A 113,043-nucleotide genomic window follows, 5' to 3' on the forward strand; every position below is an offset into this window, starting at 1 on the left:
CGGTGCGGCTGCTCGTGCGGTGGCTGACCGCCGCGCGGAGGCATCGGTGCCGGTCCGCCTGGGCGCGGACCTGGGCCGCCGGTACGTCCCGGACCGCCACCGCCCGGCATTCCGCCCGGTGGGGGTGGCGTGAATCCGCCCTGGGACGGCGCCTGCTGCGGCGACGGCCCGTTCTGGAACGGCGCCGTCCCCCCATCAGCCGCGAAGGGCTGGTTCGAGCCGCCCGTGAAACCGGCCGCTCCCACGTTGTCCTGGGGGCGTCCGCCCGTCTGGTGGCCCGGTTCCGGGACCGATCCCGGTGGGGCCATGCCGTAGCCGCCGTTCGACGGTGCGCCCGCCGAACTCGGCGTCGCGCCGTGCGACGGGACCGGTGACGCCGGCATCCCACCCGTCGAAGGCGCGGATCCGCCCACCGGCTGGCTTGGCGCCGGCGCTTGGTGCTGAGGTGCCGGACTCTCCGCGGCCCTCGCTTCGGCCTGCTGCTGGGGTGCTGGACCGTCGGCCGCCGCCCTGACCTCGGGCTGGTGCTGCGGACGTTCTGCTTGCTGGACGTGGTCGGCGCTCGGGCGCGGGCCGTCGGACTGCTGGGGCTCGTCCACCGGGTGCCGTGGCTCGACCGACTGGCGTTCCGGCTGCTGACCAGGCGCACCGTCCGCGCGCTGCTCGGGTTCGCGGCCGGCATCCGGCTCGGACGACGGTCCCCGCGCGGGTTCCTCGCCGCGCGACTCCGGCCGGGGCGACGGTTCTTCGCCCCGAGACTCCGGCTCGGATGCCTCGCGTCGCGGCTCCTCCCCGCGCGACTCGGGCTCCGACGACGGCTCTCGCGAGGGTTCCTCACCGCGCGACTCGGGCTCCGACGACGGCTCCCGCCGCGGCTCCTCGCCCTGCGACTCGGGCTCACTCCGCGACTCAGGCTCCGAAGACGACCTCGGTTCCTCATCCGAGTCGCCCCCGGACCGAGACTCGCCCGACCCACCGGAATCCCCAGCACCCGGCTCCCGAGGAATGTTCGCCTCGTGAACCGAATGCATCTGCTCCTTGGTGCCCCCGACGGCACCTCCCACCGCCCCGCTGGAAGCCCCGGTCAGCAACTGCTCGGGCGTCAGAGACCCCAAATCCCCGGTGACCGCAGCCTGCCCGACGGTCTGCGCGACCCCCTCGACCGCCCCACGAGCCCCAGCCCGCATGGCCGCGTCCGCCACCTGACCACCGGCAGAATGCGAAAGCCCCTCGGTCGCCCCGCGCCCGATCGACCCCGAAGCCGCGCCGACGACTCCGCCGACCGCGCCCGAGATCGCCGCGTCCGAGGTCTTCGACCAGTCCCAGCTCTGGCGGTCGCCCTTGGCCATCTGCAGGCCCTGGATGCCGGCGTCCATCCCCAGGTTGATGGCCTCGTTCTTGAGGACCTCCATGCCGATCTTCTTGAGGCCCTGCTTGAGCAGCTTCTCCAGCAGCTCCTTCGCGACCTGCTTGAACCCCTGCTGCGCCAGCTTCTCGAGCAGCTGCCGGAACAGCATCTGCACGGTCATCCGCGTCGCGACCTGGGCCGGCGCGATACCTGCCGTCGAGCCGCCGAACGTCACCGCCGCCGCCGCGATCATCGCCGCGATCTGGGCCGCCAGCACGATCAGCGAAATGATGATCATGTACTTCGTGTACTCGACGTCCAGCGCCGTCTGGTCGCACGAATCCCCGAGGGCCTTCGTCGCGTCGGCCAGCTGCTTGAAGTACGCCTCGTCGCCCTCGACGAACTTCTTCCACTGCTCCACGAACGCGTCGGCGCCGTCGCCGGTCCAGTTGTCGCGGATGCCGGACGCCGCCTGGTTACCCGCCTCCGATGCCGGGGCGATCGCCGAAGACGCCGTGTGCCACGCGTCGCGCAGCGCGCGCAGCTTGGTCTCGTCGCCCTCCGGCCAGCTTTCCCCGACGACGATCGGCAGCAGCCACTTGACCGCGTCGGGCATCTCCATACCCACGGGTCATTGCCCCTTGCCGAGCTGCGAAGTCACGTCTTCGTCGGCGCCCGACAGCGCCTTCATCGACTTGGCGACGTTCTGCTGCATCCCGCGCAACCCCTGCACGAGGTTGGCGAAGCCTTCGACGGCGCCCTGCGCACCGGGCACGTAGTCCTTCGCGAACTCCTTGCCGGAGTCGTCGCCGCCCCAGCACTCGCCTTGCGCGTCGAGGGCGCCCCGCAACGTCTTCAGCGCGCTGTCCAGCCCGTCCGCCGCCGTGGTCAGGCCGTTCGACGCGCGCAGGACGGCGTCGGGTTCCGCGGTGAACCCGGAGCCCCCTCCGGGCATCAGTCGCCCCTCGTCATCCAGGACGACGGCGGCTCCTCGTCCTCGTCGCGAGGCGGGCGGACGCGCTTCGGCGCCGGCTTGGGCGCGGGCATCGGCGGCGGCGGGACCTGCTCGTTGCGCAGGATCGACCCGGTGTCTTCGAACGACTCGGGCCGCGGCGCCGGTGCTTCTTCTTCGACGAACTCGGGGATCGGCGGCACCAGCCCGGCCAGCGACGGCGCGCCCTCGACGAGGTCCGCGAGGTCGGGCAGTCCCTCGGTGATCGGCGCCATGAGGTCCGCGATCTTCTGCTTGACCTGCAGCGATCCCTGACGCACCACCGTCTGGACGGTGTTCGCGAGCTGTGCGGGGGTCGTGCGTTCGAACGCGTTCGGCGCGAACTCGAGCTTCGCGAGGGTGCCACCGGCGTCGATCGTGGCGCGGACCAGCCCGTCGGCAGAACTCACCTGAGCGGTGGTTTCCGCGGCCGCGGTCTGGGCGTCACGCAGCTGCGCGGTCTGCCGCTCGAAGTTTTCCAGGAGGGTGTCCATCTGGTCCTTCATCGCGGCATTGCGTGCTTCGAGCCGTGCACGGTCGTCGCCCGCGGTGGTCACAGGTGCCCCCGGTGTCCCTCGAACCTACTAATGACTTCCCGTCACCCTAATGCCAATGGAGCAGTGACCGTGACCGGTTCGGGTGTTTGCCTCAGCGAATCGCGCGGCGTCGCGCCAGCAAGTACCCGGCTCCGCCGACCAGGTAGCAGACGGTCGCGGCGATGAGCAGGCCCGGCGCACGCCCGTCGTCCGGGACGACCAGCGCACCCAGCGAAACCGCCGCCACCTGCGTGATGTTGAAGAGCGTGTCGTACAGCGCGAACACCCGGCCGCGGGCTTCGTCGGCGACGTCGAGCTGGATCGACGAGTCGACGCAGAGCTTGAGCACCTGCCCGGCCCCGGTGATGAGGAACGAAGCGAGCAGCGCCAGCGGCAGCACCATCGGCAGGCCCAGCGCGGACTGCGCGATCGCGGCGAGCAGCAGCGCGCCCAGCACCGAGCGGAGCCGGCCGAAGACGCGGATCAGCCGCGCGGTCAGCAGCCCGGCGATCAGCAGCCCGGTCCCGGCGAGCGCGGCCATCTGGCCGAGCCCGGGCAGGCCGGCGCGGAAGATCCCGTGGTCGGTGAAGTAGTTCCGCATCATCAGCACGGTGACCAGCAGCGACACCCCGAACGACGCCCGGTGCGCGAACAACGCGACGAAACCGGCCGTGACGCTCGGCGCGCGCCACGCGTGCTTCGCGCCGTCGGCCAGTCCGCGTGCGACGGCCAGCACCGGGTTCGGCGGCTCGTCGACCACCGACGGCCCGAGCACACCGCGCGCGAAACCGCGGGCGATGAACGCCGAGACGAGGGTGCCGAGCACCGCGAACGCCGTGGTCTCGGCCGAGCCGACGTCGTTGCTGCCGAACAGCGCCCGCAGCCCGATCGCGCAGCCGCCGCCGATGACGGCGACCACCGAGCCGAGCGTCGTGGCGAAGGCGTTCGCCGTCACGACGCTCTCTTCTTCGACGACGTGCGGCAGCGACGCCGAAAGCCCGGAGCCGATGAAGCGGGAGATCCCTTCCGCGGCCAGTGCCAGCGAAAACAGGCCGATGCCACCGAACCCGAAGCCGACGGCGGCGGCCGCGCAGACGATCGCCAAGCCGCGCAGGAGGTTCGCGAAGATGAGGACTTTGCGCCGGTCCCAGCGGTCCAGCAGGGCGCCGGCGAACGGCCCGACGACCGAGTACGGCAGCAGCAGCGCGGCGAACCCGCCGGCGATGGCCAGCGGATCGGCGGCGCGTTCGGGGTTGAACAGCACGGCGCCGGCGAGGCCGGCGCGGAAGACGCCGTCACCCCAGCTGGCGGCGAAGCGGGTGAAGAGCAGGCGACGGAAGTCCGGGTTCTTGAGCAGTTCCCGGGGGCCTTTTCGCGTCGCCACACCGGCGCTGGTCGTCACGGAACCAGAGTAGTGGGTGGCCGGCGCACTGAGGTCGCCTCTCGGCGGCTATGCGCAGTGTGGCTCCTGCCGGACGGTATTCCACAAAGGCGGTTCTTCAGTGAGCCCGGGGGACACGGAGTGCGCCGACCAGTGTTTCAAACGAGGCGGGTGGGGCGATTGTTCCCGAGCCGAAGTAATTCGCCGGGCCAGAGGTGAGATCATGGGTCGCGTGCCAGCGGACGCCGAGGTTGAGCCGGGAACGCTCCTGGTCGCCGCCCCCACCATGGTCGACCCCAATTTCCGCCGGACCGTGGTGTTCGTCATCGATCATCGCGAGGAGGGCACGCTCGGCGTCGTCCTGAACCGGCCGAGCGATGTCGCCGTGCACGACGTGCTGCCCAACTGGGGTGGCCACGTCGCCGAGCCGCAGGCGGTCTTCGTCGGCGGGCCGGTCGAGAAGAAGACGGCGTTGTGCCTGGCCGCGCTGCGCACCGGCGAGACGGCGGCGAGCGTGCCGGGCGTGATCGCGGTCCGGGGCCCGGTCGCGCTGGTCGACCTGGACACCGATCCCGAGGCGCTGGTGCCGAAGGTCCGCGGCGTGCGCGTCTTCGCCGGGTATGCGGGCTGGGACTCCGGTCAGCTGGCCGGCGAGATCGAGCGCGACGACTGGGTCATCGTGCCCGCTCTCCCGAGCGACATCCTGGCCTCACCGAGCGGCGACCTGTGGAGCCAGGTGCTGCGCCGCCAGGGCATCCCCCTGGCCCTGCTGGCCACCCACCCGGGCGACCTCCAGCGGAACTAGGCCTCTTCCTTCTTGAAGACCCCGCAGCCGCCGGCGCCGCACGCGCAGCCGCTGCAGCCCGCGGGCGCGGCCGGAGCCGGCGCGGGCACGGTCAGCGCGGCCCGGTTGCCGAGCACCCCACCACCCATGACCAGCAGGAGCATCGCCAGGACGCCGGCGAGCGCGGCGGAGATCAGGCCGCCGGTCGTCGGCATCGCGAGCCCGGCCAGCCCGGTGAGCACGGAGATCGCGCCGCCGGCCATGGTCGGCAGCCCCGCGACGCGGTTGGCCAGCTTGAACGCCTCTTCGCTGCGCAGCGCGGCCTGCGTGCGCACGCCGGTACCGCCTTCGCGCGTCAAGCGCTCGCGGAAACCGAGGAACCCACCAAAGCCGACGAGCAGACCCAGCACGACCGGAACCAGCGCGATAGCGAACACGAGATCAAGGATAAGCGTGACGTCCCGGCAACCTGCCGGATACCCTGACCGACTGTGCTACAGGCCATGTCACCCCGTGTACTGCCCACCGCGTTGGCCACTGCCCTGATCGGGGGAATCCTCGCCGCGACGCCGGCGAGCGCCACCGAGAGTCACGCCCGGCCGATCCGGCTGCTGGGCGAGCAGATCGTCCCGAACTCCCTGCAGTTCCAGAGCACGACGGTCGGCGGCCTGTCCAGCATCGACTACGACCCCCGGACCGGCGGATACGCGCTGATCTGCGACGACCGCTCGGCGATCAACCCCGCCCGCTTCTACACCGCGACCTTCCCGGTGTCCGCGAACGGCGTCGGCCCGGTCACCTTCACCGGCACCAAGCCGCTGCTGCGCCCGGACGGCACGCCGTACCCGCCGCTCACGCAGAACGACCCCTCGAAGCCGCAGAACGAGCAGACGATCGATCCCGAAGAGCTGCGCGTCGACCCGTGGAGCGGCGACTACTACTGGTCGCAGGAGGGCGAGCGGACGGCGACGACGTTGATCGACCCGTCGATCCGCGAAGCGCGCCGCGACGGCGAATACGTCCGCGACCTGCCGATCCCCGCGAACGAGAAGATGACGCCGACGGCCGGGCCGCGGCAGAACCTGGTCCTCGAAGGCCTCACCTTCACCGGGTTCGGCTCGCTCCTGGCCAGCGAGGTCGAGGGTCCGCTGCTGCAGGACGGCCCGGAGCCGACGACGACCACCGGCGCGCTCTCGCGGATCACCCTGCAGTCGCGGTTCGGCCCGGTCCTGGCGCAGTACGCCTACCCGCAGGAACCGCTGTTCGCCGCGCCGGTGCCGCCGACGGCGTTCGCCACCACCGGCGTGTCCTCGATGCTGGCCGTCGACCAGGCCGACCCGACGAAGTTCCTCATGATGGAACGCTCGTTCAGCACCGGCGTCGGCAACAAGGTGCGCGTCTACGAGATCGACACGAAGGGCGCGACGAACGTCCTGAACGTCAAGTCCCTGGCCGACGCGAAGCACGTCAAGCCGGTCAAGAAGCGGTTCCTCTTCGACGCCGCCGACCTCGGTCTGTCTACTGTGGACAACATCGAAGGCATGACGTGGGGCCCGAAACTGCCGGACGGCGAGCGCAGCCTGGTGCTCGTCAGCGACAACAACTTCTCGCCCACCCAGGTCACCCAGTTCTTCGCACTGGCGGTCCCCTCCGAACGGCTTTGACCAGCAAGTTACGATGAAGGTGTGAACACGGCTCGGCTGCTCCTTAGCCTGCCGCGCTGACCGGGCCCGGCCCGGCCGGCGCGGCGACCCCTCATGCCCTGGTGGCTGAGGGGTCGAGTTGTTTCTGGAGCGAGTGACGAAGGATGACGGCGATGACTGAGGCGACAGGGGCGGACGTCCCGGCGCACCGCTACACGGCCGCGCTGGCGGGCCAGATCGAGCAGCGCTGGCAGGACCACTGGGCCGACCAGGGGACCTTCCACGCGCCGAACCCGGTCGGGCCGCTCGCGGTCGAGGGGCAGCCGGTGCCCAGCGACAAGCTGTTCGTCCAGGACATGTTCCCGTACCCGTCGGGCTCCGGCCTGCACGTCGGGCACCCGCTGGGCTTCATCAGCACCGACGTCTTCGCCCGATACCACCGGATGATCGGGCGCAACGTGCTGCACACGATGGGCTTCGACGCGTTCGGCCTGCCGGCCGAGCAGTACGCGGTCCAGACCGGGCAGCACCCGCGCAAGACGACCGAGGAGAACATCCGGACCTACCTGCGCCAGATCCGGCGCCTGGGCCTGGGGCACGACGAGCGTCGCCGCATCTCCACGATCGACCCCGAGTACTACCGCTGGACCCAGTGGATCTTCCTGCAGATCTTCAACTCCTGGTACGACACCGAGGCCGGCAAGGCGCGGCCGATCGCCGAGCTGGAGGCCGCGTTCGCCGACGGCTCACGCCCGGTGCCCGGTGGCAAGGACTGGGCGGCGCTGAGTGCGTCCGAGCGGAAGAAGCTGATCGACGACAACCGGCTGGTGTACATCTCCGAAGCGCCGGTCAACTGGTGCCCGGGCCTGGGCACCGTTCTGTCGAACGAAGAGGTCACCGCCGACGGCCGCAGCGAGCGCGGCAACTTCCCGGTCTTCCGCCGCAACCTGCGGCAGTGGATGATGCGGATCACCGCGTATGCCGACCGCCTGGTCGACGACCTGGACCTGCTGGACTGGCCGGAGAAGGTCAAGTCCATGCAGCGGAACTGGATCGGCCGCTCGCACGGCGCCCGCGTCACGTTCGAGACCGGCGAAGACGCGATCGAGGTCTTCACGACCCGGCCGGACACGCTGTTCGGCGCCACGTACATGGTGCTGGCGCCGGAGCACCCGCTGGTCGACAAGCTGGTCACCGAGGCGTGGCCCGCGGACGTCGACCAGCGCTGGACCGCCGGTGCGGCGACGCCCGCCGAGGCCATCAAGGAGTACCGCGTCGCCGCGTCGCGGAAGTCCGAGCTGGACCGGCAGGAGAACAAGGAGAAGACCGGCGTCTTCACCGGCGCGTACGCGACGAACCCGGTGAACGACAAGCAGATCCCGATCTTCGTCGCCGACTACGTGCTGATGGGCTACGGCACCGGCGCGATCATGGCCGTGCCCGGCCAGGACGTCCGCGACTGGGAGTTCGCCGAGAAGTTCGGCCTGGACATCATCCGGACCGTGCAGCCGTCCGAAGGCTTCGACGGCAAGGCGTACACCGGTGACGGCCCGGCGATCAACTCGAGCTTCCTGGACGGCATGGACGTCGCCGAGGCCAAGAAAACGATCATCGACTGGCTGACCGAAAAGGGCGCCGGCGCCGGAACCGTGCAGTACAAGCTGCGCGACTGGCTGTTCTCGCGCCAGCGCTACTGGGGCGAGCCGTTCCCGGTCGTCTACGACGAGGACGGTGAGGTCCACGCCGTGCCCGAGTCGATGCTGCCGATCGAGCTGCCCGAGGTCGCCGACTACTCGCCGGTGACGTTCGACCCCGAGGACCGCGACTCGACGCCGTCGTCCCCGCTGGCCCGCGCGACCGACTGGGTCGAGGTCGAGCTGGACCTGGGCGACGGCCCGAAGACCTATCGCCGCGACATCAACACGATGCCGAACTGGGCGGGCTCGTGCTGGTACCAGCTGCGCTACCTGGACCCGACGAACAGTGAGACGTTCTGCGCGCCGGAAAACGAGGCGTACTGGATGGGCCCGCGCCCGGGCGAGTACGGCGCGGACGACACCGGCGGCGTCGACCTGTACATCGGCGGCGTCGAGCACGCGGTGCTGCACCTGCTGTACTCGCGGTTCTGGCACAAGGTGCTGTTCGACCTGGGCCACGTGACGTCCAAGGAGCCGTACCGGCGGCTGTTCAACCAGGGCTACATCGAGGCGTACGCGTACACGGACGCGCGCGGCGTCTACGTCCCGGCCGAGCAGGTCGAGGAGCGCGACGGGAAGTACTTCTTCAACGACGAAGAGGTCACCCGGGAGTACGGCAAGATGGGCAAGAGCCTGAAGAACGTCGTCACGCCGGACGAAATGGCCGAAAACTACGGCGCCGACACGTTCCGGTTCTACGAGATGGCGATGGGCCCGCTGGCCATGTCGCGCCCGTGGGCGACCAAGGACGTCGTGGGCGCGCACCGGTTCCTGCAGCGGCTGTGGCGCCTGGTGGTCGACGAGCAGACCGGCGAGCTGCGAGTGTCCACTGAGGACGCTTCGGAGGTGGACCGCAAGGTGCTGCACAAGACCATCGCGGGCGTCCGCGAGGACTACGCGGAGATGCGGTTCAACACGGCCGGCGCGAAGCTGATCGAGCTGAACAACCACGTCACCAAGGTGTACGGCGCGGCCGCGTCGACGCCCCGCGAGCTGGCCGAGCCGCTGGTGCTGATGCTGGCGCCGCTGGCCCCGCACCTGGCGGAGGAGCTGTGGCACCGGCTGGGCCACGCGGATTCGCTGGTGCAGGGCCCGTTCCCGGTGGTGGACGAGAAGTACCTGGTGGAGGACTCGGTCGAGTACCCGATCCAGGTCAACGGCAAGGTCCGCTCCCGCGTCACCGTGCCGGCCGACGCGACGTCCGAAGCGGTCCAGGCGGCCGCGCTGGCGGACGAGAAGGTCGCGGCGATGGTCGGCGACGGCGCGCCGCGCAAGGTGATCGTGGTGCCGGGGCGGCTGGTCAACATCGTCCTGTAGCACCACGTCGGAAAGCCGCCGGTGCCGCGAGGGCGTTCCCGATTTGATTGAACGGTCAAGGAAATCCGTTCGATCGAAGGAGAACCGGGGATGACCCTCGACGGCAAGGTGGCGCTGGTGACGGGCGGCAGCCGTGGCATCGGCGCGGCCACGGCACTGCGGCTCGCCGAGGACGGCGCGGACGTCGCGCTGACGTACCAGCACAACGGCGCGCGGGCGGCCGAGGTGGTCGACAAGATCAAGAACCTCGGCCGGCGCGCGCTGGCGGTCCAGGCGGATTCGGCGGACGCGGACGCGGTGTCGGCGGCCGTCTCGGCGACCGTCGCCGAGTTCGGCCGGCTGGACGTGCTGGTGAACAACGCGGGTGTCGGCTTCGTCGGGCCTTTGGCGGAGACGTCTCTGGAAGACGTCGACCGGGTGCTGGCGGTGAACGTCCGCGGCGTGTTCGCGACCACCCAGGCGGCGGCCGCTCACCTGGGGGACGGCGGCCGCGTGATCACGATCGGCAGCTGCGTCACGGACCGCGTGCCCGGCCCGGGCATGGCGTTGTACGCGACGAGCAAGGCGGCGATGGTCGGCCTGACCAAGGCGCTGGCGCGCGAGCTCGGCCCGCGCGGCATCACGGTCAACCTGGTCCACCCGGGCCCGACGGACACGGACATGAACCCGGCCGACGGCCCTTATGCGGCGGACCAGCGGGCTTTGACGGCGTTCGACCGCTACGGCTCGCCGTCCGAAGTGGCGGCGGCTGTCGCTTACCTGGCTTCACCGGGCAGCGGATACGTGACGGCGGCTGTGCTGTCGGTGGACGGCGGCCACGCGGCCTAGCCGGAGTAGAGCCCGATCTCGCGGGCGAGGTCGATGAGCATCGCCTCGAACAGGACGTCCGGTTTGGACATGGGGATCGGGTAGTTGCCGAAGACCTCGAGCGTGACGTGCCCGTAGAGCCGGGCCCAGAACTGGATCATCAGGTACGTCACGCCGAGGTCGATCTTCTCCACCGGCACGTCCTGGTCGGACTCGGCGAGCACGGCGACCAGCGACTCCTGGAACGTCTGGAGGTCGTCCCGCAGCTCGTCGGGCACGCCACTGGCGGATGGCAGCACGATGTCGGTCCGCGCGAGCACCCGCCCGGCGGCGGCCAGGAAGATGCGCCCGAAGGGCTCGTCGACCCGGCTCAGCGCGGAGCCGGCGGCGGACCCGACCCCACCGGTCGGCGACGCGAAGACGAGCGTGAATTCCTTCGTGTGGGTGAGTGCCCACCGCCGGAAGCCCTTGCAGATGGCGAACAGCTGCAGCATGCCGTCGTCGGGCAGCTCGGCGATGTCCTCCGCGAGCTCGTCGGCCAGATCGGCGCAGACGTCCAGCCGCAGGTTCTCGACGAGGTCATCCCGCGACTCGTAGTACCGGTAGAGCGCGGGCGCGGTGATCCCCAGCTCCCGCGCGATGGCGCGCAGGGTGACCGCCTCCGGCCCCTGCTCGACGAGCAGCTTCCGGGCGGTCCGCCGGATGTCCTGTTCGGTAGCCGCTCGCGCGCGACCCCTGCGGGTGGGGTGGCTCATCCGAACAGTCTAGGTGCTTACTACGACAAGTCTTGCATTAACGCGATCTCCGCCGTAACGAAAAGGTGCAGCTCAGGCCCGCGCCTTGAGATTGGTCAGCACGGCGTCCGCCACTTCCGGAGCAGCGTCGAAGCAATCCTTGCCTTGGGCCGCGGACTTGTCCCCGAGCGTCAATCCCGTCGAAAACGCCAGCTGGTCGGTTACGCCGACCACGACGACGCAGGCGCGCTTGTCCTCGGTGTTCGTGTAGGCGACGGCAGGAAATCCTTGCACCGGCTCGAGCTGCTGCCAGCGCGCGGCCTTGGGCTTCACATTCTCGTAAGCCAGCCCGATTCCCTGATCGGATTCCGTCTGGTATGCGACGGTGATGCCTGCTCCTGATCCGGAAGCGCTGCTCCACTGACACATCGGGCCGAGTTGGGTGTCACTGGGCTTGGCCGGGGTCGACTGCCCGAGGAAGTGGGTGACTTGGCTGCTGGTGAGTGCGCTGTCGCACGGGCTGCCATCGAGTGCTTTCGCCGGGAGGGGACTCGGCACTGCAGGTACGTCGCTGTTCACCGAAGCGGTACTCGAAGGTGCGGCCGAGGTGGACGCCGGTGCCTTCGGGGTGCCGCCGCACGCGGAGATCAGCAAGCCGCCGGCCATGATCGCGGCCATGGTCGTGATGGATCGCTTGGTCATTCGAAGGCCCCGCTCGTCTTGTTCGTATCGTCTGCCGCTTGCTGGTCGGCCGCCTCGACTATGCCGAGTGCCTTCTGCAGGCGCTTGATCAACTCGGACAGGTAGTTGTACTGGTAGTCGAGATGGCCTTGATAGAAGCGCCCGGTCTCGTTCACCCCGTTCGGACCGACGACGGCACCGACGCTGGCCGGCTCCTGAGCGGGCGGCGTCGCCTGCGACAGCACTTGCGCGGCGTCCCGTTGCTGCTGGATCGAAATCCGCAGGTCCTCCGCGTTCTTGAGCATCGCCCGCATTTCCGAGCTGCTCATCGCGAACCCCTGCCCGCCAGCAGGCGGCGACGCCCCACTGGCCAGGTCCGTCGCCCAGAAGCCGATCCCGCTGAAGATCGAGCCCGTCATCGTCCTCCCCCTAACCCGTTCAGGGTCGCGTACAGCACGTCCGTCAGCGCACCCCGGGTCCCCGGCTGGAAGCTGACCATCCGCTCCCGTGCCGGATACACATACGTCAGCACCCGCCCGGCCCCGGCGACGTCCACAGCCGTGATCGGCGCACTGCGTACACCCCTTTTGACCGCGTAGCACTGGTGCAGGCCCAGCCGCTTCGCCGCCATCAGCCGTCGCGCCCAGAGCAAGGGGTCCGGGCCGCGGTCGTCGGTCGGGTCGCTGAGTTCGTACGAGTCCTCCCGGCCCGAGAACCGCGCCTCCGGAATCGACACGGGCGAGATCCGGGCCGGTGGCACCGGCGGCAGCACGTCCACCAGCGATTCCGCGAGCCGCGACGGCTCCACGACGTCGATCCGGACCGTGTCGTCCTTCCGGATCAGCCGGAGCGCGTCCGGGCCGTCGGCCGCGATCAGGACCGTGCCCGATTCGTCCGCCGCGATGTCGCCCAGCCACGCCGTGAACTGGTGGGCGCCCCTCGCGAGGATGCGCAGGACGTCGCGGAACTCCCGCGTCAGCGTGCCGCCCGCCGCGAGCCGGAGGGACGTGAGGACGTCGAGGACCTTCTCCTCGAGCCGTTTGCGGGTCTCGTCGCCGAGCCAGAGGTTGTCCATGCCGAGGACCGCGGGCGGTGGGCCGTGCCGCTCCCACTCCCACGCGGTGAGCAGGGCGGCCTTGGGCAGGAAGATCACAGCCCGATCACCGGCGGCACGGTCCGCTCGTCGGACCCGCCGAAGATGCTCTCCGGGTCGGCCTCGACCAGGTAGGACGCGCGCTGGTGCTCCGCGTCCTCCTCCCCCTTGCCGCCCTTGGCGCCGTGGCCCGTGCCGCCCATCCCCGGCGAGCCCGGCTTGCCCGCCGCGCCGCCGCGGATCCCGCCGGCCGTGCCCGGACGTCCTTCGCCGGGAACGCCGGCTCCGGTGGCCGCGCCGGGTCCGCGGGCACCCGATCCCGTGCCGCTGCCCGGCCCGGACGACGAGCCCGGCCCGAAGCCGCCGCCGAAGCCGGGCCCGAACCCGCCGCCGGGACCCGAGCCGGGGCCGAACCCGCCGCCCGGTCCCGTGCCCGGTGGCTGGTAGCCCGGCGGGTACTGCGTCGACGGCGGCACGTAACCCTGCGCGCGGACGCTGTCGTCGACGCCCGGCGTGTGCGTGCTCGGGCCCGGCGGCGTGACCTGCCCCGGAGGCGGCGGCTGGACGACCGGCGGGTGGACCGCCGGCGGCGGCTGCACCTGGGCGCCGATCGACCGGTCGTCGTCGCCACCGGTCCGCGTCCGCTTCCGTGGCGGCTCGACGGGCTTCTTCGGGTCCTGCACCGTGAAATCGCCGCCGGTGTACTCCCGGAGCTGGCCGTAGTCGATCGTCCGCGCCGCGGTGTTCGTGTCGGACTGCTGCGCGTACGAGCTGTAGCGCTCGACGTTCTCCTGGGCCTTCTGGTTGTACTGGTTGATCTTGTCTTCGGTGTCGGTGTCCCACGGCGTCGCGACGTCCCAGGCGCTGCGCGTCGGCGGCTGGTCGGTGACGTCCGGGTGCAGGGAGTTCTTCATCTGGTGGAACTGGTCGATCTGCGCCTGGGACAGCGTCGAGTTGCGGTCCAGGGTCGTGGAAGCCGAGGTCGCCGACGCCGTCAACGGCTGGAGCCGGTCCCGGGCCGCGTCCGACGCGCCGCCCGTCCACGCAGATTCGAGACCGGAGGTAAGTTCGCGCGTGCCCTGCTCGAGCCGGCGCTGGTAAGTCGACTGGTCGACGCCCGCCTGGTGCACCTTCTGCAGCGACTCGGTGCCGGGACCGTTCATCACGGCCTGGACCAGCTGACCGGGTGACAGCCCGGCCGCCTGCGGGTTCGCCGCCCCGGTACCGGTCTGCGAACCGACGTACGCGCCCGCGACGGCGCCGAGCGGCCCGCCCGCGAGCAGGCCGACGCCCGCGCCGCTCAGGACCTTGCCGAGCCCCTCACCGCCCGACTGGACGGCGTGCGCGATCTCCGACCCGACGTGCTGGGCAGCGTCGAGCATGTCGCCGAACAACCCCACCGAACCGCGCTCCCCTCGCGTTCGATCACCCCTCTTGCGTCACGGACAATACCTCACCGGTTACGCGTCGTGCGACGAATTGACCAGGTCAGCCGCCCGCGTCAGCGGCCGCAGCGCCCACATGCAGACGACGGCCATCCCGAGCGCGCAGAAGAAGTGCACGATCCACGCCCCGAGCAGCGACGGCCCGCCCCACGACCCGGCGGCGCCGGCCTCGGTCCAGAAGAACCCGAAAGTCGCGATCCGGCCGACGAGGTACCAGACCAGCAAGGCGATCGGGAAAGCCGCGACGCTGGCGAGGAATCCCCCACGCCGTGGTTCGGCGCCCAGCCAGCGCAGCGCGAGCCGTCTCCGTGCCGCAGGCCCCGCGAGGAAGGCGGGCAGGGCGAGGAGCGCGTAGATCGTCCGTTTCCAGTCGGAGATGTTCATGAAAAGTCACGCTACGAGCCGCTGACCAGCGCGAACACGGGGCTTACCGCCCGGAAGGGTGGGGAAAACCGGAACTCCCCCGAAACTGTCGGGCCGGTGTGCCACACTCGGTCGCCGTACGGCTACTGACGTGAACGGGGGAGGTTCGCGTGACGAACCCTGAGCAACTCTTCTCGAGCTTCGAAGCGAAGATGGCCGAAGCCCAGAAGAAGGCTGACCGGATGCGGGCCGAAATGGAGACCGTCTCGGTTGCCGAGCGCAGCAAGGACGGCCAGATCGCGGTCAAGGTCAACCACTTGGGCAACCTCGTCGGCCTCGAGATCGGCCATGCGGTCCGGGACAAGTCCACCCTGGCCGACGAGATCCTCCGGACCGTCCAGGCCGCGCAAAGCAAGCTCGCCGCTGCGGTCGAGGCCGGAGTTCCGTCGATCGCGGGAACCGAGACGATGACCGAGCTGGTCGGCCAGCTGCAACGCGAATACCCCGAGCCGCAGCCTCAGGGTTTCGTCGAAGGCGGCTTCGAAGCCCGTGACGACGGGGCTCGCTTCATCGCCGACCAAGAACCGCCGAAGCCTGCCGCCGCGCCGCCGCAGCCGCCACCCCGCGTGGCCCGACCACCAGCCGACGGCACGGACGACGACTACTTCGGCGACGGCGACTACCTGCGCTGAGCCACCGGAGAGGGGAGGAATGATGGCCGGACAGACCGGGCCCGGGTTCGACGAGAACCCGGACGCGATAGACGCGCACGCCAAGCAGATGGAAGCGACGTTCGAGGTACTGAAGGAAGCCGCCGAGCTGAGTAAGCACGACCCCATCGGATCCGAGGCTTTCGGGCTGATCGGCCAGCTCTGCCTGCTCGACCTTTGGTGCGACAACGTGGCCGGGCAAACTCGGGAAACGCTGGAATCCGCGGTCAAGGGCGCCGAGTACCACGTGCAGGCGGTGCAGGCATGGGCCAAGGCACGCCGGGTCGACGAAGCATCCGCGTCGGCGCTCGTGAACCACGCCTCGGAGGTACGAGGTGGCTGACGATTCCATGCTCGACGAGGCGACGAAGGCGACCGACGCCGAGAAATACCCGGTGGACAGCTTCCTCGAGGGCGCCGGTGGGCTTCAGGACCTGGTCGGCGGCGCGGAAAAGCTCATCCACGGCGATTGGACCGAAGGGCTGTTCGCTCTCGCGAACGCGGGTCTGAGTGCCAAGGACTTGATCAAGGACCCGTTCGAGACGCTCCTCAGCTGGGGGTTCGGCTGGCTGATCGAGCACGTCGACTTCCTCAAGGAGCCGCTGGACTGGGTCGCCGGCGATCAGGACGCTCTTGATCTCGAAGGCAAGAAGTGGGAAACGATCGGCAAGCGTGTCCAGGAGACCGCCGAGAAGCTCACTGAAGAAGTACGGAAGAACTGCCTCGATTGGAAAGGCAAGGTCGCCGATCAGTACCGCGTCTACGTGCAGCAGCAACTGGACGCGTACGCGGCATTGTCGGACGCTGCGACGAAGGTTTCGACTGTCATCGGAATCTGCAAGACGATCCTCGACGTAGTCCGGACCATCATCCGCGACCTCATCACCGACACTCTTGCCAAGATCGTCAAGATCCTGATGCGCTACCCGCCGCCGGCATACCCGGCCGGGCTCGCCGCAGAAGGGATTCCCTTCGCGGTCCAGCAGGGCGGGAAGATGGTCGAGGAGTGCGGCAGGCTGGCCAGGGCCTTCTCCAAAGCGAGGGACTTCCTGCGGACCATCTGCAGTGTCCTGGAGCCCGTCGCGCAGCGAATGGTGAGCCGCCTCGGTCACCTGCCGGAAGCGGCCGTGGAAGCGGCCGGCGAGATGTTCCAGGGCTTTGGGAAGGGCGCAGCCCAAGAAGCCTTCATGAAGTTTTTCGAGCAGATGGCCACTGGTCCCGGCCAGTCCGCCGGTGAACAGCAGCACGACCGCGACGAAACGTCGATCGTGCCGGAAGACCACTCGGCGAACTACCCGGTCGACAAGGTGCCGAGGTCTGGCCCGGTGACCGCGGAAGATGAGCAGCCGTTCTCCGGGCATCCCGGGACTCAGCGAATTTCTGGCTCGTTGGAGTGAGGCGATGAGCTCGTCGTTGCCGGCCGGCTTCGAGTCGGTTCCTCAAGTTCGCCGTCCGCGGTGGGGGAAGATCGCCGTCCAGGTGCTCGTCGTCCTGGTGGTCGTCCTCGCGCTTTGGAGCGTGACGGCCCGTGGCATGGTCCAGTACGGACCGGATCGGCCGAGCGAGGCGGACGCCTTCGCGCGGGTGACGTCGTGCGAACGCGTCGGGCCGATCAGCCGTGGCGGTATCGGCATCTACTGGTTCTGCACCGCGGATGTGACGACCGAGGACGGCACCATCCGGTCAGCGCGGTTCGAGCTGAACGAGCTCACCCCCGCGGACATCGGCAAGCCGGTGCCGGTCGAAGGATCGAGGACGTTCCGGCGCGCCGCCGAAAAACGGCTGGTGTGGTGGTCCATCGCGCCGGGGATCGGGTTCTTCGTCGGTCTCGCCGCCTGGGCCGAGCTGCACCGGCGGAAGCGGCTGCGGCACCGCACCGAGCCGTGGCAGGCGACCGTTCGACTCGCCTCGCCGACCTGCGTGCTGGCCGCCGGCACCGGGCCGGGTGGTGGGCGGGAAAGCCGGAAGATCGTGCCCACCGAGTGGTCGGCGCAGCGGTACTGGCGGCTTGCCGGTTCGATCATGGTGCCCGGTGCGGTGTCCGCCATCGCCGGGTCGCTCGCCGGCTCTGGCGACGCGCGAAAAATCCTGACCGCCGTCGGGTTGATGTGCCTCGCGGCTCCGATCTGGCTCGTGGCCTTCACCCCGCGGTGGTACCGGACGAGCGAGTACGCGACGGCGGTGACGATTTCGGCCGACGGATTCGGCTGGTACCGCCGAGGTCAGACCACGTTCATGCTCGACTGGACCGAGGTCGCCGAGGTCCGGCTCACCACGATCGACCACGACGGTCTCGTGCTCCGCGTGATCGACCTGTTTCTCATGGATCCGGCGCCCGGGCGGCGCGGTGAACTGCGAGGCCTCTGGCAGCTCGGAGCCGAGCTGGGAACGCACCGGCTGCCCGGCGAGAAGGGCGCGTACCGGCTGCCGGAGGCGTTCAGTGCAGCCGCTGCCCGTCAGGTGCGGGAGGCGATGGCGGTCTACCAGCCGAACCGGTTCCGCATGTTCACAGCCGAACTCGAGGAGGCGACGGTGACCGCGTGACCGACCGTCCTTGTTCGCGAGGCGGGCGCCGCCGACGCCGATCACTCGGGGGGCTACGTGATCGGCGCCGGCGACATGATGCCCTGGCCGGCTCTCGCCGGTTGGGCACCGCCACCACGTCTCGCGTGATGACGCACCTGGAGAGCGGGACCGGTCCGCGTAGTGACGGCCGGGGGAATGACATCCCCCGATCGAGTGACGGGCATCCGCTGCTCGCATGATTGTCGCACTCAACGCCGGATAAGTTACAAAAACCTTCACTTTCCTCTTCGGCCCCCTTCCCGACCTGGTCGGACGGCTTTCGTGGCACAGTGCGGGGATGAACTCCGACGTCCTCGTTGTGGGATCCGCCAATGCCGACCTCGTCGTCGCGGTGGACCGGCGGCCGGCAGGTGGCGAGACGGTGCTGGGCGGCGACACCGTCCTTTCACCGGGGGGCAAGGGCGCCAACACGGCGGTCGCGGCGGGCCGGCTCGGGGCGGACGTCGCGCTCCTCGGCGCCGTCGGTGACGATCCCTACGGCCGGCTGCTGCTCGATTCACTGCGCGCCGCGGGCGTCGACACCGGACTGGTCCGGACGAGCGACCGGCCGACCGGGATCGCCTACATCACCGTCACCCCGGACGGCGAGAACGCCATCCTCGTCTCCCCCGGCGCGAACTCGAGCCTCGAACCCGGGGACGTCGACGCCGTCTTCGACGGGGTCGAGATCATGGTCGCCTCGCTCGAGGTGCCGCTGCCGACGGTCGAGCACGCCGTCGCGCGGGCCGCCGAGAAGGGCGTCAAGGTGCTGGTGAACCTTTCGCCGGCGGCGAAGCTGTCCCCGGAGACGCTGGCCAGGCTCGACGTCCTGCTCGTCAACGAGCACGAAGCCGCCTGGCTGACCGGGCCCGGCGCGGACTTCCGGCGCCTCCTGGATCTGGGCCCGCGAGCCGCCGTCGTCACGCTCGGCGCGGCCGGTGCGGTCGTCGTGGAGAAGGACAGCACGACCGAGGTGGAGTCCCCGAAGGTCGAGGCCGTCGACACCACCGGTGCCGGAGACGCCTTCGCGGGCGCGCTCGCGGCGTCGCTCGCGGACGGCGCCGACCTCGTCTCCGCGGCGAAGCGGGCGGTGCGCGTCGCGGCCTTCAGCGTTACGCGGCACGGCGCGCAGCCGTCCTACCCGACCGACGCTGACCTGGGGGAATGATCGCCCGGAGGCGCGTGTTGCACCTCACATGGGCGATTCGTTCGGTTCGGCCTGGTGGCGCGGCTACGCCGCTCAGCTGAAGGCGATCGCGGAGGCGCGCCGGCCCGACCACCTCGCGATCATGCCGCTCGAGGAAACCTTGCGGGCGCTCGGCAAGCAGACCGAGGTCGACGAAGGCGTCTACGACGTCCCGCTGGAGGGCATCGTCGGCACCGTCGCCCGCGCCGGCGACTTCGACCGCGAGTTCCGGCCGCGCAACCGGGCCCTGCGCGACCGTTGGGACCGTCTGACGCGGACCTCGGCCGACCTCCCGCCGGTGCGGCTCGTGCGCCTGTCCGACATGTTCTTCGTCGACGACGGTCACCACCGCGTCGCCATCGCGCGCGCCCGCGGCGCCCGGACGATCCGCGCGCGGGTCCGGTGGATCAGCACGGTCGCCTGCGCGCTGCGCTGCCTCACGCTCGCGGACCTGCCGTCGAAGACCGCCGAGCGGATGTTCCTCGAGCGCGTCCCGCTGCCGGACGACGTCCGCCTCGGGCTGTGGCTCGACGACCCGGCCGACTGGTTCCGGCTCGCCGACTCGGCCGAGGCCTGGGGTTTCCGCCGTATGCTGGCCGGACGGCCGGTGCGCAGCCGCGGCGAACTGGCCGAAGCCTGGTGGCACGAGGAGGTCCGGCCGGTGCTCGAACAGGTTCGCCGACGAGGCTTGCGCCTGCCACCACGAGATATCCAGACGTATCTGAGCTATGGTCTAGACCATGTCTGATTCCCTGTCCGGGGTCGCCGTCAGCCCCGGCCGCGCGAGTGGCCCCGTCGTCCGTGTCGCGGAGCCGCTCGGCGAGCCCGCCGCCACCCCGGCCCCCGCCGACCCCGCCGCCGAAGCCGCCCGGATCGCGCCCGCCGCCGCGATCGTCGCCGCCCGGCTCGAGAAGCAGGCCGAGACCGCCACCGGCGAGGCCGCGACGATCCTCATCACCACCGCCGCGATGGCGGCCGACCCGGCGCTCGCGGCCCAGGCCGAACAGCTGGTGAAGACGCAGGCGCTGCCCGCCGCGCGAGCCGTCCACCAGGCCGCCGAAGGCTTCGCCGAAGCGCTGGCCGCCGCGGGCGGGTACATGGCCGAGCGCGTCCGCGACGTGCGCGACGTGCGCGACCGGCTGGTCGCCGAGCTGCTCGGCATCGCGCCGCCGGGGGTGCCCGAGCTCGCGTCGCCGAGCGTGCTGGTCGCGCGCGACCTCGCCCCGGCCGACACCGCGGGCCTCGACCCGGCGAAGGTGCTCGCCCTGGTCACCGAAGAGGGCGGCCCGACGAGCCATACCGCGATCCTGGCGCGGGCACTGGGCATCCCGGCCGTCGTCGCGGTGCGCGGCCTGCTGGCGCTGGACGCCGAGGCGCTCGCCGTCGACGGTGACGCGGGCACGGTCGAGGTCGCCGACCCGTCGGCACCGGTCGTCACGGCGACGGTCGCGCAGCTGGCCGAGTGGAATGGCACGGGCGCGACGTCCGACGGCCACCGCGTGAAGGTCTACGGCAACGTCGGCTCCCCGGCCGACGCGCAGGCCGCGGCCGACGCGGGCGCCGAGGGCGTCGGCCTGTTCCGCACCGAGTTCTGCTACCTGGACGCCTCGGACGAACCGTCGGTGGCCGAGCAGCGCGCGGCGTACACGGCGGTGCTCTCGCCGTTCCGCGGCAAGCCGGTGATCGTGCGGACCCTGGACGCGGGCGCCGACAAGCCGCTGGCCTTCCTCTCGCCGGAAGCCGAGCCGAACCCGGCGCTCGGCGTCCGCGGGCTGCGCGTGGCGTTCGACCGCCCCGAGGTGCTGGACCGCCAGCTCGAAGCCATCGCGGGCGCGGCGGAGGACTCCGGCGCCGAGGTTTCGGTGATGGCCCCGATGGTCGCGACGGTGGAAGAGGCCGCCTGGTTCGCCGACCGCGTCCGCGCGGCGGGCATCGCCCGGGCCGGCGTGATGATCGAGATCCCGGCGGCGGCGCTGAGCGCCCGGGAGATCCTCGACGTCGTCGACTTCGTCTCGGTCGGCACGAACGACCTGGCGCAGTACACCTTCGCGGCGGACCGCCAGCTCGGCGCGGTGGCGAAGCTCAACGACCCGTGGCAGCCGGGTCTCCTGCGGCTGCTGAAGCTGATCGGCGACGCGGCCAAGGCCACGGGCAAACCGGCGGGTGTCTGCGGCGAAGCGGCGGCGGACCCGCGGCTGGCGCTGGTCCTGGCGGGCCTGGGCCTGACGAGCCTGTCGATGAACGCCCCGGCGATCCGCACGGTAGGGGCGAGCCTGGCGACGGTGACGCTGGCGGAGTGCGAGGCGCTGGCGGAGGCGGCGTTGGCGACGTCGGACCCGGCAGCGGCCCGCGCGGCAGCTCGCCCCTGACGGGAGCCGGCGGGCGCGACACAGGTGGCGCCCGCCCGTCTCGGCTCGATCCGCCGCTCCCAGGGGCGCCCCCCCACTTTCAGTCTATCGGTCATCACCGACAGTGCTGACTTGTGCGAGCCTGGATGCGCGGAGTTGTCCCCAGTGCACGAGGGGTGTGGACAACCCGCTCTGTAGCCGTGAAGGCCGCCTCCCGACCAAGGCGGCCTTCACGGCTTTCCCGGCAAAGATCCGGCCGGCTGTCGATTCCGGGCCGACCCGCTCGACGAAGTGGTGAAAGCACCACCGAACCGAGGGAGCCGCCATGACCATCACCGCCGAAGCCCCGGCCGGAACCGTGCGGGCCGGGCGTCGGGAGTGGATCGGCCTGGCCGTGCTGGCCCTGCCCACCCTGCTCGTCTCGCTCGACGTCTTCGTCCTCGTTCTCGCGCTGCCGAAGCTCGCCCTCGGGCTGCACGCCGACGGCACCGAACAACTGTGGATCATGGACACCTACGGCTTCATGGTCGCCGGGTTCATGGTCACCATGGGAACCCTCGGCGACCGGATCGGACGGCGGAAGCTGCTGCTCATCGGGGCCGCCGCCTTCGGGGTCGCCTCCGTCGCCGCCGCCTTCTCCACCAGCGCCGGGATGCTCATCGCCGCGCGGGCCGTGCTGGGGATCGCCGGGGCGACGCTCGCTCCTTCGACGCTTGCACTCATCGGGACCCTCTTCCAGAACCCGCAGCAACGAGCCCAGGCCATCGGCATCTGGGCCGGCTGCTTCACCGTCGGCGCCATCATCGGCCCGATGGTCGGCGGCTTCCTGCTCGAGCACTTCTGGTGGGGCTCGGTCTTCCTCCTCGGCGTGCCCGCCATGGTGCTGCTGCTCGTCATCGGCCCGAAGCTGCTGCCCGAATACCGCGACGAGCACGCCGGCCGCCTCGACCTGCCCAGCGTCGGCCTGTCGCTCGGCGCGATCCTGCCCGCCGTCTACGGCGTCAAGGAACTCGCTCGCGACGGCGTCCACCCGGTCCCGGCCGCGGCGCTGATCACGGGCCTGGCCGTCGGGTACGTCTTCGTGAAGCGGCAGCGCGCCCTGCGAGACCCCCTGGTCGACTTCAGCCTCTTCACCGCGAAGGCCTTCCGCACCACGCTCGGCGGGATGCTCCTGTTCAGCATGCTCGGCGGCACCACGATGCTGTTCACCGCGCAGTTCCTGCAGGTCGCGCAGCACCTCTCGCCGGTCGGGGCCGCTTTGGGACTCCTGCCCGGGATGGCCGCCTCCACCGTCAGCTTCCTCGCCGCGCCCGCCCTCGCGCGCCGGGTCAAGGCGAACGTCCTGATCGCCGGTGGCGTCGCCCTCGCCGCGACCGGCATGGCGATCCTCGCCGTCGTCGATCCCGCCGCCGGGCCGGCTTGGCCCGCGCTCGGGTTCGCCGTCACGTCGCTGGGCGTCGGCCCGATGGTCGCGCTCGGGACCGATCTCGTCGTCGGCTCGGTGCCGCAGCGCAAGGCGGGCGCCGCCGCGTCGCTGGCCCAGACCGTCAACGAGTTCGGCTACGCCTTCGGCATCGCGACCGTCGGGACCCTGGGCAACGCCGTCGTCCGCGCGCACGGCCTCCCCAGCGGGCTGCACGCCGTCGCCGGGCTCGCCGCCGCCGCGTTCGCCGTGCTCGTCTGGTTCGTCGCGAGGAACCTCCGGGCCGCCTGACCAGCGCGAAGGCCTCCCCACCCGATGCCTGGATGGGGAGGCCTTCTTGACGCCGGGGGCAGAGGGGCCCCGGCTAGCCGAACAACCCGCGCCGCGGGTGCCGGATGACCAGCGAACCGCCGTGGACCCGGCCGCTCAGCACGAAGCGCGGGTTCCCCATGTGCCCGTTGCTGTGCGTCTTGTCCTCCAGCGAGCCGAACTTGACGTCGGTGATCGCGTTGACGTCGACCGCCGCGTGCTCCGGGATGATCACCTCGACCGAACCCCACTTGGCGTCCAGCTCGATGTGCACCACCGGCGACTGCACCTGGGCCTCGGTGAAGTCGAGCTTCGTCGAGCCATACTTGTTCCGCACGACCATCTCGGGCGGCACCACCCACGGCCCGCTGCGGACCAGCGACGAATACTTCGCGTTGAGCTCGAAGCGCCGTCCGGGCGCGTAGCCGCCGCTGTAGCCCGCCGGAGGCGCGTACGACGGCGCGCCGGCGACCGCGGCCGCCGGGTGGTAGAGCCCGGCCAGGTCGGCCAGCACCGCGTTCAGCTCGCCGCGCGTCCGGGACGCCAGCGCGCGGTCGGTGCGCTCGGTGAACTCGTCGAGGTCGATCATCCCGCGGCCGATCGCCTTCTGCAGCACCCCGACGACGTGCTCGCGCTCGTCGTCGGACACCCGAAGATCGCGCTCGCTCAACGGCTTGGTTTCGGTCACCGGTTCCGCCGCCGCGGTCTCTTCCTCGCCCATGCCCACGATGGTAGAACCGGATTTCACCAGGGAGATCGGGGGAAAACCCTGAACGGACCCGTATTTCGCGGCGCCGCCTTCTGCGCGGCGCTGGTCCTGCTGTCCGGATGCACCGGCGAAGAGGCCCCGCCGCCGCCGAGCGCGAGTGCCACGAGTGCGCCGCCGACCACCCCGCCGGCCCTGCCGGAGGGGCTCACCGGGGTCCCGGCGACCGGCGGGATCGGGGTGTCGGCGCTGCTGCCCACCATCGGCCCCACCCTGTTCGACGCCGACCGCGGAACCACGGCCACGCCGCCCGGCTATCCCGGCGGCGACCTGGGGCTGAGCGTGCTCCGGGTCGGGAAGCACGCCGTCCTGACGGTCTACCCGCCCGCCACCCAGAGCACCGAACCCTTCGGCATCCTCGTCTACACCGGCCCCGCGAGTCCGCCGCGCTCCCTCGGCCGCGCCTGGTCGGTGGCCCCCGGCGCCGACGGCGAGAGCGTGTGGCTGATCCGCCAGGACACGCCGGACAGCTGCCGGCTGCAGCGCGTCGCCCTCTCCGGTGCCGAGTTCGGCCACGGCCAGCCAGCCAGCTGCCGCACGCAGGTCCGCGCCGGCACCCCGCGCGGCCTGCTGATCACCATCAACGCCGACGCCGCCGAGTCGACCGACGCGCTGATCGACCCGGAGACCGGCCGCACGGTCCAGCAGGCGCCGCGCATCCTCGGCGTCGCGGGCGACCGGATGCTCCTCGACGGCCTGACCGACCTCACCCTCGTCGACCTGCGGGACAACAGCCGCCAGCAGCTCAGCCGGCCGGCGTTCGGGCGGACGCCCACCGTGCTGCCCTCCCGCGACGGCGGCATCTGGGCCCTCGACTTCGGCAACCCCGCCTACCGGGGCACCAGCACGCAGACCCGCGACCTCTGGCTGCTGCGCCTCGACGGGCCGGACTGGGAGCACGTCGCGGCGATGCCGTTCGTTTCCGAACACCTCGAGCGTGGCGGCGGTTTCGACTGGTCCGAGGACGGCGACCTCGTGCTGGCCGACGGCGTCCTCGCCGCCTGGCACCCGGGCGAACCGCAGTGGCGGATGGGCAAGGCGGCGCTGCCGACGGGCGACTGGTCGGGCTTCGCGGTGCTGCCCTGAGGGCTACTCCTCGTCGAGGCCGTGTTCGATCGCGTACCGGGCCAGCTCGACGCGGTTGTGCAGCTGCAGCTTCCGCAGCGTCGACTGCACGTGGTTCTCCACCGTGCGGTGCGACAGCACGAGCCGCTCGGCGATCTGCCGCGCGGTCAGCCCCTTCGCGACCAGGCGCAGGACGTCGGTCTCGCGCTCGGTCAGCCGGGGTGGCTCGGCGCCCGCGGCGTCCCCGGCGGACGCGTCGGCCATCCGCCGGTACTCGCCGAGCACCAGCCCGGCCAGGCCCGCGGTGAACACGGGGTCGCCGGCCGCGGTCCGGTGCACCGCGTCCACCAGCTCCGCCGCGGACGCCGACTTGACCAGGTAGCCGGACGCGCCGGCCTTCACCGCCTCCAGGACGTCCTTGTGCTCGCCGCTCGCGGACAGCACCAGCACCTTCGTCGACGGCAGCGCCGACGTGATCTCGCGGGTGGCGTCCACCCCGGACGTGGTGCCGAGGTTGAGGTCCATCAGCACGACGTCCGGCTGGACGGTGCGCGCGATCCGCAGTGCCGCGGCGGCGTCCGGCGCGGTCGCCCGCACGTCGAAGCCGTGCTCGGTCAGGTCGCGGGCCACCCCGTCGCGCCAGATCGGGTGGTCGTCGACCACCATCACCGAGATCCGCTCGTCGCTCACTTCGCACCCCTCGTGCTCGGCACCCTGACCTCCCACTCGGTGCCCCGGCCGGGCCCGGTGTCGAGGGTCGCGCTCCCGCCGAGGTCGCGCACCCTCCCCCGGATGGATTCCACCACACCGAGGTGCCCGTCCGCGGCCGCTCGCTCGAGAACTCCGTCCGGAATGCCCGGTCCGTCGTCGCGGATGCTCACCACGACCTCGCCCCCGAGGTCCTCCAGCAGCACCCAGGCCTGCGCTTCGGGCCCGGCGTGCTTCTCCACGTTCGAGAGCGCTTCGCGGGTTACCGCGACCAGTTCGTCGGTGACGTGGGCCGGCAGCTCGACGTCGTCCGCCGGGGTCGAGACCTGCACCGACGACGTCGCGAGCAGCTGCAGCGCGGCGCGCAGGCTCGCGGTGCCGCTTTCGTTCGGCGTCAGCGGTTCGGTCGTCACCAGCGACCGCAGCGCGATCTCCTGCTCGCCGGCCAGCTTCGCCAGCTCGGCCGCCTCACCGCCGACCTCGTTGCCGCGCTTGCGGACCCGGGCCAGCACCTGCAGCACGCTGTCGTGGATCGACCGGGCCAGCCGTTCCCGCTCGGCCGTCGCCGCTTCCTTCCGCAGCGCCTGCTCCAGCCGCGCCGCGGACCGCCGGCCCATCGTCGCGGCCATGCCGACCAGCAGCCCGGCCGCGGCGAGCAGGACGCCGTCGCGGGCGACGTCGAGGTCGAACTTCTCCCGCGCCAGCCCGGTCGCCACCCCGAGGACCAGCCCGGCCAGCACGCCGCCGCTCGCGCCGAAGCGCGCGCCGGCGGCGACCGCCGGCACGGCGGCCCACACCGTCGTGATGAGGGGGACGTTCAAGGCGAACTGCGCGTCGCTGAGGACCCACGGCGAGGTCAGCAGCAGCGCGGTGGTGAGCACGAGGTCGAAGATGACCAGCGCCGGCGGCCGCGTCCGCTCGCGCAGGTAGAGGAAGCTGCTGACGACCGACCACACGGCCATGACGCCGAGGATCGTCCAGGCCAGCCACTCGCGCTGGTAGTGCCCGCTCTGGACGATCACGGTGCCGCAGGCGAACGCCCAGGTGAGCACGCGGAACGCGAGCACGCCACGCCACATCGGCGTGATCGGGTCGGGCGTCCGCCGGGTGGTCACGACTTGCCGTCGCGCTTCGGTGGCTCGGCCGGTGACGAGACGGCTTGCTCCTCGCCGACCGTCGCGATTTCGGCCTTCGGCCCCCCGGGTTCGGCGTCGTTCGGCTGCGCGGCCTGGTCCTTCAGGACGTTCACCTCGGCCGGGTCCGGGTTGGTCTCGTGCAGCAGCGACCGGACGCCGGCGTTCAGCACCGCCAGCAGCGGTACGGCCAGCAGCGCGCCGGGGATCCCGGCCGCCACCAGGCCGGCGGTGATGGCCAGGACCACGGCCAGCGGGTGCAGCTTCACCGCGCGGCCCAGCAGCAGCGGCTGCAGGACGTGGCTTTCCAGCTGCATCACGCCGATCACGATGGCCAGCACGATCACCGCGCCGATGAAGCCGTTCGTCACCAGGGCGACCAGGACGGCGACGCCGCCGGTGATGACGGCGCCGATGATCGGGATGAACGCGCCGATGAACACCAGCGTGGCCAGCGGGATCACCAGCGGCACGCCCATGATCCACAGCCCGATGCCGATGCCGACGGCGTCGACCACGGCCACCGCCGCGGTCGCGCGCACGTAGCTGACGAGCGACGCGAACCCGCGGCGCCCGGCGACGTCCACGCGGTTGCGGACCCGCCCGGGCACGGCGCGGACCAGGAACGTCCAGATGCCTTCGCCGCCGCTGAGGAAGAAGATCGTGATGAACAGCGTCAGCAGGAACCCGGTGAGGATCTCGCCGACGGTGCTCGCCGTCGTCAGCGCGGTCGTCGTGATGGACGCCTGGTTGTTCTGGATGAAGCCGATCGCCTGGTTGATGAAGTCCTGGATCTGCTCCTGGCGCAGGTGCGGCGGGCCGTTGAGCAGCCAGTTCTTGATCTGGTCGAGGCTGTCGTTGAGCTGTTTCTGCAGCTGCGGGAGGCCCGAGGAGAACTGGGTGATGACGAACGTCAGCAGCCCGCCCAGCACGGCCAGCCCGGCGATCAGCACGATCGCCGTCGCCAGGCCGCGGGGGAACTTGACCGCCACCAGCTTCTGCACCGCCGGCGCGAGCAGCGCGGACAGCAGCAGGGCGATGGACAGCGGGATGATGACGACGGACAGGTAACCGATCACCCACACCACGGCGTACAGCGCGGCGACCACCACGATGAACCGCCACGCGAGCGCCGCGCTGATGCGCAGGCCCCGGGGGATCAGTCCGGTGATGTCCTCGTGCTCCGGCAGGAACGGGTCTTCGCGTCGCGCGTGGCTCACTGCCACACCGTACTGGCTGGACCGTCCGATTCGGCCGCTTTCGCGCCGCCGCGCCCGACACCGATCGGGGCCAGCGGTGATCACTGGTCGTGAGACCGGGCTACACAGTGTGTTGTTCACACGATGGGGGCATCAAGTCGTGTCGAGGGTGCGCACCCGGCCGCGGATTTGGTTAGGTCGCTTCCGCAACGCAATGTTGCCGATTGATCACAGACCCAGCACGACTCAGCACGAGGAGAAGACGAGTGGCGAAGACCGCGACGAACGAGGGGCAGGGCGCCAAGCGCACCCGCCGTCTCGTGTCGCGTGCGCTGCTCGTCCTCGGGGGTGCCGTGGCCGGCACCGCCGCCGCGTGGCTCGTCTCCGGTGCGACCGCTTCCGCGGACACCGTCGAGGTGGGCACCGCCCCGATCACCGACGCCGCGAGCGGCAGCCTCGGCGACGTGAACACCGGTGCGGCGACCGCGGCCGGCGATGTCGCCGACTCGAGCTGCCACCAGGACGCCACCGCGTGGAGCGCGCCGTGCGCCCGCGTCCTCGGGCACGAGGTCTCCGAGCGCGTCAGCGACTCGGTTTCGGACCTCGCCGAGGATGCCGTCGTGAGCCCGGCGAGCCGCACCCTCGGCGCGGTCGAGCACATCGTCCGCGAGCCGCAGGACACCCGCCAGGTTCTCGAGCAGACCTTCACCCCCGAGCCGGCGCACGACGTGCTGCAGCTGCTCGACCCGGCCGGCCACGGCAACCTGGTTCCGTCGCTCCCGGGGCTCGCCCCGGTCGAGCAGGAGCCGGTGACCACCGGCGCCGGCCAGACCACGGACACGGTCGCCGTCTCGACCGTCCAGCTCCCCGCCGCGCTGCGAGCCCTGCTCGCGATGCCGACGGGTTTCCAGCACGACAACGGCAGCGGTGCCGCGGGCGAGTCCCGCGACAAGCACCGTGATCTGCCGTCGCCGCTGGTTCCGGTGCAGCTTCCGGCCGCACCGTCCGTCCCCACCGCCCCGGGTGGCACCACGGCCCCCGGTGGACACCTCGACGGCCTCAACTTAGGCGTCCCCTTCTGGACGACCGAAGCCGTCGACACCGCCGTCGCGGCGATGAGCCGCGCCGGCCTGCGCCAGACGGCGCGCACCCCGGGCGAGCAGCCCGGTGTCACTCCTGACTGAACACCTCCCTTCACGGGTAGCTGACGCGCCCAAGTCCGTCTTCATCTGACGGCGCCTGCGTCCGCGAGATTCCCGTGACACGGCGGTGCGCTTTTTTGCGCCCGCAAGAAGTTCCTTCCCCCTCGGTGCGTCTCGGACCCCGTTTCGACTTCGACGAGCGCACCCCCATAAGCCCGCAAGGGAACCCGAAATAAAGGAGAAAAACCCCATGCAGACGTGGGCAAAGCGCGGACTCCAGACCGCACTTGTCACGGGTGGGTTGCTGATGCTGGGTACCGGCATCGCCTCGGCTGACGAGAACGTCAACCCTGACGCCCCGGCCTCCCCGCTCGACCTGAACGTCACGGCTCCCATCCAGGAAGCCAACAACGCGGTCGGCACCCCCTTCGGCCAGCTGGACCTGCCCGCCGGGCAGACGGAGCTGAGCACCAAGCCGGTCACCAACGCCGCGAACGAGGCTGCCAAGCAGCTCGACGAGGCGAGCCCGATCAGCCAGAGCACCCTCGGCGGTGCCACCAAGGCCGACGGCGCGGGCGCCTTCACCCCGGGGCACAACAACCTCAAGGGCAACAAGGTCACCGGCGACGTCGTCGTCCCGATCCAGATCGTGGACAACGCGGTCGGCGTGATCGGCGACGCGAACGTCCAGGGCGGCGACCACACGCAGACCTGGGACCACAACCAGGACATCGCGACGACCGGTGAGGACTCCAGCCTCGCGGGCAACGCGGTCGCCCTCGACTGGGCGCTCCCCGTGCAGATCGCCGGGAACGGCGGCGGCGTCGCCGGCGGCACCGGCCGCGTGACCGGTGGGTCGGCCAGCCAGAGCGCCACCGAGACCGGGAACGTCGACACCAACGGCGACGGCTCGGCCCTCTCCGGCAACGTGGTCGCGGGCCAGCTCGCCACCCCGGTGCAGGTGACCGGCAACGCCGCTTCGTACCTGCTCGGCAACGGGCAGAGCCACGGCTACTCCGCCGACACCGTCGCGACCTCCGGCGGCTCGCTGCTGAGCTCCGGTGACAACAGTGCCGGGTCGGGCAACGTGGTCGGCGCGCCGATCGCCCTGCCGGTCAAGTTCAACTGCAACTCGGGCGCCGTGTGGGGCTCGCTGTCGAACTCCGACGGCTGCAACACCTCCGCCGACGCCACGGCCGGGGACACGCGCGAGGGCAGCCTCGGCATCCCGACCTACCTCGAGACGAGCGGCAACGACTCGTTCCTGTCCGGCAACGGCGGGGCGGCCTCGCTGTCCCCGATCGCGAACGTCGCGGGTGTCGCGGGCTCGTGGATCGGCAACGCCTCGGCGGGCATCCCCGACGCCGGCAGCTCCTCCAGCACTGTCGACTCGGGTGGCTTCGTCAAGACCGCCGGTGACAACGCGAGCGGGTCGGGCAACGTCCTGAACCCGTCGGTCGCGCTGCCGGTCGAGGCCTTCGGCATCGGTGGCACCTACATCGGCCAGGCGAACGCGGCGCACGACAACACCACCGACGCCAACGCCGGCGACGGCAGCTACACCAAGGGCAACGACTCGGTCCTGGGTGGCAACATCATCAACACCCAGGCCGCGGGCGCGCCCGAGGTCTTCGGTATCGGCGGCAGCCACATCGGCAACGCGTCCGGCACCGCGACCGAGGACAAGACGGTCACCGCCGGGAACTACGACGGCACGCAGGGCAACGACTCGTCCGGCTCGGGCAACGTCGTCCAGGTGCCGGTCGGCCTGCCCGCCGAGGTCTTCGGCGTGGGTGGCTCGTTCATCGGCCAGGGCTCCGGCTCGGCCGACGAGACCAAGGTCGTCTCCGGTGGCGGCGGTGGCAGCACCCACGACGACAACGGCTTCCTGAGCTCGAACCTGGGCACCGTGCCGGCGTCGCTGCCGGTGCAGGTCGCCAACATCGGTGGCGCGTTCGTCGGCCAGGGCCACGGCAAGGGCTCGACCGACACGACGTCCAACGCGGGCGGCGACGTCACGGCGAACGGCCCCGCGGGCGCCGGCGCCGGCAACATCATCGAGGCCCCGGTCTCGTTCCCGGTGCTGGCCGCCGGCAGCGGTGCCGCCCTCGCGGGCATCGGCACCGGTGAGAACGACAACATCACCGACTCCTCGGCGGGCGGCGACGCCCTCACCGACGGGCAGGACGGTGCGCTGGCCGGCAACATCGTGAAGGCCCCGATCGCGGGTGTCGCGCAGCTGTTCAGCGACGGTGTCGCGGGTGCGGCCCTGGGCCACGGCCTGGGCACGAGCGACACCACGTCGCAGGCCGGTGGCGACGCCACCACCAACGGTGACCGCGGCAGCGTGGCCGGCAACATCATCGGCGCCGACGCGCTGCCGGTGGCGCAGGTCTTCGGTGACGCCGTCAGCGCGGCGGGTGTCGCCAGCGGCACCGGGATCAACACGACGTCCGTGCAGAACGCGGGCGACGACACCACCTCGGGTGTCGAGGGCGCCATCTCCGGCAACATCCTCGACATCCCGGCCACGGCGATCGCGCAGCTGTTCGGCGACGCGGTGACCGTGGGCGGCGTCGCGCACGCCGTCGGCGACAACACGCTGACCACGCAGAACGGTGGCGAGCCGACCACCGAGGGTGACGGGTCGAGCCTGTCGGGGTACAACTTCTACCACGACATCGTGGCGCCGGTGCAGATCTTCGGCGTGCCCCTCGAGCTGCTCGGGGTGGCCACCGCGGACGCGACGGACATGACGAGCATCGACGGGGAAGCCACCGACGCGGCCGACACGATCGCGAACCCGGTCGAGGGTTCGGAGCTGGGTGCCGGCGAGCTGCCTTCGCTGACCGGGCTCGCCAGCGGCCTGCCGACGGCGGGGCTGCCCACCGCGGGCCTGCCCGCGCTGCCGATGGCCGTCCCGGCGCAGCGCGCCGACGTGCCGCAGATGGGCAACCCGCTGGCCGGGCTGTCGCAGCTGGCGCACCTGCCGGCCGCCGGTGGCGTCCCGGCGCTGCCGAAGCCGACCCTGCCGAACACCTCGGCGCTGCCCGCGGTGACCGGCCTGTCGGCGCTGGGTGGTGCCCTGCCGGGTCACGGCACCGAGCGTGCGGACCTGCCGACCGCCGGCCTGCCGATCGCGCTGCCGACGCTGGGCGCCCTGCCCGGCACCGAGCGTGCGGACCTGCCGACCGCGGGCCTGCCCGTGGCGCTGCCGGCCCTGCCGGCCCTGGGTGGCGTCCCGGCTCTGCCGGTCGCCCTCCCGGTGACCCCGGCGCTGCCGGCCGCCCCGGCCGCGCTGCCCGCCGCCCCGGCCCTGCCGGTGAACGCGAAGCTGCCGGTGCTGGACAGCGCGGCCCCGGCCGCGCAGGTTCCGGCGATGTCGGGCCTCGACTCGACCGGCTTCCTCGCGAAGCTGCTGGGTCTGGTCAAGCGCAAGTAGTTCGGTGACGCCGGGCGGGTTCAGCCAGAGCCCGCCCGGCCCCGCAAGCCCCGGCAGGCGCTCCACCGCGCCGCGAGGTCTCCTCGCACGGAGTGCCTGACGATCGAAGAAAGCTCTCCTTCCCTGGAGAGGACGAGCCCCAAGAGCCGCATCCGGCTCTTGGGGCTCGTTCGTGTTTCCGGGGAAGGTCAGGAGAACTGCAGCGACCGCTTCGCCAGGCCGTGCCAGAACCCGTCGATCACCGTGCGGCCGGACTTCTCCTCCGCGGTCGCGCCGAGGGAGACGAACAGCGGCGCGAAGTGCTCGATCCGCGGGTGCGCGAGCGTTGCCGCCGGCGCCTTGTGCCGGAAGTCGAGCAGCGCGTCGACGTCGCCGGCCCGCACCACCTCGTCGCCCCAGTGGTCGAACTCGGCCGACCACACGGGCGGCGTCCCGTCGGTGGCGCGGGCCATGCCGCTCAGGTTGTGGGTGAAGAAGCCGCTGCCGATGATCAGCACGCCTTCGTCGCGCAGCGGCGCGAGCTTGCGGCCGAGGTCGAACAGCTCCTGCGGGTCGAGCGAGGGCATCGAAACCTGCAGCACCGGGACGTCGGCGTCCGGGTACATCTCGACGAGCGGCACGTAGGCGCCGTGGTCGAGGCCGCGGTCCGGCGCGTCGTGCACCGGTGTGGCCGTCGAGCGGAGCAGCTTCCGCACCTTCTCCGCCAGCTCCGGCGCACCCGGCGCCGCGTACTTCACCTGGTAGTAGCGCTCGGGGAAGCCCCAGAAGTCGTACACGAGCGGCACGGTCGTCGTGGCCGCGATGGTCAGCGGCGCCTCCTCCCAGTGCGCCGACACGACCAGGATCGCGCGGGGCTTCGGCAGGTCGGCCGACCAGGCGGCGAGCTGGCGGGTCCACGTGGTGTCGTCGGCGAGCGGCGGCGCTCCGTGGCTGAGGTAGAGGACCGGGGTGCGGGTCATCGACGGCTCCAGTGCTTGAAAGTTCAACTACTACGATACCTGACGCCGCTGGCTTCCGCGATATTCCTTCAGCGACCTTCGAGGTTGGCCGCGCAGCGCTCCAGGGTGCGGATCGTCGTGCGGTAGTCGTCGTCGCTGATGCCGTCGGTCACCGCGGTGCGGAACGCTTCGACGCGCTCCTCGACGCGGGCGTGGGCTTCGCGGCCGGCCTCGGTGAGCTCGCCGTTCTCGGCGACCCAGCCGCGCGCCCGGAGATCGGCCATCCTGGGAGCCATCGGTCCTTCGGTGGCGACGAACGGCGCCAGCGCCGCGTCGACCTCCTCCGGCGTGCGGGCGCCGCGGGCGATCGTGTTGAGTACCTGCCAATGCCGGCGGCTCAGCGACTCGGCGCCGAGGGCCTGGGCCATGGAGGATTCGAGAAGCTCGTGGACGTGGCGAAGCCACCAGCCGAGGGGTTTCATGAGGACTCCGAACATGTCGATGAACAACTGCATGTAAAGTTACATGTAGTTCGGAGGTGGAGCAACCATGACGGACGCGGTGGCCGACGTCGAGCGCGCGATGATCGCGATCCGCCGCAGCCAGCAGCGGCGGGCGCTGAGCCGCATCGGCAAAGCCCGCGGCCAGGGCGCGCACGACCCGGTGCACGAGCTGCTCGACGTCGTCGAAGAGCTCACCGAACGCGGCGAGCCCAGCACGGTGACGGCCTTGAGCGCAGCGATGGGCGTCGACCAGCCGCGCGCCAGCCGGCTGGTGGCGCGCGCGGTCGAGCAGGGCCTGCTTCGCCGCGAAGCCGACCAGCGCGACGGACGGCGTGCGGTGCTCGTGCCGACCGAGGCCGGCCACGCGCACCTGGACGAGCTGCACGCCTTCCGCCGCTCGGTGTTCGCCGAGGTCATGGCGGACTGGCCGGAGGAGGACCGCGCGAACTTCGGCCGGCTCCTCACGGCGTTCGTCCGCGGCTACGGCGCGCTGGGCTGATCGGCCTTCGACTTGGCGGGGATCAGCTTGGTGAGGGTGATGAACAGCAGGATCAGCCCTGCCGTCAGCAGGATGTGACCGAGGCCGGCGATCCCGGCGATGGCGGCACCGCTCTCGTGGCCGAGCACGGTCAGGGTGCCGTGCAGCGTCATCATGCCAACGGTGACGGTGAGCCCGGCGTTGTAGATCCAGAAGAACCAGCGGAACAGCCGGTGGGACGTCAGCGCGAACAGCTTCTCCAGGGCCAGCACGATGAGGAAGAACACCATCCCCAGCGCGAGCAGGTGGGTGTGGACGGTCGAGAGCTGGGTTTCGCCGGTGAAGTCGTTCGCCTTGGTCAGTTCGCGGTAGTACAGGCCGCTCACCACGCCGAGGATCATGTAGACGTGCGCGGTGTTGAGGATCATTCTCATGCCCGCGGACCATAACGGGCCGCGGACCGGCCGGCCGCGGAAGTGCGCTCAGTCGTGGGAGAGGTCCACGAAACGGCTGTAGTGCAGCTGGTGCGCGACGGTGATCGTCGCCGTCGGGCCGGCACGGTGCTTCGCGATGATCAGGTCCGCCTCGCCCGCCCGCGGGTCGTCGCGCTCCCAGGCGTCGGGGCGGTTGACCAGGATGACGAGGTCGGCGTCCTGCTCCAGCGAGCCGGACTCACGCAGGTCGGACAGCATCGGGCGCTTGTCCGTCCGCTGCTCGGGACCACGGTTCAGCTGGCTGATCGCGATCACCGGGACCTCGATCTCCTTGGCCAGCAGCTTCATCTGCCGGGAGAACTCCGAGACCTCCTGCTGCCGCGACTCGACGCGCTTGCCGGACGTCATCAGCTGGAGGTAGTCGAGGACGACGAGCTTCAGGTCGTTGCGCTGCTTCAGCCGGCGCGCCTTCGCCCGGATCTCCATCATCGTCATGTTCGGCGAGTCGTCGACGAACAGCGGTGCCTCCGACACCTCGCTCATCCGGCGGGCCAGCCGTGTCCAGTCGTCGTCGGACATCTTGCCGCCGCGCATGTCGGCGAGGCGGATCTTCGCCTCGGCCGAGAGCATGCGCATGACGATCTCGGTCCGGCTCATTTCCAGGGAGAAGATGACGCTGGTCAGGCCGTGCCGGATCGACGCCGACCGCGCGAAGTCCAGGCCCAGTGTCGACTTGCCGACACCGGGGCGGGCCGCGACGATGATCATCTGCCCCGGGTGCAGGCCGTTGGTCAGCTCGTCGAAGTCGGTGAACCCGGTCGGGATGCCCTGGGACTGGCCGCCGCGCGAGGCGATCGCGTCGATCTCGTCCATCGTCGGCTGCAGCAGCTCTTCCAGCGCGACGTAGTCCTCGCTGGTCCGGCGCTCGGTGACGTCGTAGATCGCGGCCTGCGCGCGGTCGACGACCTCGTCGATGTTCGCGCCGTCGGCCGCGGCCGCGCCGTAGCCGTACTGCACGATCCGGGTGCCCGCCTCGACCAGCCGGCGCAGCACCGCCTTCTCCGCGACGATCTCCGCGTAGTAGCCCGCGTTCGCCGCGGTCGGCACCGTCGCGATCAGGGTGTGCAGGTAGGGCGCGCCGCCGACGCGGCCCAGCTCGCCCCGGCGCTCCAGCTCCGCCGAGATGGTGATCGGGTCGGCGGGCTCGCCGCGGCCGTAGAGGTCGAGGACGCAGTCGTAGATCGCCTGGTGCGCGGGCCGGTAGAAGTCGTCGGGGCCGAGCGCCTCGATGACGTCGGCGACCGCGTCCTTGGACAGCAGCATGCCGCCGAGCACGGACTGCTCGGCCGCGATGTCCTGCGGTGGCTGGCGGTCGAACCCGCCGCCGGAGCCGGGGTCGCTCGGACCCGGGTCGGACTCCGCGTACATCGGACTGCGGTCGTCGGTCAGCGCCACCGCCCCGGACACCTCCTCATTGCGTCGAACACCCGTTCGAGTATGCCGGATCTTCGCTCTCGAAGCACGCGGCCCGACCCGTGCCCTGACAGTTTCGGACGCGCCCCCCGATGATCGGTGAGAACGTCGTCCGACTCTCGGAGGCACGCCGGGCGCCACCGTGAGTACAGGCCCGAGCGGGCACGCTAGATCCCCCGGAAGGCCGAAGGCAATTCAGGATGGGGACCCTTCTGTGGACAACCTGGGGATGAATGGGGGTAACCAGTCACAGGTGCCGCGAGAGCTGTGGACAAGTTGGGGACAAGCGTGATCGGCTTCGAAGAATCCCCAGGTCAAGGACTGTGAACAAGGTGTGGAGAACTTCCCGAAAACTCGTCCGGCGTGTCGCGCGAAGTCCGTTGTTCGGCGTGTCGTGGACCAGCCGGAGCCCATTGGACGACGCGACCTGTGGATGAATACTACGGAGGGTAGAGCCGTGACCCGGAGGGCTGAACGACCGCCGGGTCAGGCCGCGGTGAGCCGACCCTGTGCGCTGCGTAACCGGTCAGCGAGAACGCGCTGGTCGGCCGGGGTGAAGGCGATCCGGTTCTCCCCACGCCCCGGAATCTCTTCGGTCAGCCACCGGCCTTCCGACGTATCGATGTAGTTCACCGGGCGTTCGATGCGGTGCCAGGCCCCGCTGCGGCTACGGGCCGCGACGTAGAGGCTGCCGCTCCCCATTCGGCGTAGCGCCAGGATCCGCCGGAGCTCCTCGACCTCCTGCGAGCCCTCGGCCGGGCGGTCGTTGCGGAGCACCGCGTACCCGCCTTCGTCGCCGCGGGCCGTCCCCTCGATCTGGCTCTTCGGCACGGCGAGCGGGGTCCCGCGCCCGGGCGCCAGCTTCGGGATCTGGCCGAGGAAGTCGTCGAGCAGCTCGCCGGGCCGCGTGGACTCGAGCACGACGACGTCCAGGTCCTCGTGCTTGGCCAGCACGAACGCCTCGCCGCCGGCGCTGCCGGCGAGCAGCCGGTAGCTGACCGGCTTGCCCTGGAACCCGCCGTCGATCCAGCCGTAGTACTCCAGCTGCGGCCGGGCGACGGCTTCGATCGTCGCCACGAACCCGGGGTGCATGCCGCGCGGGCCGAACAGCCCGGCCTTGGCGAGCTCGGCGTTGACCCGCTCGTCCTCCGTGCGCTGGGCTTCCTCGCTGTACCAGGTGGGCTTCTCGGACAGCACCGTGTGCGGCTCGCCGCCGCGGCGCCGGATCAGGTTGATCATGGTGCCGGTCGTGATGGTGACCTGCCTGTCCAGCACCGCTCTTCCCCCAGTGAAGATCGAAGTCAGTGAAGGTGAACCCGCGAAAGCCGGGGCGCGCCCATCTTGGCACGCGCCCGGTGGTCTCGCGTGCGCTACTCGCCGATGACCGGCGGGGCGGTCAGCTCGTCGGTCCCGAAGATGTCGTTCGGGTCGTCACCGAGCAGGTACTTCGACGTGCGTTCCTCGTCTCCGCCGCCCTGGCCCTTGGCGCCGTGGCCCATGCCGCCCATCCCACCCATGCCGGTGGAACCGGTGCGCCCGGCCGCCGCGCCGCCCGCGCCCATCGCGCCGCCGGCACCCAGGCCGCCCCGGCCCGCGCCCGTCCCGCCGGCGCCGCCCGGCACGGCCGCACCGGTCGAGCTGCCGGGCCCGAAGCCCGCGCCGCCCGGGCCGAAGCCCGCCGTCGGGTCGCCGATCCCGCCGGATCCGCCGGGGCCGAACCCACCGCCGCCCCCGCCACCGGAGAAGCTCGGCGTGCCCCCCAGGCCGAAGCCCGGCACGCCCGGCACGTCCGACGGCGAGAGGCCCGACGAATGCGTGCCGTCGGTGAAGTTCGGCGGGGTGTAGGTGCCGCCACCCGGGAGCTTCGACGGGTCGTAGCTCCCGCCGGGGACCTTCCCCGGGTCGAAGGACGGCACCTTGGACGGGTCGTAGCCGCCACCCGGCACCTTCGACGGGTCGAAGCTGCCGCCGGGGGTGGTCGGCTGGCCGCCGAAGGACGGGACGCCGCCCGGTCCCGGCATGTTCACGCCGCCGGGACCCGTGCCGGTGCCGTTCCCGTTGCCATTTCCGTTGCCATTGCCCGGCTTCTTCTTGCCGTCCTTGCCGTTGTCGACGTTGACGCTCTCCTGCTGTCCCTTGAGCGCGGAGTACGTCGGCATCTTCTGGCCGTTGTCGTTGCTCGCCTTGTAGTAGGTGTTGAAGGCGTCGACGTTGGCCTGGCCCTTGGTGTTGTAGTCGCGGATCGCCCGGTCGGTGTCGGTCGTCCACGGCGTCACCGCGTTGAGCAGGTTGTTCTTCGGCGGGTCCTTCGGGACCTGCTGCACCTGCGCGTGCACCGTGGTGAACGCGTTGTTCTGCTCGCCGAGGTACTTGTCGGAGTCGGTCAGCTTGGTGCCCGAGTCCTCCATCCACACCCGCAGCGGGTGCGCGCCGGCGTTCTGCGCCGCTTCGGAGCCGCCGCCGGTCCAGGCCGCGTCCATCTCCTTGGCCAGGGTGTCGATCGTGGTGAGCCGGTCCGAGTAGGCACCCTTCAACCGGCTGGCCGCGGCCTGCCCGTTCTGGATCGAGCCGGTGCCGGGGCCGTGGGTGATCTTGTCCCAGATGTCGTAGCAGTCGATCTTGCGGTCGCCCTGCTGCGAGGTGTGGTCGTCCGAGTGCGTGGTGGCCATGTTGTACGCGGCGAACCCGCCGAGCAGCACCAGTTCCAGCATCTCAGCCCTCCTTCAACGTCTGGATCATCGCCTCGGCCGCCTTCTCCGCGTACGGGCACGGCTGGGTCGCGCCCGGGCCGTTGCCGATCTGCGTGAAGACCTGGACGGCCTGGGTGTCCGTCACGCCCACCAGCAGCTTGCACTGCCCCTGGGCGCGGAAGTCCTTCGTCGCGGCGTACACCGCGGGGTAGCCGGAGACGTCGGCCGGCTCCCAGTACTCGTACTGGTCCTTGCCGCCCTTGGCGTAGAGGTCGTAGATGCCCGCGAGCCCGTCGGTGTTCGGGTCGGCCGCGATGTCGATCCGGCTGCTGCGGGTCTCGTCGCTCGTGTAGATCCAGGCGCAGGTCGCGCCCGCTTCGCTGGTGCGCGGCGTGCCGTCCTCGAGGCCGAGCGTCGAGCGCTGCGAGGCCGAGAGGACCGAGCACGGGTCCGACTTCAGCTTGGCCGGGTCGAGCGGGCTCGACACCTTGGGAGCGCCGTCGCCACCGCCGCCGTCCGTGCTGGTCGCGGAGTCCGAAGTGCCGGACGCGGCCGGGTTGGCCGTGCCGCCGGTGGTCGAGGTGCAGCCGGCGAGGGCGAGCACGACGAGGGCCAGGCCGGGCAGAACGAGCCGGCGGTTCACGCCTGCGTCCCCGCCTTCGAGATGTCGCCGGTGTGGTCGGCGTCCGCGGCGGTGATCCGCTTCTTCGCGTCGAGCAGGGCCTGGATGTAGTTCTTCACGTATTCCTGCATCTTCTGGTTCTGCTCGAGGAACGCCTTGCCGGACGGGTTGGCGAGCTTCTCCCAGTCGCTGCTCGCGAACTCCTTGCCGGGCGCCTTGACGTCGGCCATCAGGTTGGCGTCGGCGGCGTCGTTCTGCAGGTCGGTCTGCAGGTCCTGCCACTTCTTGATGACGCCGTCGATCTTGTCGGCGTCGAACGTGAAGCCCCCTCCGCCGGACGGCGCGGACATGTTGACCTCGTTACCCATCCGAGTGCGCTCCCTTCGCGTCCCGCTCCATTGTCCTACGACGACGCCCGCGTGTCCGGGGTTCCCCCCGAAACGCGTGAAGGCGGGCCGCCCACCAGGGAGCGACCCGCCTTCGACGACGTACTGATTACTACTGCGAGGCCTTGACCTCGAGCCGCACGTCGACCTTCACGTCCGGGTGCAGCCGGGCGCCGACCGAGTGCTTGCCCACGGTCTTGATGTGGTCGCGCAGCTCGATGACGCGCTTGTCGAGCAGCGGGCCACCGGCGGCCTTGATCGCGTCGACGATCTCGGCGGCGGTGATCGAACCGAAGAGCTTCTTCGAGCCCTCGGCCGCCTTGCCGTTCAGCTGGATGGCCCCGAGGCCTTCCAGCGTCGCCTTGATCTCCTTGGCGTGGTCGAGGTCGCGGATGCGACGGCTCTCCTGCGCCCGCTGGATGGTGCGCACGTTCTTCTCCGCGCCCTTGGAGGCCACGATCGCGTAGCCCCGCGGGAGCAGGTAGTTGCGCGCGTAGCCGTCCTTGACCTCGACGATGTCGCCGGGGCCGCCCAGGTTGGCCACGTCCGTGGTGAGGATGATCTTCGCCATGTCAGTGCCCTCCCTTAGCGCGCGGTCGAGGTGTAGGGCAGCAGCGCCATCTCGCGGGAGTTCTTGACCGCGATGGCGATGTCACGCTGGTGCTGGCTGCAGTTGCCGGTGACGCGACGGGCACGGATCTTGCCGCGGTCGGAGATGTACTTCCGCAGCAGGTTGGTGTCCTTGTAGTCGATCAGTTCCGGGCGGCCCTTCTTCTCGGCCTTGCAGAACACGCAGACCTTCTTCTTGGGCTTGCGGATGGGTGGCTTGGCCACTGTCTACTCCTGGTAATTCAAATCTTTGTGGATGTGTACGAGATCAGAAGGGGGGCTCGTCCGAGAAGCCGCCGCCGCCACCGCTGCTGGCGGCCGGGGCGGAGCCCCACGGGTCGTCGGCCGGCATTCCGCCACCGCCGCCACCGCGGTTTCCGCCGCCACCGCCGCCGCCGAAGTCACCACCGCCGCCGCCACCGCGGCTGACCTTGTTGACCTTGGCCGTGGCGTAACGCAGCGAGGGGCCGATCTCGTCGACCTCGAGCTCGACGACGGTCCGCTTCTCGCCTTCCTTCGTCTCGAACGACCGCTGCTTCAGGCGGCCCTGCACGACGACGCGGGCGCCGCGGGTCAGGGACTCGGCGACGTTCTCCGCCGCCTGGCGCCAGATGTTGCAGCGCAGGAACAGCGCCTCGCCGTCCTTCCACTCGCCCGACTGCTTGTCGAGCGTGCGGGGCGTGGACGCGACGGTGAAGTTCGCGACCGCCGCACCGGACGGGGTGAAGCGCAGCTCCGGGTCGGACGTCAGGTTGCCGATCACCGTGATGACGGTGTCTCCAGCCATCGGGAATACCCTTCGGCTCAGGCCTTGGCGGCGGCGGGCTTGGCCGCGGCGCGCTTGATCTCGCGACGCATGACCTTGGTGCGGAGCACGGTCTCCTGCAGCGAAAGCTGGCGGTCCAGCTCCTTCACCGCGTCCGAAGACGAGTTCAGGTCCAGCAGGGCGTAGATGCCCTCCGCGTGCTTCTTGATCTCGTACGAGAGGCGACGACGGCCCCAGACGTCGACCTTCTCCACGGAACCGCCCGAAGTGCGGATCACGTTGAGGAAGTTGTCCAGCGTGGGGGCGACCGTGCGCTCGTCGAGCGTGGGGTCCAGGATGACCATTACCTCGTAATGGCGTGACACAACCACTCACCTCCTATGGGCTCGCGGTCACGGACTGTCCGTGACAGGAGGGTTTGTCCAGGTAAGGCTACCTGGGGGGTCCGACAGGACCGGACGGCGGGGTCAGCTCGCGCGGCGCAGGGCCCAGGTGCGGACGAGCCCCGCCGTGACGCCGGCGAGCACGATCACCGCGAGCAGCATCGGCAGCTGGACGTCGTTCGACGAGCCGGGCGAAGCCAGCGACTGCGCGTTGCCCGCGTCGCGGATGTCGGCGCCCTGGCCGCTCTGGGCACCCGTGTCGCCCTGCGGCGCGGAGGCGTCACCGGGGAGCGTGCCGTTCGCCGGGTAGCGCGCGCCCGGGGCGACGGCCGTGCCGGCGGTCGCCGTGGGGATGCCGCCGTAGTCGCGCATGGGCGCGGTGCCGGAGCCGGCCGCGTTGCCCGGGTTGAGGTTCGAGAGGTTGCCGGACGTGCCGCCGGGGACGGTCCCGGTGCCGCCGCCCTGCGGGGTGCCGGTACCGCCCGCGCCCGGCTGGCCCGGAGTGCTCGGAGCGACGTAGTTGCTGGCGAGCAGCGTGAGGTTGCAGCCCTTCGCGACCGTGCTCTCCACGCTGTTCAGGGTCTTGTTCCAGTCGAGACCGAGGCCCCACGTACCGGAGTTGGCCAGCGCGGTGCGAACCGCCTTGCCGATCGCGACACCGGTCGCCTCACCGCCCGCGGAGTTCGGCACCTGGCCCACCGGGATCGCGTGGTTCTTGGCGATGGAGTCGCCGGCCCAGCTGCCGACCGCGAGGGTGCCGGCGTTGTTCGCGCCGTTCGTGACGAGGGTTTTGACCGAAGCCCCGTCGATCGCCACCTGGTCGCCCATCTGGCCGGTGACCGTGCCGGTGCAGCTGGTGCTCACGACCTGCTGGCTCGCCGAGGCCGTACCCGCGGAAAGGAAGGCGCCGCCCGCCACGAAAGCGGCAATGGCGGTGACGGTCAGGGTCTTCCGCACGAGCACAGTCCTCCAGGGATTACGGGGGCGTCGTTCCAGGCAACGGCAACACCAGGTGTACCAGGATCAACGAAGAAGATACGTGAAAGATACTCGGCAGTCGGATCAATTCGCAGCGGCCATTCGGCGGAGGACCCACGTCCGCACGAGGCCGGCGCTGACTCCGGAGAGTGCCAGTACCGCGATCAGCATGGGAAGATTTGACCCGTCCGTGAACCCGTCGGACGCGGACGGTAGCGCTTCGGCCTGACCCGCCGTCTGGATGCCGGAGTTGCCGGCCGCGTTCTGGTCGGGCCCGGTGAGGCCGTACTGCGGCGCGTAACCCGGGATCTGGCTCCCGTACCGGATGGCGGGCGACGGGGTGAACAACCCGGCCGTGGCGAACGGGATGCCGCTGTAGTCCCGCATCGGCGCGTAGCCGGTGCCGATGCTGAACGGGAAGCCGCCGAACACCGGGCTGCTCGAGAAGCCGGGCAGCAGCGGGCTGTTCGCTTCGGGGATCGGCGTGGTGCCCGCCGGGGTACCACCCTGCGGCGCGCCCCCGGTCCCGCCGGACGGCGGCTGCTGCGGGTTGCCGCCGGAACCGGGCTGCTGAGGGGCGGGCTGGCCGCCACCGCTGAGCGCGCTGACGCCCTGTTGGGCGCCGCTGGTCACGCCTTCGACACCCTGGTTGATCGCGCTCGCGGCGGGTGCGCCGACCACCGGCACCGGCGAGACGACGGTGTTCACCACGTTCACGGTGACCTGGCAGAGCGTGCCGAGGATGGCGTTGATCGTCCCGGTGAGCACCTTCGTGCCCTCGGTGACGATGCCGAGGTTCAACGGGAGGCCGAGCAGCGGGGTCGTGCCCTTGATCGTGTCGCCGGGCTTGGCGTCCACGGTGCTGCCGCAGGGGACGGTCTTGGTCTCGCCCGCCGAAGCGGTACCGGGCATGCCGAGCACAGCCGAACCAGCGAGGACGAACGCCGTCGCGCCGGCCGCCGTTGCCCTCCGTGTCCGATCCCGCATGCTCGCCGCCCCTTGCCTCGCGTCTCTTTCCCAGAACAACGACGTTAAGGCAGCACGGTGACGCCCGCTCGCTCAGAAATGTCCGGCATTCGAGTGGAAGGGGGCGTCACCTTGGGTGAGATCAGGCCGGCTTGCGGCGGATCCAAGCCCGGACGAGTGCCGCGGCGACGATCGCCAGCGCCAGCACCGCGAGCAGCATCGGCAGCTTCGCCGGCGGCGTGACGCCGGGCAGCGCCTCGGCCGTGCCGGACTTCTGCTCGTCGACCGTCGGGACCTGCTGCCCGGGGATGACCTGCGCGATCACCGGCGCCTGGATCAGGCTGCCCGGCAGCAGCGCCGCGTTGGTGAAGATGCCCGAAATCGCGTCGCCCGGCAGGCCGGCGTTGCCCGGACCCGTGGTCACCGGGCCGGTGCTGTCACCGGGCGGGGTCTGCCCCGGCGGTGTCGGACCCGGCGGCTGGGGCGGGTTCGGGCCGGGCGGGGCCGGCGGAAGCGGCAGCGGGGGCAGCTCGCTCGCCACGCCCTGCGTCACGTTGCCGACGGTGTTCACGACACCCTGCGCGGCCGGGCAGACGGCCTTCGCCGCCGCGTCGCCGACCACCGGCACGTCGCCGACGCCGAGCGCCCGCACCGTGTCACCCACGGGCAGCGTCAGCAACGGTGCCGAGCCGTTGGTGTTCTTCGAGGTGGAATCGAGGCCGACGGTCAGCCGGTTCGGGGCGTTCAGCGGGGCGCCGGCGTCCAGGAGGAGGCCGGTCTTCGCGTCGCGGGCCTGGCCGTTCTGCAGGGTGGCCCCGCAGTCACCGCCGAGGGTCGGGCTGGGATCGGCGCTCGCGACGCCCGGCGCGGCCAGCGCGGCCGAAGCGGAGAGAACGAACCCCAACGCGGTGATCCGGGCGACGCGCTTCCCCATCGATGCCCTCCGGCAGTCGGACCAATCTGGATCACGGAACGCGCTCACGGTACTCCACGAGCGTCACCACCAGGTCCCGCAGGGGAAAAGAAAACCCGGAGTAGCGTGCTCGGCATGCTGATTGGCGCCCATGTCCGTGACGACGACCCGCTGACCGCGGTCGCCGAGCGCAAAGCCGACGTCGTCCAGTTCTTCCTCTCGGACCCGCAGGGCTGGAAGGCCCCGAAGCCACACCCCCACGGCGAGGCCATCGCGGCCGACCCGGTCGAGGTGTTCATCCACTCTCCCTACCTCATCAACGTGGCTTCGCTGAACAACCGGATCCGGATCCCCTCCCGCAAGAACGTCACGCAGCACGCGGACGGCGCGGCGGCGATCGGCGCCAAGGGCCTGATCGTGCACGGCGGGCACGTCGGCGACAACGACGACGTCGAGGTCGGCCTCGACAACTGGCGCAAGCTGTTCGAGCGCGAGCAGGAGAAGGGCGGCTTCAAGGTCCCGATCCTGATCGAGAACACCGCCGGCGGCGAGAACGCGATCACCCGCGACCTCGACGTCATCGCCCGGCTGTGGGACAAGGTCGGCGAGTTCGGCGCCGGGTTCTGCCTGGACACCTGCCACGCGTTCGCCGCCGGCTGGGACCTCGCGACCGCGGTCGAGAAGGTCAAGGCCATCACCGGCCGGATCGACCTGGTGCACCTGAACAACTCCCGCGACGAGTTCGGCTCGACCCGCGACCGGCACGCCAACGTCGTCGAGGGCGAAGGCACCATCGATCCGGACGCGCTGGTCGAGGTCGCGCGGGCGGCCGGCGCACCGGTCGTCGTCGAGACCCCGGCCGACGGTCAGGCCACCGACATCGCCTACCTGCGCGAAAAGCTGGGCTAGGCGGCCACGGCCTTCCGGCGGCGGACGGCGTTCGGGACGATCGCGTCCCGGGCGCCGTCGAGGAAGCCGCCGGCCGGGTCGTCGTCGCCGGTGGCCCGGACCAGGTCGGTGCCCGGGCGGTAGATCTCGCGCACCACCAGCACGCACAGCGCGGCGACGGCGAGGTCGCGGACCACGACCGTGCCGAGGAACCAGCCTTCGGGCAGGCCCTTGTGGTCGACGCCGAGGTAGTAGAACATCCGCGGCACCCACACCAGCGCGTCGATCAGCATCCAGCCGAGCAGCAGCCGCCAGCGCGGGATCGCCAGCACCGCCAGCGGCACCAGCCACAGCGAGTACTGCGGGCTCCACACCTTGTTCGTCAGCAGGAACGCGGCCACCACGAGGAACGCGAGCTGGCCGACGCGCGGCCGCCGTGGCGCGGCGAGCGCGATGTAGGCGATGCCCGCGCAGCAGGCGAGGAACAGCACGGCCACCGTGAGGTTGAGGTACGTCGGCGTCTGGTTCTTCTCCAGCACGCCGTCGAGTCCGGCCCAGCCGGTGGTGTAGGCGAAGACGTTGTACAGCGAGTCCGGGTCCATCGGCCGCAGCGTGTTCATCCGGAAGAACTCCCACCAACCGCGGGTCGCGGTGAGGATGAACGGCGCGTTCACCGCCAGCCACGTCACGGCGGTGGCGGCCGCGGTCTTCCAGAACGGCGTGAGCTTCCCGGCGCGCAGGCACAGCACGAACAGCACACCGAGCAGGAACAGCGGGTAGAGCTTGGCCGTCGCGCCCAGGCCGAGCAGGAGCCCGGCGAGCAGGGGACGCTTGCGCGCCCAGGCCAGCAGGCCGGTCGCGGTGAACGCGGTCGCGATCGCGTCGAAGTTGGTGAACGCGTGCACCAGCACCAGCGGTGAGGCGGCCACCAGCACCATGTCCCACGGCCGGCGTTTCACGGTCCGGCCGGTCGCCCAGACGGTGACCAGCCAGGCGATCGCCAGGAAGAGCGCGGTGAGGTCGAAGTAGACCGCGACCGGCAGCGCACCGGGCAGCCAGCCGCTTCCGGCGATGTTCAGCCAGCCCGCCGCGAGCTTCGCGTTCGCCCACTGGAAGAGGCCGGTGAACACCGGGTACTCCATGTACCGGGTTTCGTTCTCCGCGGTCTGCGAGCTTTCCTTCCACGACGTGTAGTACGGGAAGGTGCCCGGCCGGTCGAGCCGCTCGGAGCTGTAGAGCGGCACGATGTCGGAGTAGCACATCGCGACGAACGGGCGGCCCGCGCGCCAGTCGAGCTGGGTGGCGCCGCTGGAGTCCTGGTACTGCTGGATGCAGGAGCCCTTGCCGAACCAGCAGAGCATCAGCGCGAGCGTGGCCAGCAGCAGGCCGACGCGCTGGGGCGACCAGAACCAGTGCCTGCCGACCGCCGCGTGCTCGCCGAGCGGGCCGCCGATCGGTCTGGTGACCGCCGCCGCGAGCGGCTCGTTCCAGCTCGGGACGACCCGGTCCGCCCGGCTCAGCGTCACGGGGCCGGGGTCCGGCTCGCGCGTGGTCTCCTCTGGCACGAGTGCGGATGTTAGCGGGGATCGGCCGCCACCGAGGTGAAGGCGGTGATCATGCCGGATTCGCGTAGTACGAGGCCAGGACCTCCGCGGCGGCTCCGCGCGTGACGAGCTCCTCGCCGCCGGCGTCCTCGGCGACCTCGATGCGCTGCCAGTGCGGCAGCGGCAGCAGCTCCTCGAGCCGCTCCGAAACGGCGTCACGGTACGTGCCCGGTTCGTCCCGCACGGCGCGTCCGGCCAGCACGATCCGCTCCAGGTCGAGCACCTGCACGAGGTCCGCGAGGCCGATCCCGAGGAAGCCCGCGGCGGTCCGCGTGTCGGGGGCCTGCTTGGCCATGATCTCGACGCAGCCGCGGCGCCCGCAGGCACAGATGGGCCCGTCGTAGGCGATCGTGGTGTGCCCGAACTCACCCGCGTTGGTCCGCGGGCCGCGGTAGAGGCGTCCGTCGATCAGCAGGCCGACGCCGATCCCGGTGCCGACGAGCACCACCGCGGTCGCCGTCGGCTCGCCGTGCGGCCAGAACTGGGCGAACGCGGCGGAATTGGTGTTCTTGTCGAGCGTCACCGGCAGGCCGGTGCGCTTCTCGAGCAGGTCGCGCAGGGGGACGTCGTGCCAGCCGGGCATGTTCGTCGCGTCGCGGACCACGCCGGCGAGGTGGTCCAGCGGGCCGACCGCGCCGAGCCCGAGGCCCAGCACGTCGAAGCCGTCGGCGAGCTCGAGCGCGGTGGTGCCGATGGCTTCGACGGCCTGCTCGGGCGTGAAGCCGGGTGGGAGCGGGCCCCCGGCCGTTTCCTCGACCTCGCCGATGAGGTTCGTCCGCAGCACGCGGTACTCGTCGCGGTCGAGGCGGGCGCCGAGCGCGTGGCGGGCGCCCGCGCGGATGGTCAGCTGCGTACGGGGCTTGCCGACGCCCGCGGACGGCTGGCGCTGCTCGTCCAGCAGGCCGGCGTCGAGGAGTTCGGGCACGATCTTGGAGACGGCCTGCTGGGTGAGCCCGGTGCGTTCGGAGAGCTCGACGCGGCTGAGGCCGCCGGCGCGCAGGATGTGGGTGAGCAGCAGGGCGCGGTTGTGCTCACGCACGTTGCGCAGGTTCACCCCGGTGTCCGCCATGGACGGGATCTTTCCACGTCTGGCCAATTACGCAACAGTGTTGTTTAATGGCGTCATGGCTGACTTGCGCGTGGGCATCCTCGGGTACGGCATCGGCGGGCGCGTCTTCCACGCGCCGCTGGTGGCGGCGACTCCCGGGCTGACGCCGGCGGTGATCACGACGTCGAGCAACGCGACCCAGGCGCGCACCGACCACCCCGGCGCGGAGATCGTGCCGGACGCCGACGCGTTGTTCGAGCGGGCCGGCGACCTCGACCTCGTCGTGGTCAGCACGCCCAACCGCACGCACGTGCCGCTCGCGCTGCGGGCGATCGAGGCCGGCCTGCCGGTGGTCGTCGACAAGCCGTTCGCACCGACCGCGCTCGAGGCCGAGCAGGTCGTCGCCGCGGCGAAGGCGGCGGGCGTCGGCCTGACGGTCTTCCAGAACCGGCGCCTCGACTCCGACTTCCTCACCGTGCGGAAGGTCCTCGAGTCCGGGCGGCTCGGCGAGGTGTTCCGCTTCGAGTCCCGCTACGACCGCTGGGTGCCCAAGCCCAAGGACAACTGGCGCGAGTTCGGCGACCCGGCCGAGGCCGGCGGCCTGCTCTACGACCTCGGCGCGCACATCGTCGACCAGGCGCTGCAGCTGTTCGGCCCGGTCACGCAGGTCTACGCGGAGACCGATCGCCGCCGGGCCGGTGTCCAGGTCGACGACGACGTCTTCGTCGCGCTGAAGCACGCCACCGGCGTCCGGTCACACCTGTGGGCGTCGGCGCTCGCGGGCACCCTGAACCCCCGGTTCCGCGTCCTCGGCGATCAGGCGACCTTCACCAAGTACGGCCTCGACGTGCAGGAACCCCAGATCAAGACGGGCATGCGCCCGGGCGATGACGGCTGGGGCGTGGAGCCCGCGTCGGACGCGGGCAAGATCGGTGTCGGCAACGACCTCAAGACGGTGCCCACCGAAACCGGCCGCTACGAGCAGTTCTACGCCGAGGTGCGCGACGCGCTGCGCGGCGAGGGCGGCTTCCCGGTCGATCCGGAGTCGTCGGTGGAAGCCCTGCGCGTGATCGAAGCGGCGCACCGCTCGGGAGTGGAAGGAACCGTCATCAAGCTTTGAGGACGGCTTCGACGACGTCGGCGGCCGCTTTCGCGCCCCCGGCCTCGTCGATCTCCCGCCGCATCCTCGCCAGACTGGCCGTGACGCCGGTGTCCCCCAGCGCCGACGTCACGGCCTCCTTCAAGCTCCCGGCCGTCACGTCGCCGGGGGCGAGCTGACGGCCGAGGCCCAGTTCGACGATCCGGTCGGCGTTCGCGCGCTGCTCGCCCATCTGCGGGACGGCGACCAGCGGGACGCCGAAGCTGAGCGCCTCCATGGTCGAGCCCATCCCGGCGTGGGTGACGAACACCTTGGCGTGCCGGAGAACGTCGAGCTGCGGCACCTGGTCGTGGAGTTCGACGTTCCCGGGCACCGGACCGAGGGACGCCGGGTCGACCTGCTTCCCGAGCACGAGCACGACGTGCAGGTCGGTGCCGGTGAACGCTTCGACGCAGGTCCGGTAGAAGCCGGCGCGGTCGTTGTAGGCGGTGCCGAAGGAGATGTAGACGACGTCCCGGCCGTCCGCGGGGGGCTTCCAGCCGCCCTGGAAGGCGCGTTCGCCGAGGGCGGGGCCGACGAAGTGGTAGCGCTCGTCGAAGGTGTCGCCGGCGAACTGGAAGGCGCGCGGCAGGAACACGAGCTGGGCCGCGGAGCCGGTGCCGTCGGTGAGGCTGGTGCCCGTGACGCCGTACTTGGCCGCGAGCCGCATGGTGCGGGCCATGGCCAGCAGCAGGGCGGGGCTCAGCGGGTTCACCGGCAGGTACTGCGCGAGCTTCCAGTGCTGGTTGCTGACCAGGTGCGGCCAGGAGACGACGGCGGGCACCTGCCACTTCGACGCGAGCAGCCGTCCCCACCATCCCATGGGCCCGTCGTGGACGACGAGGTCCGGCGGGCCGGGAAAGGTCCGTTCGACCTGCGCGAGGACCGCTTTGGTCTCGCGCAGGTTCATCGCCATGGCCTTGCCGAGGTCCTTGCGGTCGAACTTCGGCGGCTCCTTGACGTTCCCCCAGGTCGACTCGTAGGGGACGAGCTCGGCCCCGGTCTCCCGGATCCGGTCGCCCGCGAACTCGGGCGCGGCGTAGGTGACCCGGTGCCCCCGTTTCGTCAGTTCGGTGGCGACGGCGAGCGTCGGATTGAGGTGCCCGGCCCCGGCGGGCACGCAGAACGCCAGATGACTCACGGATTCCCCCTGGTGGCGTGCGTGAACAAGGTGACGAGCTCGGCGGCGTAGGCGGTCAGGTCGAGCTCCGGCCGCGCGACGAACTGGTCGAGCGCCCCGTCGAGCGCGGCGCGGATGGTCACCGCCATGACGGTGACGTCGAAGTCCCGGAACTCGCCGGACTCCTGGCCGTCCCGCAGGAACTCCTCCACGGCGGAGTCGTGCGGGGCGGGTTCACCGGTCTCGGGCGGGTTCGGGCAGATCCGCCGCATCGCGAGCAGCTGCGACCGGTGCCGGGCGAGGTACTCGAGGTTGCTTTCGAGGAAGCTCTCGAGCTTCTCCGCCGCACTCCCGGCGGCCGCCATCCGCGGCCCGACGAACCCGGCCATGCCGGCGTAGATGTCGAGCAGCACCTGCTCGATCAGCTCGTCCTTGTCACGGAAGTGGTAGGAGATGACGCCTTTGCTGGTCCCGGCCCTGGCCGCGATCCGGGCGAGCGACGCCTGCGCGAACCCGTGCTCGGCGATCACCTCGACCGCGCAGTCGACGAACTGCCGCCGTCTGGCCTGCTCGGTGAAGGTCCGGTCGCTCGTGCTGCTTTCTGACCGCATGGCCAAAAGATAGCACGAGCGACCTACAGAGGTGGACGATCAGCCACCCGGGTTCGGATCCGGCGTGCCGCTCGGCACGGAGACCCCACCGTTCTGTCCGCCGTTCCCGTTCCCGTTGCCGTTCCGTCCCCGCTGCCGGTTCTGCAGCTCCTGCAGCCGCTGCTGGAACTGGCGGAACTGCTCGAGCTGGTCGGCCTGCTGCCGGTTCCCGGGCTGCCGCTGGTCGCGCTGGTCCGGCTGGTTCTGCTGTTGCTGAGGCTGCTGGACCTGCACCTGCACCCGGTCCTGCGGCGAGCTGATCGCCGCCACGCGGTCGAAGCGTTCGCCCGGCTTGCCCGAGAGGTACAGCTGCATGAACCGGTCCCAGATCGGCCCCGCGAGCGTCGAGCCGAACAGCGGCGCGCCGTTCGGTCCCCGCAACGCCTTGTCGCCGTCGCTGCCCACCCAGACCGCCGCGGACACCGAGGGCGTGTAGCCCACCATCCACGTCTGCGAGTTGGCGTTCGCCGCCGACGCGGGTTCGTCGTTCTGCGGGGTGTGCTGCTGAGTGCCGGTCTTGCCGGCGCACTCGTGGCCGGCCGGGCAGCTCAGCTTCGAGAATTGGATGACCGGCGCCAAGGCGGCCGTGACGTTGCCCGCAATCTGGGCGCTCTTCTGCGGGTCGTTGTCCGCGAACGCGTCCGCCGAACGGTCCTTGGCTTCGTACGCGGTTTCGCCGTTGGCGTTGGTCACCTTCTGCACGAAGTGGCGGTCGCGCTGGACGCCGTTCGCCGCGAACGTCGCGTACCCCGACGCCATGTCCGCCGCCGTCACCTGGGTTCCGCCGCCGCCGATGGAGATGTTGTTGTCGCCGGTGAAGAGCTTGCTGCGGCCGCCGTTGTCCGACGTCCGGATCCCCGCTTCCTGCGCCGCTTCCGCGACGCCGGACGGCTTCGTGACGTTCAGGACCATGTCGTAGAACACCGTGTTCGTGGACCGCTGCATCGCTTCGGCGACCGTGCACTGCTGCGAGCAGCTGCTGCTGTCGCCCGCGTTGCGGATCGGCAGGTCGACGCCGGGGAACGTGCGGGGTGACGTGCCGTCGAACCGCGCGTCGAGGCCGCGGCCGAGCTTGAGGAACGCCGCCAGGTCGAACGGCTTCATCGACGAACCCGGGTTGTGCGGCTCGTCGGCCCAGTCGCGGCCGGCCTGGTCCTCGCCGTTCGGGCCCTTCACGATCGCGTCGCCGCCGTAGTAAGCGAGCACGCCGCCGGACTTCGGGTCGACCGCCACCAGGGCGTTGAGGATCCGGTCGTCGGTCTGGTCGGCCATCCCCTCGGCCACGGCCTTCTCGGCCGACTGCTGGGCCTGCGGGTCGATGGTGGTGAACACCTGGAACCCGCCCGAGTAGTACTGCTTCTCGTCGATGCCCTGCGCGGCCAGCTCGGCCTTGACCTGCTTCTTGATGAACGGGTTCAGCGCGCCCGCCTCCCGGCTCTCCCGCAGCGGGATCGGCGTCGGGAACTTCGCCGCCGCGCGCTGGGCCTGCGTCAGGTAGCCGTTCTTCAGCATCCGGTCCAGCGCGGTGTTCCACCGGCTCGTCGCGACGGCGGTGTTCTCCGAGCGGCCCGGCTGCTGGATCAGCCCGGCCAGCAGCGCGGACTGCGAGTAGTCGAGCTGCCCGACGTCCTTGCCGAAGTAGGCCTGCGCGGCGGCCTGGATCCCGTAGGCGCCGCGGCCGAAGTAGATGATGTTGAGGTAGGCGGTGATGATGTCCGCCTTCTCGTAGGTCTGGTTCATCTTGAACGACTTCGCGAGCTCGACCCACTTGCGCGCCAGGGTCGGGTCGTCGTCGCCGGAGGCGTTCTTGATGTACTGCTGCGAAATCGTCGACCCGCCGCCGGACCCGCCGGTGACCTGGTTGTACGCCGCCCGCAGGATGCCGCCGACGTCGAAGCCCGAGTTGGTCTCGAACGAGGCGTCCTCGGTCGCGATCACGGCCTTCTTGACGACGTCCGGGATCTGGTTCGCCGCCAGGATCTGCCGGTTGCCGCCGGTGGGCACGTCCTTGCCCATCTCGGTGCCGTCGCTATACAGGTAGGTCACGGCCTGGCCCTGCGCCTGCGCGACCGTCTCCGGTGACGGGACGTCGACGGCCAGGTAGGTGATCAGGAACCCGATCGCGGGGACGGCGAAGAACAGCCCGGCGGCCACGTAGGCGATCCGCCGGACTCGCCGCCAGCGCCGTTTCCGCAGGTCCCCGTCGGTGAGCGGACGCGGCCGGCGCGGCGGCTGGCCGGGCCGCGGCCGCAGGATCGGCACGGTCGGCGGATCGTCCGGTTCGGTGCCGTTGTGGGCGTGGTGGGTGATCAGCTCCGGCTCGGTGCCCAGCAGGCCGGCGCGGGGCACCGGCCTCCGCGCACGACGACGACGTGGGTCGGGCCGCCGGCCGGGTGACGTGCGGTCGTTGTTCACGGGCCGTCCTCCACGGTGGGCTGCGGACGCAGTCCTCTCGAAGGGACACGGACCGCGGCCCACCGTGGTTCACCCGGGACGGCGGCCTGGCCCTGCGCGCCAAAGTGGCGCCGGGTGCATCGGACCGGGATCTGCCGAGCGTCGTGGCGGCTGGTCCGGCGACATGAATGACTCATTCATGTCGCCGGACGAGGTGAATGGGTCATTCACGGCATCGCGGCCGGGGCTGCACGGGCTGGGCTTTCATGGCGCAGGTTCCAGCCGCCTCGAACGTCGAACAACTCGCGACACTAGGTGCCCGGAACGCCGGTGTCGCTCGGCGTCTCCTTCGGGGTCGACGACCCCTTCGTGTGCTTCGGCGTGCTCTCCTGCGACGACGACTGGTCGTGGCCGTGCCCGTTGTTGTCGCCGCCGTTGCCGCCCTGGTCGCCGTTGTCCGTGTTCTCGTCCGTCGGGGTCGCGTCCGTCGTCGTGGCGACGTCGGAGGACGGCGGGGCCACCTCGCCGCCGATGCGGTCGACCTTGTCGAACCGCTCGCCCGGCTTGCCCGTCAGGTACAGCGACAGGAACTTCTGCCACATCGGGCCGGCGATGGTCGAGCCGTAGATCGGCGAGTTGTTCTTGCCGTGCAGCGGCTTGTTGCCGTCGCCGCCGACCCAGGCCGCCACCGAGACCGACGGCGTGTACCCGACCATCCACGTCTGCGAGTTCGCGTTCGCCGCCCACGACGGCTCACCCGCGACCTTCGTGTGCTGCTGCGTCCCCGTCTTGCCGGCGCACTCGTGGCCGTTCGGGCACTTCAGGTGCGAGAACCCGATCACCGGCTTCAGCGCCTCGGTCACGTTCCCGGCGATCTGGCGGCTCTTGTCCGAGTCGCTGTCGAACGCGGACTTCGCGTCGGTCGACGCCTCGTACGCGACCTCGTTCTGCGAGTTGGTCACCTTCTGCACGAAGTGGCGGCCGCGCTGCTGGCCGTTCGCCGCGAACGTCGCGTACGCCGAAGCCATGTCCAGCGGGGTGATCTGGGTTTCGCCACCGCCGAGGGAGATGTTGTTGTCCTTGGTGGAGATGATCGACTGGCCGCCGTCGTCGTTCTTGGTCTTCACGCCGGCTTCCCGCGCCGCGTCCTTGACCGGTTGCTGGTGGGTCTGGTTGAGGACCATGTCGTAGAACACCGTGTTCGCCGAGCGCTCCATCGCCTCGGCGACGGTGCACTGCTGCGAGCAGCTGCTGCCCGGGCCCGCGTTGCGCACGACGCGGCCGTCGAAGGTGCGGTTGTTGGAGCCGTCGAACGTCGCGTCGAGGCCCTTGCCCATCTTGAGGAACGCCGTGAGGTCGAACGGCTTCATCGACGAACCCGGGTTCTGCGGCGTGTTGGCCCAGTCGCGCCCGGCCTGGTCCTGCCCGTTGACCTGCACGATCGGCTTGCCGCCGTAGTAGGCGAGCACCCCGCCGGTCTTCGGGTCGACGGCGACGAGCGCGTTGAGCAGGTTGTCGTCCACCTGGCCTTCGAGCGCTTCGGTGGCGGCCTTCTCCGCCGCTTCCTGCGCCTTCGGGTCGATCGTGGTCTGCACCTGGAACCCGCCGGAGTAGTAGCGGTCTTCCGGGATGTCGTGCGCGGCCAGCTCGTCCTTCACCTGCTGGACGACGAACGCGGGCGGCGCGCCGGCCTGCTGCTTGCTGTCTTCCAGCGGGATCGGCGTCGGGAACTGCGCCGCCGCGCGGTCGGCCGCGGAGATGTAGTTGTTCTTCAGCATCCGGTCGAGAGCCGTGTTCCAGCGGTCGTGCGCGACCTTGTCGTTCTCCGACCGGCCCGGCTGCTGGATCAGCCCGGCGAGCAGCGCCGCCTCCGAGAAGCTCAGGTCCTTCGCTTCCTTGTGGAAGAAGGCCTGCGACGCCGCGCCGACCCCGTACGCCCCGCGCCCGAAGTAGATGATGTTCAGGTACGCGGTGATGATGTCCTTCTTCTCGTACGTCTGGTTCATCTTGAAGGACTTGGCCAGCTCGGTCCACTTGCGCGTCAGCGTGGGCGCGTCGTTGTCGGTGGCCTTCTTGATGTACTGCTGCGAGATCGTCGAACCACCGCCGGTACCGCCGGTGGCCTGGTTGTACACCGCGCGCAGCAGGCCGCCGACGTCGAAGCCGGAGTTGGTCTCGAACGAGTCGTCCTCGGTCGCGATCGCCGCGTGCTTCATGACGTCGGGGATCTGTTCCGGGGTCAGCAGCACGCGGTTGCCGCCGCGCGGGACGTCCTTCCCCATCGGCGAGCCGTCGGAGTAGAGGTAGGTGACCGCCTGGCTCTGGTTCTGCGCGACCTCGGTCGGCGACGGCACGTCGACCAGGAAGTACGTGATGACGAACGCGATCGCGGGCAGCACGAGGAACACCCCGACGAAGCCGTAGGCGACCCGCCGGATGATCTTCCAGCGCCTCTTCTTGCGCTGCTCCGGCGTGAGGACCGGCTTGCCGTCGGCATCCGGCTGGACGTCGTCGTAGCCGTCGGGCTCTTCGTAGGAGTGGTGCGTCATCAGCTCGGGGCCGCCGCTCATCGGCGGCGGCTCGGGCCGGTACCCGTGTGGCGGTTGCTGCTGCGGGCGCGGCCGGCCGGGCGGCGGGGGCACGGGGCCGCGCGGGCCCTGGCCGTGCGGACCCTGGGGTGCGCGACGGCGCGGATCGGGACCCTGGCCGGGCCAGGAGCGGGATCGATCGTCGGGCACGGGGCGGTCCTCCACTGTCAGCGGGGCGGCGACGGCCGCCACCCCCTCTTGGAAGGGACGCGCGTGACGCGGCGGGGTTGCCGAAACGATCTTCCCGAAACGGTTCAGGGCCCCCCGCGCGTGCGCGGAGGGCCCTGGAGGAGGACGGTGCTAGCCGGGCCCGGAGCCCGGTGGCGCAGCGATTCCGCCACCACCACCGAACGTGTTGCCGTCACCGGGGTTGAGGGTCGTGATCGGCGGTCCCGGCCGGGTCCGGGTCTTCGTCGGCGTGCTCGTGTCCGTGTTCTGCGGGTCCGTGGACTCGGTGGTCGGCGTGGTCGTCGGCGTCTCGGTGGTGCTCGGGGTGTCCGGCGGCTTCGGCTGCGTGCTCGTCACCTCGTTGACGTCCTTGCCGATCGGCGCGACCTTGTCGAACTTCTCCGCCGGCTTGCCCTTGAGGTAGAGGTTCATGAAGTTCTGCCACGTCGGACCGGCGATGGTCGCACCGAAGATCGGCCTGTTCTTCGGGTCGTGCAGCGGCTTGTTGCCGTCGCCGCCGACCCAGACCGCAGCCGACACGGACGGCGTGTAGCCCACCATCCAGGTCTGCGCGTTGCGGTCGCCGTAAGCCTTCGGGTCGTCGGCCTTCGCCGTGTACTGCTGCGTACCGGTCTTGCCCGCGCACTCGTGGCCGCTCGGGCACTTCAGGTTCGAGTGGTTGATGACCGGCACCAGCGCCTCGGTGACGTTGCCCGCGATCTGCTGGCTCTTCGCCGCGTCGTCGTCGAACGCCGGGTTGGTCTTGATGTTGTTCTCGTCGAACTCGACCTCGTCCTGGGCGTTCGTCAGCTTCGCGACGAAGTGCTGCTCGTGGTACGCGCCGCCGCTGGCGAACGACGCGTACGCGGCCGCCATGTCCTCCGGCGTCACGGCCGTGCCACCACCACCGAGCGAGATGTTGTTGTCGTCGGTGTAGAGGACGCTCTTGCCGTTCGGCGCCACCTTGACGCCGGCTTCCTTCGCCGCTTCCGCGACCCGCGACGGCTTCGTCACGTTCAGCACCATGTCGTAGAACACGGTGTTCGCCGAGATCTCCATCGCCTTCGCGACGGTGCAGTCCTTGCCGCAGCTCGCGCTGTCACCCGCGTTCCGGACCGTGCGGCCGCCGAGCACCCGGTTGTTCGAGCCGTCGAACGTCTCGCCGAGGCCCTTGCCCATCTTGAGGAACGCCGTGAGGTCGAACGCCTTCACCGACGAACCCGGGTTCCTCGCCTGGTTGGCTCGGTCCTGGCCGACCTGGTCCTTGCCGTTGGCGTCCTTCACGATCTCGGGCCCGCCGTAGTAGGCGATGACCCCGCCGGTCTTCGGGTTGACCGCGACGAGCGCGTTCAGCAGGTTCTCGTCGGTCTGGCCCTTCATGCCGTCGGCGGCGGCCTTCTCCGCGGCGTCCTGGGCCGCGGGGTCGATCGTGGTGTAGATCTTGGCGCCGCTGGAGAACAGCTTGCTCTCGTCGTAGCCCCTCGCCGCCAGCTCGTCCTTGATCCGCTGCTGGACCTGGTAGGTGAGCTTGCCCGAGTTCTGCTCCTTGTTGGCGTTCTTCGGGATCGGCGTCGGGTACTGGGCCGTGGCGCGCTCGTCCTGGCGGAGCCACTTGTTGGCGACCATCTGGTCGAGCACGTAGGCCCAGCGCTTCTGGGCGTACGCCTGGTTTTCCGAGCGGCCCGGCCCCTGGATCAGGCCGGCCAGCAGCGCCGCTTCGGACGCGCTGAGGTCCTTGGCGTCCTTGTTGAAGTAGGCCTTCGCGGCCGCCTGGATGCCGTTCGCCCCGCGTCCGAAGTAGACGATGTTCAGGTAGGAAGTGATGATCTCTTCCTTGGACTCCTGGTTGTTCATCTTGAACGACTTGGCCAGCTCGGTCCACTTGCGGGTCAGCGTCGGGGCGTCGTTCTGCGTCGCCTGCTTGATGTACTGCTGGGAGATGGTCGAACCACCGCCCTGGCCGCCGGAGACCTGGTTCCAGACCGCGCGCAGGATGCCGGTGACGTCGAAGCCCGAGTTGGTCTCGAACGTCGCGTCCTCCGCCGAGTACACGGCGTGCTTGACGACCTCGGGCACCTCGCCCGGCTTGAGCAGCTGGCGGTCGCCGCCCGGCGGCAGCTCGCGGCCCATCACCTGGCCGCTGGCGTCGTAGTAGGTGATCGGCTGGTTCTGCAGCGACTTGATGCTCTCCGGCGTCGGCACGTCGACCAGGAAGTAGGTGATGACGAACGCGATCGCGGGGACGACGAAGAACACGCCGACACAGGCGTACGCCACCCGCCGGATGATCTTCCAGCGGCGCTTCTTGCGCTGCGCCGGCGTCAGGACCTTCTTGCCCTTTTCGTCGAGCTCGTCCTGGGGCTCGACGTCGTCGGCGAACTCGTTGAACGCGGCGTCGTCGTCGTAACCGTCGTCGTACGGGTCACGCCCGAAGTCGTCGGTGCCGTTGTGCGCGTGGTGGGTGATCAGGTCCGGTTCGCGCCCCGGGGGCGGCACCGGCCGCCCGCCGCGCGGCTGGCGGAAGCCTTCCGGCGGCGAAGCGGGCGGACCCTGCGGCGGGCGCTGGCCCGGCGGTGGCGGGGCCGGCCGCCGCGCGGGCATGCCCTGCTGGCGGGGTCGCCGCGGCGGCTCTTCGCCGGGCCACTGGGGGCCGCCTTCGTCGCCGGACGGCCACTCGGGCGATCCGCCGCCGCGCAGGTTGCCCCGGGGCTGCGTGCCGCGCTGCGCCGAATCACCGCGTGGCCGGCGGGGGGCTTCTTCGCCGGGCCAGGCGGGGCCGGGGTCTTCTCCCGGCCATGGGCCCGACTGGGCACGGCGAGGTGCATCTGGCTCCTGGCCGGGCCAGGAGCGGTTGCGATCGTCGTTCACGAATGGGCCTCCCAGACCGGCGCCCGGTAGTGCGCCGTTCTGCGCTCTTCAGCGGTTGTGATCCAGCTCACCGGCCTGCGGTCCTTCGCGGACCGTCGGCCGGTTCCCCGTGCCGAGGACGTACGACCGGACCAGGTGGTTCCAGTGGCACGCCCGGCACACTTCGACGTCGTACACGGTGAACTCGGCGAACAGGCCGGCCATCCTGGCCAGCTCTTCGGGGGTCCTCGCCGAGCCCGCGACGTGCTTGAGTTCGTCACCGTAGACCCAGGACACCAGGGTCAACGGTTCCTGGCGGCAGATCGGGCAGGCCTGGTCACCGGCCCGGCCGTGGAACTTCGCCGCCCGCAGCAGGTACGGGCTCGCGTCGCAGGCTTCGTAGCCGCCGACGCGCCCGGAGCGGACTTCGGCGAGCAGCGCACGGCGCTGCAACGCGTAGTCCACGACCTGCCGCTGGTTAATCACCAGGACAGAGTACGGGCTCTTCCTGTGTCGTCCACGCCCCCTAGCGCGACCGGTGACAGGTCCGGACGGGACACGCCGGACGTTCGATAACTCTCCGGTGAATTTCGCCCACTCCAGAGTGAGTGCGCCCGTTAGCTTCGCCACTTCGATGTATCGGCGCGATATACTGGCTGAGTAGGTTGGATCGAGGCGATCATTCGGAGCAACGCCGATCTCCTCGGTTTGTTCCCGAAAGGGGGTGCGGCGTGCTGGAGTTCGCGATCCTGGGCCTTCTGCACGAAGCGCCCATGCACGGGTACGTGCTGCGCAAGCGGCTGCACGAGACGCTCGGCACGTTCCGGACGTTCTCCTACGGCTCGCTGTACCCGACCCTGCGGAAGCTGCTGCGGGCCGGGTACCTGGTCGAAGAACTGGACGAGGCCGACGACCGGGCGTGGTCGCGGCGCGGACGGCGGGTCTACAAGCTCACCGCGGAGGGCAAGGAGCGCTTCGGTGAGCTGCTCGGCGACGCCGGGCCGCAGACCTGGGACGACGAGGGATTCGGCGTCCACCTGGCCTTCTTCTCGCGAACCCCGGCCGACGTGCGGATGCGGATCCTCGAGGGCCGCCGCCGCCGCGTCGAAGAACGCCGTGAGGGTATGCGGGCGGCGCTGGCGAGGGCCGAGGAGAAGATCGATCGCTACACCCGCGAGCTGCACCGGCTGGGGCTGGAGACCAGCGAGCGGGAGGTGCGCTGGCTCAACGAGCTGATCGCGCACGAACAAGCCGAGCGGCAGGGTCCGGAGACCTGAGCCGCCCGGCCGGGCCGCAGCGTCGCGGCACCAGACCTACTGAACAGACACGGATTGAAGGAGAAACCCCCATGGGCGAGAACCGCCGCGTTCGGGTGGCCATCGTGGGCGTCGGCAACTGCGCGGCGTCGCTGGTCCAGGGTGTCCAGTACTACCGCGAAGCCGACCCCGCCACGCGGGTCCCGGGTCTGATGCACGTCGACTTCGGCGGCTACCACGTCCGCGACATCGAGTTCGTCGCCGCGTTCGACGTGGACGCCAAGAAGGTCAGCCGTGACCTGTCGGAGGCGATCTTCGCCTCCGAGAACAACACCATCAAGATCGCCGACGTGCCGCCGCTCGGCGTCACCGTCCAGCGTGGCCACACCCACGACGGGCTCGGCCGCTTCTACCGCGAGACGATCGAGGAGTCCGACGAGACCCCGGTCGACGTCGTCGCCGCGCTGCGCGAGGCTGAGGCCGACGTGCTCGTCTCGTACCTGCCGGTGGGCTCCGAGGTGGCCGACAAGTTCTACGCCCAGGCCGCGATCGACGCCGGCGTGGCGTTCGTCAACGCGCTGCCGGTGTTCATCGCCTCCGACCCGGAGTGGGCCGCGAAGTTCACCGAGGCCGGCGTGCCGATCGTCGGCGACGACATCAAGTCCCAGGTCGGTGCCACCATCACGCACCGCGTCCTGGCGAAGCTGTTCGAGGACCGCGGCGTCCAGCTCGACCGGACGATGCAGCTCAACGTGGGCGGGAACATGGACTTCCTGAACATGAAGGAGCTGGAGCGCCTCGAGTCGAAGAAGATCTCGAAGACCCAGTCCGTCACCTCGCAGGTCGACCGCGACCTAGGCAAGGGCAACGTCCACATCGGACCGTCGGACTACGTGCAGTGGCTCGACGACCGCAAGTGGGCCTACGTCCGGCTCGAGGGCCGCGCGTTCGGCGACGTGCCGCTGAACCTGGAGTACAAGCTCGAGGTGTGGGACTCGCCGAACTCGGCGGGCATCATCATCGACGCCGTCCGCGCCGCGAAGATCGCGCTCGACCGCGGCATCGGCGGCCCGATCCTGTCGGCCTCCTCCTACTTCATGAAGTCGCCGCCGGAGCAGTACGACGACTCGACCGCGCGCGACGCCGTCGACAAGTTCATCCGCGGCGAGGTCGAGCGGTAGCCTCCCCGATCGCAGGTCCGTGAAGGCCTCCTTACCGGCGGTAGATGCCGGTAAGGAGGCCTTCACGGCTTTTCGTGTGGTGCACTAAACCGGTGGGGCGGGGTGTGCGTTGGCGGGGTGTGAGTGCGAGCGTGGGCGAGAGCGCGCCGGGGGACCTGGGCGCGCCGACGTTCCACGACCTGTTCCGGGAGTACTTCGCCCAGATGACTCGGCTGGCGCACCTGCTCGGCGCGGACGACGCGGAGAACGTCGCGCAGGAGGCCTTCGTCAAGCTCCACCAGCGCTGGGACACCCTGTCCGACCACACGCGCGTGGTCGGCTACCTCCGCACGACCGTGGTGAACATGTCGCGGTCGCGGACGCGGCACCTGCGGGTCGTCCGGCGGACGCCGCAGGACCGCCCGCCGGACGAGCTGTCGGCCGAGGTCAGGGCGGTGGCCAACTGGGAGCACGAGCGGCTGCGCGGGGTGCTGGAGAAGCTTTCCCGGCGACAACGCGAGGTTCTCGTGCTGAGGTACTGGCTGGACCTGAGCACGGCGGGCATCGCGGAGACGCTGGGCATCTCACCGGGCACGGTCAAGGCCACGACCCACCACGCGATGGAGAACCTGCGCAAGCACCTGGGGGACGAGCCGGGAGGTGAGCGATGACCGACCTCGAACGCAAGCTGGCCGAGACGCTGCGTGAGCAGGCGGGCAAGGTCACGCCCAACCTCGACGCGGCCTGGGCGGACCAGGTGCGGAGGCAGCACCGGCCACGCCGCCGCCGCGCGACCGTGTGGCTCGCCCCGCTGGCCGCGGTCCTGGTGGTGCTGACCAGCGTGCTGCTGGCGACCCAGGTGAACGACGCTCAGCCTCCCGCGCCGCCGGCCAACCCCGGCCAGGAGCTGAAGCTCGCCAAACCCGAGCACCAGCCGTTCGACCAGACCATGCTCACCCACGGTGACATGGCGATCCTCACGGAGTTCGCGGGACAGACCGATCGGTGGCGGGTGTGGGCCTACACCGGCGTGCGGTCGAATGCCACCGACCGGGAGTTGTTCTGTGTCGCGGCCATCCCCGTGGGCGCGGACCTCACCTCGGACGCTCCGCAGTACGGGACGAAATCCCCGCAGTGCATGGCGCTCCTCCCGGACGGCGGGAAGACCGTGCTGGCCGGGTACGTCGGCGAGACCGGGGGGCCGTTGCCGCCCGGCAAGGCCGTCTACCTGCTCTCCTCGACGATGGAGCAGCTGCGGCTCTACAACGCGCAGGGTGACCTGAGCCAAGGCAAACTGGTCGACCGGGTGGCTTCCTCGTACCAGGTGTTCCTGGCCGACGTCGTTCCCGGCTCGCCGCCCGTGCGCGCCGAGGTCAGCTGAGCCCGAGCGCACCCGGCAAGCCGGTGATCTTCTCCACCACCGCCGTCGCCTGCTTCAGTACTTCCGGGTCCGGCGGGAAGTGCGGGTTCGGCACCGCGTACACCGCCATCTTCGCCGCAAGCGCCGACCGCAGCCCGTTCGTCGTGTCCTCCACCGCCGCGCAATCCGACGGCGCCACGCCCAGCAGCTCGGCGGCCCGCAGGTACACGTCCGGTGCCGGCTTCCCGGCCCCGACCTGCTCGGACGACACCGCCGCGCCCACCGGCAGGCCCGTGACGTCCAGGAAGCCCTTGATCAGGATCACCGGTGACGAGCTGGCGATCGCCACCGGCCACCGCTTCGACACCTGGCGGACCACCTCCACCGCACCCGGGATCAGCGGCGGCTCCTCCGCGTAGCGCGCCGCCATGCGCTTGACCACGACGGTCGCGATCTCGGGCGGCGTGAGCCGCGCGCCCAGCTCCTCCACCAGGTAGCGGGCCCATTCCGGCGTGCTCATCCCCTGCAGCGCCCGCGTCGTCCCGTCCTGCCAGGTGCCGCCGTGCTCGGCGACGACCGCCCGGCGGATCTCGTCCCAGATCCGTTCGGAGTCCACGAGTACGCCGTCGAGGTCGAAGATCACCGCGTCCATGCCCCTGAGCGTAGCTTGTGAGAGGAGTTACTTAGCTACCCTTACTAATTTTTGTTAGCATAGCTAAGTGACTGCCCCGATCGCCGATCTCGCCCACCGGCTGCGGCCGCTGGTCTTCCGGCTGTACCACCAGGTGCGCCGTCAGACCCCGCAGCTGACGCTGACCCTCACCCAGGGCTCGGTGCTGAGCGAGCTCGTCAACGGCGGTCCCCGGCGGATGAGCGCGCTGGCCGAGTTCGAGCAGGTGAAGCTGCCGTCGATGACCGACGTCGTCAGCCGGCTCGAACGGCTCGGCCTGGCCACCCGCACGCCGGACCCTGCCGACCGGCGCGCGGTGCTCGTGGACGTCACCGACGAGGGTCGCCGCTTCTACGCCGAGACGGTCGCCGCCCGCGAAGAGTTCCTTCGCGAACGCCTGATCGCGATGGACGACACCGACCGCGCTGCGATCGAAGCCGCCCTGCCCGCCCTCGCCAAATTGCTCGTCGACACCAAGAAGGAGGCACTGATCAGCGATGAGCGCTGAACACCACTCGAGCCTGCTGGACGCCGTCAAGGGCCAGCCCAAGCAGGTGTGGATCACCGCGTTCGCCGCGGTCATCGCCTTCATGGGGATCGGCCTGGTCGACCCGATCCTGCTGTCCATCGCCAAGGGCCTGGACGCGACGCCGTCGCAGGTCACCCTGCTCTTCTCGTCGTACCTCGGCGTCCAGGTCGTCGCGATGCTGGTCACCGGCGCGGCGAGCGCCAAGTTCGGCCCCAAGCGCACGGTCCTGGTCGGGCTGACGCTGATCGTCGCCGCCACCGCGCTGTGTTCGGCCGCCGGCTCGATCGAGCAGCTCGTCGGGCTGCGCGCGGTCTGGGGCCTCGGCAACGCGTTCTTCATCGCCACGGCGCTGTCGGTGATCGTCGGCGCCGCGACCGGCGGCCAGTCCGGCGCGATCCTGCTCTACGAGGCCGCCCTCGGTGTCGGCCTGTCGGTCGGCCCGCTGCTGGGCGCGCTGCTCGGCAGCATCTCGTGGCGCGGCCCGTTCCTCGGCACCGCCGTCCTGATGGCCGGTGCGCTCGTGCTGTGCGCGGTGTTCCTGAAGAGCGACAAGCACGAGAAGCGCGAGCCGATCAAGCTGCTCGACCCGATCCGCGCGCTGAAGCACACCGGCCTGCTGCGCACCTCCGTCGCGTCGGCGCTGTACACCGCCGCGTTCTTCGCGGTGCTGGCCTGGTCGCCGTTCGTCCTCGGCTGGAACGCCATCGCCGTCGGCCTGATCTTCTGCGGCTGGGGCCTCTGCGTCGCGGTCGCCGGCGTGGCCCTCGCGCCGCGGCTGGCCGCCAAGCTCGGTGAGCGGCACGCCGCCGCGGCCGCCGTCTTCGGGTACGCCGTGCTGATGCTGGTGCTGGCCGTGCCGAGCAAGCCGGTGCTCGTCGCCGGGATCGTCGTCTCGGGACTGGTCTCCGGCCTGCTGAACACACTGTTCACCGGCACCGCGATGTCGATCAGCGACGCGCCGCGCCCAGTCGCCAGCGCGGGCTACAACTTTTGCCGCTGGCTCGGCGGCGCCGTCGCCGCGACGCTCGTCGGGCACGTCGCCGAGTGGTTCGGCTCGCCGCAGGCTCCGTTCGTCGCCTCCGCCGTGCTGTGCGTCGTCGCGGGCGGGCTGCTCTCGCTGCGGGAGAAGAAGGCGGACCCGCGCGCGGTGCCGCAGGAGGCGGTGCTCGTCGGCGAGGAGTTCTGACCCGCCGTTCGGAGCAGTAGTACACCAGCCGTTCATCTGTATGTCTGGAATGGCTGGTTTTGGAGGCTTACGGTCGGTTCGTTCCCGAACTCCCACCATGGAGGCCTCGTGCCCGACCGTCTGCTCCCGCTGCTGCCCGTCCACCCGGGCGGCCGCTCCCCGATCACCTGCGAGTACCGCTGCGGCAACGCCTGTGCCCACCCCGAGCCGAACGAGTCCGGGAACGAGTACTTCGGCGACGTCGTGAAGGACATCTCCCGCCGTGGGGCCTTCAAGGCCGGTGCCGTGATGGCCGCCGCGGCCGGCGGGTTCGCCGCGCTGTCGGGGACCGCGGCCGCCACACCCGCGCAGAAGCCGCACCCGCGGCCGGTGCCCGGCACCGACTTCGACCCGGTCCCGCCGAACAAGCTCGACGCGGTCACCGTCCCGGACGGCTACGCGCAGCGCGTCGTCATCCGCTGGGGTGACCCGGTGGTGCCGGGTGCGCCGAAGTTCGACTTCACCAAGCAGACCGCCGCCGCGCAGGCCAAGCAGTTCGGCTACAACAACGACTTCGTCGGCCTGATCCCGCAGGATCCGCTGGGCCTGACGAACCTGCTCGTCGTGAACCACGAGTACACGACCGAGGTGCACCTGTTCCCGGCCGACCAGTACGACCCGGCGAACCCGACCGAGGAGCAGGTGAAGATCGCCTGGGCCGCCCACGGCCTCTCGGTGCTGCTGACCCGCCGCGACCCGATCCACGGCGGCCTCGAGGTCGTGCCCAGCCGGTACGGCCGCCGGATCACGCTCGACACGATCTTCGAGGTGCGCGGCCCGGCCGCCGGCTCGAAGTACCTGAAGACGTCGGCCGACCCCAGCGGGCGCAAGGTCCGCGGCACGCAGAACAACTGCTCCGGCGGCGTGACGCCGTGGGGCACGGTGCTTTCCGGCGAAGAGAACATCCACCAGTACTTCGCCAACTCCGAGAAGGTGACCGACCCGGTCGAGGCCGCGCGGCTGAAGCGGTACGCCATCGGCGCCGGCACGAGCACCCGCAAGTGGGAGCGCTTCGACAAGCGCTGGGACGTCGCCCAGGAGCCGAACGAGCCGAACCGGTTCGGCTGGGTCGTCGAGATCGACCCGAACGACCCGACGTCGACGCCGGTCAAGCACACCGCGCTCGGCCGCCTCAAGCACGAGGGCGCGAACATCAAGATCACCGCCGACGGCCGCGTCGCCGCGTACTCCGGGGACGACGAGCGGTTCGAGTACATCTACAAGTTCGTCTCCAAGGGCAGGTACAAGCCGGGCAAGAGCGCGCACGCGCGTCGCCACAACTCGGCGCTGCTCGACGACGGCACCCTGTACGTCGCCCGCTTCACCGGCGACAGCCCGGGCGAGATCGACGGCACCGGCAAGCTCCCCGCCGACGGCGAGTTCGACGGCGCCGGCGAGTGGATCCCGCTGGCGAGCGGCACCAAGTCCTTTGTGGACGGATTCACCGCGGAAGAGGTCTACGTCTTCACGCGGCAGGCCGCCGACAAGGTCGCCGCGACGAAGATGGACCGGCCGGAGGACATCGAGCCGAACCCGGTCAACGGCCGGATCTACGCGGCGCTGACCAACAACTCCGACCGCGGCGCGGCGGGCAAGGCCGGCGTCGACGAGGTGAACCCGCGCGTGGCCAACAAGAACGGGCAGATCCTGGAGTGGGAGGAGGCCCGCGGCGACGCGGCGTCGACGAAGTTCTCGTGGCGGCTGCTGCTCGTCTGCGGTGATCCGGCCGCGGCCGACACCTACTACGGCGGCTTCGACAAGAGCAAGGTCAGCCCGATCTCCTGCCCGGACAACGTCACCTTCGACCGGCACGGCAACCTGTGGATCTCCACCGACGGCAACGCGCTCGGCGCGAACGACGGCCTGTTCTCGGTTCCGGTGACCGGGCCGGACCGCGGTCACGTCAAGCAGTTCCTCTCGGTGCCGGTCGGCGCCGAGACGTGCGGCCCGGTCGTCACCGACCACCTCGTGCTCGTCGCGGTCCAGCACCCGGGCGAGAACGCGGCGAGCTCGGCGAACCCGACGTCGCACTGGCCCGACGGCGGCACCGCGCAGCCGCGTCCGTCGCTCGTCTCGGTGTGGAAGAAGGGCCGCTTCGGGCGGCCCGGCCGCATCGGCGAACGCTGACGCGCCGGGCCCGTCCCGGCCGAGGTTCACTCTTAAGTGGACGGTTCTCGGCCGGTGCGGGCCCGGGTGCCACGCCATAGTCGAGGCATGGTCCGTTCGGCGCGCGTGGTGGCAGTGGTGGTGGCGGCGCTTTCGGGGACGGTCGCGCCCGCGGCCGCCGCCGATCCGCCGCCGGCCTGCGGGGGGATCGCGGGGAACCCCAGCGTCGAGAAGACGGCGGCCAACGGCGCCCCGGACGGCTACGTCTTCACTCCGGCCGCACCGGTCCCGCCCGGCACCCCCGCCGCGAAGGCGCCGAAGCTGCTGACCGAGCAGGCGTTCGCCGTGGACGGGCAGCGGTCGGCGGTGATCCAGACGCCGGACGGCAAGGCCAGCACCGCCTACTCCACCGAGAAGTTCGTGCCCGGCGGCGTGTACACGCTCAGCGTGTCGACGGGCTCGTACGCGCCGAGCGCCGGACCGGCGACGGGACTGCGCTTCTACGACGTCAACGGCGCCCAGGTCCAGGAGACCAAGCTCGTCGCGGACCACGACGCCGGCGACGGCCACCTGGCGAAGCAGGACTTCCCGGCGGCGACGGCCCCGGCGAAGGCGGCGACGGTGAAGTTCTTCGCGACGACGAGCGCCGAACGGCTGCGCTGGGACTGCGTCGGCCTGCAGCTCGCGGCGTACTCGGTGAAGAAGGAAGTGCAGAACCCGGCGACCGGCGCGTGGGGCCCGTTCGCGACGGTGACCGCGGGCGACACCGCGCACTACCGCGTCACCGTGACGAACGAAGGCACCCAGGACCTCACCGGGATCACCGTGCAGGACCCGTGGTGCCCGCCGTTCGAGGCGTTCGCGCTGGCCGCCGGCGCGACCAAGCAGCTGACCTGCGACCACCCGGACCTGACGGTGGCCGACACCGGGCACGTCAACACGGCGAAGGTGACGGGCGTGCACTACCCGGGCGGCACGCTGGGCGACAAGACGGCGTCGGCGACGATCACCGTCCTGCCGCCGCCCGCCACCGCGAAGATCGGCGACTTCGTGTGGAACGACCGCAACCGCGACGGCAGCCAGGACCCGGGCGAGCCGGGCGTCGCGGGCGTGAAGGTGACGCTGAAGGACGGGGCGGGCGGCACGGTCGGCACCGCGACCACCGACGACAAGGGCAAGTACGGCTTCGAGAAGCTGAAGGACGGCACCTACCAGGTCTGCTTCGCCGTCCCGGCGGACTTCACGGTGACCCGCAAGGACGCGGCCGCCGACGACCGCGACTCCGACGCGGACCCGGACGGCTGCACCGCCCCGCGCACCCTGGGCGGCACGGCGCGCGAGGACTTCACGGTGGACCTGGGCCTGGCCCCGCCGACGAACCGGATCGGCGACTTCGCCTGGTCGGACACCAACGGCAACGGCCTGCAGGACGCGGGCGAGCCGGGGCTGGCGGGGGTGAAGGTGACGCTGAACAACGGCACGAGCGTGGTCACCGGCCCAGATGGCGCGTATGCGTTCACCGGCCTGGAAGACGGCAGCTACCAGGTCTGCTTCACGGCCGACGGCAAGCACCCGACCGGCAAGGACGCGGGCGACGACGCGAAGGATTCGGACGCGGACCCGGCGACGGGCTGTGCGGACGCGCGGCAGCTGGGCAAGGACAAGCGCGACGACCAAACGGTCGACGTGGGGTTCGCCTAGTTACGGTGGGGGCATGACGGATCTTCCCCTCGCCCTCGTCACCGGTGCCTCGCGCGGGATCGGCGCGGCGGTCGCCCACCAGCTCGCCCCGACCCACCGCCTCCTCCTCGGCGGCCGGAACGCGGCCGCGCTCGACGCGCTGGCGAAGGAGCTCCCGGGCGCGGAGCCGTGGCCGGTGGAGCTGACCGACCCCGCGTCGCTCGCCGAAGCCGTGTCGGGCATCGACTCGCTCGACGTCCTGGTCCACTCGGCCGGCGTCGCGCGCCTGGGCCGCATCGAGGAGGCGTCCGCCGAGGCGTGGCGGGACAACTTCGAGGTCAACACCCTGGCCGTGGTCGAGCTGACCCGCCTGCTGCTCCCCGCGTTGCGCGCCGCCCACGGGCACGTCGTCGTGATCAACTCGGGGGCCGGCCTGAACGCCCGGCCGGGCTGGTCGCCGTACGCGGCGAGCAAGTTCGCCGTCCGCGCCTTCGCCGACGCCCTGCGCGAGGAGGAGAAGGACATCCGCGTGACGTCCGTCTACCCCGGTCGCACCGACACCGAGATGCAGCAGGAGATCTTCAAGGGCGAAGGCCGCGACTACGACACTTCGCACCTGCTGAAGGCGGACTCGGTGGCGACCGCGGTGGTGACAGCGGTGTCCGCCACCCCGGACGTCCACCCGACGGAGGTCATCCTCCGCCCGCGTTAAGCCCGCAGCCGTGCGGCGGTCTCGGCCACCCCGGCCTGGACCTTCGCCCGGTCCACCTTCAGCGACTCGCCGTCGGCGACGACCTGCTCGCCCGCGACCCACACGTCCCGGACCCGCCGCGACCCGGCCGCCCAGACGAGGTTCGACAGCAGCTGGACGTCCGGCACGTCGACGCCGCACGCGAAAGCCGGGTCGTCGAGGTCGATGTGGACCAGGTCGGCCCACCGGCCCGGCTCCAGCGCGCCGATGTCGTCCCGGCCCAAGGCCGAGGCGCCGCCGCGGGTCGCCAGCAGGAAGACGTCGGCCGCGGTCAGCACCGTCGAGTCGCCGGTCGCCAGGCGGGCGAACATCGCCGAGAGCTGCAGCTCTTCCCAGAGGTCGATGTCGTCGTTGGACGCCGGGCCGTCGGTGCCGAGGCCGACCGCCACGCCGGCGTCGCGCAGGTCCTTGATCCGCGCGATGCCCGAAGCGAGCTTCGCGTTCGAACCCGGGCAGTGCGCCATCCCGACGCCGTGCTGGGCGAACAGCGCGATGTCGGTGTCCGACAGGTGGATCGCGTGCGCCGCCAGCACCCGGCCGTCGAGCATGCCGAGCTGCTGCAGCAGCGCCGGCACCGAGCCGTGCGCTTCGCGGACGGCAAGATCCTCCGCGGCCGCCTCGGCGATGTGGATCTGCACCAGCGCACCGCGCGAAGCAGCCGACTCGGCCGTCGCCCGCAGGCCTTCCTCGGACAGCATGTACGCCGAGTGCGGGCCATAACCCAGCTCGATGCGGTCGCCCGGGCCGAAGCGGAGGCCGTCGGTGTCGATCCAGCTTTCGATCGCGGCCAGCTGGGCGCGCCAGTCGAGGCCCGGCAGCTCCATCACCGGCGGGGCGACCAGCACGCGGCCGCCCGTCGTGAGGACCGCGTCGACCAGCTGCTCGCCTTCGAAGTACATCTCGGCGCTGGTCGTGACGCCGTGGCGCAGCATCTCGACCGAGCCGAGCAGCATGCCGGTGCGGACGTCCTCCGGGCGCAGCTTCGCTTCGGCGGGCCAGATGATCTCGTTGAGCCAGGGCAGCAGCGGCAGGTCGCCGCCCATGCCGCGCAGCAGCGTCATCGGGCTGTGCGCGTGCGTGTTGACCAGGCCGGGCAGCAGGATGCCGGTCAGGGTGGTGACCGGTGCGGCGGACTCGGGGGCGGTGGCCGCCGGTCCGCAGTAGGAGATGCGCCCATCGGCGTCCACATCGACGACCGCGTCACGCAGGAGCGAACAAGACGCGTCGGCGGGGAGAACGACAGGGGCGTGGAAACGGCGTTGCATCTCTGGATACTACGCACCCTGGATTACGACACGACTCCACTCCGCCACGCCCAGGCGGCGATCTCCACGCGGTTGCGCGCGCCGATCTTGCCCTGCACCGACGCCAGGTGCGTCTTCACCGTGGACAGCGACAGGAACAGCTCCGCGCCGATCTCGGTGTTCGTCAGCCCGCGCGCCGCCGCCTTGACGACGTCCATCTCCCGCGCGGTCAGCGGCTCGGACGGCGGTGCGGCCTTGGTCTTCGGCGAGCCCATGCCGTCGAAGTGCTTGAGCAGCCGCACGGTGATCTGCGGCGAGACCAGCGCGTCGCCGCGGTCGGCCGCGCGCACCGCTTCGATCAGCAGCGCCGGGCCCGCGTCCTTCAGCAGGAAGCCGTGGGCGCCGTTGCGCAACGCCGTGTGCACGTACTCGTCGAGGTCGAACGTGGTGACCACGACGACCTTCAGCGGGTCGGTCACGTCCGGCCCGGCCAGCTGCCGGGTGACCTCGAGCCCGTCGAGGCCGGGCATGCGGATGTCGAGCAGGCAGACGTCGGGACGCAGTTCGCGGGCCTTCGAGACCGCCGAGACGCCGTCCGCGACGTCGGCGACGACCTCGATGTCGTCCTGCGCGTCCAGGATCATGCGGAAGCCCATCCGCACCATCTCCTGGTCGTCGGCGATCAGTACCCGGATCACTCGTCCCCTTCCCCGGCGGCCAGCGGCAGCCACGCTTCGACCCGCCAGCCACCGTCCGGGCCGCGCCCGGCCGACAGCCGTCCTTTGAGCAGTGCGACGCGCTCGCGCATCCCGACCAGACCGTAGCCGCCCGACCCGCCGGCCGGTCGGCGCGCCGTCTCGTGCCCGTTGTCCGTCACCCGCAGGTGCAGTTCGGCGCCGCTCACCTCGGCCAGGACGAAGGCGTCCGTCGCGTCGGAGGCGTGCTTGCCGACGTTCGTCAGCGACTCCTGGACCAGCCGCAGCGCCGAGCGGCCGACCTCGTGCGGCAGGTCCGGCGGCAGGTCGAGGTGCATCGACGTCGGCACGCCGTGGTTGGCGCTCTCGACCAGCTTCCGCAGGTCGGCGCCGAGATCCGTGGTGGCCTGCTCGCTGAACTCGCTCGACCCGGCCGGCGCGTCCCCGCGCATCGACCGGACCAGCCGGCGCATCGCCGCGAGCGCTTCGACGCCGGCGTTCTCGATCCGGCCCATCGCCTCGACCGCCACCTGCGGGTTCTTCTCGGCCATCATCCGTGCGGCCTGGGCCTGCACGACGATGCCGGTGACGTGGTGGGCGACGACGTCGTGCAGCTCGCGGGCCAGCGCCATCCGCTCGGCGGTCTGCGCGTCGGCCACCGCCGACTGGACGACCGTGGTGCGCTCGGAGTCCCGCGACCGCAGCATCAGGCCGACGGCGATCGAGATGCCGAGCAGCAGCGCCGCGGCGAAGGCCAGGATCGACAGCGTCTGGGGGTCGGCCTGGAGGCCCCGGGGCTGGTTCGAGTTGAGGATCGCGCCGAGGGCGACGACGGCCGACAGGATGCCGATCCGGGGCCACGACTGGCTCAGCCCGCGGGCGCGGGTCAGGTTCACGATCACGCCCATCGCGGCGATGACCTGCACGAACGGCACCCCGCCCGGCATCGGGTAGTCGTAGCGCAGGTGCAGGAACGGCGTGACGACCGCGGACACGAGCAGAATGCCCGCGATGCCGAGGAGCGCGTCCGCCGGCCGCCGCGGGGACAGCACCGCGATGGCGGCCGCGACGAGCGAGCAGAACAGGATCGGGAACCCGCGGGCGTTGCTCGAATACGTGTAGCCGAACTCGAACAGCAGCGCGAACCCGAGCAAGCCGATCAACGGCCACTGCCCCATGGCCAGCTCGTTCACCCGCAGCAGCTTCCGCGTCCGCGGATCGCCCTTCGGGCTGCGGTCCCGGAGCGTGATGGCCGGCACCACCGCCCCGGCGAGCAGCAGCAGGCCGAACAGCAGGGCCTGGGAACCCGTGCCGCTGTCGATCGAGCTGACGCCCGCGTACCGGCCGAAGACGGCGACGAGACCCCCGACGACCAGGACGCTGACCACGCAGAACGCCACGCCCGCCCGGGCGCGGCGGGCCACGTAGTAGACCATCAGCACCCCGGCCACGACCTCGGTGATGGTCACCTTCGGCAGCACGCTGGAGTAGGGCGGGACGTGGAACGCGTGGATGAAGAGGGTGGAGAACACCAGCACGCCCGCGCCGACCACCCCGGCGACGGCCGCGCGCTTCTGGGCCCACACCGCGCACGCCGTCATCGCGAACATGCCGGGGAGCAGCCCGAAGTCGACGAACTTCGGGCCGTTGTCGTCGAGGGCCGCCTGCGTCGTGAAGACGACGTCGAAGAGCAAGGCGGCGAACAGGACGGCCGAGGGGACCCCGATGCGCCGCACCAGGGCGGCGGTGCGTGCGTAGAGCTTGTTCGGCGGGGGCGCGGCGGTCACAACGTGACGTTAGAGGATTCGTCCCGGTTCGCACCTTGGCCGAGTGGTCCGCACTCCCTCGGCCGATCGGCCGATGCGCCGCGGCGCGTGACTGGCCGTCTGCCCGAAGTGGACACCCCTTGATCTCCGCGAAGCTCATCGGCATCGAGACCCGAACCGACAGGGAGAACGTGGTGGACCCGAATACTCCACAGTGGACGAATGGGCCGGTGCTGTCCGGCCGCGGGCTGGTGAAGCGCTACGGCGCGCAGCATGCCCTGGCCGGCATCGACATCGACATCCAGCCGGGGGACGCCGTGGCCATCGTCGGGCCGTCCGGCTCCGGCAAGACGTCGCTGCTGCACGTCCTGGCCGGGATCCTCCGGGCCGACGACGGCCAGATCTTCCTGGCCGGGCAGCGGATCGACCACCTCGGCGAGAAGAAGCGCAGCGAACTGCGCCGCACCGAGTTCGGCTTCGTCTTCCAGTCGGGGATGCTGGTCGCCGAGCTGACGGCGGAAGAGAACGTCGCGCTGCCTTCGCTGCTGGCCGGGCTCGGCCGCAAGGAGGCCATCGACGCCGGCCGCCAGTGGCTTTCGCGCCTCGGCCTGGCCGGCAAGGAGCGCCGCCGTCCCGGCGAGCTTTCCGGCGGCGAGGCCCAGCGCGTCGCGATCGCGCGGGCGCTGACCCACCGGCCGAAGGTGATCTTCGCCGACGAGCCGACCGGCGCGCTCGACACGCGCACCGGCCGCGACACGATGGACGCCCTGCTCGGCGCCGCCCACGAGACGGGCGCCGCGGTGCTCGTGGTGACCCACGACCGCGAGCTGGCCGAGTCGATGCCGAAGACCGTCGCCATCCGCGACGGCCTGATCGCGACGAGGCTGGCGGCGTGAACTCGCTCCAGATCGCCCTGCGGGTGCTGAAGGTCGACCGGCGGACCCGGACGTCGGCGATCCTCACCGCGATCGGGGTGGCTGTCGCCACCGGGCTGGTGCTGCTGCTGGCGACGCTGCCGTTCGCCACGCAGCACCGCGAGCAGCGCGCCCTCTGGCAGGGCGACCACTACTACAGCCGTGGCTCCGACGCCCCGGCCAAGATCCTGTTCAACGCCTCGAAGGACTACTTCGACGGGCAGCAGATCGTGCGCGTCGACGTCGCGCTGACCGGCGGCGCCACGCCCGGGTCCGTCCCGCTGCCGGCGGGGGTGCCGCAGCTGCCGGGGCCGGGTGAGACCGTCGTGTCGCCGGCGCTCGGCCGGCTGCTGCAGGCCCACCCGGCCGACCAGCTCGGCGACCGGTTCGGCAAGCCGGTGGCCGCGCTCGGCGAGGACGGCCTCCGCTTCCCGGAGCAGCTCGTCGCGCTCGTCGGGCACACGCCCGACGCGATGCCGGAGAACGCCTCCCCGATCGAGGGCTTCCCCGGCGGGAAGGCGAGCCCGGACGGCCTGCTCATGCTGCTGTCCTGGGTCGGGATCATCGTGCTGCTGGTGCCGAGCCTGGTGCTGGTCGCGTCGTCGGCGCGACTGACCGCGGCCCGGCGTGAACGGCGGCTCGCCGCGATCCGGCTGGCCGGCGCCACGCCTGGCCAGGTCACGAACATGGTGGCCGCCGAGACGACGTTGTCCGCGGGCATCGGCGCCCTGCTCGGCCTGCTGCTGAGCCCGGCCCTGCACGGCCTCGCGTCGTTCGTGCCGTGGGCCGGCGGTACCTGGCTCGCGTCCGACTTCGCGCTGCCGGTCGGCCTGACGGTGTTCATCGTCGTGGCCATCCCGGTGCTCGTGGTGCTGGCCGGCGTCCTCGGCCTGCGCCGCGTGCTCAAGAACCCGCTGTTCGCGACCGGCGGCCACACGAAGAAGCCGTTGCGCTGGTGGCGGCTGCTGGCCCTGCCCGCGGCCGGGCTGTTCTTCCTCGTCGCCGTGACGACGGCGAAGGACTCCGGCGGCATCACGATGGTCATGGCGGGGCTGTTCCTGCTGGTCGGCTCGGCCGCGATCGTCGGGCCGTGGGTGACGTCGGCGGTGGGCGGCACGTTCGTCCGGATCTGGCGCCGGCCGTCCTCGCTGCTCGCCGGGCGCCGCCTGCGTGACGACCCGAAGAGCGCCTACCGGGCGTCCGCCGGGATCGTGCTCGCGGTGTTCGCCGGGTCGATGGCGCTGACGCTGCTGCCGACGTTCGAGTCGATGGCCGGCGGCGGGCGGTCCTTCCAGGACTCCGTGCTCTACGTCGACACCGACGCCCAGCACGCGGGCAAGATCGTCGACCAGGCCAACGCGTCCCTGCAGAAGTACGGCCAGTCCGGGAAGGCGGTCGCCGTCGGCGAGGTCTACCTGGTCCAGGGCGAGGGCCGGAACCGCACCGGCCACCGGGCGCTGGTGCTGACCTGCGCCGACGCCGTCAAGCTGACCCGCTTCGGGCTCACCGCGGAGAACTGCGCGGGCGGCCCGGCCGTCTTCGGCGACTCGGCGCTCGACCTGGCGCAGTACAAGATCACCGACAACTGGGAAGGGCCGGCCGTGGCCGTCCGGTCGGGAACCCGGGCAGAAGCCGTCCACCTCCCCGACCCGGACCTGTCCGGCACGTCGATCGTCGACCCGGCCGCGCTGCCGGACGGCTTCACGCCGAAGTACGTCACCGTGGTCGCGCCGACCACAGACGCGAACCGCGAGATCGTCCGGACGGCGCTGGCCGCGCCGGCCGCCGGCGAGGAGGTCGGCAGCCGCGACCAGTACCTGTTCAACCAGCAGACCGAGCTCGGCGACCTGCGCCGGGTCACGGTGATCGGGCTGGTCGCCGCGGGGATCCTGGCCGGCTGCAGCGCCGCGGTCGCGACCGCGGGGTCGGTGATGGACCGCCGCCGCACCTTCGGGGCGCTGATGGCCGCCGGCACGCCGGTGCGGGTGCTGTCGAGGGCGCTGCGGATGGAGGCCGCGCTGCCCGCGCTGGTCGCCACCATCGGCGCGGGAATCGTCGGGGTACTGGTCGGTGTTGGGCTGTACAGCATGGTCGACCCACGCGGGATCGTGGTGAGCCCGTGGCTGCTGGCGCCGGTCGTGCTCGGGGTCGGGGTGGCCCTGCTCGGCGCGTCGGTCTGCACACCGGCCCTCAAGCGGGTGCAGGCGGAACCGCTGGCCGAGGAATAGGACGTTCGCCCCTCTGTCGGGGGAGGGGCGAGCACCGGGGGTACAGAGGGAGGTCGTGAGTGTTCAGGGCGGTTCTAACCGCCCTGAACACTCACGACTGCTTTTCGAAGATGAGGTCGTGCGAGACGCGTCCTTCGACGTCGGCGCGCTGCTCGAACTTGGTCACCGGCCGCCACTCCGGCCGCGGCGCCCAGCCGTCGTACCGGTTCTTCAGCGCCGGCTCGGCGGAGCAGACCTCGAGCATCTGCTCGGCGTAGTTCTCCCAGTCGGTCGCCATGTGGAAGGTGCCACCGGGCGCGAGCCGCGACGCCACGAGCGCGGCGAACGACGGCGACACGATCCGCCGCTTGTGGTGCTTCTTCTTCGGCCACGGGTCCGGGAAGAACAGGCGGACGCCGTGCAGCGAATCCGGCTCGACGTGCTCGGTCAGCAGCACGACGGCGTCGCCGTGCAGCAGCCGCAGGTTCTCGACGCCCAGCTTTTCGGCGCGCAGCATCAGCTGCCCGAGGCCGGGGTCGTAGACCTCGACCGCGACGTAGTTCAGCTCCGGCGCCGCGGCGGCCAGCTGCGACGTCGTCTCGCCCATGCCGGAGCCGATCTCGATCAGCACCGGCGCCTCACGGCCGAACCACGCGGCGAAGTCCAGCTTCCCGGCCGGCAGCTCACCGACCGTGCGGCCCAGGTCCGGCCACAGTTCGTCCCACGCGCGTTGCTGCCCGACGGTCATCCGGCCGCCGCGCTTGACGTAGCTGACGACGCTGCGCAGCCGGGGCTGGTCCTGGTTTTCCACCCAGCGAATGTAGCCGGGTGCGCAGCGCCTCCGTCGAGGGTGGTGGCGAGGAGGAAGGTCGAGTCAGCGAACGGCTTCGAACTCCCCGAGACGAGACCGCAGGCCCGCCAGCCCGGCGACCGCGATCGGGTTCGGAGTCCGCCCGGTGTGGGCCGGCAGGACGTCGATCCAGCCGGTGTGCCGATCGGTGTTCATCACCGTCGTGGGAATCGCGTGTCCCGATTTCCCGCGTTCGGACGGCATGAACTCCCAGTAGCCGGATTCTCCGTCCGCGGCCCACGGGACGAATTCCCAGCCCGGCCGCCTGCCGAGCAGCTGCGCGATGCGGTCCTCGACGCGGAAACCCTGTTCCCGCGAGTCGAGGGTGCCGTCGGCGACCGCCCGCAGCCACCACGGCGCGGGAATCGGCCCCGTCATCCCGGACGAGGCGCGGAACAGGGCCAGGACGCTGTCTTCGGGCGCGCGGTGCACCCACGCCCGGCGGAGTTCGGCCGGCGTCGTGGCCGCCAGGGCGGTCTGCGGGAGGTCGATCGCCCGCGACCATTCGAGGTCCAGCATGGGTTCGAGCCGGGGTACGTCGTCTTCGACGCGAGCTCGGGGAATGGTGCTGCCCAATTCTTGCCCGGTGTTCACCGTCAAGGATCACCTCCAGGGGAGCGCAGACGGTTCCGGTGCTCACTTACGAATATTGCCTGGTCATAGCAGTATGTCCGGTGCCTGTGAGAGAAGCCACAGCCTCTTCATCTTTTGTTAACACGAATTTTTGAGGTATTGAGAGCGCGATCACGCTCAGGCGTCGCGCCGTGCCGTGACGAACACCCCGGCCACGAACAGTGCAGCGCAGATCGCCGCGAAGTAACCGAGGTAGCCCCACGGGCCGAGCGGGGCCGGTGGCAGCTGAAGCGCGCCCGCGCCGAACCCGCCGGCGCCGACGAACTGGTCGGCCGCGTGGAACGGCATCCACTGGTAGATGTGCTTGCCGGCGCCGGGGATGAACACCACCACCCCTTCGAGCACCTGTGTCCACACGAGCAGCACCGTCAGGGCGAAGGCGATGCTGCGCAGCAGCAGGGCGACACCGACGCCGGCCACCGCGGCGAGCAGGAAGACCAGGCTCTGCCCGAGCACCGAGCGCCAGTCCGCGCCCGAGTGCAGCGCGAGGTCGGCGTCCGGCTGCACCAGCGTCGCCAGGCCCCACGAGCCGAAGCCGACGACCAGCCCGAGCGCGGCGCCGACCGCGCCGATGACCGCGACCTTCGCCAGCAGCGCCGGCACCCGGCTCGGCACGGCCTGGAACGTCAGCCGCATCGTGCCCCAGTTGAACTCCGACGCCGTCGCGAGGATCGCGAGCACGACCAGCACGGTCCGGCCGTTGCCGCTCGCGAGCTGCGTGTTGCCGACGGTCGGCGGGATCTCCGGCCCGGCCAGCGCGAAGAACAGCGCGGTGAAGCCGAGCGGCGCGGCGAGCGCGAGCGCCAGGCACCACCACGGCGACCGGGTGCTGAAGAGCTTGATGCGCTCGGCGCGGAGCAGGTTCGTGGTCGTGCTCATCGGGCGGCCTCCGGGGAAACGGCCGCGGGGAACTCGACGGCCTCGCGGGTGAGGTCGAGGTAGGCCTGCTCGAGCGAGCCGGTGATCGGGCTCAGCTCGTGCAGCGTCGCCCCGGCGTCGAAGGCGAGCTGCCCGATCCGGTCACTGTCCAATCCGGACACCACGAAGGCGCCGTCGGCCTCGGTGAACTCCGCCTGCCCGGTCAGCGCGGCCCGCAGCTCGTCCGCGTGCGGGGTGCGCACGCGGACGCCGTGCGCGCTCGTGCGCGCCACGAAGTCGTCCATCGTGCCCTGGTAGATCAGCCGGCCCCGGCCGATCACGACCAGGTCCTGGGCGGTCTGCGCCATCTCGGGCAGCAGGTGGCTGGAGACGAACACGGTCCGGCCGTCGGCGGCCAGCGTGTGGAGCAGCTGCCGGATCCAGGCCATGCCCTCGGGGTCGAGGCCGTTCACCGGCTCGTCGAACAGGAGGACGCGCGGGTCGCCGAGCAGCGTGGCGGCGATCCCCAGCCGCTGCAGCATGCCGAGCGAGTACTGCCCGGCGCGGCGCTCGGCGACGCTCGTCAGCCCGACCAGCTCGAGCAGCTCTTCGACGCGCTTCTCCGGGAGGCCGTTGGTCGCGGCCAGCCAGCGGAGGTGGTCGCGCCCGTTGCGGCCGGGGTGGCGCCAGGTGGCGTCCAGCATTGCGCCGACCGTCCTGAGTGGATCTTTCAGCTGCCGGTAGGGGACGCCGTCGATGAGCACCCGGCCCGCGTCGGGAGTGTCGAGGCCCAGGATCAGCCGCATGGTCGTGGACTTGCCGGCGCCGTTCGGGCCGAGGAAGCCGGTGACGCGCCCCGACCGCGCGGTGAACGTCAGCTCGTTGACCGCGGTGGTGGCGCCGTACCGCTTGGTCAGTGCGTTCGCTTCGATCACCGGAGGAGCCTATCGGGAAACGGGAATCCGGGTCGCCCCCCGACAGCGCGACCCGGACTCCCGTTTTCCCCTGTTTCCCCTGTTTCCCCTCAGGCGTCCCGCTTCTTCGCAACCCCGAGTGCGACGAGCAGGAACACGATCGCGATGCCGGCGAAGTACGCCAGCGCCCAGCCTGGGCTCAGCGGCGAGTCCGACGGCGCGGGGCCGTCGACGACCGCCGAGCCGCGCAGGAACTTGTTCGCCACGTTGAACGGCAGCCACTCGTGGATGGTGTGCCCGATCTTCGGGATCAGCTGCACCAGCTCTTCCACGGCCAAGTAGTAGATGAGCAGCAGGGCGATGGCACCGGCGCTGTGCCGGATCAGGATCCCGAGTGCGACGGCGAGCACGGCGCTGACGGCGAACACCGGGCCGAGGCCCGCGACGTTCATCCAGTCCTGCGCGGTGTGCAGGCCGAGGTGGTCGTCCGGCCGCATGAGCATGCCGAGGCCCAGCGCGCCGAAGGCGGCGATCTCGCCGATGACCAGCGCCACGAGCGCGACGACGATCGCCTTGGCGATCAGCGCCGGCGAGCGGTGCGGCACGGCCTGGAACGTGGTGCGGATGGTGTTGAAGCGGTATTCGGTGGTCACCGCGAGCGCGGCGAGCACCATGACGACGGCGATGCCGAACTGGGAGCCGCCGAACTGGGTGGCGGACAGCGTGAGCTGCGAGTCGGACGGCGTCGCGCCGGCGATGATGGCGGCGAAGCCGATGGTCAGGGCCAGGGTGATGAGCGCGCACCACCACGGCGAGCGGGTGCTGAACAGCTTGATGCGTTCGACCGCGAGCAGGTTCATGATCTTGGTTTCCCCGTTTACTTGGCGGACTCGAGCACGTGTTGCGCCTCGGCGTCGAGACCGGTGTGGTACTCGACGGAGTCGCCGGTGATCTGCATGAAGGCCTGCTCGAGCGAGCCGGTCTGCGGGCTCAGCTCGTGCAGCACGATCCGGTTGGCGGCGGCGATCTCGCCGATCTTGTCGCTGTCCATCCCGGACACCACGAGCGCGTTCGCGTCCTCGGTGACGCCGGCGCTGGCCCGCTGCAGGACCCCGCGCAGCTCGGCCAGCTGCGGCGAGCGGACCTTGACGGTGTTCTCCGCGGCGCGGGAGACGAAGTCCTCGGTGGAGGACTGCGAGATCAGCTTGCCGCGGCCGATCACCACGAGGTTGGTCGCGGTCAGCGCCATCTCCGAAAGCAGGTGGCTCGACACGAACACGGTGCGGCCTTCCTCGGCCAGCCGGTGCATGAACTTCCGGATCCAGAGGATGCCCTCGGGGTCCAGGCCGTTCACCGGCTCGTCGAACAGCAGCACCTCGGGGTCGCCGAGCAGGGCGGCCGCGATGCCGAGCCGCTGCGACATGCCGAGCGAGAACCCGCCGGCGCGCTTGCCCGCGACGCTGGTGAGGCCGACGGTGTCGAGCACCTCGTCCACACGGCTCGCCGGGATGCGGTTGGACTTCGCCATCCACTGCAGGTGAGCGCGCGCCGAGCGGTTGGGGTGCACCCACTTCGCGTCGAGCAGCGCGCCGACGGTGCGCAGCGGTTCTTTGAGGTCGTGGTACTTCTTGCCCCCGATGGTGACCTGGCCGCCCGTCGGGTTGTCCAGGCCCAGGATCATGCGCATGGTGGTGGACTTGCCCGCCCCGTTCGGGCCGAGGAAGCCGGTGACCTGACCCGCGGCCACGGAGAACGACAGGTTGTTCACCGCCAGTGTCTTCCCGTACCGCTTGGTGAGGCCGGTTGCCTCGATCATGACTGCTCCTCTTCCGCCCCTCGCTTACGACGTGTTCATCGTCGCGGGTCGGGGGCCGTTCGCGCGTCACCCTGGAGGCCTAACCGCTCCCCCTACCTGAGTAGTACCTTGCTGGCTCTTCGGCCGATGCGCGATGGGTGATGACCCTGATCCGACCCTGATTCGCGCTCATTAATGAACTGTGGTTCAATAATTCCGTGGCCCGGCCGAGGAGCATCACCGACGAGCGGCTGCTGGGTGCGGCGGAGACCGTGATCGGCCGCTGCGGCCCCGGTTTCACGCTCGCGCAGGTGGCTTCGGAGGCGAACGTCTCGGTCGGCACGGTCGCGCAGCGGTTCGGCTCGAAGAGCGGCCTGCTGCAGGCCATGAGCCGGCGGGCCACGCGGCGGGCGGTCGAGCACATGCGGGCGTGCGCCGAGCGGGCGGACGACCCGGTCGACGGCCTGCGCGCCGCGGCGGTGTCGGTCTACGCGGTGCTGGGCGACGCCGAAGAGGCGGCGAACCACCTCGGCCAGCTCGGCGTGGACATCGGCGACCCGGTGCTGCGGTCGCTGCTGGGCGAGCACTTCACGGCCGTCGAGGAAGAGCTCCGGCGGCTGGTGCGCGCGGCGGCGGGGTCGCTGCCGCACGCGCCGAGCGTGCCGCGGGCGGCCCGTGCCGTGCTCGGGGTCATCAACGGGGTGTCGATCGACTGGTCGATCCGGCCGCACGGGCGGCTGGCCGACCGGCTGGCGGAGGACGTCGACGCGGTGCTGACCGCGTGGCGGGGACGGGAGGACGCATGAGCTTGGAAGGAAAGGTCGCGGTCGTCACGGGGGCGACCCGGGGCTGCGGGCGGGCGATCGCGGTGGAGCTGGGCCGCGCGGGCGCGACGGTGTACGTCACCGGCCGTACGACGCGCGAATCGGCGTCACCGCTGAAGCGCCCGGAGACGATCGAAGAGACGGGCGAACTGGTGGAGGCGGCCGGCGGTCGCGCGGTGGTCGTCCGCTGCGACTTCACGTCGGTGTCCGATGTGGACGCGTTGAAGGCGCGCATCGAGTCCGAAGTGGACGGAATCGACATCCTGGTCGACGACGTCTGGGGTGGCGACATGTACTTCCACTTCGACGCGCCGTTCTGGGAGACACCGCTGGAGGACGCGCTCACCCTGACGCACAACGCGCTCGACACGCACCTGATCGCGCTGCACAAGCTGCTGCCACTGGTGGTGGCCCGCCGCGGGCTGGTGCTCGAGGTGACCGACGGCGACAACGACGACTACGTCGGCGCGGGCCTCCCCTATTACCTGGCGAAGTGCGGCATCCGCGCCCTCGGCCGGGCGCTGGGCGTGGAGCTGAAGAAGAACGACTGCGTCGGGCTCGCCGTGACGCCGGGCTTCCTGCGGTCGGAGTCGATGCTGGACCACTTCGAGGTCACCGAGGAGAACTGGCGCGACGCGGTGGGCAAGCTCGCCCCGGTCGACTTCAAGATCTCCGAGACGCCGTACCTGCTGGCGCGCGGCGTCGCGGCCCTGGCGCAGGACCCGGACGTCGCGCGCTTCGCGGGCCGGACGCTGGCGTCGTGGACGCTGATGAAGGAGTACGGCTACACCGACGTCGACGGCGACCGCCCGGACTTCGGCCGCTGGATCACCGAGGTCCGCAACGCGGGCAAGGACCCGGCAACCACCCCACCGACCAACTTCCGCTAACCGAACCCGCCACTTTCCCTGGGAAAGTGCCGCCCCTGGGGCTCCAAGACGGCACTTTCCCTAGGAAAGATGCGGGGTTGGGGAGGGATTTCGGGGGATGTGGACAAGCAGGCCGTAGTTGATCTTCAACGGGGCTGGTTGTCGGTCGTGTGACGCAGGTTTGGCGGGTGTTCCGACTTCGTAGCAGTGACCTGGTCGACTTTGCCGAGCCCTTCATCGGGAGCCACGCCGTGGCCGAAGAGGCGTTGACGTTGTGCGACTTGCGGTCTCCGTTGTTCACCCGCTTGTTCCGGAACGTCTACGTCGCCTCGACGACCGAAGTCACGCACGCGATGCGGTGCCGGGCCGCTGCTCTGCTTGCACCGAGCAGAGCTGTCCTGACCGGGTGCTCGGCAGCGGCCATCTGGGGTCTCGACCTGGTCGGTCCGCAGGACTTGGTCGAATTCGTCGTGCCCGAGAACCTGAAGTTCGACCGGCAGGCCGGACTGCACATCCGGCGGACCAGCCGGGTGATCGACAGCGAGCCGTGGGGTGACATCCAGCTCGCCACGCCTCTGCGGCTCGCGTTGGACGTCGCCACGAACACCAGGTTGCATCGTTCGCTTCCCCGGACCGTCGGCTACCTCGACGCCTTCCTCGGCAGCGGGCTGGTCGACCTGGCCGAGCTGCGCCGCTATCTCGGACCGCGCCGGGACAACGGAATGGTGCGAGCCAGGAAGGCGGTCGCGCTGGTTAATGCGCGCTCGGAGAGCGTGCCCGAGTCCGAACTGCGGGTGTGGCTCACCGTCGCCGGGCTCAAGCCCGAGGTCCAAGTTGACGTCGTAGCGGCGTCAGGCAGCTTCCTCGGTCGCCTTGACCTGGCGTTTCCGGCGCAGAAGCTGGCCGTCGAGTACGACGGCGAGTGGCATCTCGACGGCATCCAGCCGCGCCTCGACGCGCAGCGCCGCGCCGCGATCGAGGCCGAGGGATGGCGCTTCGTGATCGTCACCAAGGCTGACTTGTACGGCGATCCGAAGCGAGTGGTCGCGACCGTCCGGTCGTCACTTTCCCTATGAAAGATGCGTCCGGAGGCCCTCCGTGCGCATCTTTCATAGGAAAAGTGCAGCTTCCGTTAGGCGAGGCCGGGGCGCGCGAGGCCGGTTTCGTAGGCCAGCACCACGGCCTGCACCCGGTCCCGCAGCTCCAGCTTCGCCAGGATCCGCCCGACGTGCGTCTTCACCGTCGCCTCCGAGAGGAACAGCGCCTCCGCGATCTCCAGGTTCGACATGCCCTTGGCGATCAGCACGAGCACCTCGCGCTCGCGGTCGGTGAGCACGTCCAGCTCCGCGGTGTCCCGCATCGGCGCGCCGCCAGTGCCGACGAAGCGGTCGAGCAGCCGGCGGGTCACCGACGGCGAGACCACCGCGTCGCCCGAGGCGACCGCCCGCAGCGCCGAGACCAGGTGGTCGGGCTGGGTGTCCTTGAGCAGGAACCCGCTCGCCCCGCCCTGCAGCGCCGAGTAGACGTACTCGTCGAGGTCGAACGTCGTCATCACCAGCACACGCGCGGTGCCGGCGGCGACGATCCGCTTGGTCGCCTCCACGCCGTCGAGCACCGGCATCCGGACGTCCATCAGCACGACGTCGGGGCGCAGCTCCTCGGCCATCCGGATGGCCTGCGCGCCGTCGCCGGCCTCGCCGACGACGTCGATGTCGGCCTGTGCGCCCAGGACCATCCGGAACCCGACGCGCATGAGTTCCTGGTCGTCGACGACCACCACACGGATCACTTGTCCAACCTAACCGGCAGGGCCGCGCGGACCTGCCACCCACCGCCCGGAGCCGGGCCCACGTCGAGGGTCCCGCCGTACACGTGCGCGCGTTCGCGCATGCCGATCAGGCCGTTGCCGCCCGGCAGCCGTTGCGAACCGGGCGCGGTCGCGGCCAGCTGCGGGACGCGGCCCGCGCCGTCGTCGGAGACCAGGACCTCCACCAGGTCGCCGGTGCGGTGCACCCGCACCGCCGCGGTCGCGCCGCGGCCGGCGTGCTTGAGCGTGTTCGTCAACGACTCCTGGACGATCCGGTAGATCCCCAGCGAGACGCCGGCGGGCAGGTCGCCGAGGTCGTCGGTCTCCAGCTCCACCGGCACCCCGGCGGCGCGCATCCGGTCGGCCAGCTCGGCGAGGGCGTGCGCGTCCGGCTGCGGCACGCGGGGCTCGCCGTCGGCGTCGTCGCTGCGGAGCACGTCGAGCAGGCGCCGCAGCTCGCCGAGCGCGCCGCGGCCGGTCTCGGAAATCGTTTGCAGGGCCCGCTGAGCGAGCTCGGGGTTGCTCTGGATCGCGTAGGACGCGCCGTCGGCCTGCACCACCATGACGCTCACCGCGTGCGCGACGACGTCGTGCAGCTCGCGTGCGATCCGCCCGCGTTCCTCGGCCACCGCGATCCGGGTGGCCTGGTCCCGTTCGGTTTCGAGCAGGTGCAACCTGGCCTCCACTTCCACGTCGTAGGCGCGCCGGGCGCCGACGAACTCGCCGAGCGTCCAGCACAGGGCGATGCCGAACGCGAGGAACAGCACCGCGATGAGGAGCTCGTCGTCCAGTGGGGCCAGTGCCAGCTGCACGGCCGACGAGACGACGACCGCGCCGACGAAGATCAGGCCCTGCCGCCGTCCGGCGTAGACGACGACCGAGTAGATGCTCATCGCCAGCCCGGCGGCGCTGCCGATGCCGAGCATCAGGGTGGCGTGCACGACGCTGACCACGAGCACGCTGTAGGCCGACCACAGCGGTGACTTCCGCCGGAACACCAGCGGCGCGACCATCGCGATGTTGACCGGCACGGCCACGTACCAGGGCGGCAGCTCCGGCAGCTCGGCGAACCGGTCGGCGACGAACAGCAGCAGGTCGACCAGGCCGAGCAGGACGGCGAGCACCGTGTCGCCCGCCATGGGGTGGGCACGCATCCAGAGGCTCAGCCGTCGCACCAGGTAACACTAGGTCCCGGGGTGGAGACCGCGCGTCGGTCGGCGGTACCACCTTCGGTGCGACCTCCGGATGAGGCCCATGGCACGATTCAGGGGGTTGTCCGTACGACGGGAGGGCTGGGGGCCGTGACGTCACCGGAGCAGGGCCGGCTCGCCGGTCCGCTGTCGATGTCGGTGGCCAACCTGTGTCACCGCCTGCAGTCGCAGGTCTCCGCGCGCACCGCGGCCGGTTTCGCGGAGGTGCTGCGCCGGCTCGGCGCGCCGCTGCAGGTGGCCGTCGCCGGGCGGATCAAGTCGGGCAAGTCGACGCTGGTCAACGCGCTGATCGGGCGCCGGGTCGCGCCGACCGACATCGGTGAGTGCACGCGGCTGGTGACCCGGTTCCAGTACGGCACGGTCGACCGCGTCGAGATCGTCTTCACCGACGGCCGCAAGCAGGTGCTCCCGTTCGCCTCCGACGGGATGATCCCGGCGGAGCTGGGCGTCGACATCGAGCAGGTGTCGCACATCGAGGCGTACCTGACCAACGCCGTCCTCCAGGGCATGACGGTGATCGACACCCCCGGTCTCGGCTCGCTCGACGCCGCTTCGGTGTCCCGCACCGAGCAGCTCCTGGGCGCCGCGAAGCACCGCAAAGACGACGAGGACGAAGAGGGCTCGGACGAGCTCGACGACACCTCGCGCAGCGCGGTCGCCGGTGCCGAAGCCGTGCTCTACGTCGTCACCCAGGGCGTCCGCGCCGACGACCAGCAGGCCCTCGCCGCCTTCACCGCGGCCACCGCGAGCCGCGAAGCCGGCCCGGTCAACGCCATCGCCGTGCTGAACAAGGCCGACACCATCGCGCCGGAGTCGGTCGAAGGCGCGGACGGCGACGTCTGGAAGGCCGCGACGATCCTGTCCGAGAAACAGGCGTCGACGTTGAAGCCGCGCGTCGCCGACGTGCTGCCGGTGATCGGGCTGATCGCCGAGTCCGCGGAGTCCGGCGGGTTCACCTCCGCCGACGCGGAGGCGCTGCGGCAGCTCGCCGACCTCGACGACGACGTGCTGCAGACCATGCTGATCTCGGCCGACATCTTCACCAGCTGGGAGTGCGACGTCCCGTCGGGCACCCGGCTGCGGCTGCTGGAGAAGCTCGACCTGTTCGGCATCTCGCACGCCGTCGAGGCGATCCGCAAGGAGCCGGAGATCACCGCGGGCTCGCTGCGGCGCTCGCTGCTCGACGCGTCCGGGCTGGAGTCGGTGCGCCAGCGCCTGTCGGTGGTGTTCGCCGCCCGCGCCGACGGCATCAAGGCGGCCGCCGCCCTCGCCTCGGTCACCGCGCTCGCGCACGCCTCGGGCGACCCGGCCGAGCGCCAGCGCGTCCACGACGCCATCGAGGTGCTGCTCGCCAAGCCCGAGGCCCACCAGCTGCGGCTGCTCGAAGCCCTGACGCTGGTCGCGTCCGGCGCGGTCGACATGCCGGAGGACCTGTCGGAGGAGGTGCTGCGGGTCGGCAGCAACGCCGACATCGGTGCCCAGCTCGGCAAGCCCGGCGCGCCGCGACCGGAGCTGGCCGCGCACGCGCTCGAGCGCGCGGGCTGGTGGCGCTCCTTCGCGTCCTTCGGCGCGACACCCGCGCAGAGCCGTGTCGCGCACGTCGTGCACCGGGCGTACTTCTTGATGTGGCAACAGGTGCGCGAAGCCTGAGTTTGTTTCTGCTTGCCGAATCTCGCTGGTAGGGGCGCTTTTCCGCGTACTGTTGAGACGTGCGCCTAGAAAACACGACATCCTGGCGAGCCGGCTGGAGCAGCGAGAACGAGATCGACGTCGCGCTGTACATCCGTGACGCCCTGGCCCTGTCCGTTTCCGAAGGACAGGTGCTGCCGCCCGTGGAGCCGCGGGTCCCGGTGCACGTCCCGCCCGAGGTCGACCGCGCGGCCGTCCAGGCGCAGTGGGCCGACTGGTGGGTCGACCTCCTGGCCTTCCTCCGCAACCGCGAGGACCCGGACCCGCGCAGCCCGCGTTCCCGCTACGGCAGGCCCGCGCTCGCGCAGGGTTCGGCGATGCGGCAGGCGCTCGACTTCTTCGGCCCGGCCGCGGCCCGCCACTTCGCCAACGCGCGCGGGCCCGCCCTGCGCGGCGCGGGCGAGCCGGCGGGCGGCACGCCGTGGGCGCCCGGCTTCTACCGGCGCCAGATCGTGGCCGGCGAACGCCTCGGCCAGCTGGTGCGCGAGGCCGAGGTCCGGCTGGGGCGGCGGGCCTACCCGTTCCGGCTGAACGTCATCGAGATCTCCGTCGCCGGGTCGATCTGGCTGCGCACGGCCGACGACCAGCTGCTCGTCTCGTCCCGGCTCGCCGAAGACGGTCCCGGCCTCGAGGCCGTGCTCCGCAAGGTGATCGACGAGTTGGTCTGAGCCCGGCTTTCATAAACCGAGCACGCGGTCTAATAATGGCGGTATGGAGACGACCGTCGACGAGCCGCCGTGGCTGCGCACCGCGTCCTGGATCGGCTGCCCGCTGGCCGGCGGCGCGCTCGGCGTGGGGGTCTGGGCCGTCGCCGCGTGGGTCACCGCTCTGCCGGCCTTCCCGTTCCAGGGTGTGTTCAAGGTGCTCACGAAGCTGCCGCAGCCGTGGGCGACGCTCGCCGCGGTCGCCGGCGGGCTGGTGCTCGGCCTGGTGTTCGCCGTGGTCTGGGCGGTCGAGCGACTGGTCGTCACGGTGTCGCCGACCCGGGTCACGCTGGTCCGCGGTGACAAGACCCGCCGCATCGAGGCCGACCTCGAAGCCGTCTACCTCGACGGCAAGGAGCTCGTCCTGCGGACCATCGACGGCCGGGAGATCGCCCGCGAGAAGACCGACCTGCGCAACCACGAACTGGCGCCTGCCTTCGCCGAACACGGCTACCCCTGGCGCGACGAGCCGCCGGTCGAGCGATGAGGACGGTCGATCCGGCCAAGCACGCGGCCAAGCGCGCCACGATCGTCGACGCCGCCGCCGGCTGCTTCGCCGAGAAAGGCTTCGAGCGGACGACGACGGCGGACATCTGCCGCGCCGCGGGCATCAGCTCCGGCAGCCTCTTCCACTACTTCCCGAACAAGCGCGCGATGTTCACGGCGATCTTCACCGACGACGCCGCCGAGACGGCCGGACGCCTCGAAACCGCGGCAAAGGCCGACGACCAGTGGGAAGCGCTGCTCGACGTCGTCACCGAGCTGGCCGGCCAGGTCGCGCACCCCGCCGTCGTCCGGCTGGTCCTGGAGGCCGCGGCGCAGGCCGCCCGCGACGACGAGTTCGCGGAACTGATCCGGCGCAACGACGGCGCCCTCCGCGACGGCCTGGCCGTGCTGGTCGAGCGGGCCGCCGACGCCGGGCTGATCGACCCCGGCGTCACTGCGCGCGCGGCCGCCGGCTGGGTCGCCGGGCTGATCGACGCGATGATTTTGCGGGCCAGTCTCGACCCGGACCTCGATCTGCCCGCGGAACAGGCGGTCCTCCGGACGATCCTGGTCCGGTTCCTTCGTCCCGTTTCGCCCCCGGATGGCGCTTGAGTCCGCCAAACTGGTGGAATCTGGCGGGACCGGGACGAGGTGGTGCTCATGGCGTGGTTTCGCAAGGACGGATCCGTCGATCCCGACGACACCCCCACCGGCCAGATCGCGGCCGTCAGCATCGCGCAGATCATCGAGCAGGCTGATGCGGAAAAGGGAACCGAGAGCGCCGCGACCGCGTCGGACACCGATGTGCACCCCTTGCAGCAGCCGGTCGCCGCGACCGACCTCGAGCGTGCCCTCGCCGATAGGCACGCGCTGATCCAGATGTGCCTCTACGCGCTGGATCGCGCGCGCAGCGGCGGCGTCGTCGAACGCCTCGAAGAAGGCCTCGCCGCCATCGGCGTCCAGGCCCTGCGGCCCGACGGCGAGCGGTTCGACCCGGCCCGCCACGAGGCCGGCGGCGCGATCCCCACCGAAGACCCGGCGCTCGACGGCGTCGTCGCCGAAACCGAAGTCACCGGGTTCGCCGACCACGACCGCCTGCTGCGGGCCCCGATCGTCACCGTCTACGCGAAGAAGAGCCCGTGAGCGCACCGACCGCGCCGAGCCTGCCCTCGCAGGTCGCGGCGGCGCGAGACCAGCTGCTGACCGTCGTCCGCGACGCCGACCCGGACGCCGCCAAGTGGGTCGACGCGGTCCGGCGGGCCCGGCCGAAGAAGCCGGCCGTCGTGGTCGTCGGCGAGACGAACCGCGGCAAGAGCTCCCTGGTCAACGCGCTGCTCGCGACCCCGGGACTGTCCCCTGTGGACGCCGACGTCGCCACCGCGACCTACCTGGTGTTCGACCACGCCGACGCGTGGGGCGCGCAGGCCTGCTACCCCGGTCAGCTGGCGCCGGTGCCCCTCGACCTCGGCCAGCTGATCAACTGGGTCTCCGCCGCGCACGAGCTGCCGCCGGGCCAGATCCCGCCGCGGTACGTCGAGGTCACCGGGCCGGTGCCGCTGCTCGAACGGCTTTCGCTGGTCGACACCCCGGGCGTCGGCGGGCTCGACTCGATGCACGGCGAGCTCGCGAAGGAAGCGGCCGCGGGCGCGACCGCGCTGCTGTTCGTCGTCGACGCCTCGGCGCCGTTCACCTCGACCGAGCTGCAGTTCCTGCGCGACGTCGGCGAACGCGTCGAAACCGTGGTGTTCGCCCTGACCAAGGTGGACATGTTCCGCGGCTGGCGCGAGGTCATGGAGGCCGACCGGCAGCTGCTGCGCGAGCACGCGCCGCGCTTCGCCGACTCGGTGTTCCACCCGGTCTCGGCGCGGATGTTCGAGACGGCGGCGAAGGCGCCCAACGAGCAGATGGCCGCGATGCTGCGGGAGAAGTCCGGCGTCGCCGCGGTGCAGATGGCGCTGCAGGAGCTGCTCGTCGGCCGTTCGGCCATGCTCGGCGAGGCGAACACGCTGCGTGCGCTCTCCAGTGCGCTCGGTGAGCTGAAGGCGAAGCTGCAGGCCGAGAGCCGGGCGCTGTCCGCGGGCGAGGCCGAGGCCGAGGTGCTGCGCGAACGCCGTGACCAGCTGCAGGCCGAACGCCGGACGTCGACCCGCGGCTGGCAGCTGAAGCTGCGCGGCGAGGTGCAGCGCACGCGCGTCGAGGTCCTGCACGAAAGCAGCCGGCAGATGCGGGACGCGCAGACCCACTTCCGCCAGCTGATCGACGCGGCGAAGCGCGACGAGCTGACCGCGCTGCCGCAGCAGGTCGACATCGCGCTGCAGACGACGTCGCAGCGGATCTCGATGCTGCTTTCCCAGCGCCTGAACCAGGTCACCAACGTCTCGCTGTCGGAGCTGTTCTCCGCCGAGGAGCTCGACGTCATCCGCGCGCAGTTCGCCCGGGCCGGCGGCCCGCCGGTGGTGCTGCGTCCGCCGGACAAGAAGCCGCCGACGGCCGAGGACAAGCTGCTCGTGTTCATGGGCATCTCGGGCGGTGTCGGCGCCGGCAAGGTGGCCGCGCTGCCGCTGGCCGGCGTCGCGATCCTCAACCCCGTCGTGCTGCCCGCGACGATCATCATCGGCCTCGGCGCCGGCTGGTGGATGGCCCGCACGCGCAAGCACGCGGCCGACAAGCAGCACATGAAGCAGTGGCTGGTCGAGGCCATCGCGGACGCCCGCTCGACGCTCGACCAGCTCGTCGCCGAGCAGCTCATCGAGGCCGAACAGCAGCTGTCGATGGCGCTGGACGAGGCCCTCGGCCGGCGCATCGACGCGATCGAGGCCGAGCTGAAGGAAGTCGACAAGACGATCAAGATGGGGGCCCAGGAGCGGGCCAAGAAGATCGCGATCGTGTCGAAGCGGCTCAAAGAGGTCAGCGACGGCCGTGAGCGGGCCGAAGCCTTCCTGACGCGGATCCGGGCACTGCGGGACAAGGCGGCCTGACCGCCCGTCCGGTTGTGGAGCGGAACCGAACGGGCCTACGGTGAGTCATACCCTCCGACAGCAGGTCAGAGACGGCGTTACCCGGTTCAAAGGGGGAAGTTCCCATGTGGGTCGACGAGAGCGGCGGCAGCGACACCGATGCCAGCGGCACCGAGGCGATGACCGTCCACGTCGACGGCCAGGAGTACCAGGCCGAGGTCAACTACGACGTGAACGAGGACGGCGTCAACGACACCGCGATCGTCGAGCACGACGACGGCACGTCCCAGGCCTTCATCGACACGAACCACGACGGTGAAGCCGACCAGTACGCCGTGCTGGACGACACCGGGCACGTCGTCGAGCAGGCCGTCTACGACGAGGCCAGCGGCGAGTGGGTCGAGGCCTCCGGGGGCGGCCACGACGACTCCGGCACGAGCGGCCACGACGACAGCTCCGGCGGCCACATCCACGCGGACATGCCGGACGGCGAGGTCGACGCGGGCGCGGCGACGATCGACACCGACCACGACGGCCACAACGACACCGCCATCGTCGAGACGAAGAGCGGCGGCACGATCGCCTTCACCGACAAGGACGGCGACGGCGAAGCCGACATCGCGGTGCAGACCGACGCGGACGGCACGACCACGACGTTCGAGCACAGTGGCCCCGGCCAGTGGACCGAAGTCTCGAGTGGACTGCTGGACTCCGGCAGCGAGCAGCAGCTCGGCGACCCGGCCGACGACGCCGCGTGGGGCGCGGCCGGAACGCAGACGCTCGAGGGCGTCGCGCGCATCGACTCCGGCACCGGGCAGTGGATCTCGCCCAACTGAAACGTAACCCAGGTCACATTTTGAAAGCCCGGTGCGCGAGCGCCGGGCTTTCTTCATGTCGCAAATGAAAACGACCAGGTCACGGGCGTGATCGCAGTCACCGGAAGATTTACTGCGAATGCACCGATCCGGTGACGTCTGAATCGATTCCCTTATCGTTCTTGTGAGAGAACGTACACGTCAGCTATCGGTTACCTGCCGGTCATGCGGCTACTCTCGGGGAATCCCAAAACACGCACACCGGTTCGCCAGCCGGTGTGCGAAGCCATTCGGTCGCCGGCAATGAAGCCCGCACCAGGACAGCGTCGTTCCGGTGCGGGCTTGTTTGTCGTCGGAAGTCAGGAGTAGAGATGACCGCAGTCGCCATCCCCGGACTGGACACCGCGCCGACGACGCACAGTGGCGTGCTGTCCTTCGTCCGGGAGGTCGCCGAACTGACCACCCCGGACCGCGTGGTGTGGGTCGACGGGTCTGACGAAGAAGCCGCCCGGATCAACCAGGAGCTGGTCGACTCGGGCACGTTCGTGCAGCTCAAGTCGAAGCCCAACTCCTTCTGGGCCACTTCCGACCCGAACGACGTCGCCCGCGTCGAAGACCGGACCTTCATCTGCTCGAAGCGTCCCGAGGACGCCGGTCCCACCAACAACTGGATGGACCCGGCCGAGATGAAGGCCACCATGACCGAGCTCTTCCGGGGCTCGATGCGCGGCCGCACGATGTACGTCATCCCCTTCTGCATGGGCCCGCTCGCCGACGAGAATCCCAAGCTGGGTATCGAAATCACCGATTTCGCCTACGTTGTCGCCTCGATGCGCGTGATGACCCGCGCGGGCAAGGCGGCCCTCGACAAGTTCGTCGCGCCGGATGGCAGCGAGCGTGAATTCGTGCCCGCGCTGCACTCCGTGGGTGCGCCGCTCGAGCCGGGCGAGAAGGACGTTTCCTGGCCCTGCAACACGACGAAGTACATTTCGCACTTCCCCGAGGAGCGCGCGATCTGGAGCTACGGCTCGGGATACGGCGGCAACTCGCTGCTGGGCAAGAAGTGCTACTCGCTGCGCATCGCCTCGGTGATGGCCCGCGACGAGGGCTGGCTCGCCGAGCACATGCTGATCCTCAAGCTGATCTCGCCCGAGGACAAGGTCCACTACGTCGCGGCCGCGTTCCCGAGCGCCTGCGGCAAGACCAACCTCGCCATGCTGCAGCCGACCATCCCGGGCTGGCGCGCCGAGACCCTGGGCGACGACATCGCGTGGATGCGCTTCGGTGAGGACGGCCGCCTGTACGCGGTCAACCCCGAGTTCGGCTTCTTCGGCGTCGCGCCGGGCACCGACTGGCACACCAACCCGAACGCCATGCGCACGATCGAGAAGGGCAACACGGTCTTCACGAACGTCGCCCTGACCGACGACGGCGACATCTGGTGGGAGGGCATGGAGAACAAGCCGGCCCACGCCATCTCGTGGAAGAACGAGGACTGGACGCCGGACTCCGACGAGAAGGCCGCCCACCCGAACTCGCGCTACTGCACGCCGATGTCGCAGTGCCCGATCCTCGCGCCGGAGTGGGACGACCCGAAGGGCGTGCCGATCTCGGCGATCCTGTTCGGTGGCCGTCGCAAGACGACGGTGCCGCTGGTGAACGAGGCCCGCGACTGGCAGCACGGCGTGTTCATGGGTGCCACCATGTCGTCGGAGACCACGGCGGCCGCGGCCGGCGCGGTCGGCAACGTGCGCCGCGACCCGATGGCGATGCTGCCGTTCCTCGGCTACCACGCCGGTGACTACTTCAAGCACTGGCTGAACCTCGGCAAGAACGCCGACGCGAACAAGCTGCCGAAGATCTTCTACGTCAACTGGTTCCGCCGCGGTGACGACGGCCGGTTCCTGTGGCCGGGCTTCGGCGAGAACTCGCGCGTCCTCAAGTGGATCATCGACCGGGTCGAGGGCCACGGCACCGCGACCGAGACGCCGATCGGCTTCGTGCCGAAGGCCGAGGACCTCGACACCGAGGGCCTCGACGAGCCGATCGAGGACATCCAGGCCGCTCTCGACGTCAAGCCCGAGGAGTGGCGCGAGGAGCTGCCGCTGATCGAGGAGTGGTTCGAGAAGATCGGCGAGGTCCCGACGTCGCTGCGGGACGAGCTCGACGCGCTGGCCCAGCGCCTCGCCTGAGGCTCACCGACGAGAAGGGGACGTCCCTCGGGGCGTCCCCTTCTCCGCGTCTGCGGGTAGGTTCACGCCATGAGACCGTTCCGCTTCGGGGTGGCACTGGTGGCGCCCGGCTCCCGGGCCGAGTGGGTGGCGAAGTGCCGCCGGGCCGAGGACCTCGGCTACGACGTCGTCGGGGTCGTCGACCACCTCGGGCGGGTCGCGCCGGTGCCGGCGCTGCTGCTCGCCGCCGAGGCCACCGAGCGGGTCCGGCTGAACACGTACGTGCTCAACGCGAGCTTCCACAACCCGGTCCTGCTGGCCCGCGACCTCGCCGGGCTCGACGAGTTCACCGAGGGGCGCCTGGAGATCGGGATCGGTGCCGGGTACGTCCGCGCGGAGTTCGAGGCCGCCGGGATCGACTGGGGCACGCCCGGGCAGCGGTTCGCGCGGGTCCGAAGCGCGGTCGCCGAAATCGAGCGCGCTTACGAGTCCCGCCCCCGGCCGCCGCTGCTGCTCGGTGGCCGCGGTGACCGCATGCTGAGCTTCGCCGCCGAGCACGCCGACACCGTCGCCTTCACCGGCACCGCGCCCGGCGCGGCCGAGGGACGGCTGGCCCTGGCCGGTCCCACCGCGCTCGCCGAGCGCGTCGACTTCGTGAAACGGGCGCTCGGCGGTCGCGACGCCGAGCTCAACCTGCTGATCCACTTCATCCGGATCACCGGCGACCGGCGGGCGGCGCTCGAAGCGGCCCACCGGCTCGTGCCGCACCTCGGTGCCGACGAGCTCGGCGAGCTGCCCACGGTGGTCGTCGGCTCCGCGGAAGCGGCGGCCGAGCAGCTGCTGCGCACACGGGAGACGCTCGGCGTCAGCTACTTCACGGTGATCGAAGAGGACCTGACCAGGCTCGCCCCGGTGATCGAAAAGCTCCGCTGAGTACCTTGGTCGCATGACTGGGGATTTCCGCTTCGGCGTCAACATGGTGGTGCCGGACAGCCGTGCCGCGTGGGTCGAGAAGTGCCGCAAGGTCGAGGACCTCGGCTACGACGTGCTGTCCGCGGCCGACCACCTCGGCATGGCGCCGCCGTTCCCGGCGCTCGTGCTCGCCGGCGAGGTCACTTCGCGCGTCAAGCTGAACACCTTCGTGCTCAACGCGCCCTTCTACAACCCGGTGCTGCTCGCGCGGGACGTCACGGGCACCGACCAGTTCACCGAAGGCCGCCTGGAACTGGGGCTCGGCGCCGGGTACGTCAAGGAGGAGTTCGAGGCGGCCGGGATGCCGTTCCCGTCCGCGCGCGAACGCGTCGACCACCTCGAGCGGACGATCATCGAGCTCAAGCGGCTCTACGCCGATCCGGAGCACAAGCCGGCGCCGGTCCGCGCCGAAGGGCCGCCGTTGCTGCTCGGCGGCCGCGGCGACCGCATCCTGACCCTCGCCGCCGAGCACGCCGACACCATCGGCTTCACCGGCACGTCGAAGACGACGGACGGTGCCCCGCTCGGCCTGGCCACGGCCGAGGACATCGAGGAGCGCGTCGGGTTCGTCCGGTCGAAGCTCGGGGGCCGCGAAGCCGAGTTCAACCTGCTCTGCCACTTCGTGAACATCACCGAAGACCGCAAGGCGGCGCTGGAAGACCTCGAAAAGCTGGTCGGCGGTCAGCACTCCGTCGCCCAGCTCGCCGAGCTGCCGACCGCGCTGATCGGCTCGCCCGCCGAGGTCGCCGACCAGCTCCACGCGCACCGCGAGCGGTTCGGCCTGACCTACTACACCGTCCTGGAGCAGAACATGGAGCAGTTCGCCCCGGTGCTCGAGGCGCTCCGATGATCGACGCGAAGGGCATCGGCGTCCGCGCCGGCGAACTGTGGCTGTTCGACGACCTGGACTTCTCCGTCGACCCCGGCGAGTGCGCGGCGATCGTCGGGCCCAACGGGGTCGGCAAGTCGACCCTGATGCGCTGCTTCTACGGCATGCAGATGCCGCAGCGGGGCCGCGTGCTGGTGGACGGCAAGACGCCGGACGAGCGCGACGTCGAGTTCCGCCGCAAGGTGTCCGTGCTGTTCGACGACTCCGACTTCTTCGCCGAGCTGACCCCGCTGCAGCACCTCGAGCTCCTGGCCGGCACGTTCGGCGCCGACCTCGGCGACCACGAGGAGCTGCTGCGCGACGCGGGCCTGGGAGAACGCATGCGCGTCACGTCCGGGCACTTCTCCGCGGGCCAGCGCCGCCGGCTGCTCCTGCTCGGCGTCACCGCGCGCCCGCACCGGGTGCTGCTGCTCGACGAGCCGGAGCGCGCGCTCGACACCGCGGGCAAGGAGTGGCTGGTCGAGGTGATCGCCCGGTCGACGGCGGCCGGCGCGGCGGTCGTGGTGGCCACGCACCACCCGCCGCTGCTCGAAGCCGCAGACAGCGTCCTAGAGCTGTGGTGACGATCGCGCCGCGCCGGATGCGGATCCCGGGCCGGAAGCGGTTCGGCGGGATCTTCAGCGGCGACACGGCTTCGTTCGTCTTCCTGTTCGGCTTCGGGTTCCTCTTCACCGCGTTCTTCCACGTCGACGCCTGGCGGCAGGCCGTCTACGGCTCGTCCCACGCGGACTTCCCGGCCGTGCTCGGGCTGCTCACGCTGTTCTGCGCGGTCGGCTGGCGCGGCCTGCTGCGCCGCGGGTTCGTGTGGGTCGAGCCGGCCGAGCTGACCTGGCTCGACTTCGCCCCGGTGGACCGCGGCCGCGTCGTCACGCTGAGGCTGCTCGGCGCCTGGACCGGCGTGGTGGCGGTGACCGGCTACCTGGCCGCGCTGATGCTCGCCGTCGGCGGGGCCGGGCTCGACCAGTGGCGTGCGGGCATCGCCGTCGTCGCCGCGACCGCGGTGGTCGCGTTCGTTTCGGCCCGGCGGACGTCGTTGCGGTTCGACGTGGTCGGCCCGTTGGCGCTGGCCGTCGTCGGGCTGGCGATCGCCGCCTTCGGCCTCGGTCCGGTGAGCGTGCAGTTCGTCGCGGCGGGCGTGCTGGTCGCGGCGCTGCCGCTGGCGTTCGGCGGCGAGCCGGTGCCGCGCGCGGGCCGGTCCACGCTGCTCGCCGGGTGGGACGGCCGGGTGCTGCGCTCGGTCGCCGTCACCTTCCTCGACCCGATGATGCTGCTCCCGCCGTCCGCGCCGATCGGTGTTTCCCTCCGGACGCCGACTCCGTTGCGGCTGGCGGTGGCGGGCACGCTCGGCCGGTCGCGCTACGCGGGGGCGGCGGTGCTGGTGGGCTTCGCGGTGGTCGTCGCGCACATCGCGCTGCCGACCCTGCCGGTCGCGGTCCTGGCCGGCCTCGGCGCGTACGTGGCGCTGACGCCGTACGGCGCCGGGCTCGGCGAGCTGTGGCGCAACCCGGGCCGTCGCCGCTGGCTGGGGTCGTCGAACCGCGAGCTGGTCCTGGCGCACGGCGTGGTGCTCGCCGTCGCCGGCCTGCTCTGGGCGGGCGTGCTCGCCGTGGTGGCCTTCGCGGCCGGGACGTCGTTCGCCCTGTCCGCGTGGCTGGCGGTGCCGCTGGCGGTGCTGTCGATCCTGCGCACGGTCACCCGGACGGCCGTCGACTACGCCAACCCGGGCTTCGTCGACACCCCGATGGGCCCGATGCCCGCCAACCTGACCCGGCAGCTCTTCCGCGGTCCGGACCTGCTGGTCGCCGGCATCGTAGTGCTCTCGGCCGCCATTTGACCTACGCTCGTTCCGACGAAGGGAGCACCCGTGGGCGGCGGACACGCACCGGGCGTCGGGCGGAGGGCGACCAGCGAGTTCCCGCCCGGCTGGAGCAACGAGCACATCATCTCGGTCGTCAAGGACGTCGCGAACGACCCGAGCGAAGCCCGGTGGCAGCAGCTGAACGGCCGCTGGCGCTGCGCGGGCGAGCGGTTCAACGTGCACCTGATCGTGCTGGTCGAGGAGAACGGCCAAGTCCACACGGCGTACCCGGTGGCGGGACCGGGAGTGGTCCGCAACGCCGACGCGGCCCGCGACCCGGCGAACCCGACGGTGGCGGACCTCAAGGAGAACCGGATCAGCTTCTTCGCCGACAGCGTGCTGACGAGCCTCGCCGACCGGCTGTCCCCGGAGCAGTACACGCACTACCGGACGCTGCTGTGGTCCGGCGAGTGGGAGGAACTGGCCGACGTCCTGGCGGCCCACGCGGTCAAGGTCGGGTTCGCCTTCTCCGCGGACGAGTTCTCCGACTTCGAGAAGCTGCTCAACAGCTACGACCTGCCGGTCCCGGCGTGCGCGTTCCTCAACGACCGCGAGCACATCCTGAACCAGCTGCGCCCGGTCTAACTGAAGTCGTAACCGGTGAAGTCGGCGAGCGGCACATAGCCGATCCGCTGGTAGAGGGCGTTGCTGGTGGCATTGGCGGGATCCGTGAACAGCACGACGTCCGTCGCCCCCGCGGCCAGCGCGGCCCGGCTCACCTCGACCGTGACGGCGCCGCCGTAACCACGCCCCCGGAAGCGGGCCGGGGTGTAGACGGGGTCGACCCGGACCATCCCGGCCACCATCGACGTCGAGCCCGCCATGGCGACGGGAACGTCGGTCTCCCAGAACGTGAAGCGCTTGCCGGCGAAGCGTGAGCCGGCCCAGGAGTCCACGGTTTCCCCGACCGCGGCGGCGAACTCACCGCACCAGCGGACGACGTCCGCGCGGTCCGCCGCGCCCAGCACGCGACCCCGGCCCGCCGGGACCGGCTCCGGTGGGGTGAGCGTGCCGAGCCGATGCAGCCGGACCCGCACGCCGGGTACCGCCGTCGCGCCGGTACGCCGCTGCCACGCCCCGGCGAAAGCGGTGGCGGTGTCGTGGTCCGCTGTGACGCCGGAAAGCAGGGGGCCGAGGTCGGCCAGGTGCCCGGCGAGGGCGCCGGCTCGCCCGGCCGGGAGGTGGGTGACGGTCAGGCGGCGTGATGGGCGGCGGTAGAAGATCGCCTGGACCTCGCCCTCGTCCTCCAACCAGCCGAAGGTGGTGCCCTCCGCCCCGCACGTCCGCAGCTTCTCGACGGTCGTCAACGGCATGGTGTGGAGTGCGGGACGCGAACGCAGGAAGTCTCCGGTTCGGGCGAGGAACTCTTCGACGTCTCCGGTGAGGTGCACCAAGTGTCGTGCGTCTGAGGTTCGTTGATCGCGGCCCGGCCCTGCGCGCCAAAGTGGCATCGGGTGCATCGGACCTGGATCTGCCGAGGGTCGCGGCGGCGGGGCCGGCGACATGAATGAGTCATTCATGTCGCCGGACGAGGTGAATGACTCATTCATGTCGCCGCGGGAGGGGTTGCACGGGCCGAGGTCTCGTGGCGCAGGCTCTCGACACCTCGAACGGCAAACAACTTGCAACGCGCGGCACTAGCTCGCCTGGGAAAGCGGTGGCGAGCCGGCCGGCGCGACGGCCGCCCGCAGCTCCTCCAACGGCAACCCCACCGCGTCCGCGATCGCCGCGACCGTGAAGAAGGCCGGCGTGGGAATCCGCCCGGTCTCGATCTTCCGCAGCGTCTCGACCGAGATCCCGGCCTCGCCGGCGACCTCGACCATGCTCCGGCCGGCCCGCGCCGTCCGCAGCGCCTGGCCGAGGCGTTCGCCTCGTTCGCGCTCTTCGTCCGTCAGCGGTACCCGCACCATGGCACCAACTTTAATACCACCGCGGGGCACGGGGGGAACACCACCCGAGTTGTCCACCGCCTGTGGACAACTCTGTGCACAGGTGTGGAAAGGGCCCCGCCGGACCGAAGTCCGGCGGGGCCCCACAACACCTGGTGGCGTCAGGCTCCCGGAGGCACCGGAAGTGCCACACCCGGCAGGCTCTGGTCGTTCGGCACCACGCCGTCGACCAGGTAGGCCTCCACGACCTTGTCCACACCCGCGTTGCCGCCGGCGTAGATGCCGTGGTCACCCTCGCCGGTGATCGTCAGCATCCGCGAGTTCTCGAACGCCTTGTGCGCGCGCCGCGCACCCTCGATCGGCGTCGCCGGGTCGTGCTCCGACTCGACGATCAGCACCGGCGGGACGCCCTTGCCGTTGAGCACCGGCAGCGGGGCCGGCGGCTTCTTCCAGAACAGGCACGGCTGGATGAACCAGCCCGCGCCGAGCAGGGGCAGCTGCTGGTCGATCAGCTTCTGCGACTGCTTGATGGCGCTCTGGGTCGAGCCGGTCCACGGACCCTCGTTGCACGGGATCGTCCAGAACGACGCGTCGTAGGCGTCGCCGTCGGTCGGGACCATCAGCGGCTGCGCGCCGGAGGTCTCGGTGCTCTTGTCGGCGGCCTTGACCTTCTGCGCGGCCGACGTCTTGGCCTGCGCCGAAGCGGTGCCCTGGGTCAGCGTGCGGACGCTGACCAGGTAGTCGGCCAGCCCCGGGAACGAGCGCTTCGAATAGATCGAAGACGCGATGAAGGAGTCCAGGCCGTTGGCCGAGACGGTCGAGCCGTCGGGCAGGGTGACCGCGCCCTGGGTCAGGGCGTAGCGGACCTGCTCGTAGGTCTGGCGGGCGGCCTCGCCGGTGGTGCCGAAGTGGTAGAGCTTGTCGTACTTCGCCATCCACGGGAGGAAGTCCTGCCGCCAGCGGCGCTCGAAGCCGAGCGGCTGCCAGTCGAACGACTTCTGCCAGGTCGTGGTGAACTCCGTCGAGGAGTCGAGGACGAACCGGCCGGTGCGCGTCGGATAGGCCTGCGCGTAGTGCGCGCCCATCCACGTGCCCGCCGAGTAGCCGACCCAGTTGATCTTGTCGCGGCCGAGCAGCACGCGCAGCAGGTCGATGTCCTTGACCGTCTGGTCGGTGTTGATCAGCGGGCCCAGCTCGCCGGACTTCTGCTGGCAGGACAGCGCCGCGTACTTCGTCGCCTGGAGGATCAGGTTCAGGTTCTGCTTGCTGCGGTCACGCGGGTCGAGGTCCGAGCCGGTGCCGATGGCGCCACCGCACGTGATGTTCGTGCTCTTGCCGGTGCCGCGCGGGTCGAACCCGACGATCTCCTGGTGCTCGCGCAGCTTGGGCTGGTTGCGCAGGCGGGCCGGGAAGTTGCGCCCGGGCGCCCCCGGGCCGCCCGGGTTGGTGACGACGCTGGCCGTCGCGTCCTTCGTCGCCTTCAGCCGGCTGACCGCGATGGTCAGGTCGATCTGGGCGTTCGCCTGGTACCAGTTGCGCGGCGTCTTGTAGGTCGCGCACTCCATGTCCTCGGCGCCTGCGGGCGGGGCCGTCGGCAGCTCGTCCGGAACGGCGCACTTGTGCCAGCTCAGCGTCTGGTTCGCGTACTGCGGCGGGATGTTCGTGGAGTTCAGCGGCTGCTTGCCGGCCGCGGCATCCTGGCCTGCGAACGCAGGGGTGAACCCGGCCAGCAGGGTGCCGGCGATCGCCGGGATCACCACCGCGTAGCGGAGTCGTGTCATACGGTTGCCCCTTATCGGGTTTTCGCGTGCGAGTCCGGCTATTCCTATAGGCCGGGTGGGGGCGGGGCAACCGACGTTGGTCGGCAACGCGGACCGCGGCGATCAAATCGATATCGGACAGACGTGACGTCCCGTCACCCAGGTTCTAAGGTCGAGCGGTCGGGTTACGGGAGTGTTAGGTGAGGTCGATGTCGACTGTGAAGCACGACGGAAAGGTGCGCGGGCTGCAGTTCAACCCGTGGAACCTGCTCCTGATCGTCCCGCTGCTGGTCCTGGTCACGCCACTGTTCAACTTGGACGGTCCGCGGCTGTTCGGGATGCCGTTCTTCTACTGGTTCCAGTTCCTCATGGTCGCGGTGGGAGTGCTCAGCACCTGGATCGTCTACATGATGACGCGGGCCAAGCCGACCGTGGACGCGCCGGACAAGCTGAGCGTCGAGGACCTGGACGAGGGGGACGCTCGATGAGCAACCTGCAGTGGCCCGAACTGATCATCTTCACGATCCTGTTCGCGCTGGTCACGGTCCTCGGGTTCATGGCGTCGCGCTGGCAGCGCGGCAGCACGCTGGACCACCTCGACGAATGGGGCCTCGGCGGCCGCAAGTTCGGCTCGTGGATCACCTGGTTCCTGCTCGGCGGTGACCTCTACACGGCGTACACGTTCGTCGCGGTGCCCGCGCTGGTGTTCAGCGCCGGCGCGCTCGGCCTCTACGCGCTGCCGTACACGATCGTCGTCTACCCGATCGTGTTGCTCCCGGCGCTGCGGATGTGGTCGGTCTCGCGGGTCCGCGGCTACGTGACCCCGGCCGACTTCGTGCGCGGGCGCTTCGGCTCCCCGATCCTCGCGCTGCTGGTGGCGATCACCGGCATCGTCGCGACCATGCCGTACATCGCGCTGCAGCTCGTCGGCCTCGAAGCCGTGCTGCGGACGATGGGCATCAACGGCTCGGGCATCGTCGGCCACCTGCCGCTGCTGGTCGCCTTCGTCATCCTGGCCTTCTACACCTACCAGTCCGGCCTGCGGGCGCCCGCGCTGATCGCGTTCGTCAAGGACATCCTGATCTACATCGTGATCCTCGTGGCGATCATCTACCTGCCCTCGAAGCTGGGCGGCTGGTCGCACATCTTCGACACGGCGGCGAAGAAGCTCGGCACGCCGAGCCCGGCCACCGGCAAGCCGGCCGGGTCGATCCTGCTGACCGCCAACAACCAGCTGCAGTACGCGACGCTGGCGCTGGGCTCGGCGCTGGCGCTGTTCCTCTACCCGCACTCGCTGACCAGCGTGCTGGCTTCGCGCGGGCGCAACGTCATCAAGCGGAACATGGTCGCGCTGCCGGCGTACTCGCTGGTGCTCGGCCTGCTGGCGCTGCTGGGGTACGTGGCGATCACGGCGGGCATCAAGCCGCTGACGAACGCGGCCACCGGCAAGGCGGACGGCAACACGATCGTCCCGGTGCTGTTCGACAACCAGTTCTCGTCGTGGTTCGCCGGCATCGCGTTCGCCGCGATCGGCATCGGCGCGCTGGTGCCGGCCGCGATCATGTCGATCGCCGCGGCCAACCTGTGGACCCGCAACATCTACAAGGAGTACATCCGCAAGAACGCGACACCGCAGGAAGAAGCGAAGCAGGCGAAGCTGGCTTCGCTGGTCGTGAAGCTCGGCGCGGTGGCCGTGATCATCCTGATCGACCCGCAGTTCTCGATCGACCTCCAGCTGATCGGCGGCGTGCTGATCCTCCAGACGCTGCCGGCCGTGGCGCTCGCGCTGTACACGCGCTGGCTCCACCGCTGGGGCCTCATCGCGGGCTGGGTCGTCGGCATCGGCTGGGGCCTGATCATGCTGTACGGCATCCCCAACCCGGCCAACGGCAAGCAGCACTTCGGCGGTTCGGCGCTGGCCCTGGGCAACATGTCGATCTTCGGCTGGCACCCGTTCTCGGGTTCCCAGGTCCAGATCTACGTCGGCTTCGTCGCCCTGATCGCCAACCTGGTGGTCGCGGTGGTCGTCACGGTGATCGCCCGCCAGATGAAGGTGTTCAACGGCACCGACGACACCAACGCCGAGGACTACCACGCCGACGAGAACGACAAGGACCTGCGGCCCATCGGTGTCCACTAAGGACGGTTCTTGAGCACCAGCGTCCGCGAGACGAGGTAGAGCACCAGCCCGTTGAGCAGGTGCCAGAGGAAGTGCGTGCCGACCGGGACGTAGTCGCACACGTCCCGGTCGAGCGTGCGCAGGCTCAACGAGAGCGCGAAGACCGCACCCGCGACGGCGAAGTGCGTCCAGTACGCGTCGCGCTCGAAGGCCCGTAGCGCGGCGAAGATCCCGAGCCCGATCAGTGCGGAGAGGTAGAGGCCACCGCCGAGCAGCGCGGTGACCACGGTGAGTGCGAGGAACGCGGGCGCGGCGAGCCAGGCCGGCCGCCGGCGGTAGAAGACGCGCCCGAACAACACGGCGTACACCAGCACGAAACCGAGGATGCTCACCGAATCCGCGACGGCGGCCCAGCGCGTCGCGAGCAGGTGGAAGACACTGCTGGCCACGAACACGAGCCCGATCAGCCCGGCGAGCACCCGTCCGAGGCGATCGCCCGCGGCCAGCCGCCAAACCAGCACGGCGGCGACGAGGAACGCGAGATTGCTGAGACTGTTGAGCGGCTCACCCCAGAGCCCGGGCCCGACGCGTTCGCAGTACCCGTCGACGTAGTCCGTCACAGGCACAGCCAACCACGGCTAGCGTGAACGGCATGAGCGACGCGGTGAGCCGGTTCCCGGTGACGGAACTCGAAGACCTGCCCGAAGACCTGCGCGAGCGTGTCGGCGTGATCGCGGAGAAGTCCGGGTTCACGCCGAACATCTTCCGCGCCCTCGGCCACCGGCCCGCCGAGCTGCGTGCCTTCCTCGACTACCACGACGCGCTGATGGAACGCGCCGGCGGACTCAGCAAGGCCGAGCGCGAGCTGGTCGTCGTCGCGACGTCCGGGGCCAACCACTGCACCTACTGCGTCGTCGCGCACGGGGCGATCCTGCGCATCCGCGCCAAGGACCCGGAGCTGGCCGACCGCGTGTCGAGCAACCCGTGGCAGGTCGAGCTGGACGAGCGCGGCCGCGCGATCGTCGACCTCGCGCTCGCGCTGGCCCAGGACTCGGCGCTGTTCGGCGAGGGCGACCTCGAAGCCGCGCGCAACGCCGGCCTCACCGACGACGAAATCTGGGACGTCGGCGCGATCACGGCGTTGTTCGCGATGTCGAACCGGCTCGCGCACCTGACCGCGCTGCGCCCGAACCCGGAGTTCTTCCTGCTCGGCCGGGTGCCGCGCTAGAACTGCAGGCGCCAGGTCTCGTCGGTCAGCTTCGGGCCCCAGTCGTCGAAATCCTCTTCGCCGACGAGCTCGAACCCGGCGGCGCGGTAGATCGAGCGCGCCGCCGTCAGGATGGAGACCGTCGACAGCTCCATCCCGCGGTAGCCGTGCGCCCGCGCGAACTCGACGCACTCGGTGACCAGCCGCTTGCCGACGCCGTGGCCGCGCGCCGACGGTTCGAGCAGCAGCAGCCGCAGCTTCGCGGTGTCCGCGTCCGGCCCGCGGGTGCACGCGATGCTGCCGACGCGCTCGCCGTCGAGCTCGGCGATCCAGAACGCCTGCCGCGGATCGTCCCGGGTCTCGGTGAAATCGGCGACGATGCGGGCGACGAGTCCCTCGAACCGGTCGTCGAAGCCGTACTCCCGGCCGTAGAGCGCGCCGTGGCGTTCCACCACCCATCCGAGGTCACCCGGTCGTGGGGGTCGCAGCACGAGCACGGGGTCGCGACGGCGGTCGCCGACCAGGTCGCCGATCGTGCGCATCGCGGTCAGCAGGCGCTGCTGGTCTTCGTCGGCGAAGCGCCGCAGCAGCCCGCCGATCTGCTCGGTGGACCGGTGGTTGAGGACGGCGAACGCGTCCCGGCCGGCCGCCGTCGGGCGCACGAGCTGACGGCGGGCGTCCTCGCCGGACCGTTCGCGCTCGATCAGCCCGCGGGACTCGAGGCGGGCGAGCAGCCTGCTGGCGTAGCCGGCGTCGAGGTCGAGGCGCTTGCGCAGGTCGGTCACCGGCAGCGGGTCCTGGTGCGCGAGCTCGAAGAGCACGCGGGCTTCCGGCAGCGAGTACTCGGCGTCCGCCGGTCCTTCGTCGAGCACGCCGATGACTCCGGTGTAGAGCCGGTTGAAGGCACGGACCGCGGCCACCCGGTCGGCCAGCTGAGCGTTGTTCATTGACCACCTCAACAAACTTGTTGACGAAGTCAAAGAATACTGCGGACGCCGGCGACGGCAAGGGGATTTTCATAACCCGGACATGGGAAACCCCGCGATGCTGCCAGGTCGGGGGTCCGCCAGCATCACGGGGTCGTAGGGGGTATCGACGCCACTTTGGGTGGCGTTACAGCCTCAGCACTTTGTGGCATAGGTCACTCGAATGGGCGACCGCCACCGGGGCGAGGCGGAGATCAGCGCATGTAGCCCGAGCGAGCCTGCGCGATCGCGATGAGTTCCTGACGGACCGTCGCGGTGGCGGCGGTGTCGATCGCCCGGTTCACGGCCCGGCGAGTGCGAGTCTCGGCGCGACGGGCACGGAGCTTGGCGGCGATGTTGTTCATCGGTTTCTGCATCCCCTTCGGAGGGTCTCGGTGGCTTGTGCTTCTAGTATGCACCTTTTTTCACAAGGATTCCAATGAATATCCGGTGACTTGGCGCACTCGCCGATGAATCATCGGCGAACTTGGGTATACGCCGGAGAGATCAAGGGTGGCGCCGGTCACGGCCAAGCAACCTGCTACAGCTTCCTAGTCTTCTCTAGTAATTTTTCAATAGATAGGTAGTGACGCTCATAGACCACGAGACGACCGGAAAAGCCCAGGTCAGTCGCGTTGGAGCAGGTAGTGTCCGAAGTGCGGCACGGTGAAGGCGATCTGCCCCCGCTCGGCGGAGAACACGAGGCCCTTCTTCATCAGGCTGTCGCGGGCCGGCGACAGTGACGACGGCTTCCGCCCGAGGAACACGGCGACGTCGGCGGTGCCGGCGGGCTCGTCGCGTCCCTGGGTCAGCTCGGCCATCGCCTGCAGGTACTCCCGCTCGGCCGGCGTCGCGCGCTCGTAGCGCGAACCGAAGAACCCGACGGCGAGCTCCGCCTCGGCCTCGGGCGCGGCGACCTGGACGTCCTTGACCGTGATCGGGTCGGACGGCGCCGCGTCCCAGGCCGCCTTGCCGTAGGCCTGGATGAAGTACGGGTAGCCGCCGGAGGCGTCGAAGAGGGCGTCGAGGGCTTCCGGCTCGATGCCGGCGTCCTCGCGCTCGATCGGCGCCATCACCGCGTAGTCGGCGTCCTCGCGGTCGAGCCGGTCGATCCGCGCGTACCGGAAGAGCCGCTCGGAGTAGGACTTCGACGCCGAGAGCACCGCGGGCACGTGCGGCAGCCCGGCGCCGACGACGACGAGCGGCGCACCCGACTGCGAGAGCTCGTGGCAGGCCGCGCACAACGCGGAGACGTCGTCGGGCTGCAGGTCCTGGATCTCGTCGATGAGCAGCGCGACGCCGGTCCCGACGTCCGCGGCCAGCTCGGCGACGTCGGTGAACAGCTCGACGAGGTCGATCTCGATGTCCCCGGAGTCCGCACGGCCCTGCGCGGCGGGCACGTCGATGCCGGGCTGCCAGCGGTCACGCAGCTTCGCGTCGGGTTTGTTGGCCCGCAGCGCGAACGCCTTGAGCACGCCGAGCACCTCTTCGACCCGGTCGGGCGCCCGGTGCCGCACGGCGAGGTCCCGGATGGCCCGGTGCAGCGCGGCGGAAAGCGGCCGCCGCAGCTCGGCGTCCGGCCGCGCCTCGATCTTGCCCGCACCCCACTTGTGCCGCACGGCCATCGCGCGCAGCTCCCCGAGGAGCACGGTCTTGCCGACCCCGCGCAGCCCGGTCAGGACGAGACTGCGTTCGGGTCTCCCCCGCGCGACCCGCTCCAGCACCACTTCGAACGCCTTGAGCTCACGCTCGCGCCCGGCCAGCTCGGGCGGCCGTTGCCCGGCGCCCGGCGCGAAGGGGTTGCGGATGGGGTCCACTCTGCCAAGTTATCGGCGTATCTAGCGCGAGCCCGATATTCGGCCATAGACGCCTAGGCGTGTCGCCGATGTTCGACCGGTCGGCCCAGTGGCTGTGCCAGAGTGACGCGGTGACCGGGTTCGAGGTGGGTGCCGTGGTGACCGGAACGGTGTCGGCGATCCCGCGGCCCGGCGCCATCGGGCTGTTCGTGGACCTCGACGGCGAGGGGCAAGGCTTCGTCGACGTGCTGATCCTGCCCCGGCGGCCGGGGTCGTGGCCCGCAGTCGGCACGAAGACGACCTTCGAGGTGCTCGCCCGCCGGTCCGGGCAGATCCGCCTGTGGCCGCTGGAGGCGGAGTTCCGGTCGGGGCCCCTCGACAACGGGGTGTCGGAAGACGAGTGGCGAGCGCGCAAGGCGCGTTACCCGGAAGGTGCGGTCCTCACCGCGGAAGTGAGCGACGTCCACGTCGGCTCGTACCTCGTTCGGTACGAAGGTGGCTGGTCGCTGCTCGAAGGGGACGGCGCACCGCCCGAAGTCGGCAGCAGCGCCCGCTACGAAGTCGTCCGCCACCTCGACACGACCCGGCGAACCCTCCTCCGCCCGGCGGGTACATAGAGACGAACAGGTCTGCAGCCCTGCTCGTCCCTACCCCCAGCGCCGACTACGACGCCGGGCTAGCCGGTCAGGTTCCGTTCCGCGTAGATCTTCATCGCGTCGCGGACGAATTCCGCCGTCGCGCCTTCCAGCCCGTACCGCGGGTCGTCGACGTACAACTGCCCGAGCCCCGCGAAGTACCCCGCGGACACCGACGACACCGCCGGCCGCAGCCACTCGTGCAGCCGCCGCGTGATCGCCTGGACCTCGTCGGAACCGGCCGCTAGCCCGGCCGAGCGAGCCGCGCCGAACGCGGCGGCGATGTCCAGCTGCTCCTGCTGGTGCGCCTTCTTCTCCTCGGCGGACAGCGAGGTCCACCACTGGTCGCCGCGCCGGTACGCGTCAGCGCCCCAGCGCTCGGTCACTTCCTTCTCGTACTTCGTGTGGTCGAAGCCGTCGAAGACTTCCTCTGCCATCAGTCGTTCACCTCCCTTCAGTTTCCGCAGCGTGGTCCGGACCGAATCGATCTGCCGTCCGATCCGCCGCCGCTCCTGTTCGAGCAGCTCCAGGTGGGTCTCGAGCGCCGCGACGCGGTCGCGTTGCCCGTCCAGGACCTCCGCGATGGCCGGGAGCCCGAGGCCGAGCTCGCGCAGCAGCAGGATCCGCTGAAGCCGGACGAGCGCCTGCTCGTCGTAGTAGCGGTAGCCGTTGCTGCCGACGCGGCTGGGCTCGAGCAGGCCGACCGCGCCGTAGTGGCGCAGCGTCCGGCTCGTGGTCCCGGCCGAGCGGGCGAGGTCCTGGATCGACCACTCCATGCCTTCGACGATAGAAGTTGACGCAGCGTCAAGGTCAACCGCTAAGTTTTTCTAGGGCTTTCTACGATCGGTGCGATATTTGCGCAGAAACACCGATGAGGGTTCGCGTGTGGGCGGAGCGGGCATCCAAGCGATAGGTTCGACCAGGCAGCGGCCCGTACGAGGAAGGCAATGACCGTGATACTCCGTCGAGTGGCACGTCCCCTGCTCGCCACGATCTTCGTGACGGGCGGGATCAACGCCCTGAGGAACGCCCAGGGGCACGCGAAGGCGGCGGAACCGTTTCTCAACCAAGCGTTCGAGAAGGTCGGTGACGTCGTCCCGGAGCAGGTTCCGCGCGACCCGGTGACGCTCGTCCGCATCGATGCCGCCGTGAAGATCGGTGCCGGCCTCGCGCTCGCGTCCGGCAAGGCGCCGCGGCTCGCGGCCGGGCTGCTGCTCGGCAGCCTGGTCCCGACGACGCTGGCGGCGCACAGCTTCTGGACCATCAAGGATCCGGGCGAGCGCCAGCAGCAGCAGATCCAGTTCTACAAGAACGCGAGCGTGGCCGGTGGCCTGCTGCTCGCGGTCAGCGACACGCACGGGAAGCCGTCGGCCGCGTGGCGCGCGCGGCACGCCGCGAAGGATGTCGGAGCCGCGGCCGGCAAGCTGAGCCGCAAGGCCGAGAAGCGCGCGAACAAGCTCGCGAAGCGGGCCCAGAAGGCGCTCCCCAGCTAGCAGACGCGAAACGGGTCGCCCCTCGCGAGGGGCGACCCGTTTTCGCTACTTCTCCAGGATCGCGGTGACACCCTGGCCGCCGGCCGCGCAGATCGAGATCAGGCCGCGGCCGGACCCCTTCTCGTGCAGCAGCTTCGCCAGCGTCGCGACGATCCGGCCGCCGGTCGCGGCGAACGGGTGCCCGGCCGCCAGCGACGAGCCGTTGACGTTGAGCTTCGTGCGGTCGATCGCGCCGAGCGGCTCGTCCAGCTCCAGCTTCTCCTTGGCGAACGCCGGGTCCTCCCACGCCTTGAGCGTGGCCAGCACCTGCGACGCGAACGCCTCGTGGATCTCGTAGAAGTCGAAGTCCTGCAGCGAAAGCCCGGCCCGCGCGAGCATCCGCGGCACGGCGTACGCGGGCGCCATCAGCAGCCCTTCTTCGCCGTGCACGTAGTCGACAGCCGCGGTCTGCGAGAACGTCAGGTACGCCTGTACCGGCAGCTTGTGCGCCTTCGCCCACTCGTCGGTGGCGAGCAGGACGGTCGACGCGCCGTCGGTCAGCGGCGTCGAGTTGCCCGCGGTCATCGTGCCGTCCGGGCCGCCGAACGCCGGCTTGAGCTTGGCGAGCTTCTCCGCGGTCGAGTCGGCACGCAGGTTCTGGTCGCGCGCGAGCTTGAGGAACGGCGTCACGAGGTCGTCGAAGAACCCGCGGTCGTACGCGGCGGCGAGGTGCTGGTGACTGGCCGCGGCCAGTTCGTCCTGCGCCTCGCGGGTGATCTCCCAGATCTTCGCGGTGAGCGCCGCGTGCTCGCCCATCGACAGGCCGGTGCGCGGCTCCTCGTTGCGCGGGATCGCCGGGACGATGTGCCCGGGCCGGATCTTCGCGACGAGCTTCAGCCGGTCGCCGAGCGTCTTGGCGGCGTTGAGCTGGATGAGGATCTGCCGGAGGTCCTCGTTGACGGCCAGCGGCGCGTCGCTCGTGGTGTCGACGCCGCCCGCGATGGCCGAATCGATCTGGCCGAGCGCGATCTTGTTGGCGACGTTGACGATGGCCTGCAGGCCGGTGCCGCACGCCATCTGGACGTCGGACGCGGGCGTCGCGGGCGAGAGCTTGCTGCCGAGCACGCTCTCGCGGGCCAGGTTGAAGTCCTTCGAGTGCTTGAGCACGGCGCCGGCGGCGACCTCGCCGATCACCTCGCCCTGCAGCGAGAAACGGCTGACCAGGCCGTCGAGCGCGGCGGTGAACATGTCCTGGTTCGACGCCTTCGCGTACGGGCCGTTCGACCGCGCGAAGGGGATCCGGTTGCCGCCGATGATCGCGACCTTGCGGACGGCGGGCGTTTTCCTGGGCGGCATGAACGTCACCTCTCTGGTCGGCTCTCTCACACTGTAACCTACTCGCAAGTAGGTTAGACTGCGACGTGACGCAGACTGCACGGGAGGCAACCGATGGCTGACAGGTACCAGCAGTTCACGAAAACCCCGTTGGGGAAGTTCGTGGTGCCGAAGCTCGGCCTGCCCAACCCCGCCACGCTGCGCCGGTACAAGCCCGGTCAACCCGCCCTCGAGGGTCCCGCACTTCTCGGCGCCGCGCCCGGCGGCCGGCTCGAGAAGACCCTGAAGGATCAACTGGCCGACGCGGGCATCGACGTCGTCACCTCCGCGGCCGACCGGCACGCGGCGCTGGTGTTCGACGCCACCGGCGTCACCGACCCTGCGCGCCTGCGCGAGGTCTACGACTTCTTCCACCCGGTGATCCGCAGCGTCGGCCCGTCCGGCCGGGTCGTCGTCCTGGGCACGCCGCCGGAGCAGGTCGAAGGCCGCGAGCGGATCGCTCAGCGTGCTCTCGAGGGCTTCGTGCGCTCGGTGGGCAAGGAACTGAAGCGTGGCGCGACGGCTCAGCTCGTGTACGTCGCCGAAGGCGCCGAAGAGGCG

General features: G+C 70.7%; 110 protein-coding genes (2 of these 110 running past the window's edge). 51 read left to right on the top strand and 59 right to left on the bottom strand.

Annotation, left to right across the window (positions count from 1 at the left end; translation table 11 throughout):
- The 4 genes from QRX60_RS11690 to QRX60_RS11705 form a co-directional block, all read right to left on the bottom strand.
- Window positions 1–1,970: the 5' portion of a WXG100-like domain-containing protein gene (locus QRX60_RS11690; protein ID WP_286000790.1), read on the bottom strand. It extends 5,341 nt beyond the left edge of the window; 1,970 of the gene's 7,311 nt are visible here — the first part of the coding sequence; the start codon lies at window positions 1,968–1,970; the stop codon falls past the left edge of the window.
- Between the two features lie 9 nt (window positions 1,971–1,979).
- Window positions 1,980–2,303: a WXG100 family type VII secretion target gene (locus QRX60_RS11695; protein WP_286000791.1), complete on the bottom strand. Its 324-nt coding sequence runs from the start codon at window positions 2,301–2,303 to the stop codon at window positions 1,980–1,982.
- Window positions 2,303–2,845: a YbaB/EbfC family nucleoid-associated protein gene (locus QRX60_RS11700; RefSeq protein ID WP_286000792.1), complete on the bottom strand. Its 543-nt coding sequence runs from the start codon at window positions 2,843–2,845 to the stop codon at window positions 2,303–2,305. The genes QRX60_RS11695 and QRX60_RS11700 overlap by 1 nt, the downstream gene beginning before the upstream one ends.
- A 142-nt stretch (window positions 2,846–2,987) precedes the next feature.
- Window positions 2,988–4,277 carry an MFS transporter gene (locus QRX60_RS11705; RefSeq protein WP_286000793.1) on the bottom strand — a complete coding sequence of 430 codons (1,290 nt, stop codon included), beginning with the start codon at window positions 4,275–4,277 and terminating at the stop codon, window positions 2,988–2,990.
- A 202-nt stretch (window positions 4,278–4,479) separates the two neighbouring features.
- Here QRX60_RS11705 and QRX60_RS11710 point away from each other — a divergent pair, with 202 nt between their 5' ends.
- Window positions 4,480–5,061, top strand: coding sequence for a YqgE/AlgH family protein (locus QRX60_RS11710; protein ID WP_286000794.1), 582 nt, complete (start codon window positions 4,480–4,482; stop codon window positions 5,059–5,061).
- On the opposite strand, the gene QRX60_RS11715 is transcribed toward QRX60_RS11710, so the two are convergent.
- The gene (locus QRX60_RS11715; RefSeq protein WP_286000795.1) at window positions 5,058–5,477 is read right to left on the bottom strand and encodes an SdpI family protein; all 420 of its coding nucleotides are present in this window, start codon (window positions 5,475–5,477) and stop codon (window positions 5,058–5,060) included. The two genes, QRX60_RS11710 and QRX60_RS11715, sit on opposite strands and share 4 nt — an antisense overlap.
- Before the next feature lie 66 nt (window positions 5,478–5,543).
- Here QRX60_RS11715 and QRX60_RS11720 point away from each other — a divergent pair, with 66 nt between their 5' ends.
- The 3 genes from QRX60_RS11720 to QRX60_RS11730 all read left to right on the top strand — a co-directional run bounded on the left by QRX60_RS11720 (window position 5,544) and on the right by QRX60_RS11730 (window position 10,525).
- The gene (locus QRX60_RS11720; protein WP_286000796.1) at window positions 5,544–6,704 is read left to right on the top strand and encodes an esterase-like activity of phytase family protein; all 1,161 of its coding nucleotides are present in this window, start codon (window positions 5,544–5,546) and stop codon (window positions 6,702–6,704) included.
- Between the two features lie 152 nt (window positions 6,705–6,856).
- Window positions 6,857–9,697 (top strand): leucine--tRNA ligase, encoded by a 2,841-nt coding sequence (gene leuS, locus QRX60_RS11725; protein WP_286000797.1) that lies wholly within the window; start codon window positions 6,857–6,859, stop codon window positions 9,695–9,697.
- A gap of 90 nt (window positions 9,698–9,787) precedes the next feature.
- A complete protein-coding gene (locus QRX60_RS11730) occupies window positions 9,788–10,525 on the top strand; it encodes a 3-oxoacyl-ACP reductase family protein (protein ID WP_286000798.1) in 738 nt (245 codons plus the stop codon).
- Here QRX60_RS11730 and QRX60_RS11735 read toward each other — a convergent pair.
- The 6 genes from QRX60_RS11735 to QRX60_RS11760 form a co-directional block, all read right to left on the bottom strand.
- Complete coding sequence (locus QRX60_RS11735) at window positions 10,522–11,259, bottom strand: TetR/AcrR family transcriptional regulator (protein ID WP_286000799.1); 738 nt, start codon at window positions 11,257–11,259, stop codon at window positions 10,522–10,524. The genes QRX60_RS11730 and QRX60_RS11735 overlap by 4 nt on opposite strands.
- A gap of 72 nt (window positions 11,260–11,331) precedes the next feature.
- Entirely contained in the window at window positions 11,332–11,940 is a 609-nt protein-coding gene (locus QRX60_RS11740; RefSeq protein ID WP_286000800.1) for a DUF3558 domain-containing protein, read from the bottom strand.
- Entirely contained in the window at window positions 11,937–12,338 is a 402-nt protein-coding gene (locus tag QRX60_RS11745; protein ID WP_286000801.1) for a hypothetical protein, read from the bottom strand. The genes QRX60_RS11740 and QRX60_RS11745 overlap by 4 nt, the downstream gene beginning before the upstream one ends.
- A complete protein-coding gene (locus QRX60_RS11750; RefSeq protein WP_286000802.1) occupies window positions 12,335–13,072 on the bottom strand; it encodes an ESX secretion-associated protein EspG in 738 nt (245 codons plus the stop codon). Before QRX60_RS11750 ends, QRX60_RS11745 begins: the two co-directional genes overlap by 4 nt.
- Window positions 13,069–14,010: a hypothetical protein gene (locus QRX60_RS11755; RefSeq protein ID WP_286000803.1), complete on the bottom strand. Its 942-nt coding sequence runs from the start codon at window positions 14,008–14,010 to the stop codon at window positions 13,069–13,071. Before QRX60_RS11755 ends, QRX60_RS11750 begins: the two co-directional genes overlap by 4 nt.
- A 462-nt stretch (window positions 14,011–14,472) precedes the next feature.
- Window positions 14,473–14,841 (bottom strand): hypothetical protein, encoded by a 369-nt coding sequence (locus QRX60_RS11760; protein WP_286000804.1) that lies wholly within the window; start codon window positions 14,839–14,841, stop codon window positions 14,473–14,475.
- Between the two features lie 191 nt (window positions 14,842–15,032).
- Between QRX60_RS11760 and QRX60_RS11765 the strand changes: the two genes are divergently transcribed.
- The 8 genes from QRX60_RS11765 to QRX60_RS11800 all read left to right on the top strand — a co-directional run bounded on the left by QRX60_RS11765 (window position 15,033) and on the right by QRX60_RS11800 (window position 23,343).
- The gene (locus QRX60_RS11765) at window positions 15,033–15,512 is read left to right on the top strand and encodes a YbaB/EbfC family nucleoid-associated protein (RefSeq protein WP_286000805.1); all 480 of its coding nucleotides are present in this window, start codon (window positions 15,033–15,035) and stop codon (window positions 15,510–15,512) included.
- Between the two features lie 19 nt (window positions 15,513–15,531).
- Window positions 15,532–15,873 carry a hypothetical protein gene (locus QRX60_RS11770; protein WP_286000806.1) on the top strand — a complete coding sequence of 114 codons (342 nt, stop codon included), beginning with the start codon at window positions 15,532–15,534 and terminating at the stop codon, window positions 15,871–15,873.
- Window positions 15,866–16,927, top strand: a complete 1,062-nt coding sequence (locus QRX60_RS11775) for a hypothetical protein (RefSeq protein WP_286000807.1) — start codon at window positions 15,866–15,868, stop codon at window positions 16,925–16,927. Before QRX60_RS11770 ends, QRX60_RS11775 begins: the two co-directional genes overlap by 8 nt.
- Window positions 16,928–16,931: 4 nt before the next feature.
- Window positions 16,932–18,074: a DUF6346 domain-containing protein gene (locus QRX60_RS11780; protein ID WP_286000808.1), complete on the top strand. Its 1,143-nt coding sequence runs from the start codon at window positions 16,932–16,934 to the stop codon at window positions 18,072–18,074.
- 319 nt (window positions 18,075–18,393) lie between these two features.
- Window positions 18,394–19,263 carry a ribokinase gene (locus tag QRX60_RS11785; RefSeq protein WP_286000809.1) on the top strand — a complete coding sequence of 290 codons (870 nt, stop codon included), beginning with the start codon at window positions 18,394–18,396 and terminating at the stop codon, window positions 19,261–19,263.
- A 28-nt stretch (window positions 19,264–19,291) separates the two neighbouring features.
- Window positions 19,292–20,029 carry a hypothetical protein gene (locus QRX60_RS11790; protein WP_286000810.1) on the top strand — a complete coding sequence of 246 codons (738 nt, stop codon included), beginning with the start codon at window positions 19,292–19,294 and terminating at the stop codon, window positions 20,027–20,029.
- Window positions 20,022–21,650 (top strand): phosphoenolpyruvate--protein phosphotransferase, encoded by a 1,629-nt coding sequence (gene ptsP / locus QRX60_RS11795; protein WP_286000811.1) that lies wholly within the window; start codon window positions 20,022–20,024, stop codon window positions 21,648–21,650. Before QRX60_RS11790 ends, ptsP begins: the two co-directional genes overlap by 8 nt.
- 304 nt (window positions 21,651–21,954) lie before the next feature.
- Entirely contained in the window at window positions 21,955–23,343 is a 1,389-nt protein-coding gene (locus tag QRX60_RS11800; RefSeq protein ID WP_286000812.1) for an MFS transporter, read from the top strand.
- 73 nt (window positions 23,344–23,416) lie between these two features.
- Here the strand turns inward: QRX60_RS11800 and QRX60_RS11805 are convergent, their stop codons facing one another.
- Window positions 23,417–24,082 carry a DUF1707 SHOCT-like domain-containing protein gene (locus QRX60_RS11805; protein WP_286000813.1) on the bottom strand — a complete coding sequence of 222 codons (666 nt, stop codon included), beginning with the start codon at window positions 24,080–24,082 and terminating at the stop codon, window positions 23,417–23,419.
- 225 nt (window positions 24,083–24,307) lie between these two features.
- Here QRX60_RS11805 and QRX60_RS11810 point away from each other — a divergent pair, with 225 nt between their 5' ends.
- Window positions 24,308–25,213, top strand: a complete 906-nt coding sequence (locus QRX60_RS11810; RefSeq protein ID WP_286000814.1) for a hypothetical protein — start codon at window positions 24,308–24,310, stop codon at window positions 25,211–25,213.
- 3 nt (window positions 25,214–25,216) lie between these two features.
- Here the strand turns inward: QRX60_RS11810 and QRX60_RS11815 are convergent, their stop codons facing one another.
- From QRX60_RS11815 to QRX60_RS11825, 3 genes are read right to left on the bottom strand one after another with little or no spacing between them, the layout of a single operon-like run.
- Window positions 25,217–25,858, bottom strand: a complete 642-nt coding sequence (locus QRX60_RS11815; protein WP_408630264.1) for a response regulator — start codon at window positions 25,856–25,858, stop codon at window positions 25,217–25,219.
- Window positions 25,859–25,878: 20 nt separating this feature from the next.
- Entirely contained in the window at window positions 25,879–27,015 is a 1,137-nt protein-coding gene (macS, locus tag QRX60_RS11820; RefSeq protein WP_286000816.1) for a MacS family sensor histidine kinase, read from the bottom strand.
- Complete coding sequence (locus tag QRX60_RS11825; RefSeq protein WP_286000817.1) at window positions 27,012–28,253, bottom strand: AI-2E family transporter; 1,242 nt, start codon at window positions 28,251–28,253, stop codon at window positions 27,012–27,014. The genes macS and QRX60_RS11825 overlap by 4 nt, the downstream gene beginning before the upstream one ends.
- Before the next feature lie 245 nt (window positions 28,254–28,498).
- Between QRX60_RS11825 and QRX60_RS11830 the strand changes: the two genes are divergently transcribed.
- Both QRX60_RS11830 and QRX60_RS11835 read left to right on the top strand, forming a co-directional pair.
- Window positions 28,499–29,416: a hypothetical protein gene (locus tag QRX60_RS11830; protein ID WP_286000818.1), complete on the top strand. Its 918-nt coding sequence runs from the start codon at window positions 28,499–28,501 to the stop codon at window positions 29,414–29,416.
- A gap of 208 nt (window positions 29,417–29,624) precedes the next feature.
- Window positions 29,625–32,816: a beta strand repeat-containing protein gene (locus QRX60_RS11835; protein ID WP_286000819.1), complete on the top strand. Its 3,192-nt coding sequence runs from the start codon at window positions 29,625–29,627 to the stop codon at window positions 32,814–32,816.
- Window positions 32,817–33,004: 188 nt separating this feature from the next.
- Here QRX60_RS11835 and QRX60_RS11840 read toward each other — a convergent pair whose 3' ends face one another.
- Both QRX60_RS11840 and QRX60_RS11845 read right to left on the bottom strand, forming a co-directional pair.
- Complete coding sequence (locus tag QRX60_RS11840; RefSeq protein WP_286000820.1) at window positions 33,005–33,775, bottom strand: dioxygenase family protein; 771 nt, start codon at window positions 33,773–33,775, stop codon at window positions 33,005–33,007.
- Between the two features lie 68 nt (window positions 33,776–33,843).
- Entirely contained in the window at window positions 33,844–34,236 is a 393-nt protein-coding gene (locus QRX60_RS11845) for a MarR family winged helix-turn-helix transcriptional regulator (protein ID WP_286003563.1), read from the bottom strand.
- A 67-nt stretch (window positions 34,237–34,303) separates the two neighbouring features.
- On the opposite strand from QRX60_RS11845, the gene QRX60_RS11850 reads away from it, so the two are divergent.
- Window positions 34,304–34,756, top strand: coding sequence for a MarR family winged helix-turn-helix transcriptional regulator (locus QRX60_RS11850; RefSeq protein WP_286000821.1), 453 nt, complete (start codon window positions 34,304–34,306; stop codon window positions 34,754–34,756).
- Here the strand turns inward: QRX60_RS11850 and QRX60_RS11855 are convergent.
- The 13 genes from QRX60_RS11855 to QRX60_RS11915 all read right to left on the bottom strand — a co-directional run bounded on the left by QRX60_RS11855 (window position 34,738) and on the right by QRX60_RS11915 (window position 44,976).
- Window positions 34,738–35,169 carry a DUF2871 domain-containing protein gene (locus QRX60_RS11855; protein ID WP_286000822.1) on the bottom strand — a complete coding sequence of 144 codons (432 nt, stop codon included), beginning with the start codon at window positions 35,167–35,169 and terminating at the stop codon, window positions 34,738–34,740. The two genes, QRX60_RS11850 and QRX60_RS11855, sit on opposite strands and share 19 nt — an antisense overlap.
- Window positions 35,170–35,217: 48 nt before the next feature.
- Entirely contained in the window at window positions 35,218–36,624 is a 1,407-nt protein-coding gene (gene dnaB / locus QRX60_RS11860) for a replicative DNA helicase (protein ID WP_286003564.1), read from the bottom strand.
- A gap of 504 nt (window positions 36,625–37,128) precedes the next feature.
- Window positions 37,129–37,917 carry an ESX secretion-associated protein EspG gene (locus QRX60_RS11865; protein ID WP_286000823.1) on the bottom strand — a complete coding sequence of 263 codons (789 nt, stop codon included), beginning with the start codon at window positions 37,915–37,917 and terminating at the stop codon, window positions 37,129–37,131.
- Between the two features lie 95 nt (window positions 37,918–38,012).
- Window positions 38,013–39,353 carry a hypothetical protein gene (locus QRX60_RS11870; RefSeq protein WP_286000824.1) on the bottom strand — a complete coding sequence of 447 codons (1,341 nt, stop codon included), beginning with the start codon at window positions 39,351–39,353 and terminating at the stop codon, window positions 38,013–38,015.
- Window position 39,354: 1 nt separating this feature from the next.
- Complete coding sequence (locus QRX60_RS11875) at window positions 39,355–39,975, bottom strand: DUF3558 domain-containing protein (RefSeq protein WP_286000825.1); 621 nt, start codon at window positions 39,973–39,975, stop codon at window positions 39,355–39,357.
- Window positions 39,972–40,322: a hypothetical protein gene (locus QRX60_RS11880; protein ID WP_286000826.1), complete on the bottom strand. Its 351-nt coding sequence runs from the start codon at window positions 40,320–40,322 to the stop codon at window positions 39,972–39,974. Before QRX60_RS11880 ends, QRX60_RS11875 begins: the two co-directional genes overlap by 4 nt.
- A 130-nt stretch (window positions 40,323–40,452) precedes the next feature.
- Window positions 40,453–40,911 carry a 50S ribosomal protein L9 gene (gene rplI, locus QRX60_RS11885; protein ID WP_286000827.1) on the bottom strand — a complete coding sequence of 153 codons (459 nt, stop codon included), beginning with the start codon at window positions 40,909–40,911 and terminating at the stop codon, window positions 40,453–40,455.
- A gap of 14 nt (window positions 40,912–40,925) precedes the next feature.
- A complete protein-coding gene (gene rpsR, locus QRX60_RS11890; protein ID WP_003098744.1) occupies window positions 40,926–41,174 on the bottom strand; it encodes a 30S ribosomal protein S18 in 249 nt (82 codons plus the stop codon).
- A 43-nt stretch (window positions 41,175–41,217) separates the two neighbouring features.
- Complete coding sequence (locus tag QRX60_RS11895) at window positions 41,218–41,736, bottom strand: single-stranded DNA-binding protein (RefSeq protein WP_286000828.1); 519 nt, start codon at window positions 41,734–41,736, stop codon at window positions 41,218–41,220.
- 17 nt (window positions 41,737–41,753) lie between these two features.
- A complete protein-coding gene (rpsF, locus tag QRX60_RS11900) occupies window positions 41,754–42,080 on the bottom strand; it encodes a 30S ribosomal protein S6 (RefSeq protein WP_286000829.1) in 327 nt (108 codons plus the stop codon).
- A gap of 102 nt (window positions 42,081–42,182) precedes the next feature.
- The gene (locus tag QRX60_RS11905; RefSeq protein ID WP_286000830.1) at window positions 42,183–43,061 is read right to left on the bottom strand and encodes a hypothetical protein; all 879 of its coding nucleotides are present in this window, start codon (window positions 43,059–43,061) and stop codon (window positions 42,183–42,185) included.
- Window positions 43,062–43,160: 99 nt separating this feature from the next.
- Window positions 43,161–44,063, bottom strand: coding sequence for a single stranded DNA-binding domain-containing protein (locus QRX60_RS11910; protein WP_286000831.1), 903 nt, complete (start codon window positions 44,061–44,063; stop codon window positions 43,161–43,163).
- A 121-nt stretch (window positions 44,064–44,184) separates the two neighbouring features.
- Window positions 44,185–44,976, bottom strand: a complete 792-nt coding sequence (locus tag QRX60_RS11915) for a hypothetical protein (protein WP_286000832.1) — start codon at window positions 44,974–44,976, stop codon at window positions 44,185–44,187.
- A gap of 114 nt (window positions 44,977–45,090) precedes the next feature.
- Between QRX60_RS11915 and QRX60_RS11920 the strand changes: the two genes are divergently transcribed.
- Window positions 45,091–45,864 carry a deoxyribonuclease IV gene (locus QRX60_RS11920; RefSeq protein ID WP_286000833.1) on the top strand — a complete coding sequence of 258 codons (774 nt, stop codon included), beginning with the start codon at window positions 45,091–45,093 and terminating at the stop codon, window positions 45,862–45,864.
- On the opposite strand, the gene QRX60_RS11925 is transcribed toward QRX60_RS11920, so the two are convergent.
- Window positions 45,861–47,408 (bottom strand): glycosyltransferase family 87 protein, encoded by a 1,548-nt coding sequence (locus QRX60_RS11925; RefSeq protein ID WP_286000834.1) that lies wholly within the window; start codon window positions 47,406–47,408, stop codon window positions 45,861–45,863. The two genes, QRX60_RS11920 and QRX60_RS11925, sit on opposite strands and share 4 nt — an antisense overlap.
- A gap of 49 nt (window positions 47,409–47,457) precedes the next feature.
- Window positions 47,458–48,516: an ROK family transcriptional regulator gene (locus tag QRX60_RS11930; RefSeq protein WP_286000835.1), complete on the bottom strand. Its 1,059-nt coding sequence runs from the start codon at window positions 48,514–48,516 to the stop codon at window positions 47,458–47,460.
- Between the two features lie 55 nt (window positions 48,517–48,571).
- Here QRX60_RS11930 and QRX60_RS11935 point away from each other — a divergent pair, with 55 nt between their 5' ends.
- Complete coding sequence (locus QRX60_RS11935; protein WP_286000836.1) at window positions 48,572–49,615, top strand: Gfo/Idh/MocA family oxidoreductase; 1,044 nt, start codon at window positions 48,572–48,574, stop codon at window positions 49,613–49,615.
- Here the strand turns inward: QRX60_RS11935 and QRX60_RS11940 are convergent.
- From QRX60_RS11940 to QRX60_RS11965, 6 genes are all read right to left on the bottom strand, one after another.
- Entirely contained in the window at window positions 49,605–50,774 is a 1,170-nt protein-coding gene (locus tag QRX60_RS11940; RefSeq protein WP_286000837.1) for a macrolide family glycosyltransferase, read from the bottom strand. The genes QRX60_RS11935 and QRX60_RS11940 overlap by 11 nt on opposite strands.
- Window positions 50,771–51,364, bottom strand: coding sequence for a TetR/AcrR family transcriptional regulator (locus tag QRX60_RS11945; protein ID WP_286000838.1), 594 nt, complete (start codon window positions 51,362–51,364; stop codon window positions 50,771–50,773). The genes QRX60_RS11940 and QRX60_RS11945 overlap by 4 nt, the downstream gene beginning before the upstream one ends.
- A gap of 39 nt (window positions 51,365–51,403) precedes the next feature.
- The gene (locus tag QRX60_RS11950) at window positions 51,404–53,449 is read right to left on the bottom strand and encodes a transglycosylase domain-containing protein (protein WP_286000839.1); all 2,046 of its coding nucleotides are present in this window, start codon (window positions 53,447–53,449) and stop codon (window positions 51,404–51,406) included.
- A gap of 659 nt (window positions 53,450–54,108) precedes the next feature.
- On the bottom strand, window positions 54,109–56,367 hold the full coding sequence (locus QRX60_RS11955) for a transglycosylase domain-containing protein (protein WP_286003565.1): 2,259 nt from the start codon (window positions 56,365–56,367) through the stop codon (window positions 54,109–54,111).
- 318 nt (window positions 56,368–56,685) lie between these two features.
- Window positions 56,686–59,154: a transglycosylase domain-containing protein gene (locus QRX60_RS11960; protein ID WP_408630227.1), complete on the bottom strand. Its 2,469-nt coding sequence runs from the start codon at window positions 59,152–59,154 to the stop codon at window positions 56,686–56,688.
- 315 nt (window positions 59,155–59,469) lie between these two features.
- The gene (locus QRX60_RS11965) at window positions 59,470–59,886 is read right to left on the bottom strand and encodes a DUF5318 domain-containing protein (RefSeq protein WP_286000841.1); all 417 of its coding nucleotides are present in this window, start codon (window positions 59,884–59,886) and stop codon (window positions 59,470–59,472) included.
- A gap of 245 nt (window positions 59,887–60,131) precedes the next feature.
- Between QRX60_RS11965 and QRX60_RS11970 the strand changes: the two genes are divergently transcribed.
- From QRX60_RS11970 to QRX60_RS11985, 4 genes are all read left to right on the top strand, one after another.
- Entirely contained in the window at window positions 60,132–60,677 is a 546-nt protein-coding gene (locus QRX60_RS11970; protein ID WP_086679623.1) for a PadR family transcriptional regulator, read from the top strand.
- A gap of 71 nt (window positions 60,678–60,748) precedes the next feature.
- Window positions 60,749–61,837, top strand: a complete 1,089-nt coding sequence (locus tag QRX60_RS11975; protein ID WP_286000842.1) for an inositol-3-phosphate synthase — start codon at window positions 60,749–60,751, stop codon at window positions 61,835–61,837.
- A gap of 119 nt (window positions 61,838–61,956) precedes the next feature.
- Window positions 61,957–62,487 (top strand): RNA polymerase sigma factor, encoded by a 531-nt coding sequence (locus tag QRX60_RS11980; protein ID WP_286000843.1) that lies wholly within the window; start codon window positions 61,957–61,959, stop codon window positions 62,485–62,487.
- The gene (locus tag QRX60_RS11985; RefSeq protein ID WP_286000844.1) at window positions 62,484–63,197 is read left to right on the top strand and encodes a hypothetical protein; all 714 of its coding nucleotides are present in this window, start codon (window positions 62,484–62,486) and stop codon (window positions 63,195–63,197) included. Before QRX60_RS11980 ends, QRX60_RS11985 begins: the two co-directional genes overlap by 4 nt.
- On the opposite strand, the gene QRX60_RS11990 is transcribed toward QRX60_RS11985, so the two are convergent.
- Window positions 63,190–63,828, bottom strand: coding sequence for an HAD family hydrolase (locus QRX60_RS11990; RefSeq protein WP_286000845.1), 639 nt, complete (start codon window positions 63,826–63,828; stop codon window positions 63,190–63,192). The two genes, QRX60_RS11985 and QRX60_RS11990, sit on opposite strands and share 8 nt — an antisense overlap.
- 67 nt (window positions 63,829–63,895) lie before the next feature.
- Here QRX60_RS11990 and QRX60_RS11995 point away from each other — a divergent pair, with 67 nt between their 5' ends.
- The 5 genes from QRX60_RS11995 (at window position 63,896) to QRX60_RS12015 (ending at window position 70,098) form a co-directional block, all read left to right on the top strand.
- A complete protein-coding gene (locus tag QRX60_RS11995) occupies window positions 63,896–64,354 on the top strand; it encodes a MarR family winged helix-turn-helix transcriptional regulator (protein ID WP_286000846.1) in 459 nt (152 codons plus the stop codon).
- Window positions 64,344–65,561: an MFS transporter gene (locus tag QRX60_RS12000; protein WP_286000847.1), complete on the top strand. Its 1,218-nt coding sequence runs from the start codon at window positions 64,344–64,346 to the stop codon at window positions 65,559–65,561. The genes QRX60_RS11995 and QRX60_RS12000 overlap by 11 nt, the downstream gene beginning before the upstream one ends.
- 108 nt (window positions 65,562–65,669) lie before the next feature.
- On the top strand, window positions 65,670–67,727 hold the full coding sequence (locus QRX60_RS12005; protein ID WP_286000848.1) for a PhoX family protein: 2,058 nt from the start codon (window positions 65,670–65,672) through the stop codon (window positions 67,725–67,727).
- Between the two features lie 87 nt (window positions 67,728–67,814).
- Window positions 67,815–69,407 (top strand): DUF7850 domain-containing protein, encoded by a 1,593-nt coding sequence (locus QRX60_RS12010; RefSeq protein WP_286000849.1) that lies wholly within the window; start codon window positions 67,815–67,817, stop codon window positions 69,405–69,407.
- Between the two features lie 13 nt (window positions 69,408–69,420).
- Window positions 69,421–70,098 (top strand): SDR family oxidoreductase, encoded by a 678-nt coding sequence (locus QRX60_RS12015; protein ID WP_286000850.1) that lies wholly within the window; start codon window positions 69,421–69,423, stop codon window positions 70,096–70,098.
- On the opposite strand, the gene QRX60_RS12020 is transcribed toward QRX60_RS12015, so the two are convergent.
- From QRX60_RS12020 to QRX60_RS12030, 3 genes are read right to left on the bottom strand one after another with little or no spacing between them, the layout of a single operon-like run.
- Entirely contained in the window at window positions 70,095–71,402 is a 1,308-nt protein-coding gene (locus QRX60_RS12020; protein WP_286000851.1) for an amidohydrolase family protein, read from the bottom strand. The genes QRX60_RS12015 and QRX60_RS12020 overlap by 4 nt on opposite strands.
- A gap of 23 nt (window positions 71,403–71,425) precedes the next feature.
- Window positions 71,426–72,079: a response regulator gene (locus QRX60_RS12025; RefSeq protein WP_286000852.1), complete on the bottom strand. Its 654-nt coding sequence runs from the start codon at window positions 72,077–72,079 to the stop codon at window positions 71,426–71,428.
- A complete protein-coding gene (locus tag QRX60_RS12030; RefSeq protein ID WP_286000853.1) occupies window positions 72,076–73,863 on the bottom strand; it encodes a sensor histidine kinase in 1,788 nt (595 codons plus the stop codon). The genes QRX60_RS12025 and QRX60_RS12030 overlap by 4 nt, the downstream gene beginning before the upstream one ends.
- Window positions 73,864–74,036: 173 nt before the next feature.
- Between QRX60_RS12030 and QRX60_RS12035 the strand changes: the two genes are divergently transcribed.
- Both QRX60_RS12035 and QRX60_RS12040 read left to right on the top strand, forming a co-directional pair.
- Window positions 74,037–74,738: an ABC transporter ATP-binding protein gene (locus tag QRX60_RS12035; protein WP_286000854.1), complete on the top strand. Its 702-nt coding sequence runs from the start codon at window positions 74,037–74,039 to the stop codon at window positions 74,736–74,738.
- The gene (locus QRX60_RS12040; protein ID WP_286000855.1) at window positions 74,735–76,984 is read left to right on the top strand and encodes an FtsX-like permease family protein; all 2,250 of its coding nucleotides are present in this window, start codon (window positions 74,735–74,737) and stop codon (window positions 76,982–76,984) included. Before QRX60_RS12035 ends, QRX60_RS12040 begins: the two co-directional genes overlap by 4 nt.
- 91 nt (window positions 76,985–77,075) lie before the next feature.
- On the opposite strand, the gene trmB is transcribed toward QRX60_RS12040, so the two are convergent.
- From trmB to QRX60_RS12070, 6 genes are all read right to left on the bottom strand, one after another.
- Window positions 77,076–77,774: a tRNA (guanosine(46)-N7)-methyltransferase TrmB gene (gene trmB, locus QRX60_RS12045; protein ID WP_286000856.1), complete on the bottom strand. Its 699-nt coding sequence runs from the start codon at window positions 77,772–77,774 to the stop codon at window positions 77,076–77,078.
- Between the two features lie 63 nt (window positions 77,775–77,837).
- Window positions 77,838–78,389 (bottom strand): hypothetical protein, encoded by a 552-nt coding sequence (locus tag QRX60_RS12050; RefSeq protein ID WP_286003566.1) that lies wholly within the window; start codon window positions 78,387–78,389, stop codon window positions 77,838–77,840.
- Window positions 78,390–78,563: 174 nt separating this feature from the next.
- A complete protein-coding gene (locus QRX60_RS12055; RefSeq protein ID WP_286000857.1) occupies window positions 78,564–79,325 on the bottom strand; it encodes a hypothetical protein in 762 nt (253 codons plus the stop codon).
- On the bottom strand, window positions 79,322–80,239 hold the full coding sequence (locus QRX60_RS12060) for an ABC transporter ATP-binding protein (protein WP_286000858.1): 918 nt from the start codon (window positions 80,237–80,239) through the stop codon (window positions 79,322–79,324). Before QRX60_RS12060 ends, QRX60_RS12055 begins: the two co-directional genes overlap by 4 nt.
- An 89-nt stretch (window positions 80,240–80,328) precedes the next feature.
- Window positions 80,329–81,078, bottom strand: coding sequence for an ABC transporter permease (locus QRX60_RS12065; RefSeq protein WP_286000859.1), 750 nt, complete (start codon window positions 81,076–81,078; stop codon window positions 80,329–80,331).
- A gap of 17 nt (window positions 81,079–81,095) precedes the next feature.
- A complete protein-coding gene (locus QRX60_RS12070; protein WP_286000860.1) occupies window positions 81,096–82,034 on the bottom strand; it encodes an ABC transporter ATP-binding protein in 939 nt (312 codons plus the stop codon).
- Window positions 82,035–82,231: 197 nt separating this feature from the next.
- Between QRX60_RS12070 and QRX60_RS12075 the strand changes: the two genes are divergently transcribed.
- From QRX60_RS12075 to QRX60_RS12085, 3 genes are all read left to right on the top strand, one after another.
- On the top strand, window positions 82,232–82,819 hold the full coding sequence (locus tag QRX60_RS12075) for a TetR/AcrR family transcriptional regulator (protein ID WP_286000861.1): 588 nt from the start codon (window positions 82,232–82,234) through the stop codon (window positions 82,817–82,819).
- A complete protein-coding gene (locus tag QRX60_RS12080) occupies window positions 82,816–83,727 on the top strand; it encodes an SDR family NAD(P)-dependent oxidoreductase (RefSeq protein WP_286000862.1) in 912 nt (303 codons plus the stop codon). Before QRX60_RS12075 ends, QRX60_RS12080 begins: the two co-directional genes overlap by 4 nt.
- A 230-nt stretch (window positions 83,728–83,957) precedes the next feature.
- Window positions 83,958–84,782 carry an endonuclease domain-containing protein gene (locus QRX60_RS12085; RefSeq protein WP_286000863.1) on the top strand — a complete coding sequence of 275 codons (825 nt, stop codon included), beginning with the start codon at window positions 83,958–83,960 and terminating at the stop codon, window positions 84,780–84,782.
- Between the two features lie 56 nt (window positions 84,783–84,838).
- On the opposite strand, the gene QRX60_RS12090 is transcribed toward QRX60_RS12085, so the two are convergent.
- Window positions 84,839–85,495, bottom strand: coding sequence for a response regulator (locus QRX60_RS12090; protein WP_286000864.1), 657 nt, complete (start codon window positions 85,493–85,495; stop codon window positions 84,839–84,841).
- A complete protein-coding gene (locus QRX60_RS12095) occupies window positions 85,492–86,667 on the bottom strand; it encodes a sensor histidine kinase (protein WP_456298893.1) in 1,176 nt (391 codons plus the stop codon). Before QRX60_RS12095 ends, QRX60_RS12090 begins: the two co-directional genes overlap by 4 nt.
- A gap of 189 nt (window positions 86,668–86,856) precedes the next feature.
- On the opposite strand from QRX60_RS12095, the gene QRX60_RS12100 reads away from it, so the two are divergent.
- The 13 genes from QRX60_RS12100 (at window position 86,857) to QRX60_RS12160 (ending at window position 99,850) form a co-directional block, all read left to right on the top strand.
- Window positions 86,857–88,374 carry a dynamin family protein gene (locus QRX60_RS12100; RefSeq protein WP_286003568.1) on the top strand — a complete coding sequence of 506 codons (1,518 nt, stop codon included), beginning with the start codon at window positions 86,857–86,859 and terminating at the stop codon, window positions 88,372–88,374.
- A gap of 59 nt (window positions 88,375–88,433) precedes the next feature.
- Window positions 88,434–89,081, top strand: coding sequence for a hypothetical protein (locus QRX60_RS12105; protein WP_286000865.1), 648 nt, complete (start codon window positions 88,434–88,436; stop codon window positions 89,079–89,081).
- A 43-nt stretch (window positions 89,082–89,124) separates the two neighbouring features.
- A complete protein-coding gene (locus QRX60_RS12110; protein WP_286000866.1) occupies window positions 89,125–89,604 on the top strand; it encodes a YqeB family protein in 480 nt (159 codons plus the stop codon).
- Window positions 89,601–90,215 (top strand): TetR/AcrR family transcriptional regulator, encoded by a 615-nt coding sequence (locus QRX60_RS12115; protein ID WP_286000867.1) that lies wholly within the window; start codon window positions 89,601–89,603, stop codon window positions 90,213–90,215. Before QRX60_RS12110 ends, QRX60_RS12115 begins: the two co-directional genes overlap by 4 nt.
- Window positions 90,216–90,263: 48 nt before the next feature.
- Complete coding sequence (locus QRX60_RS12120) at window positions 90,264–90,746, top strand: nucleotide exchange factor GrpE (protein ID WP_286000868.1); 483 nt, start codon at window positions 90,264–90,266, stop codon at window positions 90,744–90,746.
- Window positions 90,743–92,581 carry a dynamin family protein gene (locus QRX60_RS12125; protein ID WP_286000869.1) on the top strand — a complete coding sequence of 613 codons (1,839 nt, stop codon included), beginning with the start codon at window positions 90,743–90,745 and terminating at the stop codon, window positions 92,579–92,581. The genes QRX60_RS12120 and QRX60_RS12125 overlap by 4 nt, the downstream gene beginning before the upstream one ends.
- Before the next feature lie 104 nt (window positions 92,582–92,685).
- Window positions 92,686–93,396, top strand: a complete 711-nt coding sequence (locus QRX60_RS12130; protein WP_286000870.1) for a hypothetical protein — start codon at window positions 92,686–92,688, stop codon at window positions 93,394–93,396.
- Window positions 93,397–93,746: 350 nt separating this feature from the next.
- Window positions 93,747–95,567 (top strand): phosphoenolpyruvate carboxykinase (GTP), encoded by a 1,821-nt coding sequence (locus QRX60_RS12135; RefSeq protein ID WP_286000871.1) that lies wholly within the window; start codon window positions 93,747–93,749, stop codon window positions 95,565–95,567.
- A gap of 69 nt (window positions 95,568–95,636) precedes the next feature.
- Window positions 95,637–96,479 (top strand): TIGR03621 family F420-dependent LLM class oxidoreductase, encoded by an 843-nt coding sequence (locus QRX60_RS12140; protein WP_286000872.1) that lies wholly within the window; start codon window positions 95,637–95,639, stop codon window positions 96,477–96,479.
- Window positions 96,480–96,492: 13 nt separating this feature from the next.
- Entirely contained in the window at window positions 96,493–97,368 is an 876-nt protein-coding gene (locus tag QRX60_RS12145) for an LLM class F420-dependent oxidoreductase (RefSeq protein WP_286000873.1), read from the top strand.
- Complete coding sequence (locus tag QRX60_RS12150; RefSeq protein ID WP_286000874.1) at window positions 97,365–97,970, top strand: ABC transporter ATP-binding protein; 606 nt, start codon at window positions 97,365–97,367, stop codon at window positions 97,968–97,970. Before QRX60_RS12145 ends, QRX60_RS12150 begins: the two co-directional genes overlap by 4 nt.
- Window positions 97,964–99,241, top strand: coding sequence for a DUF6297 family protein (locus QRX60_RS12155; protein WP_286000875.1), 1,278 nt, complete (start codon window positions 97,964–97,966; stop codon window positions 99,239–99,241). Before QRX60_RS12150 ends, QRX60_RS12155 begins: the two co-directional genes overlap by 7 nt.
- Window positions 99,242–99,271: 30 nt before the next feature.
- On the top strand, window positions 99,272–99,850 hold the full coding sequence (locus tag QRX60_RS12160; RefSeq protein ID WP_286000876.1) for an EndoU domain-containing protein: 579 nt from the start codon (window positions 99,272–99,274) through the stop codon (window positions 99,848–99,850).
- Here the strand turns inward: QRX60_RS12160 and QRX60_RS12165 are convergent.
- The 3 genes from QRX60_RS12165 to QRX60_RS12175 all read right to left on the bottom strand — a co-directional run bounded on the left by QRX60_RS12165 (window position 99,847) and on the right by QRX60_RS12175 (window position 102,935).
- Window positions 99,847–100,578 carry a GNAT family N-acetyltransferase gene (locus QRX60_RS12165; protein ID WP_286000877.1) on the bottom strand — a complete coding sequence of 244 codons (732 nt, stop codon included), beginning with the start codon at window positions 100,576–100,578 and terminating at the stop codon, window positions 99,847–99,849. The two genes, QRX60_RS12160 and QRX60_RS12165, sit on opposite strands and share 4 nt — an antisense overlap.
- A 324-nt stretch (window positions 100,579–100,902) precedes the next feature.
- Window positions 100,903–101,175 carry a helix-turn-helix domain-containing protein gene (locus QRX60_RS12170; RefSeq protein ID WP_286000878.1) on the bottom strand — a complete coding sequence of 91 codons (273 nt, stop codon included), beginning with the start codon at window positions 101,173–101,175 and terminating at the stop codon, window positions 100,903–100,905.
- A gap of 140 nt (window positions 101,176–101,315) precedes the next feature.
- The gene (locus QRX60_RS12175; RefSeq protein ID WP_286000879.1) at window positions 101,316–102,935 is read right to left on the bottom strand and encodes an alpha/beta hydrolase; all 1,620 of its coding nucleotides are present in this window, start codon (window positions 102,933–102,935) and stop codon (window positions 101,316–101,318) included.
- Between the two features lie 188 nt (window positions 102,936–103,123).
- Here QRX60_RS12175 and QRX60_RS12180 point away from each other — a divergent pair, with 188 nt between their 5' ends.
- On the top strand, window positions 103,124–103,402 hold the full coding sequence (locus QRX60_RS12180) for a DUF3311 domain-containing protein (RefSeq protein WP_286000880.1): 279 nt from the start codon (window positions 103,124–103,126) through the stop codon (window positions 103,400–103,402).
- Complete coding sequence (gene mctP / locus QRX60_RS12185; protein ID WP_286000881.1) at window positions 103,399–105,054, top strand: monocarboxylate uptake permease MctP; 1,656 nt, start codon at window positions 103,399–103,401, stop codon at window positions 105,052–105,054. The genes QRX60_RS12180 and mctP overlap by 4 nt, the downstream gene beginning before the upstream one ends.
- Here mctP and QRX60_RS12190 read toward each other — a convergent pair.
- Complete coding sequence (locus tag QRX60_RS12190) at window positions 105,051–105,653, bottom strand: hypothetical protein (RefSeq protein ID WP_286000882.1); 603 nt, start codon at window positions 105,651–105,653, stop codon at window positions 105,051–105,053. The two genes, mctP and QRX60_RS12190, sit on opposite strands and share 4 nt — an antisense overlap.
- 32 nt (window positions 105,654–105,685) lie before the next feature.
- On the opposite strand from QRX60_RS12190, the gene QRX60_RS12195 reads away from it, so the two are divergent.
- On the top strand, window positions 105,686–106,261 hold the full coding sequence (locus QRX60_RS12195; RefSeq protein ID WP_286000883.1) for a peroxidase-related enzyme: 576 nt from the start codon (window positions 105,686–105,688) through the stop codon (window positions 106,259–106,261).
- Here QRX60_RS12195 and QRX60_RS12200 read toward each other — a convergent pair.
- The 3 genes from QRX60_RS12200 to QRX60_RS12210 all read right to left on the bottom strand — a co-directional run bounded on the left by QRX60_RS12200 (window position 106,258) and on the right by QRX60_RS12210 (window position 109,022).
- Complete coding sequence (locus QRX60_RS12200) at window positions 106,258–107,187, bottom strand: bifunctional helix-turn-helix transcriptional regulator/GNAT family N-acetyltransferase (RefSeq protein WP_286000884.1); 930 nt, start codon at window positions 107,185–107,187, stop codon at window positions 106,258–106,260. The two genes, QRX60_RS12195 and QRX60_RS12200, sit on opposite strands and share 4 nt — an antisense overlap.
- Window positions 107,188–107,420: 233 nt before the next feature.
- A complete protein-coding gene (locus QRX60_RS12205) occupies window positions 107,421–107,570 on the bottom strand; it encodes a hypothetical protein (protein ID WP_286000885.1) in 150 nt (49 codons plus the stop codon).
- Between the two features lie 261 nt (window positions 107,571–107,831).
- Window positions 107,832–109,022, bottom strand: coding sequence for an ATP-binding protein (locus tag QRX60_RS12210; RefSeq protein WP_286000886.1), 1,191 nt, complete (start codon window positions 109,020–109,022; stop codon window positions 107,832–107,834).
- A gap of 110 nt (window positions 109,023–109,132) precedes the next feature.
- On the opposite strand from QRX60_RS12210, the gene QRX60_RS12215 reads away from it, so the two are divergent.
- Complete coding sequence (locus QRX60_RS12215) at window positions 109,133–109,618, top strand: hypothetical protein (RefSeq protein ID WP_286000887.1); 486 nt, start codon at window positions 109,133–109,135, stop codon at window positions 109,616–109,618.
- 59 nt (window positions 109,619–109,677) lie between these two features.
- On the opposite strand, the gene QRX60_RS12220 is transcribed toward QRX60_RS12215, so the two are convergent.
- A complete protein-coding gene (locus QRX60_RS12220; protein ID WP_286000888.1) occupies window positions 109,678–110,412 on the bottom strand; it encodes a MerR family transcriptional regulator in 735 nt (244 codons plus the stop codon).
- A gap of 171 nt (window positions 110,413–110,583) precedes the next feature.
- On the opposite strand from QRX60_RS12220, the gene QRX60_RS12225 reads away from it, so the two are divergent.
- Window positions 110,584–111,129 carry a DoxX family protein gene (locus QRX60_RS12225; protein WP_286000889.1) on the top strand — a complete coding sequence of 182 codons (546 nt, stop codon included), beginning with the start codon at window positions 110,584–110,586 and terminating at the stop codon, window positions 111,127–111,129.
- Between the two features lie 45 nt (window positions 111,130–111,174).
- Here the strand turns inward: QRX60_RS12225 and QRX60_RS12230 are convergent, their stop codons facing one another.
- Entirely contained in the window at window positions 111,175–112,464 is a 1,290-nt protein-coding gene (locus QRX60_RS12230; RefSeq protein ID WP_286000890.1) for an acetyl-CoA C-acetyltransferase, read from the bottom strand.
- A gap of 93 nt (window positions 112,465–112,557) precedes the next feature.
- On the opposite strand from QRX60_RS12230, the gene QRX60_RS12235 reads away from it, so the two are divergent.
- Window positions 112,558–113,043, top strand: the start of a protein-coding gene (locus QRX60_RS12235) for a 3-oxoacyl-ACP reductase (protein WP_286000891.1). The gene runs 849 nt beyond the window's last position; only the first 486 of its 1,335 coding nucleotides appear in the window; it begins with the start codon at window positions 112,558–112,560; its stop codon lies off the right edge, out of view.

This window comes from Amycolatopsis mongoliensis, assembly GCF_030285665.1.
GTDB lineage: Bacteria > Actinomycetota > Actinomycetes > Mycobacteriales > Pseudonocardiaceae > Amycolatopsis > Amycolatopsis mongoliensis.

Bases quoted from the DNA above. Each gene is read 5' to 3' on its own strand.
- QRX60_RS12205 (WP_286000885.1), bottom strand. From the start codon at position 107,570: ATGAACAACATCGCCGCCAAGCTCCGTGCCCGTCGCGCCGAGACTCGC.
- QRX60_RS12080 (WP_286000862.1), top strand. From the start codon at position 82,816: ATGAGCTTGGAAGGAAAGGTCGCGGTCGTCACGGGGGCGACCCGGGGC.
- QRX60_RS11720 (WP_286000796.1), top strand. From the start codon at position 5,544: ATGTCACCCCGTGTACTGCCCACCGCGTTGGCCACTGCCCTGATCGGG.
- QRX60_RS12065 (WP_286000859.1), bottom strand. From the start codon at position 81,078: ATGAACCTGCTCGCGGTCGAACGCATCAAGCTGTTCAGCACCCGCTCG.
- QRX60_RS12135 (WP_286000871.1), top strand. From the start codon at position 93,747: ATGACCGCAGTCGCCATCCCCGGACTGGACACCGCGCCGACGACGCAC.
- QRX60_RS11880 (WP_286000826.1), bottom strand. From the start codon at position 40,322: ATGGGTAACGAGGTCAACATGTCCGCGCCGTCCGGCGGAGGGGGCTTC.
- QRX60_RS12055 (WP_286000857.1), bottom strand. From the start codon at position 79,325: ATGAGCACGACCACGAACCTGCTCCGCGCCGAGCGCATCAAGCTCTTC.
- QRX60_RS11700 (WP_286000792.1), bottom strand. From the start codon at position 2,845: ATGAAGGACCAGATGGACACCCTCCTGGAAAACTTCGAGCGGCAGACC.
- QRX60_RS11815 (WP_408630264.1), bottom strand. From the start codon at position 25,858: ATGGTGGTCGACGACCACCCGATCTGGCGCGACGGGGTGGCCCGCGAC.
- QRX60_RS12000 (WP_286000847.1), top strand. From the start codon at position 64,344: ATGAGCGCTGAACACCACTCGAGCCTGCTGGACGCCGTCAAGGGCCAG.
- QRX60_RS11955 (WP_286003565.1), bottom strand. From the start codon at position 56,367: ATGAGCGGCGGCCCCGAGCTGATGACGCACCACTCCTACGAAGAGCCC.
- QRX60_RS12120 (WP_286000868.1), top strand. From the start codon at position 90,264: ATGGCGTGGTTTCGCAAGGACGGATCCGTCGATCCCGACGACACCCCC.
- QRX60_RS12115 (WP_286000867.1), top strand. From the start codon at position 89,601: ATGAGGACGGTCGATCCGGCCAAGCACGCGGCCAAGCGCGCCACGATC.
- QRX60_RS11840 (WP_286000820.1), bottom strand. From the start codon at position 33,775: ATGACCCGCACCCCGGTCCTCTACCTCAGCCACGGAGCGCCGCCGCTC.
- QRX60_RS11910 (WP_286000831.1), bottom strand. From the start codon at position 44,063: ATGCGGGATCGGACACGGAGGGCAACGGCGGCCGGCGCGACGGCGTTC.
- QRX60_RS11735 (WP_286000799.1), bottom strand. From the start codon at position 11,259: ATGAGCCACCCCACCCGCAGGGGTCGCGCGCGAGCGGCTACCGAACAG.
- QRX60_RS11850 (WP_286000821.1), top strand. From the start codon at position 34,304: ATGACGGACGCGGTGGCCGACGTCGAGCGCGCGATGATCGCGATCCGC.
- QRX60_RS11785 (WP_286000809.1), top strand. From the start codon at position 18,394: ATGAACTCCGACGTCCTCGTTGTGGGATCCGCCAATGCCGACCTCGTC.
- QRX60_RS12070 (WP_286000860.1), bottom strand. From the start codon at position 82,034: ATGATCGAGGCAACCGGCCTCACCAAGCGGTACGGGAAGACACTGGCG.
- QRX60_RS11695 (WP_286000791.1), bottom strand. From the start codon at position 2,303: ATGCCCGGAGGGGGCTCCGGGTTCACCGCGGAACCCGACGCCGTCCTG.
- QRX60_RS11780 (WP_286000808.1), top strand. From the start codon at position 16,932: ATGAGCTCGTCGTTGCCGGCCGGCTTCGAGTCGGTTCCTCAAGTTCGC.
- QRX60_RS12200 (WP_286000884.1), bottom strand. From the start codon at position 107,187: ATGAACAACGCTCAGCTGGCCGACCGGGTGGCCGCGGTCCGTGCCTTC.
- QRX60_RS12170 (WP_286000878.1), bottom strand. From the start codon at position 101,175: ATGGTGCGGGTACCGCTGACGGACGAAGAGCGCGAACGAGGCGAACGC.
- QRX60_RS11990 (WP_286000845.1), bottom strand. From the start codon at position 63,828: ATGGACGCGGTGATCTTCGACCTCGACGGCGTACTCGTGGACTCCGAA.
- mctP (WP_286000881.1), top strand. From the start codon at position 103,399: ATGAGCAACCTGCAGTGGCCCGAACTGATCATCTTCACGATCCTGTTC.
- QRX60_RS11935 (WP_286000836.1), top strand. From the start codon at position 48,572: ATGGCTGACTTGCGCGTGGGCATCCTCGGGTACGGCATCGGCGGGCGC.
- QRX60_RS11975 (WP_286000842.1), top strand. From the start codon at position 60,749: ATGGGCGAGAACCGCCGCGTTCGGGTGGCCATCGTGGGCGTCGGCAAC.
- rplI (WP_286000827.1), bottom strand. From the start codon at position 40,911: ATGGCGAAGATCATCCTCACCACGGACGTGGCCAACCTGGGCGGCCCC.
- QRX60_RS12130 (WP_286000870.1), top strand. From the start codon at position 92,686: ATGTGGGTCGACGAGAGCGGCGGCAGCGACACCGATGCCAGCGGCACC.
- QRX60_RS12180 (WP_286000880.1), top strand. From the start codon at position 103,124: ATGTCGACTGTGAAGCACGACGGAAAGGTGCGCGGGCTGCAGTTCAAC.
- QRX60_RS12230 (WP_286000890.1), bottom strand. From the start codon at position 112,464: ATGCCGCCCAGGAAAACGCCCGCCGTCCGCAAGGTCGCGATCATCGGC.
- QRX60_RS11895 (WP_286000828.1), bottom strand. From the start codon at position 41,736: ATGGCTGGAGACACCGTCATCACGGTGATCGGCAACCTGACGTCCGAC.
- QRX60_RS12195 (WP_286000883.1), top strand. From the start codon at position 105,686: ATGAGCGACGCGGTGAGCCGGTTCCCGGTGACGGAACTCGAAGACCTG.
- QRX60_RS11745 (WP_286000801.1), bottom strand. From the start codon at position 12,338: ATGACGGGCTCGATCTTCAGCGGGATCGGCTTCTGGGCGACGGACCTG.
- QRX60_RS11920 (WP_286000833.1), top strand. From the start codon at position 45,091: ATGCTGATTGGCGCCCATGTCCGTGACGACGACCCGCTGACCGCGGTC.
- QRX60_RS12020 (WP_286000851.1), bottom strand. From the start codon at position 71,402: ATGCAACGCCGTTTCCACGCCCCTGTCGTTCTCCCCGCCGACGCGTCT.
- QRX60_RS11805 (WP_286000813.1), bottom strand. From the start codon at position 24,082: ATGGGCGAGGAAGAGACCGCGGCGGCGGAACCGGTGACCGAAACCAAG.
- QRX60_RS11790 (WP_286000810.1), top strand. From the start codon at position 19,292: ATGGGCGATTCGTTCGGTTCGGCCTGGTGGCGCGGCTACGCCGCTCAG.
- QRX60_RS12175 (WP_286000879.1), bottom strand. From the start codon at position 102,935: ATGACACGACTCCGCTACGCGGTGGTGATCCCGGCGATCGCCGGCACC.
- QRX60_RS12095 (WP_456298893.1), bottom strand. From the start codon at position 86,667: ATGCGTGCCCACCCCATGGCGGGCGACACGGTGCTCGCCGTCCTGCTC.
- QRX60_RS12110 (WP_286000866.1), top strand. From the start codon at position 89,125: ATGGAGACGACCGTCGACGAGCCGCCGTGGCTGCGCACCGCGTCCTGG.
- QRX60_RS11985 (WP_286000844.1), top strand. From the start codon at position 62,484: ATGACCGACCTCGAACGCAAGCTGGCCGAGACGCTGCGTGAGCAGGCG.
- QRX60_RS12165 (WP_286000877.1), bottom strand. From the start codon at position 100,578: ATGCCGTTGACGACCGTCGAGAAGCTGCGGACGTGCGGGGCGGAGGGC.
- QRX60_RS11960 (WP_408630227.1), bottom strand. From the start codon at position 59,154: ATGCCCGCGCGGCGGCCGGCCCCGCCACCGCCGGGCCAGCGCCCGCCG.
- QRX60_RS12100 (WP_286003568.1), top strand. From the start codon at position 86,857: ATGTCGGTGGCCAACCTGTGTCACCGCCTGCAGTCGCAGGTCTCCGCG.
- QRX60_RS11770 (WP_286000806.1), top strand. From the start codon at position 15,532: ATGATGGCCGGACAGACCGGGCCCGGGTTCGACGAGAACCCGGACGCG.
- QRX60_RS11930 (WP_286000835.1), bottom strand. From the start codon at position 48,516: ATGGCGGACACCGGGGTGAACCTGCGCAACGTGCGTGAGCACAACCGC.
- QRX60_RS12010 (WP_286000849.1), top strand. From the start codon at position 67,815: ATGGTCCGTTCGGCGCGCGTGGTGGCAGTGGTGGTGGCGGCGCTTTCG.
- leuS (WP_286000797.1), top strand. From the start codon at position 6,857: ATGACTGAGGCGACAGGGGCGGACGTCCCGGCGCACCGCTACACGGCC.
- QRX60_RS11740 (WP_286000800.1), bottom strand. From the start codon at position 11,940: ATGACCAAGCGATCCATCACGACCATGGCCGCGATCATGGCCGGCGGC.
- QRX60_RS11945 (WP_286000838.1), bottom strand. From the start codon at position 51,364: ATGCGGTCAGAAAGCAGCACGAGCGACCGGACCTTCACCGAGCAGGCC.
- QRX60_RS12140 (WP_286000872.1), top strand. From the start codon at position 95,637: ATGAGACCGTTCCGCTTCGGGGTGGCACTGGTGGCGCCCGGCTCCCGG.
- QRX60_RS11915 (WP_286000832.1), bottom strand. From the start codon at position 44,976: ATGGGGAAGCGCGTCGCCCGGATCACCGCGTTGGGGTTCGTTCTCTCC.
- QRX60_RS11765 (WP_286000805.1), top strand. From the start codon at position 15,033: ATGGCCGAAGCCCAGAAGAAGGCTGACCGGATGCGGGCCGAAATGGAG.
- QRX60_RS11855 (WP_286000822.1), bottom strand. From the start codon at position 35,169: ATGAGAATGATCCTCAACACCGCGCACGTCTACATGATCCTCGGCGTG.
- QRX60_RS11760 (WP_286000804.1), bottom strand. From the start codon at position 14,841: ATGAACATCTCCGACTGGAAACGGACGATCTACGCGCTCCTCGCCCTG.
- QRX60_RS12220 (WP_286000888.1), bottom strand. From the start codon at position 110,412: ATGGAGTGGTCGATCCAGGACCTCGCCCGCTCGGCCGGGACCACGAGC.
- QRX60_RS11870 (WP_286000824.1), bottom strand. From the start codon at position 39,353: ATGCTGGAACTGGTGCTGCTCGGCGGGTTCGCCGCGTACAACATGGCC.
- QRX60_RS11835 (WP_286000819.1), top strand. From the start codon at position 29,625: ATGCAGACGTGGGCAAAGCGCGGACTCCAGACCGCACTTGTCACGGGT.
- ptsP (WP_286000811.1), top strand. From the start codon at position 20,022: ATGTCTGATTCCCTGTCCGGGGTCGCCGTCAGCCCCGGCCGCGCGAGT.
- QRX60_RS11730 (WP_286000798.1), top strand. From the start codon at position 9,788: ATGACCCTCGACGGCAAGGTGGCGCTGGTGACGGGCGGCAGCCGTGGC.
- QRX60_RS11710 (WP_286000794.1), top strand. From the start codon at position 4,480: ATGGGTCGCGTGCCAGCGGACGCCGAGGTTGAGCCGGGAACGCTCCTG.
- QRX60_RS11800 (WP_286000812.1), top strand. From the start codon at position 21,955: ATGACCATCACCGCCGAAGCCCCGGCCGGAACCGTGCGGGCCGGGCGT.
- QRX60_RS12225 (WP_286000889.1), top strand. From the start codon at position 110,584: ATGACCGTGATACTCCGTCGAGTGGCACGTCCCCTGCTCGCCACGATC.
- QRX60_RS12145 (WP_286000873.1), top strand. From the start codon at position 96,493: ATGACTGGGGATTTCCGCTTCGGCGTCAACATGGTGGTGCCGGACAGC.
- QRX60_RS12150 (WP_286000874.1), top strand. From the start codon at position 97,365: ATGATCGACGCGAAGGGCATCGGCGTCCGCGCCGGCGAACTGTGGCTG.
- QRX60_RS12015 (WP_286000850.1), top strand. From the start codon at position 69,421: ATGACGGATCTTCCCCTCGCCCTCGTCACCGGTGCCTCGCGCGGGATC.
- QRX60_RS11845 (WP_286003563.1), bottom strand. From the start codon at position 34,236: ATGAAACCCCTCGGCTGGTGGCTTCGCCACGTCCACGAGCTTCTCGAA.